This window comes from Mycobacterium colombiense CECT 3035, assembly GCF_002105755.1.
Classification (GTDB): Bacteria; Actinomycetota; Actinomycetes; order Mycobacteriales; family Mycobacteriaceae; genus Mycobacterium; species Mycobacterium colombiense.
The window spans coordinates 1,142,457-1,257,799 of the sequence record NZ_CP020821.1; the positions used below are offsets into that span (position 1 = coordinate 1,142,457).

Here is a 115,343-nt window from a genome sequence, read left to right on the forward strand (position 1 = left end):
GGTGGGCGTGGCGGGCCAGGCGGATCACGTCGCTCATCGGTAGGAGGGTGCCGCCGCCGGTCAAGCCGCGTCCGGTGGCGGCCTCGAGGTCCTGCAGCGTGGTGGTGACGACGATGGAGGCCGGTAAACCGTTGTGCTGGCCCACCTTTCCGGAGGCCAATACGGCACGCAGGGCGGCGTTGAGTCCGTCGTGGCTGCGTTGGGCCGCCGAGCGCGGATCGCGCTCGATCGCCTCCTGGCTGGGCGCCCCATCCACACACGGCGTCTCATCCAGGGGGTTGCACATCCCCGGCGCGGCGAGCTTGGCCAGCACGGCTTCCAAGGTGGCGCGGGCTTCGGGGTCAGCCAGCCCCGCAGCGCCGACATGCCGTCGGCTTGCTGATTACCCAGCGTCAGGCCGCGCGCCCGGGCCCGATCCTCGTCGCTGTAGTTCCCATCTGGGTTGAGGCAATCCGCCAAGAGGTCGGCGAGCTTGCCGAGTTGTTCGGGCCGATACCGGGTTCCCTCCGTGGCCAGCTTCGCCTCGGCCCGCTCGCGGGTCGCCATGTCGATCCAGCCCGGCAGCTGGTGGTAGAACTTGCGGATCACCGCCACCTGGCCAGTGCCGAGCGTGCCGTCGCGTTGGGCTGCCGCGGTGGCAGCCAGCGTCGGCGGCACGGATTCGCCGGTCAGGCCGTGGCGTGGACCCAAGTCGCGAGCCTCCCTGATGCGCCGAGAGGCTTCGGACCGGCTGATCAGCGTGGCCTCAGCGATGGCGTGGGCCAGCGTGGCGCCAAGCTCGTCGGAGGGGACCTGGCGGGCCAGGGAATTGATCAGCGGATGCTCGAGGGCCGGGATGCGCCGGCGCTGCCTTTCACAGCGCTCCAACACCGCCAACTGTTGGCGCGGACCCAGCGCCTCGACGTTCAACGCGCACAAGCGATCCCAAGCAGCATCGAGCGCATCAAACGCCGCCTCGACATCCTGCTGACCACTCACACCGCCAAACTAGCGATGCCCACCGACAAAAGACGCGTCGATGTGACCACTGGAACCACAGTGGCACAGGAGATTTGAGTTAATTGTCACTGGCGGCTCAACCCTGGAAAGGGCCGATTAGGTCGTCATCGCCTAGTCGCCCCAGGTCGGGCTCTGCGTCAGCACGTCGACCCCGCCCCCGGTGATGTGCACGGTGTCGCGGCGGAACACCGCGCCGACGCCGTGTTGCCACACGTAGCCGGTGATTGCCAGCACCATCCCGGCCTCGAGCACGTCGTGTTCGCCTGCGGCCAGCAGCGTTTCGGACACCACCGGCGGGTCGAAGCCCAGCCCGAGCCCGTGCGCCACCGGCATCGGCGGCACCGGCTCCCCGGCCTCCTCATAGGCGGCGAGCAGATCGCGGGTGGGTGCGCCCGGCCGGCACGCGGCAAGCATGCTGTCGTACAACGTTTTCGAGCGCTCGAAGAGCGTGCGTGCCTCGGCGGTGACGCCGTCGCCGGCCGGCCAGGTTCGGCCGACCTCGGCGACGTAGCCATTCACCAGGGCGCCTGCGGCGAACGCGACGAGATCACCCGTGCGGACCTCGTGAGCGGCCGCGCGGCGCCACGGTTGATCCGGCGAGGTGACCCATGCGGCGTCCTGGGTGGCCGGCGTGCTCACCCCGCCCGCGGCCATCGCCTCCATCATCGCCCCGGCCAGCGTCCGCTCGGAAACACCCGGCGCCAATTCGCCCAGCGCGGTGGCTAACCCGTGTTCGGCGACGCGCAGGGCCTGATCCATCGCCGCGATCTCGCCGGGCGTCTTGATGCGCCGCGCCGCACGCATCGCCGGCTCGGCGTCGACTAGCTCGGCATGGGGAAACGCCTCGGGCAGCAGCGCCGCGAAAGTCGGTGTGATCGCGTCGGTCCCGACCCGTCGCGCCGCATCGGCGCCGTCGACCTTGCGCAGGACATCGATGAGTGTCATCGGGTTCCAGGCCAGACCGTAAAGGTGGTCGTGGCCGATCTCTTCCGGAACGCCCTCGTCGTCGGTGCTGTTGAGGTAGATGTCCCCGGTGGCACGTACCAGCACACACATCGGACCGAACGGGCGGGTGCCGGCGATCCACAGCTGCGGAGCGCCGGTGACGTAACGGATGTTGGCCTGCCGGCCGAGCACCAGGATGTCCAGGCCGTGCTCATCCATCTGGGCCAGCGCCCGTTCCCTGCGGCCCGACCGCAACGCGGCTGCGTCGGGCAGAACTTCAGTCGCCATAGGGGTGTACGGGTAGTCGGTGATCGGCGCGTAGCCGTCTTCGGTGATCACCACGATCTCCTCACTGCGGTAGCCTCCCGTGCCGTCCTCCCAGACCACGGGTTCCAGCACCAGAACCATGCCCGGCGGGAAGACGAAGTTGTCGTCGAACTCCTCGCCGAGGTCCGTTCCGATCATCGGCGCTTCGGCGGGGTAGGTGCCGATGCCGTGGCCCAGGTAGAAATGCGGCAGCCACGGTTTGCGACCGCCGTTGGCCGCGATCGCCGCGCGAGCCAAATCGCCCGAGGTGGCACCGGCTTTGGTGACCGCGAGCACCGCGTCCACAATGGCGCGCCACTGCCGGAACTGGTCTTGTTGGCGTGGCGTGGGCGCCGCGCCGACCACCCAGGTACGGCCGAAGTCGGAGCAGTATCCGTGGTAGGTGATGCTGATATCGGTCCACAGCACGTCGCCGGCGGCAAGTTCACGATCGGTGGGCAGCAGCGGCAACGCCAGATCGCCGTGCGTCGTCCACACTCCGGCTTCCCGCGAGCTCGGCATCACCTGCCAGATGGCCTCCAGCATGTTGGTGGTGGCGCCCAGTTCGAACGCGCGGCGCACGAAGGTGGCCGAGAGATCGATCTGTCGCACACCGGGTTTCAACGCCTCCTGCACGTCCACGATCGCCCGTTCGGTGATGCGGGCCGCCCGGCGCAGACAGGACAACTCGTCGCGGGTCTTGACCAGTTGCGCCGCGCCGACCACGATCGCCGCGTCGGTCGGCGCGCCCGCGGGGAACAGCGTGCCCGCCGCCCGCCGCATCGCGCCGGTGAGTTCGTCGACGGCGACGTTTGCTCCCGGCGGAACGAGCCCGGCCAGCTTTCGCCCGAAATCCTGTACGCCATGGTCGAATTCGAGGTAGGCGGGACCGTGCAGATGGTCGTCGGGCACGGGATACTCTGCGGACGCCCCGCTGCGGAACGGCATGAAAAGGTGCGGATGCACGTCGTCGGCCAGCACGACGGCGACCGGGCGCTCCACGTGTGACAGGCCCGCGTCCAGGAGCGGCCAGCTGGCTCCGGTCGCATAGCCGACGTAGCCGTTCATCAGCAGGATCAGCGCGTCGACACCGTGTTCGGCCATGGCGGATCGCAGCCGCGCCCCGATCTCGGTACGCATCCGGACCCAGTCCGGTTCGTCGGGAATGTCGAGCACCGAGGCGCGAGCGGTAACCGAGTTGGTCATGCGGGGATTCCCAGGAATCTCTTGATGTTGCCGCCGACAACCCGAACGGCATCCTCGGGACCGACGGCGTCGATAAGGAAGCCGGTGATACCTGTCATGGGTTCACGGTAGACGTCAAGCACCGTCAGCACCGGCTGTCCGCGCTGATTCTCTGGAAGCGCCCGCAGCGCAGCCGTTCCCATGTCAACCCGGATATCTGACACCGGTGAGCTGTTCGGAGAGCTGCCACAGCTGTCGCATATCGGGCTCGCTGCGCGCCAGCTGGGGGACCGCAGCGAAAGTGACCCCGCCCCTGACCGTTTCGTAGAATCCGCGCGGCCCGTAGTAGGCGCCGCCCTGTGCGTCCGGCGAGACCGCGGCGTAGAGCGTCGGCTTGATGCCTTCGTCGATGTTGAGCCACATGAACGGCAGCAGCCGCCACGTCAGCCGTGTCAGCCGCGCCTGCAACGTCGGTGTGGTGCGGCCGTACGAGGCGCCGCTGAGCAGGTTGGTCTTGGTCAGGCCTGGGTGGGCGGCGTTGGACATCAACCCCCAACCACCCGCGCGGCTGCGCCGATCCAATTCGACGGCGAACATCAGCTGTGCCAATTTGGCGACGCCATACGCATGCATGGGCTTATACCCTCGCTGCGCGTTGACGTCGCCGAAGTCGAGATCGCGCTGGGTCGCGGCGATGCTGCTGACGGTGACCACGCGCGCGGCTGCCGCGGCCCGCAGCAGACCCAGCAGTCGCCCGGTCAACGCAAAATGTCCCAAATAGTTTGTGCCGAACTGTAATTCGAAGCCGTCGCCGGTCTGTTGCCGTTCCGGGGGCGTCATGACGCCCGCGTTGTTGATCAGGATGTCGATAGGGCGGCCTTCCGCGGTCAGCTCCTCGCCCAGCGCGGCGATGCTGGACAGCGATGACAGGTCGAGTTGCCTGATGCCGAGCTTGGCCTCGGGCACCGCACGGCGGATCTCGGCGATCGCCCGTTCGCCCTTGGCCCGGTCGCGGACGGCCAGCACCACGTCGGCACCGGCGGCCGACAGCCGCTTCGCCAACCCGAACCCCAAACCGCTGTTGGCGCCGGTCACTACGGCGAATCTGCCGCGCAGAGCCGGAACATCCAGCGCCAGATCGGGCTTCACCATGTCACGGGCAGCTCGTAGAGGCCGTACGCCAGCGCGTCATGTTTGAACGGCAGATCAATCAGCGGCACAGCGAGCTTCAGGGTCGGAATGCGGCGCAACAGCGTGGGCAAGACGATCTGCAATTCCATCCGGGCCAGCTGTTGACCCACACACTGATGGCGGCCGTAGCCGAACCCGACGTGCGGCCCGTCCTCGCGGAGCAGGTCGAGCCGGTCCGGGTTCGGGAACTGGCGCTCATCCCAGTTGGCCGGGGCGACGTCCAGAATGATGCCGTCGCCGGCGCGGATCGTCTCACCGCCAATCTCGATGTCCTGGACCGCGATTCGCCGCTGGCCGGTCTGGATGATGCTCAGGTAGCGCATCAGCTCTTCGACCGCGGTGGCGACGACTTTCGGGTCATCGGTGTCGCGCAGCAACGCTCGTTGCTCCGGGTGTTCGAGCAACGCCGCGATGCTCAGGCTGATCATGTTCGCGGTGGTCTCGTGGCCCGCGATCAGCACGCCGGTGGCCAACTGTGCGGCCTCGCGCACGCTGATCTCTTCGGCGTTGACCCGCTCGGCCAGATCGGACACCAAATCCTCTGACGGGCTTTGCATCTTGGTCCGAACCAGGTTGGCCAGATATTTCGCCAACGAGGCGGCACCCTGGGCGGTGTCCTCCTCGGTCGCGTAGCGGCCCATGCCCCGCTGGGCTTGGGTCTGAAAGAATTCCGCGTCTTCGTAGGGCACGCCCAGCAGTTCGCTGATGACCAGGGAGGGGACCGGCAGCGAGAGGGTGCTGACGATGTCGCCCGGCTTCGGGCCTGCCAGCAGGGCGTCGATGTGGTCGTCGGTGATCTTCTGCACCGCGGGCCGCAGCGCCTCGACTCGCTTGAACGTGAACGGCTTTGACAACATCCGGCGGAACCGGGTGTGTTCTTCGGCGTCGGAGGTGAACACCGAGCGCGGGCGCTTGTGCACCGTGGCCAGCATGCCCGCGTTCCAGTGCGGATAGCCGGGCAGCCGGTCGTCGACGCTGGTGCGGGAATCGGTGAACAGCGCGCGTATCGCGTCGTAGCCGTGGATGAGCCACGGGGTGCTGGCGTCCCAGATCCTGACCCTGCTCAGCTGCTTGTCGGCGTTGAGCTCCAGTACCTTCGGAGGCGGGGCGAACGGGCAGCCCGGCGCCCGTGTCATCGGAAACTCCGGGATATCGGTGGCAGTGGATCCTTCGGTCATCGTGCTCCTCGGTTGTCGGCCTGCCCGGTCGTCGGTGTCGGCCGGCCGCCGGCCACGCCCACGTGCACCGGCGCCCGCCACAGGCCGACGATCGCGTCGATCAGCCCTTCGCCGGCGACCGGCCATGCCGAACGCGACCGCGGTCCGTGTTCGGCCAGCGCGCCTTCATGCTCCGCGCAGGTGTGCATGAGCAGGTTGCGCACCATCACCATCCGTTCCGAACGCACCCGCTTGGGCAGCTCCGGGAGGCAGCGGTTGATGCCGTCGAGCGTCTGCACCAGCAGCGGCGACGCCAGTGCGTCTTTGGTGACCACGTGGCGGTAGGTCGGATCCGCCATGGCCTGCGCGGCGAATCGGGCGTACCAGGTCGGGGTGCCCAGCGCGGACAGGTGATCGGTCAACGGGCGCACCAGGGCGCCGACCCAGTCGCGCAGCTCGGTCGAATCGCCAACGGCGGCCAGCATCCGGGCGCGCAGCTCCTCGATCGGCTCGCGATGCTTGCTTTCGATCGCGCGGAGCAGGTCGACCCTGGTGCCGAAGTGGTAGCACGCCGCCGCGTTGTTGCCCTGCCCGGCCGCTTCGCTGATCTGTCGGTTGGACACGGCGTACATGCCGCGCTCGGCGAACAGCACTTCGGCGGCCGACAGGATCGCCTCCCGGGTGCCCGTCGACCGGTCGGAGCGAGTGGCCCGCTCGGCAGTCATCGCCTCAGTGAACACGCCACGCCGGGTTAAATCAAGCCATTTATTTATCTCGATGGGTCGGATGCTCACCGAAACCCTGGCTCGTCAGCGGCATTTCATCGCCGTGACGCCCGGGACCGGCGCGCGGCGAATACAGTCGTGCCCATGAATCCGCTGCAGCGGTTGGCCCGCAACCCGACGGCCTACCGCGTGCTGATCCTGAACGGTCACGGGATTATTCAGGGGCTCGAATCCGCGCTCCGGTTCCTGACCAGTGGCCGGCTCGGCGCGTTGGATCTGGTCGGGCTGCCCAACGTGCGGATCACCATCTCGGGCCGCAAGACCGGTCTCGCCCGCAGCGCGACGGTGCAGTACGTGCCCTTTCGCGATGGCCTGCTGTTGGTCGGATCGAACTGGGGGCGTACGCGCCACCCATCCTGGTCGGCGAATCTGAAAGCAGCGCAACGGGTTACCGTGCGCCGGCGTGGCCACCGGTTCGTGGCGGCGGTGCGGCCGCTCGCTGGCGCGGAGCGCGACGAAGCGTGGGCCGAGGCGCTGGCGTTCTGGCCGAATTATCGCCTGGCCCAGGAACGCGCCGGCGCGCGCCGGTTTCGGTTGTTTGTGCTCACGCCGGTGAGTTTCCCGGCCGGCGCACCCGGCTAGCCGCCGAGTCCGGTCCTGACCGCGGCGTCTTGTTTCTGGCCGACGTCGGTCACGAAGTCCGGCGGCACGAGGGCGCTGGGCGGGCCGTCGAATTCCAGCTCGACGAAGGCTTTGCCCTCGGTGAACATCAGCACCGTCACGCCCTTGGCGCCGTCGGGTGAGGGGCCCGAGATCGTGGTGCCCGCGGTGCCGATGCCGATCGGCTCGGGCGCCCCGTGGACGTAACCGTCATGCGTCGACTTCGCCGATTCCAGCGCACGCTGCGCGGCCGGGGGATCGGACAGGACCTGGATGCTGTCGGTGATCACGTGCGTGCGGTCGGTGTTGCTGAACGTGGTGCTGGCCCCCGGTTGGCCGTTCGGGTTGCTGATCGGCGGGGTGGCCGTGAACACCTCGGGCGCGTTGATATCGCCGGCCGCGATGAGCCACCGCGTGTAGTCGGTCGGCTGGGCGGGCGGGGACGTCGACGTCGCGGTGTGTCCGGCCGGACTCGAGGGGCCCGACGCGGATGTGGGCGACGATGCAACCGGTGACTTCGATCCGTTGCCGCAGCCGACCACCGTCGCGCCGGCCAGCGCCAGCGTCAGCGGCAACCCGACGGCGAGCCTGGAGAATTTGCTCATGGACGTTTCCTTCCGCCCCCGGGTTCGACACCGCAAACGGTAACGCAATGCAGGCGCCCCTGCCGCAGAATGTGGTTAGCGCACGGCAGTTACTCCGGCGGTGCCTGCACGCGGGCGCCGAATGGCTTTGCCACCGGCGGCGTCGTCAGCCCGCGTGGTTCTTCGTCAGGCGCGCGATCTCGGTGCCCCAGACCGACTGCGCTCCGGCGTCGCCGACCCGGTAGATCTGGACCATCGACGCGATCCCCGCCGCCACCACCAGAAGCGCGACGAGGATCCGGGTGGCGACCCGGCTCTTGTCGGACCGGCGTTCGATCACCCGCACGACGACCAGCACGACCGCAGCGATGAGCAGCGCGGCGGAGAAGTACGTCATCAGACTGCCGCGCTCGGCGTGTTCGCGCAGGATCGGGCTCGGATTCGTCCTCAGGCCGTAGAGCCATCCACCGGCGTTGATGGTGATCGGCGTCAGCACCATGGTCACCACGGCCAGCACCAGCGTGAGCCACATCAGCTGCCCGCGCCGGGCCGCCGGCCACACCGCGCAGACGATGTCCAGCAGGGCGGTCAGCGGCACCAGCACCAAGACGAAATGCAGCAGCAGGGCATGAGCCGGCATGCCGTTGATGACGTTCATAAGTCCCCCGATGGTGGTGGCTCAGCGGCTAGCTGCCTAGCCCCTTCTTGATGGCCGCATCCTGCTTCTGGCCGACGTCGTTGACGAAGTCCGGCGGGGCCAGCGTGTCGGTGGGGCCGTCGAATTCCAGCGTGGCCAGCGCCTTGCCCTCGGTGAACAGCAGGATGACCAAGCCCTTGCTGCGGTCCGGGGTGTTGCCCATCAACATCGTTCCGCCGCTGCCGATGTTCGACGGTTGGGTGGAGGGATCCTTGATCAGGCCGCCCTGCTGGCCCTTCGCGGCGTTCAGCGCGTTCGTGGCGGAGTCGGGGTCGTCGTATACCTGGATGGTCACCTTGATCGCGTGGCTACCGTCGTCGTCCTTGAAGGTGGTCGCCACGCCCGGCTGGCCGTTCGGGTTGTCGGTCGGGGGCGCGGCCGTGAAGGGGACCGGGGCATTGATGTCGGTGGGCTGGATGAGCAGCTTCGCGTACTCGTTGGGCTGGGCGGGCGCCGATGCGGCCGGAGCCGAGCTGGGGCTGCTGGGCGCCGACGTCGCCGAGGTGGGCTTCGATGGCGACGGCTGCGGCTTGTGGCTGCCACAGCCGGCCACCGACACCGCCAGTGCCGTCGTCGCCGCGACACCCGCGATCACCGTGCGTGACACCCTCATCGCTTCCAGCTCCCTTCCAGGCCTTCCTGGCGACAAAGTCGGATTGTCCTTCGATCGCACAGTACAGGGCTGCGCGGCAGGGTATGCCGCGCAGCGTCCTGGGGGAACTGGCCGCCTACTCGAGCTGATCGCGCAGGCTGCTCAGCGTGCTTGCCAGGATGCGGGATACCTGCATCTGCGACACGCCGATCCGCTCCGCGATCTGGCTCTGCGTCATGGATTCGAAGAACCGCATGCGCAGCACCTCGCGTTCACGCTGCGGGAGGGTGGCAACCAGCACCCGTAGCGCTTCCCGATTGGTGATGTGCTCGATCTGTGGATCGATGTCGCCGACGGAGTCGGCCACCGAGCGAGGCGTTCCCGAACTGTCGGCGCCGAGCGGTGCATCCAGGGAGTCGAGCCGATAGGCATCGCCCGCGACGAGGCATTCGACGATCTCCTCGCGCGGCACCTCGAGCATCTGGGACAGCTCGCCCGCGGTGGGCGCGCGCCCGAGCTGTTGGGACAGGTCCGCGGTCGCCCTGCTGATCTGCACGTGCAGCTCGCGCAACCGCCGCGGGACGCGCATCCCCCAGCTGTAGTCGCGGAAGTAGCGCCGGACCTCGCCCATCATGGTGGGCACGGCGAACCCGATGAAGCTGGGCCCCTTCGCGGGGTCGAAACGGTTGACGGCGTTCATCAACCCCAGCCGAGCGACCTGAATCAGATCTTCGAGGCCTTCGCCCCGCCGGGCGAAGTGGCTGGCCACGTGGTCGGCCAGTGGCAGGCACCGCGAAACGATGCGTTCGCGTTGGTGGGCGTACTCGTGCGATTCGGCGGGCAACCGCTGCAGCGTCAAGAACATTTCGACGACATCGTCGTACGAATCGTCGGTCCTGGTGGTGGGTGGTGGTGCGGGACGGGTTGCAGAAATCACATTGGTCATCGGCTGGCGCACCCCATGTTTACTCGAAAAATCGTGTAAACGGTTGCGCAAGAATAAGTTTGCATACTGACTCTCTCCTAGAGTCGTGTGCAGTGAGAGGTCGCAGCAATGCGCATTTCGTGCCCCCACTGCATCTCGATCCGCCGGACGGTCGTTTACCCATCGCACAAAGGAGCCAGGAAGGTGACTGGGGCTGGTTCGCCGGAGCCATACCAAGCTCAGTAGCCGTGCGGCTGACTGGACCGCTTTTAGCTAAACGGCGACGCGTCCATAACGGACTTCATTGGAGACTATACGCCCCTTCTCCTAACCCGGCGCGGGGTTGCCGCAGCGGGTCGGGGGCGTTTCCGGGCGATTGCAGCCAGGGCGAAGGGGTGCACCAGCAACCGCCGAGCCCTCGATGGCGGCCATACCGAGCACTGGCAGGAATCTCGTCCAGCTGCGGTGTTACGCGCATCCGTCGAGTTGCGTCGTTGGTCGTGTCAGCGCCTGGCAAACGCTATCGGCACGCACATCGGGCCGTGGCGCCGGCGGTGGTGACCGGATTGCGTGCTCGCTTGCCGCGGCCCGCCGAGGACATTGCCGGCGGGAACGACGTCGTTTTCCGTCCGGCCCTGCCGCGGGTGCGCTGCGCAGCGGGGCGGGCGCCGCCCGACCGACCAATCATCCGGTTGGTGGAGATTGCTCGAGGTGACCGGCGCCGCGTGATTGCGGCATCGAGCGGCGTTGGTTCTCATTTCGGATTCGGCTGGGTACTGTTCGCCTAATGTTCGTGACACCGATCGGCCATCCCGGCGGCAGTCAGCTGCGAGTGCACTTCGCGCGCAACGCATTACATGACCGGCGCGATGGCGCCCGCGGGAGTGGGCGATGAATGGCACTGAGGCTGAGCTGGATGGCCACGGGGTGGTGGTCTCGGGCGGCAGTCGCGGCATCGGACGCGCGGTCGCCGAGCTGCTGGGCAGCCTGGGCGCTGGTGTGGTCGTCAACGGGCGCGACGAACATGCCGTGGCCGAGACGGTCGCGGCGATCACGGCGTCGGGTGGCCGGGCCACCGCGGTCGTCGGGGCCGCCGACGACGAGCGCGTCGCGCGCTCGCTGGTGGACGAATGCCTGAGTGCGTTCGGGCGACTGGACGCCCTGATCAATTGCGCGGGTATCGCCGAACCGCCCGGCTCGTCGATCCTGACGATCAGCCCGGACGAGTTCGACCACCTGATCAGTGGCCACCTCGGCACCGCCTTCCACACCTGCCGGGTGGCCGCCCCGGTGTTGGCCGGGCAGGGGCACGGAGCCATCGTCAACACCAGTTCGGTGGCGTATCTGGGTGACTACGGCGGAACGGGTTATCCGGCCGGCAAGGGCGCCGTCAACGGCCTGACGATGGCCATCGCCGCCGAACTGAAGCCCTACGGCGTGCGGGCCAACGTGGTGTGCCCCGGCGCCAGGACACGGCTGTCCACCGGAGCCGAATACGAACGGCACATCGAAGACCTGCACCGCCGCGGGCTGCTCGACGAGATGACCATGCGGGCATCGCTCGACAGCGCCCCGCCCGAGTTCGTCGCACCGGTCTACGCCTATCTCGCCGGCGGCCGCTCGCGCGACGTGACGGGACAAATCCTGGTTGCGGCAGGCGGTTTCGTCGGCACGTTCGACCGTCAGACCCCGCGGCCGCTGGGCTACCGTGACCACCATCAGGCCGGGCCGTGGTCGGTGCGGGAGGTGCACGCCATGATCGGTGGCGCGGCCCGGTGACGGGTACCGGCGCCGGAGGCGAGCGAGCCCTACGAGAGCCGGTTGGCGACGAAATCGGCCGCCTGGTCGACCATCCCGGCCTCGACGTATTGGCGGTGCGCGGCAGGGTTGCCCGCACCGGAACAGACGGGGTCGCCGGGGACACACAACTCGAGCGTCTTCGCCGAATACAGCGGCCCGATGTCGACCGGAGGCTGGTTGATGATGCTCATGAACTGGGTCGACGGCTTGCCGAACAGCGCCACCGCGGCCACATGGTTGGCCACCTCGGCCGGCATCGGCTGCAGCGCGCGCACCAGGTGCACGCCGTCGGGCACCGCGCTCTCGGTGACGAAGCCCATCACCGCGGCGCCCTGCGAATAGCCGCCCAGCACCATCTTGGTGCGGGGGCAGTTCGCCGCCATCCGTTCGACGTGACTGCCGGCGTCGCTGATGCCATCGGCGGCGGTGGGGAAGTCGGTGGTGGCCGGGTAGTTGACCGGATACACGCCGACGGACTTACCGCCGACGTGTGAGCGCAAGGTGTCGACGAAGTTCTGGCCGATGCGGCCGACTCCGGGCGGCTCGGTGGTGCCCCGGGCGAACACCACCTCGACGTCGGGGCATGGATCCGCGGACGCCGCTGTGGCCGGCCCGACGAGCAGAGCCCAAATCGGCGACAGCACAGCGCAAGTCAACACAGCGAGGGGATTGGCCTGCACAGCGTGATCTTGCCACAGGACCGCCGGGAGCGCGCGCTGGGACATAACGGCGAATATGTATGGTCAGGATCGCCGCGCTTACTCGGCCGGTCAGGAGGCTTTCGATGAGCGCCGTCGAGTTCGCGGCGGCTCCGCGCCGCCCAGCGCGTCCATGGCCCGGGCCAGCTGCGGGTAGGCGATCGCCGGCCCGATCCAGCGGGTGAGGTAGCGCCGCAGGTCGGCACCGCTGCGCGGCGGCCGTCCCGGGTCGGTCAGGAAGGAATGCAGGACGCGCAGCGAGAATTCGTTCAGCTCGTCCAGGCCGGCTTCGTCGAAACCGTACTGCTCCCAATCGATGTCGTACCGATGCAGCATCGAACGACCGAACGCCAGGGCCGTATCGGAGATGATCGAAACCTTCTGGGCGCCGCGGTGGCGCTGGCTGAGCACGAACTCGACCTGGTTGTCCGCGGCCAGCTCTTCGACGGCGAAGGCCATTCCTTCTGTGATGGCCACCACCGGGTCGGTGACCCCGTCCAGGTGGGCGGCCATCCGATCGAGGAAGCCGTCGGCCGACCGCATCGCGGACGCCACCAACAGGGCCTGCGTCCCGGGGAAGTATCGGTACACGGTCTGACGGGTCACCCCCAATGCCCGCGCCACGTCCGCGATCCGCATCGCCGACCCGCGTTCGTCGATGATCCTGTCGGCGGCGTCCAGGATGCGCTCGATCGCCTCGGCATCGGACGCCGGCGTGTTTCCTGCCCAACCGTGACTACGCATGATTAACGGGCGGCAAACCCGCGGCCGGTGAACCCCACAGCTGGATCATAACGTCCGTCACGGCGCCATCGTTGCTGGCTAACCGCCGAGTCGTGCGGCGATCGCGTGGCAGGACAACATCCGCACTATGTATGATCACTGCTGATCCGGAAGGCTCCGGCGCGACAGAGAGGCCGACCGATGCAGTACGACACCGTGATCACCAACGGCCGCTGGTTCGACGGGACGGGCGGGCCGTCGGCCCTGCGGGACATCGGCGTGCGTGACGGCCGCGTCGTCACCATCGCCAAGGGGCCACTCGACACGACCGGAGCCCGCGTCATCGATGCGACGGGTCAGTGGGTCATTCCCGGCATCATCGACATCCACACCCACTACGACATCGAAACTCTCTGTGAGCCAGCACTTTCCGAATCACTGCGGCACGGCGTGACCACGGTGATGCTGGGCTCCTGCTCGCTGTCCACCGTGTACCTGGACAACGTCGACGCGGGCGACATCTTCGGCCGTGTCGAGGCCATTCCGCGGCGCTACGTCATCGAACAGCTCAACGCGGCCCGGTCATGGAACACCCCCAAGGAATATGTGGCCGCACTCGAGCGCCTCAACCTGGGCCCCAACCTCGCGGCGTTCATCGGGCACTCCGACCTGCGCGCCGCAACGATGGGCCTGGACCGGGCGACCCGCAAGGACATTCGCCCGTCGGCGGCCGAACTCGCGCGGATGGAGTCGATGCTCGAAGAGGCCCTCGACGAGGGCTTCGTCGGGTTGTCCTCGCAGCAACTGCTGTTCGACAAGCTCGACGGTGAGGTCTGCAGGTCGCGCACGCTGCCGTCGACCTACGCCAAGCCGCGTGAGCTCCGGCGCCTGAACGCGATCCTGCGGCGGCGCAACAAGATCCTGCAGTCGGGCCCAGACATCAAGAACCCGCTGTCGATCGTCTCCCAGCTGGCCGCGTCGCTCGGGGTCGGGCGTCGGCGGTTGAAGACCAGCCTGCTCTCGGCCGCCGACGTCAAGGCGTTGCCGCCGGTCATCTACCTGATGGACTGGCTCGCGCGGCTGGTCAACGCGCTGGGTGCGGACTTCCGCTGGCAGCACCTGCCGGTGCCGTTCGAGGTCTACGCCGACGGGATTTCGCTGGTGATCTTCGAAGAATTCGGCTCCGGCGCCGCGGCGCTGCACCTGGCCGACGAGATCGCCCGCAACGAGCTGATCCGCGACGAGGACTACCGGCGTCGGTTCCGCAAGGACTACGACCAGAAGTACGGGCCCCGGGTATGGCACCGCGACTTTTTCGACGCCGACATCGTGGCGTGCCCCGACGAATCGGTGGTCGGCAAGTCCTTCGGTCAGGTGGGCCTGGACCGCGGCGGCCTGCATCCGGTCGACGCGTTCCTCGACCTGGTGCTCGAGCACGGCGAAAAGCTGCGCTGGCGCACCACGATCTCCAACCACCGGCCCGAATTGCTCAAGAAGCTCGCGCAGAGCCCAGGCGTGCAGATGGGCTTCTCGGACGCCGGCGCTCACCTGCGCAACATGGCCTTCTACAACTCGGGGCTGCGCCTGCTGCGCCACGTGCGCGACGCCGAGAGGCAGGGCAGGCCGTTCATGTCGATGGAGCACGCCGTGCACCGGCTCACCGGTGAACTCGGCGCGTGGTACCAGATCGACGCCGGCACGCTGCGTGAAGGCGACCGCGCCGACGTCGTCGTCATCAACCCGGACAAGCTCGACGAATCACTCGAGTCCTACGCCGAACATCCGGTCGAGTCCTACGGCGGGCTGTCGCGGATGGTGAACCGCAACGACGAGACGGTCACCGCGGTCCTGGTGTCCGGAAACCTCGCCTTCGGCGCGGGCGAGGCCTCGCCGGAGCTGGGCGAGCGGCGCTTCGGTGAATTCCTCCGGGCCGGCGGCTCGGCGCGAAAGCTGGCCTACACGGGCTAGTCGCGCCGATTACTCTGGTGCACACAGGTTTTCATGCGACCGATGCACCCAGGATCAGGTTGACGGCCTCGTCGAGCTGTCCGGAAATCTCGGCGAAGCTGACGAACCTCGCGGTCATCAGCGCCCCCGAAAACGTCATCTGCAGCGTGGATTTCACGGATCGCGGCCAACCCGGGCCGAGCGCGGCCCCGATCCGTTTGGCCACTTCTTCGCCGATCTGTTCCCGCAGCGGTGCGACCGCCGGATCGTCGGCCATCAATGCGGCGCCGCAGGCGGCGGTCAGCTCCGGCTCGTCGGCCACCACGACCGCCATGTCCCGCAGCGTGGCGCTGACCCGGGTCTTGGTCGTGTCGTTGACGTCGGTGTGTAGCGGCAGGTCGCGCAGGAAGCGCAGGTACACCGCCGCCACCAGCGCGCTTTTCGAGGGGAAGTAGGTGTAGGCGCTGGCCGGCGACACCCCGGCGCGGGTGGCCACCGCGCGCATCGTCAAGTTCGCGTACGAGGACTCCCGCAACTCCGCCAGTCCCGCATCGAGGACCTTGCGGATCGTCTGGCCGGGCCGACGATCCGACCGGCGGGCCGCGCCGGCGCCCGCCGCCTTCCCGGCGACGACCGGGAACGACGCATCTCTAGACACCCGTCCAGTGTAGAAACGCGAACTGTCACCAACAACAGCATCAAGTCGCGGTCGCCTCGCTGCCTGTGCGGACGTCGTGGCCCATTTACAGACAGCTGTCTAAAACGGGACTGACTGTCACCGGCGACCACCGTTCTAGAGTGGCGCCTATGGGCGAAGCGGACCGGCACCGCTGGGACGAACGGTACGCGGCGAAGGGGCCGCCACCGTTGAGTTCGGTTGCGCCGCCCGCCGTTTTCGCCGGCCATGCGGATCTGTTTCCCGCCGCAGGCCGGGCCATCGACCTCGCCTGCGGACAGGGGACCGGCTCGGTCTGGCTCGCCTCGCGCGGCCTTCAGGTGGTGGGGCTGGACGTCTCCCCGGTGGCAATCAGCCACGCGCGGGAGCTGGCCCAGCGGGCCGCGGTGGGCAACCGCTGCCGCTTCGACGTCGTCGATCTCGACACCGGTCTGCCCGCGGGGACCCCGGTCGACGTCATCCTGTGCTGCAAGTTCCGCGACCCCCGCCTGGACCGCGCGATCGTGGAACGGCTCGCGCCGGGCGGCCTGCTGGCGATCGCCGCCCTGAGCGAGGTCGGGGCGAGCCCCGGCCCCTTCCGGGCCGTGGCCGGCGAGCTGCCCGCAGCCTTCGCCGGCCTGGACCTGCTCGGCGCCGGCGAAGGCGACGGTCAGGCGTGGCTACTGGCTCGGCGCTGAACCGTTCTGACCGCTCGGGCGGCCGGCACTCCCTTGCGCACGGCTCGAGCGGCGACGGTCCGGCCGCCGGTGCGGCGCACCCGTGCGATGCGGCATGGCGGATTCGGTGGGGGCCGGGTTGGTCCTCGGCGACCTGCTGGTCCGCCGGCGCCGCTGCCCGCCGGAGTTGGCCCGCTGCTGCGCGCCGGCGCCCGAGGGCACCCGAGCGGGGGCGGGCGCCTGGTACGGAGCGACCTCGCCCACGAGCGCTTGCACGGCGTCCGACGCCGCGGTCACCTGCTGGGGGGCGACCTTGATTCCGGCCTTGCGCATCAACGCTTGGGTGTCGTGGCGCTGCTCCGGCAACACCACGGTGACCACGTCACCGGCGCTCCCCGCCCGCGCGGTGCGCCCGGACCGGTGCAGATAGGACTTGTGCTCGGCGGGCGGGTCGATGTGCACGACGAGCTCGACCTCGTCGACGTGCACGCCGCGCGCGGCGATGTCGGTGGCCACCAGCACCCGGGCGCCACCCGAGGCGAACATCGCCAGGTTGCGCTCACGCGCGGGCTGAGACAGGTTGCCGTGCAGGTCGACCGACGGGACTCCCGATTCGGTGAGCTGCCTGGCGAGCTTGCGCGCCTGATGCTTGGTGCGCATGAACAGGATCCGGCGCCCGGCGCCGGATGCGAGCCGGTGCACGACCTCCTTCTTGGCCTCCGCATTGGCGACGTGGAACACGTGGTGGGTCATCTCGGATACCGGCGAGTTGGCCTCGTCGACCGAGTGCAGCACCTCGTTGCGCAGGAATCGCGTGACGAGCTTGTCGACACCGTTGTCCAGGGTCGCCGAAAACAGCAGCCGCTGGCCACCATTCGGAGTCGCGGCCAGGATCCGGGTGACGCCGGGCAGGAAGCCGAGATCGGCCATGTGGTCGGCTTCGTCGATGACGGTGATCTCGACCGCGTCGAGGTTGATCAGCCGCTGCTTCATCAGGTCCTCGAGCCGGCCCGGGCAGGCGACCACGATGTCGACGCCGGCCTTCAGGGCGGTGACCTGGCGGCTTTGCGATACGCCGCCGAAGATCGTGGTGATCCTCAGGCCGGAGGCCGTCGCCAATGGCTCCAGGGTCGCTGTGATCTGCGTCGCTAACTCCCGGGTTGGCGCGAGCACCAAACCCGATGGCCGCGAGGGGCGCCGGTTTCCCCGCGAGAGGCGGCTGACGAGCGGGATGGAGAAGGCCAGCGTCTTGCCGCTACCGGTCTTCCCGCGGCCGAGTACATCGCGCCCGGACAGCGTGTCGGGCAGTGTCTCGACCTGGATCGGAAACGGGTGGGTGATGCCGCGCGTGGTGAGCGCATCGACCAGCGAAGCGCGCACGCCGAGTTCGGCAAAAGTCTTGTGGGTAGTCACTTTTCGGTGCCTTTCAGGCATCGGTGGTGCCGTGCTGGGCGCGAAACGCCGCGCGGCATCGGCACGAGGTGGCGAGATTGCCGGATGGCAAAATCGATCGCCGCGAGACAAGCTAGTGCGGGATGCACGGTTCATCTCGGTGCCCGGCGCGATCTAATGCGCCGGTAGCAATGGGATGAGGAAGCGTTCCACGACGGTGTTGGCATGCAATGTCATGAAGCCAACGTTGCTGCCAGCCTAGCGTATCGGGCGCCAATCCTCGAACCAGCATCGAAAACCGCGGTCGGCGCCGCGACTTGACGGCTTCGCTCAACCTTGCAGCCGGCCCCGCACCGCGGCCAGCCTGTCCTCGAGTTCGGACTCCTCGATGACGCCGCGCACCACGAGCGAGTGCGCCAACGCCACCAACCGGTTCTCCGGATAGGGCAATTCCGAGTAGACGGTCGCCGACAGGGCATCCTCTTCGCCGCGCCGGTCGGCGAATCCGAGCACCTGCGCGCCGCGCTCGCTGTGGTCGAGCGCATCACAGATCCCGTCCAGGCTCGTCTTCCAGGGTGGGACCGGATTGTCGACGCCGTACTTGGCCGCCATGCGTTCCCAGACCTGGTTGCGCTCAACGATCTTCGCCAGCGCTGCGACGACCGCGTCTGCGGCGGGGCCCGGGGTGGGCGCGGTGCTCATCTCGTCGCTCCCATCAGTCGTCGACGGGGTGGACGGCCGGACGCGTCCGGGTGATGACGTTGGACGTCACTCCCGGCCTGGGCAGCGCAACGCCGATCAGGCAGTCACGCGTGATGATGTCGACCAGTTGGTCCTCGGTCCACCCCTGCGTTCCCTCCGGACGGACGGGCATCACCATGAACCGATGCTTCTGGTTGGAATCCTCCACCCGGATCTCGACGTCTTCGGGAAGGATCAGGCCGAACTCCGCGAGAACCTGACGTGGCCAGCGCACGATGCGACGGCGATAGTTGGGTGTGCGGTACCACTCCGGCGAATTGCCCAAAATCGGTCGCGGGTAGCACGAGCACAGGGTGCAGACGATCACGTGATGCAGCGTCGGGGTGTCCTCCAACACGTGCAGGGCGGTGAAGTCGCTCGGGGTACCGAACCCGGTCGGTTCCAGCCAGTCGACGCCGACCTCCTTGCTGGCGGCGAGCGCATCCGAACGCACCAATTCCTTGAAGCCGGGATCGAGCCATGCCCTCGCCACCAGGCGCGCCGCGGGAGTGGGGCCGATCTGTTCGGCGAACTCGGTGAAGCGGCGATGATCTTCGGCGGTGAAAATGCCCTTCTCGATGCATAATTCGCGAAGGGCGATCTCGAGGACCTCGAAGTCGGTGATCTCGTCCACCATGGGCGCGGCGGTGCGCTCGTGGTCGTGCTCGTGGGCGGTCATGCTGAGGTCCTTTCCGACGCTATCCGGCCGATTCGAGCCACCGCTCGGGGATCTCGGTCTGCAACGTGTCGTTGCCCGGTCCGGTGTAGCCATGCCACAACTCGGACAGGTTGAACCGAACGATGTAGAACCATTCGGGTTGTTGGTCTGGCCCGTCCCAGGTTTCGTCCTCGGCGGCCGGGCTTTCGTACGACACGACCGCGACCTCGCCCGTCGCGCCGCGCACGTACTCCTGGGTGCGGGTGTAGAGCAGCACGGGCAGATCCCGCACCACGACCTTGTCGCCCACGCTGAACCTGGGTTCACCGGCCTGTCCGGCGAACACCTGGGGGTCGCCTTTGCCGACGGCGTGGCGGTGGTGCCGGTTGCGGGTGACGGCGGCGGGGTCGCCTTCGGACTTCGGCTTGGCCTCCAAGGGTTTTCCGCGCAGGCCTCCCGCATAGCGGTCCTTGACCTCGGCCATGCGTTCGGCTAATTCGCTGAGGCCGATGTGGTGCTTTTCGGCGAGGACGCGGGCGACCGCCAGCAGCCAGCGCCCGTAGTAGGGGAGGCCGAGATAGATGGTGCGGCCCAGGTCGACGTTGCCCATCCGGCGTCGTTCCTCGGACAGCCAGATGCCACGCCAGCCGAGCACCTCACACATCACGTACGTGTTGTGTTCCCAGATCTCGTACTGCTTGTTCTCGAATTCGATGGGAGCGTCCGGCTCGCCGCCGACGTCATGGGGAGTCTTGACGTACGCGCTGAAGCGTTCGTGGTCAATGAGATCCGGCGTGGGGGCGTCGGGGAGTTCGGGGTAGGAGGACTGCAGCCGGGCGATCAGGTCGAGCCGTGCCGCTCGGTCCGAAGGAGTCGCCATCTGAGCTCCATTCGTGACGGACTAGTCCAGCGCCTCCATACACTTCACTCCTCCCGCGAACATTGCGCAACCACAAAGCGAATTCGCGGCTTGCGGTCTCCGGTAGTGTCACCAGGATGGAGCGGCGCGTCCTGGAAGCGGTCATTTACGAGCGCGAACCGCCGATTGCGCGGATCGTTCTGAACCGGGTGGACAAGGCCAATACGAAGGACGCGGTGTTGGTCGGCGAGGTCGACAGTTGCCTGCACGAGGCCGACCGCGACAAGGACATCAAGGTCGTCATCCTCAAGGCGAACGGCAACGGATTCTGCGGCGGCCACGTGGCGCGCTGGGGCCCGGACGAGAATCCCTATCCGGATTTCGGGGACACCTTCGAGGACCTGTACAAGGGCACCGCCGATCTCTTTTTGTGGCCGACGCTGTATCTGTGGGAATTCCCCAAGCCGACCATCTCGCAGATCCACGGTTACTGCATGGGCGGCGGGATCTACCTGGGGTTGCTGACCGACTTCTGCGTCGCCTCCGATGACGCCTATTTCCAGATGCCGCTTGCCCAAAGCCTCGGCGAGCCCGGCGGGCACACCATGATCGAGCCGTGGCTGTTGATGAATTGGCATCGCACCATGGACTGGCTGCTGCTGGCGCCGACGCTGTCCGCGCAGCAGGCCCTGGAGTGGGGCCTGCTCAACAGGGTGGTGCCGCGCGACGAGCTCGAGGACACCGTGGAGGAGATGGCGCGCAAGATCGCCCAAATCCCGTTGACCACGCTGATGGCGGTCAAGAACAACGTGAAGCGCGCATGGGAATTGATGGGCATGCGGGTGCATCTGCAGGTCAGTCACATCCTGACGAACATGGTGGGCGCCGCGAGCGACGTGCAGGCGCGCCGGGCCGAGCTGATCCAGTCGGGACTGAAGCCGCGCGAATTCGTCGACAAACCCGACCCGCCGGCGGCGCTTAGCTAGCGGCTCATCTCGCCGGCCAGCTTGCGTCCCGCCGCGTGGCGGGCGGCGACGTACCCGAACACCATCGAGCTGGCGATGCTCGCACCGGCCCCCGGATACGTCCGCCCCATCACGGTCGCGGTGGTGTTGCCGGTCGCGTACAAGCCCTCGATCACCCGATCGCGCTCATCGAGCACCTGGGCGTGCTCGTTGGTCAGCACGCCGCCGCACGTCCCGACGTCGGCGGGGAGCACCCGGGTCGCGTAGTACGGGGCGGTGTCCAGCGGACCGATGGCGGCGTTCGGCCGGTACCCGGGGTCGCCCAGGCAGTCGTTGTAGGCCGACTGGCCCCGGCCGAAGTCGGGGTCCAGCCCCCTGGCCGCGAATTGGTTGAACCGCCCGATGGTGATCGCCAATTCGTCTGCGGGAAGGTCGATCTCGCGGGCCAGGTCGGTAATCGTCGCGGCGCACCTGACCGCGCCGGACTCGATCAGCTCGGGGGGCAGCGGCTGATTTCGCTTCAGGGGATTCGCGCTGGTGACGTATCGGCGCACGTACCCCTCGTCGAAGATCATCCAGCACGGCACGGCCTTGTTCGCGTACATCGCCTTGCCGACCTCGACGTAGGAGTTGGACTCGTTGCAGAACCGCCTGCCGGTCGAGTCGACGTAAATCGCGCCGGGCCGCTGACGGCCGGACCCCAGCGACGCGGCGACGGCACCACCGTTGGCGATGAAAACCGAAGGCAGCCACCACGCCTCGTCCAACAGGTCGGTCTTGGCGCCCAGCCGCATCGCCGCCTCGAGCACCTCACCGGTGTCGCCGGCGTTGGCGATCGACCACTTCCCTTCGTTGGGCTGATTACCGCTGTACCGGCGCCGCATCTCCGGGTTGTGGCCGAAACCGCCGGCGGCCAATAGGACCCCTTTTCGGGCCTGGACAGTCACCGTGCGCCCATCGCGGACCACACGCACGCCGACCACCCGGCCGTCGTCGACGACCAAGTCGGCCATCGCGGCATCGGTCCACAGCGGGGGATTCCCGTCGCTGAGATCGATCAGCGCCTTGAGCATCTGAGCGATCAGCGACGCGCCGTTGGTGAGGAGCCTTCGGCGCCGGGCCCGCGCCAGCGCGGTGCGCAGGAATACCCGCGATGCGACGGCGAAGGCGCGCGGCGCGCGGTTGAAATACTGAACGGACCGCAATTCGTTGGTCAGTACCACATACCCGTAGTTCTTGGCCAGCGGCGGCTGCACCTTGTCGCGCCACGCACCCAGCCTCGCGGCGTCGAACGGGATGCCCTCGACGGCGCGGCCGGACGCGTTGCCGCCCTTGTGGTTCGGGTAGTAGTCGCTCCAGCCCGCACACCGGATCAGTCGGACGCCCTTGCGGGTGAGGAAGTTGATCATCTCGAAGCCGGCGGTGAGGAACATCTCGCGACGCTCGGGGGAGGAGGCCGCGCCGATGTCGCCGACCACGTCGGTCAGGTAGGCCAGGCCGTCCTCGTGTGAGTCCGCGATGCCGTCGGCCCGCATCAACGGATTGTTCGGCAGCCAGACGATGCCGCCCGACAGCCCCGTCGAACCGCCGACCAGCGGCTGCTTTTCGATGATCAGCGGTTCGAGCCCGCAATCCAGCGCGGCCAGGCCCGCGACCATGCCGCCTCCGCCGCTGCCGGCGATGACCAGGTCCACGCAGTGGTCCCACCGGGTGGTCATGGCGCCTCCGAGCCGAACCCGAGATCGGCGATCGGTATGTCGATGGTGGTGTTGGTCTTCTGGATGGCGGGCAGCAGGGTGGCGTATGGCAGGCCGGCGAGGAAACCGTCGATGACCCGCTCGAAATTCGAGATCAGGCCCTCGATCTGGTCGGACAGGCGCATGAACTCAAAGCCCTTGGAATGCAACCCCTTCTGCTGCCTGGGCAGGTTGGAGAAATCCTGGGCGGGGATGGGCGGCCAGCGCGGATCGTCGGGCGGCATCGGCTCGGGGGCGTCGGCTTGCCGGCCGACTCGTCCGCGGGGAACCGGGTGAGCGACCAGATCTCGAACAGCGTGTCCTCGGGTCCCAGGGGACGGATGCGATATGACGATGCGCTGCTGTAGGTCGGCAGGATGAAGTGGTGCGGGAACGCGAATCCGATCGCGTCGGTGATCCCGCGACGGACCAGGTCGTTGAGATCGGGCATGCCGCTGCCGCGGGCGCGGTGCCAGTTGACGACGGCATCGTTGAGCGCGCTGCGCCAGGCGGCCATGGCCGCCGCCGGGTCGGCCGGCAACTCGATGTTCTGCAGGCCCTCGGCGATGCGGATGTCGTTTTCGTGCGTCATGCCGCCCATGCCCTCACCGAGCGTGCGCATGAAATACAGGCTGCTGGCGACGACGGGATGCACTGCCGCGGAAGGCTCGCCGGTCTGCGCGGACGGCAGCAGTTGCGGGTGCGTCTGCGGGACGTGGTAGCCCTCCATGAACGCCGCGGTCGCCAGCTTCCAGTTCACCGGAAGCCGGCACGATTGCCACCACTCCACGCGCAGCGAGTCCACCTGCCACGCGTCGTAGGTCGTCGCGAAGGGCTCCATCCAGTCGCGCAACGCCGGTGCGTCGTCGTCGAGGTTGATCCACGCGCAACCACCCCAGAGCTCGCAGCGCACGGACACCAGCCGCAGGTCGTCGCCGGTCATGTTCTCTTCCGTGAACGCCTCGGGCCGCAGCACGAACGTATTGCGGCCGTCGACGCCCCAGCACCAACCGTGGAACGGACACACGAAGGTGCGCCGATTCCCGTTGCCCTCCACCAGCTTCACGCCCCGATGGCGGCAGGCGTTGTGGTAGGCGCGCACGGTGCCGGCGTCCACCCGCACCACGATGATCGACTCGTCGAGGATCTCGTATTCGACGAAATCGCCGGCCTTGGGAATCTCCTCGAGCCGGCACGCCATCTGCCATACCCGCGGCCAGAACATGTCGCATTCCAGCGCGTAGAAATCCGGGTCGTAGTAGCGCTGCTTGGGGATTCGATCGGCGGTCTGCACCGCCCACGGCACCGGTAGCGGCGTCCAATTGGCACCCGGCCGGCGCGGGGTTGGTGCGTTGGCGACCTCGTTGCCCATTCCTATAGCCATCTCGTCATCCCTTGTGTCACATCACAAGATCCGTGATACCCGCCCCTGCCAGTAACGGTCGCGGATGCGTCTCTTGTACAGCTTTCCGTTCGGGTCGCGGGGCAGGGAGTCGAACTCGATGCTGCGCGGGCACTTGTACCCGGCCAGGCGGGCCCGGCAGTATTCGATGAGTTCGGCCGCGAGCTCGGGACCGGGCACCACGCCGTCGGCCGGCTGTACGACGGCCTTGACCTCTTCACCGAATTCGTCGTTGGGAACCCCGAATACCGCCGCGTCGAGGAGCTTCGGATGCATGACGAGCAGATTCTCCGCCTCTTGCGGATAGATGTTGACCCCGCCGGAGACGATCGTGAACGTGGACCGGTCGGTGAGGTACAGGAACCCGTCTGAGTCGACATAGCCCATGTCGCCGAGCGATCGCCACCCTCGGTCGTTGTACACCGACGCGGTCTTGGCGGGATCCTTGAAGTATTCGAAGTTGGGTCCGCCTTCGAAATAGAGCTCGCCGGATTCGCCGACGGGCAGTTCCCGCCCGTCCTCGCCGACCACGTGCACCGGGGCCGTCGGGATCCCCACCGAACCGGGATGCGCGAGCCACTCCCGCGGCCCGATGGTGGTCCCCGCGAATCCCTCGGTGCCACCGTAGTATTCGTGGATGATGGGTCCGAACCACTCCATCATCCGGTGTTTGACGTCGACCGGGCACGGCGCCGCGGCGTGAATGACGCACCGCAGGCTCGACACGTCATAGCGTTCCCGGACCGCTGCGGGCAACTTGAGCATGCGCACGAACATCGTGGGCACGAACTGCGCGTGGGTCACCCGGTGGGTCTGGATGAGACGCAACACCGTTTCGGCGTCGAATTTGCGCATGAGGATCGACGCGGCGCCGACCCGGTGGACCGCCATGGTGTAGTTCACCCCCGCCGCGTGATACAGCGGCGCGGGGGACAGGTACACGCTCGATGGGCTCATCCCGTATTTGTGGATGAGCGCCATCTCGAGCACCGACTGCGCCCAGGATCCATTGCCGTCGACGGGAAGCGGTCGTCGCACCGCCTTGGGTCGTCCGGTGGTGCCGGACGAGTAGAGCATCTCCGACCCGTCCGATACCGGTGGGGCGTCGCCCGCGGACGCCAGCGCGTCCTCGTAGCATCGCCAGCCCGGCAGGGCTCCGCCGATCGCGATGCGCGCGCGCACCGCGGCGTTGGCCGCGCGGATGTGGACGCCCAGTTCGGGCATCGAGGCGTCGAGGAAGACCGCCTTGGCGTCCGAATCGTCGATGACGTAGCCGACCTCGTCGGGCAGGAAATGGGTGTTGACCGCGGTGTAGTAGAGGCCGGAAAGCTGGGCGCCCCAGGTGATTTCGAAGAACTCCGGCCGGTTGGGCAGAACCAGGGCCACGCCGTCGCCGCGGCGCAGGCCCGCCTCGTGCAACACGGCGGCCACCCGCTGGCTGCGGGCGTACAGTTCGCCGTACGAGATCGTGCCGCCGTCGGCCACCAGCGCCGGCGACTGTGCGGCTGTGATCGCGTGATCGGCGATGTTCACCGGTGGGCCTATGTCGCTGCGGCGCCGTCGGTCTGGGCGGCGGCCGCGGCCTGGCGCCGGGCGTGCTCGGACGGCAGCACCTTGTCCTTGAACACGGTCTGGATCAGCTGCTGCACGTCCTTGCTGATCGAGGCGAGGGCGACGAGGTCGTTGGAGCTCTGCCAGTGCACCCGCATGCCCATCAGCTCCCAGGCGCGTTTGAGGTTGGCCTTGGTGAGCATCAGGGTCGTCAACGGGGCCTGGGCGATGTGCCGGGCGATGGCCTCGACGCGGTCGTCGAGCTGGTCACGCGGGACGACCTCGTTGACCAGGCCGACCTCGAGGGCCCTCTTGGCGTCGATCACCTCGGCGGTGAACAGGTAGTAGGCGGCGCGGCGCCAGTTCATGAAGACCCAAGGCTCGATGGAACATTCGCCGGATGGCATGCCGAACCCTTGCAGCGGCGGGTAGGAGAAGTAGGCGTCGTCGGACGCGATGACGATGTCGGTGGTCAGGCCCATGTGGGTGCCGCCGCCCACGCAGTAGCCGTGCACCTGCGCGATGGTGGGCTTGGAGAATTCCCACAGGTTCAGGGTCGGCTTGACGAAGAGGTCCGACTGCGCCTTCCACGGGTGGCCCGTGACCATGGCGTTCTCGACGAACGACGGGTAGTCGACGGCGTTGTTGCCGATCGCGTGCCCGGAGCAGAAGCCCTTGCCGTTGGCCTTGAGCACCAGCACCTTGATGTCGTAGTCGCGGTCGGCGTCCAGCAGTGCGGCGTCGACCTCCTCGGCCAGCTTCTGGTCCTGGGCGTTGGCCTTCTCCGGCCAGTTCAGCGTGACGCGGGCGATCGGGCCGTCCTTTTCGTAGATGATTCTCTCGCGGGTCTCGTTGAGATCCATAGGGCTTACCCTTCCTTAGTCGTGATGACGCCGATTTCGGCGCCGATGTCGTACGTAGTCCCGACCTGCCCCGTCCAGCGCACGATGCCGGAGGCCCCCGCCTCGATCTCCTGCTCCACCTTCTCGGTGGCGATCACGTAGATGGGCGTGCCCTCCTCGACGTGCTCACCGGCGCCGATCAGCAGGCCGGTGAGTTCGGCCTCGGAGACCGCCACCGAGACCCGGGGGATACGAATGATGAAGTCAGCCATGCGCATTCGCCCGTGCCAGGGTGCGCTGGGCGGCCGCCACGATGCGCGCCGGCGACGGGTACACCTGCGCCTCGAGGGCCGCCGCGGCCGGATTGGGCGCGAACCGAGCGGCGACCCGCTCGATGGGCGCGGAGAGTTCACCGAAAAGTTCGGTGGACAGCGTCGCGGCGATTTCGGCTCCGGGACCGCCGAATTGGACCGCGTCGTGCACGATGACGGCCCGGCGGGTGCGCCGGACAGAGTCGACGATGGTCTCGACATCGAGGGGGACCAGGGTGCGCAGGTCGACGACCTCGGCGCTGACGCCGCCCTCGGCCAGCGTGGCCGCGGCGGTGAGCGCGTCGTGCACGCAGCGTCCGTAACCGATCAGGCTGACGTCGGCGCCCGGCCGCTTGATCTCGGCCTGGCCCAGCGGGATCGAGAAGCCGGGTTCGAGGGGCACAGGACCCTTCTTGCTCTGCAACCGGACGGTCTCGATGAACAGGCAGGGGTCGGGGTCGAAGATCGCCGACGTCAGCAGCCCCTTGCCGTCGCGCGGGGTGGACGGCACGATCACCTTCATCCCGGGGATGTGCATGAACCACGCCTCCAGGCTCTGCGAATGCGTCGCGCCGGTGGCCAGGCCGGCGTACACCTGAGTGCGGACGGTGATCGGCGCCGACGTGCGTCCGGCCGTCATGAACCGCAGTTTGGCGGCGTTGTTGATCAGCTGATCGGCGGCGATGCCGATGAAATCCATGATCATGATCTCGGCGACGGGCAGCAGACCGTCGATCGCGGCCCCGACGGCCGCGCCCAGGATCGCGGCCTCCGAAATCGGGGTGTCCAGCACGCGGTCGTGGCCGTATTTCGTCGACAGCCCCGCGGTCGGGCCGGATGCGCCGGGATCGGCGATGTCCTCGCCGAGGAGGAACACCCGCTCGTCGGACGCGAGCGCCTGATCCAGCGCGAGGTTGAGCGCCTCGCGCATCGTCATCTCCTTGTCGTCCATGCCTTTACACCGGATACCTGATCGGGGTTGCGTACACGTCCCGGCCGAGTTCGTCGGCCGGCGGCGACTCGGCGTTCATCACGGTCTGCAGCGCGGACTCCACCGCGGCCAGTGCCTCGCCCTCGATCCGGGCCAGTTCGTCTTCGCCGCATACGCCCGCGTCCGCGAGATGCCGGCGGAAGCGTGGCACCGGGTCGGCGGCCAGCGCCGCCTCGAGTTGTTCGGCGGGGATGTAGGGCGCCCGGTCGCCGAAATAGTGGCCGCGGAAGCGGAAGGTCACGGCTTCGATGAACGTGGGGCCGCCGCCCTCGCGGGCCCGTTGCAGCGCCTGGTCCAGCGCGGCCTTCACCGCCAGCGGATCGTTGCCGTCGACGCGCACACCCGGCATCCCGTACCCCGCCGCCCGATCGGCCACCCGCTCGAGCTTCATCGTGTCTGTGGTCGGTGTCATCTCGGCGTACAGGTTGTTCTGGCAGACGAACACCATTGGCAGATCCCAGAGCGCGGCCATGTTGGCCGCCTCGTGGAAGGAACCGGTGTTGGTGGCACCGTCGCCGAAGCTCACCACGGTGACCCGGTCGAGCCCCTTGTGCTTGGCGGCCATCGCCAGCCCCACCGCCACCGGCGGCCCGGCCCCGACAATGCCGGTCGAAAGCATCACGCCGACCTCGGGTTTGGCGATGTGCATGGTGCCGCCCTTGCCCCGGCTCGCGCCGACGGTGCGGCCCATCATCTCGCCGTAGATCTCCTCGAGCGGCACCCCCTTGCCGATCAGGTCGTGCAGCCCGCGGTAGGTGGTCACCAGCTGGTCGTCGGGCCGCAGGGCCACACCCATCGCGGCGGCGATCGCCTCCTGGCCGCGCGACGGCCAGTACACGCACATGAACTCCCCGGTACCGATTCCCTTGGACAGCCGGTCGTCGGCGGCCTTCATCAGCGCCATCAGCGCGTAGAGGTGCCGTTGAACGGAGCGGTCGTCGGTCATCGAGTAATCCCATTGTGGTGCACTATGTTCGGTGCCACCGCAGTCACGCGCCCGACCACGGCTTGACCTTGAGGAAGCCGCCGCCGTCCACGCGGAGTTGCTGGCCGGTGATGTAGCGGGCGGCGTCGGAGGCGAGGAACAGCACGGCCTCGCTGATGTCCTCGGGCTCGACGTAGGGGATCGGCATCGCCTGGACGAACGGGAAGACGGGTTCGGCGTCCACGCGGGTCGGTTCCTTCAGGTCGGGCCGGAACGCCCGGTACATCGGCGGGCTGTGCAACATGTCGGTGTTGACATTCGTCGGATGTACCGCGTTCATCCGGATGGAGAACGGGGCGAGCGCCAGCGCGAAGTCGTTGACATAATGCGCGGCAGCCAGTTTCGCGAAGGCATAGCCGGCCCCGCCGGGGCCGCCGTCGATGCCGGTGGTGTTCATCGACGACATGAAGGCCGCGTTGGAACCGATGACCACGATCGACGCGCCCGACTGCAGGTGTTTGAGGCTGGCGTGGACCAGGTTGAGCACGCCCACCAGATCCACGTCCACCGCGTCGGCGAAGGCCTTCGGCGGCAGGCCCGCCGTCAGAGGGCAGATGCCGGCGTTGGCGACCACGACGTCGAGGTGCCCGAATTCGGCCACGCCCTCGTCGATGGCCGCGGACAGGGCGACGCGGTCGCGGACGTCGGCGATCGCGGTGTGGGCACGCCGGCCCTCCTTCTCCACCAGCCGCGCCGTTTCGTCCAGGTCCTCGGGACGGGCCAGCGGATACTCGTTGGTGTCGATATCCGCACACAGGTCCACGGCGATGATGTCGGCACCCTCGGCGGCCAGCATCCGCGCGTGTGAACGGCCCTGACCGCGCGCGGCGCCACTGATCACGGCCACCTTGCCCGTCACTCTGCCCATCGCACGTCCTTCGTCCGTGTGTCTACATCACGACCCGTATTGGGGCCCAACACCATTCGCTGTCGCGGCCGACATTGCGGCTGGACCGAATCGACTTCTCGCCCGCCGGTGCCGCCTCGCGGCACGCGGCCATCGCGGTGGGCGTCGGAATGCGACCTTCGGTCGGCTCCATCGCATCTCTTCCACGGAAAACTGCGCTGACCTGCAGATGGGCTATCACTACGCCCAAGACTAGCTAGAATATCTAAAATAGCAAGGAATGGCCGCGACGAGGGGATGGGCGATGGCTGACGGGCACGGGGGAGTCCTTCGAGGCGTGCGGGTTGTCGAACTGGCATCGTGGACCTACGTGCCGTCCGCCGGTGCCGCCCTATCGGACTGGGGCGCCGACGTCATCAAGGTGGAAGGCGTCGCCACCGGCGATCCGGGCCGCGCGCTGGTCGTCGGCGGGTTCACCCGGCAAGCGGCCCGCCCGGATGCGGACTTCATCCTCGAACTGGGCAACCGCGGCAAGCGCAGCATCGCCGTCGACATCAAGTCGGAAACCGGTCGCGAGCTGTTCGGCCGGCTCCTGGCCAGTGCCGATGTGTTCTTGACCAATTGGCTGCCCGGCGCGCTCGAGCGGGCCCGGCTGACCGTCGACGACATCCGCGCGTTCAACCCGAACATCATCATCGCCCGCGGCACCGGGCTGGGGGTCCGCGGTCCCGACCGCGATCGGGGCGGATTCGATGCGGCGACATACCTGGCGCGGGGCGGGGTCGCCTACACGCTCACCCCGTTCGGCAGCGAGACGCCCGCGGTCCAGGGGCCCGGCTTCGGTGACCTGCAGGGTGGGGCGACGCTGGCCGGCGGGGTGTGCGCCGCGCTGTTTCACCGGGAACGCACCGGCGAACCGACGATTGTCGACTCATCGCTGCTGGCACAGGCGATGTGGTCGATAGCGCCGTCGATTTGTGCGGCCGACTTCTTCGATATCGACGGGATCCCGGGTGCACCGCCGGGCCTGGCCATCAATCCGCTCGTCAATCGGTACAAGACGAAAGACGACAGGTGGATCCAGCTGGTGTTTCTCCAGCCCGACAAATACTGGGCGGGCTTCTGCCGGCGCATCGGCCTGGTGGAGCTGGCCGACGACGAGCGATTCGTCCCGTCCGGCAACCTGATCGCCAACGCGGCAGCGGCCACCGAGCTGCTGGCGAACACCTTCGCGAGCCACGACCTTGCGCACTGGCAGGCGGTGCTCGATGACGAGCCGGGCGTGTGGGGCGCGCTCGCGACGCCACGGGAGACCCTCAACGACCCGCAGGTCGAACCCAATGGATATGTGGTCACCAATGTCGACGATTACGGCGAGAAGTACCGAATCGTGGCCGCGCCAGTCCAATTCAATGAGACGCCACCGTCTCCCGCGCGCGCCCCGGAGCACGGGCAACACACCGAAGAGATCCTGCTGGAACTGGACGTCGGCTGGGACGACATCGCCAGGGCGAAGGAAGCCAAGGCGATCCTGTAGCGAGCCGCAAGGCGTGGTCAGCGACTGATCGCGCTGTTTCACAGCCTGTTTCGCTACCACGTGTCGCGAATTTTGTTGATGTGCGGCCTGTTCCGAAACGGTCACAGCCGCATATCAATGTCAATGACACACTGGCACAACGCGACGGATCCGCAAATCATTGCACAGGGCGCCTTTTGGGGATTGCGGCCGCGACGAAGCGCACGAATTCCTGCCGTTACGCGAGTAGCGGGTTTCGCGAGGGCGCAGCAGGAGGTATCAAAGCATGACGACGAGCTGGGTTCCCGCCCAAACTTCGTGTGGCCCGAATTCCGGTCGCATCCTCGACACCGCGCGGGGCATCCTCATCGGCCTTCGCCGGTGTCCATCCGATGCCGCTTTGGACGAATTGCACAGCGCGGCAATCCGGCACAAAGTACCGGTATTCGCCATGGCGTGGGCGCTGGTCCACCTGGCGGGCGACGGCGAGAAGACTCCCAGCTTCGTCGACGCGCAATCCGCGGCCCGCCATGAGTGGGGGCCGCTGTTCAAATCCGCCGCTCTGACCCGTTGAGCGCGCGCCAAGACGTTGGGGCGGCCGAGCTTTCGAGGGGTAACCCGGCCGCCTCCAACTTCAACACCATCGACGGCGACATCGACCCGAAACTGCCCTCGCGGGGCGACGCTTCCCGGCTCCGGTTGCAGTGGCCGACGCGCGCACGCGGTGCCCGGCGGTGGCGAAGGGGCCGCGCCGCCACGCTACCGGCGTCCGAAATCGACTACGGGATAAGGCTGTTCCGCTGAGGTTGCCCTACGTCGGCGGCGGCGGCAGCTGGCGCGGCCCGTCCGGCGGATCCAATTCGGGCGGCCCGTCCCGCTTCGTCAGCGCACGCCGGCGGCCGCCGTCCGCGGACTCCACCGACAAGTGATCCGCATCTTCTGCGGCCGGCCGCGGCAGGGACGGCTGGGAATGGCGTCCGGTCACCCGCCGGTGGGCTCGGCTGCCGGGTTCTTGCCGCGACGAGGCAACGAAGTCCGTCCGTGCCGAGCGGGTTTCGGGGTCCGCGGGCCGGCCGGAGAGCTCGGTGTCCGAGGCCTCCGAGTTGACCGTCACCCTGCGGCTGCGCTTGAGCGTGAACGTGATCTCTTCGGTCTCTTCGAGGACGCCTTCGAACACCTGGCGCGCGGTACGCAGTGGCTGGGTGGTGGTGTCGATCACCTTCGCGACGAACGGCGGCACCAGCGGGCGAATCCACCGGGCCGCGGCCTTGGTGGCGTCCGGAATCGACGGGATCGACGGCACATTCCGTTCCTCGTGGGCCTCGACCTCGCCGCCCGTCGGCAGGGGAGCGGGCAGGTTCTCCGGAACATCCGCCGGCTGGGCATCACCCGGGCCGGCTGCCGACTGGGGCGCGGGCAGTTGGGTGAGCGCCCGGCTGGCCGCCTCGGCCTCGGCGGCGATCGGCAGATATACGTCGTCGTCGGCCGGCTCGAAGGCCCGCCGCGACGGCGCGTGCGCCGGAGCGTCCAGGGCTTCGGAAACCCGGCGGCGCTGCTGCTCGCGGTCGATCTCGATCTGCGCCTCGATGGCGAGCCGGGCCTGCGTGAGTTGGTGCTCGGCCCAGAGGATTTCGGCCTCGCGGCGCACCTCGGCCCGCTTGACCGCGATGGCGGTGTCCGCGTCGAGTTCGGCGCGTTCGCGCTCGGCGCGTGAGCTGGCCCGGCGATCGTGGGTCGTCTCGCCGCGCCACAACCCCAGGATCAGCGGCGTCAGGTAGAGCAGCACGCACAGCGCGACCGTCAGCACCCGCAGGCTCACCGCCCCGGCCTCGGCGAAGGTGAGGTCGTTCATCGCGACCCAGCGCGCGCCGAGGCCCCGGCCGGCGTCCGCCACGACGGCGTCCCGCGCGGCGCGCAGCGCACCCTCCTGTCGCGAGATCGTGGCGTCCAGGTCCGGTGCGCGGCCGTCCCTGGCCGCCAGGGCGGCGTCCAGTTCGCGCTGGGCATCGGCGAGAAGATCGTTGGCCGTGCGGGTTTCGGGTCCGGCACCGGGGACACCGGTGATCCGGGTCTGCGGGCACCCGGGCGTCGGGTGGTATTCACAGCGGGCGACGACCAAGGCCTTGTCCTGGCGGTCCCTGGCCTGTGCGACGGCGGCGTCGAGCGCGGCGCGGGCGTCCCTGGTCTGCTGTAGCGACGCCGCCGCCTGCGCGACGGCCGGGGTCGATTCGGCGTTGCGCAATGCCCGCTCGTCGAGCCGGTGCTGGATGGGGCTGGACAGAATGACCAGGGCCGCGAGCTCACCGACGACGACGCCCACCGCCCCGCCACCGCGGCGCGTCCGATGACGCCAGGTCGGCTGCGTTCCGGCCCCGGGATCGTGCCGCGGGTGATGGCGCCGACCAGCAGGCCGAAGACGAGGGTGAACGGGACGACGGCCGGCAGCGGCCAGCGGACCGATCCGCAGATCGCCAGGGTCGCGACGAGCCAGGCCAACACCGCGCCCAACAATGCGACCGCGCCCGCGACGGCGTGGGCGGACCGTTCGTGACGCTCGCCCAGTTCGGGCCGGTGTCCACCACCAAGCCAGATAAGCATCCCCGACACCAGGCCCGTGCGCTGCTCAGTTACTTCCTGGGGCATGAGACTGAAAACACCTCCACCATCAAGCCTTGCAGGCCACCGCCCGACACATCGAATCGAAGTGCCCCGCCTGTGGTGCGCTTCACAAACCCGTCGGATCGGACACGGATCGCCCGCCGGATTTGCTGGTTCGACGAAAGGGGATCTGGCGCGGAATTCCTGCGACGCGAGCAGATCAGCGACCGTTCCGGCAGGTGACATGAGACGGTATAAGCCTATGACGAACCACGATTATGTCACCTACGAAGAGTTTGGCCGCAGGTTCTTCGAGGTGGCCGTCACCCCCGAGCGGGTCGCAAACGCGTTCGCCGACATCGCCGGCAGCGAGTTCGCCATGGAGCCGATAGCGCAGGGGCCGGGTGGGATCGCCAAAGTCAGCGCCAACGTCAAGATTCAGGACCCCCGGGTCACTCGGCGACTCGGCGACAGCATCACGTTCGTCATCCACATTCCGCTCTCGATCGACCTTTTGGTCGACCTGTGGCTCGACAAGCAGCGATTTGTGGTGTCCGGGGACATCCAGTTGCGCGCGACGGCGCGCGCGGCCGAACCGCTGTTGCTGATCGTCGACGTCGCCAAACCGCGGCCCTCCGACATCACCGTCAACGTGTCGTCGAAGTCGATCCGCGGCGAGGTGCTGCGGATCCTGGCCGGCGTCGACGGCGAGATCCGGCGGTTCATCGCGCAGTACGTCGCGGCCGAGATCGACGCGCCCCAGTCGCAGGCGGCGCAGATCATCGACGTGGCTCAGCAGCTGGAGCAGGCCTGGCCCTAGTGGCGATCGCGAGCGCGGCGTAGCCGGGCGAAGCGGGTCGCCACCATCGGCTAGTGGCGATCGCGAGCGCGGCGTAGCCGGGCGAAGCGGGTCGCCACCATCGGCGAGTGGCGATCGCGAGCGCGGCGTAGCCGGGCGAAGCGGGTCGCCACCGTCCCGCCCCGGGCGTCGGGGCCCACGAATACGCGCGACGGTGGCGGGGTACCCAGCCACGAATGTGTGTTGTCGCCGGCAGGTGGTGCGGTGGCGTTTCTGATCCGTCCGGGGAGGAAGACTTGGCTCGCGTAGATGTCTCGGTGAAGTCGCAGGTGGAGCCGGAAGCAGCCTGGAAGCTGGCGTCCGATCTGGATCGATTCGACGAGTGGATGACGATTTTCGCCGGATGGCGCGGGCCGGTGCCCGACAAGATCGAGAAGGGCACCTGCGTCTCGTCGTGCGTCAAGGTCAAGGGTTTCCGCAACATCATTCACTGGGAGGTCACGCGGTACGACGAGCCGAAGGCGATCGAGTTGCGAGGCCGCGGCCGCGGCGGCATCCGCCTCACGGTGGCGATGAGCGTCGGCGATGACCACCCCGGCTCGACGTTCCACCTGACCGCCGATCTCGGTGGTGGTTTGCTCAGCGGGCCGGTCGGGGGATTGGTCGCCCGGGTGCTGCGCTCCGACGTGCAAAAGTCGGTGAACAACCTCGCGGCCCTGCAGTAGCCGCCTATCGGGCCGGGTGCCTGATCACCCATTGCCGCTCGGCGTCGCGAATTCGCCTGCGGTCCATCGCAAGCCAGGACAGGCCGGCCCCGAACGCGAGCATCGAGATGATGGCAGCGGCAACCCCGGCGCCGGCCTCACCCAGCGCGAAATTCGCCACGCACACCGCGAAGGCCAGCGCGGCTGCGGCGACCACGAGGAGCCCGGGTGTTGGCGCGGGTCGGTCGGTGGTCCGATCGTGGTCGGCAGGATCGTGCCTCATGGCGTCTCCTCTGCTGTCACTTCCGTTTCGGCCCGATGTCCTCTAGCTACCCAAAGGGCCGTCGGGACAAACGACTTGGCGGAGGTAACGCGCGGTTACGCCTAGAGCGTTTGGTGGCGCCCGAAGTACTTGTGGTCTTCGCTGTAGCCGCCGTACCCGCTACCGATGTCGTGGTAGTCGGCGACGAACTCGATGCCCTTGATCCACTTCACCAGCTTGAAGCCGTGCTGCAATTCGTTGCGCAGCCGCAGCGGCCTGCCGTGCATGTAGGGCAGCTGCTGGTCGTTCATGTTGTACGCCAGCATCGTCATGTGGTGGTCCATCTGGCCGATGTGGTGGGCGTTGTAGTAGATGCCGCCGGTGGCGCCCAGCCCCATCGAGTAGAAGACCGCCCATTTCGCCTCGGGCAGCGGTTTGACGATGTCCATGATCGTTTTCATCTGCACGCCGCCCCATTTGGCGACGCCCGACCACGCCTGGATGCAGAAGTGCTGGCTGATCTGCTCGTGGTAGGGCAGCGCCATCAGGTCCTCGAGCGAGAATTCCATCGGGTGCTCGACGAGCCCGTAGACCTTGAGCCGCCAGTCCTTGAAGTCGTCGCGCTCCAGCTCCTTGTACTCGACGGTCTCCGGCAGGCGGCCGTTGCGCCAGTGATGCGGCGAGATGTCTTTTTCGGTGAAGGCGCCGGGCTTGGGGTCCAGCTGCTCGAGCATCCGCTGGAAGGGGCCCACCAGTGCATACCCGACCCGTTGCACCACCCGGGGATGCTTGATGGTGAACGGAGTGGCCCAGACCCACGCGATCGCCGTGATCACCATCGCCAGCGAGAAGATCCCGAAACCGATCCAGCTGTTGTCGTCACGGGAGGCGAACATGTGGTTGAGGTTCCGCAGCGCCTCGGTCGTCAGCACCATCGTGACGTGCACCAGGATGAAGAACAGGAAATAGACCAGCACCACGAAGTGCAGCGACCGGGCGTGCTGGATGCTCAGCCGCTTGCTGAGCCAGTGCACCCGCTGGGACAGCGCGGGCGACATGCCCAGGCCGGTGATCAGCGCGGCCGGGGCGGCGATGAAGACGGTGGTGAAATAGGCCAGCAGCTGCAGGCCGTTGTAGGCGACCCAGCCGTTGTCGGTCGGCCAGTCCAGCGACAGGTACTGAATGGCCACCGACGCCGCGTTCGGGAAGACGTCCCAGCTCATCGGCACGATGTGGCGCCACTGACCGGTGGCGAACAACAGCACGTAGAAGACGGCCCCGTTGACGAGCCACAGCACGTCGATGCCCAGGTGCCACCAACGGGCCAGGCCGATCGAGTGCCGGAAGCCGGGCAGCCCCAACTGCGGCGGCAGGGCGACGGTGTCGGCGTTGGCGGTCCACAACTCGTCGTCCGGAACCGGCGGACCCACCCGCAGCCACTCGTCCTTGCCGGGGGTGGCGTTGCGGCTGAAGTAAAGGCGGGGATGGTCGCAGAGGATCTGGATGCCCGTCCTGATGATGAACATCATCATGAAGAGGTTGAAGAAGTGCGTCCAGCCGATCCACGCGGGCAGGCCGGGGGGCACGCCGGTGCTGTCCGATCCGGGGTAGCGCTGGATGAACGACTGCACCGCCGGCACGTTGTGCAGGCCTTTGCCGACCGCGATCCCGGCGATCAGCACGGCAAACCCGATGGGGATCAGCCAGAGCAGGTTGAACCATCGGTCGCGGCCGATGCGCAGCTTCGGGGCGGTGGCCCGCCTGGTGAGATCGAAGCCGCCACCGTAGTGCTCCACATCGATGATGTCTTCGGCGGTGTGTATCTCGTTGCGGTAGTCCGGGTTCGACGTCAGCGGCGTGCCCACTGCCAGCGTCGATACCGAGCCGCTCTGCGCCGCTCGCCCTCCACCGGTCCCCGCGGAATCAACGGTGTTCGTCACGCGGCCGAAATTACACGAATGCCCCTGGATTAATTAGAGGCAATCAGGGAACGAAACCTCTGCTCGCGGCGCCCGCACGGCGAGGAACGCCCGCTGCGCGGGCGGATCGCGCAAAATCCGGCCGAGTGACGGCGGCGTTAGCCGCACCTGCCCAAAGAAACCGGTTATTTGCTCCGCAGATACGAACCGATGAGTTTTGCTGTGAGTGTCCGCATAATCTGCTGCCAACACGCCTAAGCGGGGTCGTGTGGCAGCACCCGGCGCGCCGGGCGGGTCTCGATGGCGAGGACCGTCAGCGCCCGGCGTCCGATCCGCCAGCCCGCGTCGGTCAACGCGTACTCGTCGTCGTAACGCAGGTGCCAGGCCACGTCCATCGGCTCGCCGTCGCGCTCGGTCCAGTGGTGCGCGACGCACGCGACCCGCCCGCGGGCGGTGCCGGGGTGGGGGGCCGCGTCGTACACCTCACCGACGATCGCGTGCTCGGTGCGGGTGACGGCGGCGACCACCGCGACGGCGTCGGTGATGGCGTCGTGGCCGCGATGCGAATGGATCGGCAACAGATCGGCCGGCGGTGCCGGCAGCACCAGTTCGGCGTCCGCTGTGAAAAGAGTTGCAACGGAAGTGAATTCGCGATCATCGACGTGGGCGGCGTACCGGTGCACCAGGTCGCTCAATGCCGCCCGTTGGTCGGCCGACAGCGTCATGATTTGAGGGACAGCCGTTGCGCGCACGCCGACAACAGGTCTTTGGCCTGCTCGATGTCGGTGGTCGGCGGCATGGCCAGCACCAGGCGGTCGGCACCCTGATCCGCGAGGGCGGCCGCGCGCTCGGCGTCGATCTTGGCGACGGCGTGCCCCAGCGACACCTCCAGCGCCGCCGGATCGCGGCCGGCCGCCCTGGCCTCGTCGCGCATGAGCGCGATCAGCGACGCGAGGCGCGGCCCGGTCACCCCCAGCGGCTGGAAGCCGTCACCGAGGCGCCCGGCGCGGCGCGCGGCGGCCCGGCTGTGCCCGCCGATGTGAATCGGGAGACCTTCGGCCGCAACGGGTTTCGGATAACACATGACGTCGTCGAAGGTGAAGAATTCCCCCGCGAAGGACGCCCCGCCGGACCGCTGGGCCCACAACTCGCGCATCACGGCCAGCTGCTCGTCGGCCCGTCGGCCCCGGCTGTCGAAATCCGCGCCGCAGGCGGCCAGCTCCTCCTTCAGCCAGCCCACGCCCACGCACAGGCGCAGCCTGCCGCCGGACAGCGCGTCGACCGTGGCGGCCCGCTTGGCCAGCACCACCGGGTGGTGGTTGGGCAGGACCAGCACCCCGGTGGCCAGCCCCAGGCGGCTGGTCTGGCCGGCCAGAAATGCAAGCAGGTCAAGCGGATCCGGGATCGGGCAGTCCGGCGCCAGCCCGACGCGTCCCGAATCGTCGTAGGGATACACGCTGTCGTAGCGGGTGAGCAGCACGGTGTGCTCGACGACGACGATCGACTCGAACCCGCAGGCTTCGAGGTGGCGCGCGAAGGCCACCATCCAGGCGGGGTCCGCGGTGACACCGTCGGCGACCGGGGCCACCACTGAGACCTTCATGGTTTTCGAAGCTAACAAGGCACCCGACAGGGCGACTAGCGGGTCGCGGTTTCGGCGGCGACGGGCGCGATCGCGGCGCGTACGGCTTCGGCGAGCGTGGCGGTGCGCGGGTCGGTGAAGACGTCCTCGAGCATCACCGCGCTCCCGTCGGGGCCCGTCAACGGCACCCGCCAGTTGGGGTATTCGTCGGTGGTGCCGGGCTGATTCTGGGTCCGGCGGTCGCCCACGGCGTCGGTCAGCGCCACCCCTAGTAGCCGCGACGGGGTCCGGCCCAGGTAGCGGTACAGCGCGATGACCACCCGCTCGGGGTCGTCGTCGCCGTCCTCGAGCAACCCGACCCGGCGCAGCTCTGCCATCCACGCCGCCAGCTCCGTCCGGTCGGACTCGAGTTCCTCTTCGACGGGACGGGTCAGCAGCCCCAGCGAATCCCGCAGGCGCACATGGTCGCCCGCCAGATAGCCGGCGGTCGGCGGCAGGTCGTGCGTGGTGACCGAGGACAGGCAGTACTCACGCCAGCGCTCGGCCGGCAGGGGGCCGCCGTTTCCGTCGCGGTCCAGCTCGAACCAGAGGATCGAGGTGCCCAGCAGGCCGCGCAGCAAGAGGTAGTCGCGCACCCACGGCTCGACCGTGCCGAGGTCCTCCCCGACGACGACCGCGCCCGCCCGGTGCGCCTCGAGCGCGACGATGCCGATCATGGCCTCGTGGTCGTACCGCACGTACGTGCCTTCGGTGGGCGAGCTGCCGCGCGGGATCCACCAGAGCCGGAACAAGCCGATGATGTGGTCGATGCGCACGCCGCCGGCATGCCGGAGCACCGCGCGGATCAGCGCGCGAAACGGCCGATATTCGTGTTCGTCCAATCGGTCTGGCCGCCAGGGGGGTTGGGACCAGTCCTGGCCGAGCTGATTGAACTCGTCCGGTGGCGCGCCCGCGGTGACGCCCAGCGCCATCACGTCCTGCAGCGCCCACGCGTCCGCGCCGTTGGGGTGCACGCCGACGGCCAGGTCATGCATGACGCCCAACGACATGCCGGCCCGGATCGCCTGTGACTGCGCGGCGGCCAGCTGCTCGTCGAGTTGCCACTGCAGCCAGCGGTGGAAATCGACTGTGTCCGAATGCTTTTTGGCGAAGTCCGCAACCCCCGAGGCGTCCGGGTGCTGTAGCTCCCCGGGCCAGGAGTGCCAGTCGGCGCCGTACTTCTCGGCCAACGCGCACCAGGTGGCGAAGTCGTCGAGCGCGCGGCCCTCCCGGTCGCGGAACGCGGCGTAGGACAGCTCCCTGCCCGCCGATCGCGGTTCTTGGTGCAACAGCTTGAGTGCGACCCGCTTGGCCGCCCACGAGCCGTCGCGGTCGATGGCGTCGACGCGGGCGGCGCGCTGCTGCACCTCGGAGCGCAGCCGGCGGACCCGGCTGCGCTTGGTCAGATCGGCGAATTCGGGGATCGCCTCGACGTGAAGATAAATCGGGTTGACGAAGCGGCGCGACGTCGGCAGGTAGGGCGACGGCTCCATCGGTGTGGTCGGCGCCGCCGCGTGCAGCGGATTGACCAAGAGATAGTCGGCGCCGTGGCGCGAGGCCGACCACACCGCCAGGTCGGTCAGGTCGGTCAGGTCGCCGATGCCCCACGACTGCCGCGACCGCACGCTGTAGAGCTGGGCGGCCAGGCCCCACGCGCGCCGGGCGCCGAGCCGCTCCGGCAGCCCGAGCCAGTCCGGCGTGACGATCAGCGCGGTGCTGGCCTCGGAGTCGCCGGAACGCAGGTGCACCCGGTGGTAGCCCAGCGGCAGATCGGAGGGCAGCAGAAAGCTGGCCTCACCCACCCAGCGGCCGTCGAGGTCGAACGGTGGGGTGAAGTTGTCGACCTGTTCGACGCCGCCGCGCACCGTGCCGTCTTCGAGCTGCAACCACACCTCGGCCGGATCGCCATGGGTGACGTGCGCCCAGAACCGGATGGGCTCGCCGGTACGCCCGACGATGGTCGCCGGCAGCCGGCGCGCCCAGTGCGCGCGCAGCTTGGCGGTCAGCGCGACGTTGCGCTCCTGCTCGTTGTCGGCGGCGACGCCGAGGGCGCCCAGCACGGCCTTCAGCGTGGCCTCGGAAACCCGCACCCGCCGGCCGGTCCAGTCCTCGTACTCCGTCGCGATGCCGTACCTCCGGGCGAGTTCGATCAGCGACGGCGCGAGTTCAGTCATAGGGCCATCTTGCTGCCAGGATTCGCGGCCGGGCGACTCGGACGCGGCCCGAGTTGGCCCATTCTTTGCTGTGGTGTGGCCTGCCATTCATTTACGGCGACTCCCGAGAACGGTTCGGTGCGCTCGACAGGACGAAAGGCCGCGCGGCCACTACGATGCTCCGAGGAGACGAAAAGTGTCCGGTCGGCTCATCCGCGGGGGAACGAAACTGCCAGCTCAGTGGCGCGCGCCGGCGCCGTCCTGGCGGGCGGCCCCGGGCGGGGAACGCGGTCGGCTTCGGGTGCATAAACAGATGTAGAAGTGAATGGCTTTGGCGCCGCGTGGCGAGGTCCGCGCAGGTGCCTTACGGTTGTCATGTAATTCGCGCTGGATCACTTCAGCGGGACAATATCCAGGCGCATCAGTAGACCGGATGGTGAATTAAGTGGCGGAAGAGAGTCGCGGGCAGCGCGGGTCGGGGTACGGCCTCGGGTTGTCGACCCGGACCCAGGTGACCGGCTACCAGTTCCTTGCGCGCCGGACCGCGATGGCGCTGACCCGGTGGCGCGTCCGCATGGAGGTCGAACCCGGCCGGCGCCAGAACCTGGCCGTGGTGGCGTCGATCTCCGCCGCGCTGGTGATCTGCCTCGGCGCGCTGCTGTACTCCTTCATCAGCCCGGCCGGCCAGATCAACGAGTCGCCGATCATCGCCGACCGCGACTCGGGCGCCCTGTATGTCCGCGTCGGCGAGAAGTTGTACCCGGCGCTGAACCTGGCGTCGGCCCGCCTCATCACCGGCCGCCCCGACAATCCGCACCTGGTCAAGTCCAACCAGATCGCCAGCCTGCCGCGCGGCCCGATGGTGGGCATCCCAGGTGCGCCGTCCAGCTTCCACCCGACCAGCCCGGACGCGTCGTCCTGGCTGGTGTGCGACACCGTGGCGAACTCGACCGGCGCCGGGGCACCGTCCGGCGTGACGGTGACGGTGATCGACGGCAACCCCGATCTGAGCAACCACCGGCGGGTGCTGACCGGGTCGGACGCGGTGGTGCTGAACTACGGCGGGGACGCCTGGGTGATCCGGGACGGACGTCGCTCCCGCATCGACGGGTCGAACCGATCGGTGCTGCTGCCGCTGGGCCTCACCCCCGAGCAGGTCAGCATGGCCAAGCCGATGAGCCGCGCCCTGTATGACGCGTTGCCGGTGGGTCCGGAACTGACCGTGCCGCAGATCCAGAACGCCGGTGCCGGGGCGTCGTTCCCGAACGCGCCGGGTCCGATCGGCACGGTGATCGTCACCCCGCAAATCAGTGGGCCGCAACAGTATTCGTTGGTGCTGGCCGACGGTGTGCAGACGCTGCCGCCGCTGGTGGCGCAGATCCTGCAGAACGCCGGGCCGGGCAACACCAAGCCGGTGACCGTGGAGCCGTCCGCCCTGGCGAAGATGCCGGTGGTCAACAAGCTGGATCTGTCGTCCTACCCGGACGCGCCGCTGAACGTGATGGACATTCGCGAGAACCCGGCGACCTGCTGGTGGTGGCAGAAGACCTCCGGTGAGAACCGGGCCCGCGTCCAGGTCATCTCGGGCGCGACCATCCCGGTCGAGCAGAAGGACGTCAACAAGGTGGTGTCGCTGGTCAAGGCCGACACCACGGGCCGCGAAGCCGACCAGGTCTTCTTCGGGCCCGACTACGCGAACTTCGTGGCCGTCACCGGAAACGACCCCGGAGCCAAGACGACCGAATCGTTGTGGTGGCTCACGGACGCGGGCGCGCGGTTCGGAATCGACGACACCCGCGAGGTACGAGAAGCGTTGGGCCTGAAGACGAAACCGGGCCTGGCACCGTGGGTCGCGCTGCGGCTGCTGCCGCAGGGCCCGACCTTGTCGCGGGCCGATGCGCTGGTGGAGCACGACACGCTACCGATGGATATGTCCCCAGGAGAGTTGGCGGTACCGAAGTGAAACGTGGATTTGCCCGGCCGACGCCGGAGAAGCCTCCGGTAATCAAGCCGGAGAACATCGTCCTTCCGACGCCGTTGAGCATCCCGCCGCCGGAAGGCAAGCCCTGGTGGCTGATCGTGGTCGGCGTCGTGGTGGTCGGCCTGCTGATCGGTATGGTCGCGATGACCTTCGCCAGCGGTTCGCACGTGTTCGGCGGCGCCGGATCGATCTTCCCGATCTTCATGATCGGTGGCGTTGCGATGATGATGTTCGGCGGCCGGTTCGGCGGCCAGCAGCAGATGAGCCGCCCCAAGCTGGACTCGATGCGCGCCCAGTTCATGCTGATGCTGGACATGCTGCGCGAGACCGCCCACGAGTCGGCCGACAGCATGGACGCCAACTACCGGTGGTTCCACCCGGCGCCCACCACGCTCGCCGCCGCGGTGGGGTCGTCGCGGATGTGGGAACGCAAGCCCGACGGCAAGGACCTGAACTTCGGCGTGGTCCGCGTCGGCGTCGGTATGACGCGTCCCGAGGTGACCTGGGGTGAGCCCCAGAACATGCCGACCGACATCGAACTCGAGCCGGTGACCGGTAAGGCGCTGCAGGAATTCGGCCGCTACCAAAGCGTCGTCTACAACCTGCCCAAGATGATCTCGGTGCTGGTCGAGCCCTGGTACTCGCTGGCCGGGGACCGCGAGCAGGTGGCGGGGCTGATGCGGGCGATCATCTGCCAGCTGGCGTTCTCGCACGGGCCCGACCACATGCGCATGATCGTGGTCAGTTCGAACCCGGAGGACTGGGACTGGGTGAAGTGGCTGCCGCACTTCGGCGACCCGCGCCGCCAGGACGCCGCCGGCAACGCCCGCATGGTCTACAGCTCGGTGCGCGAGTTCGCCGCCGAGCAGGCCGAATTGTTCGCCGGCCGTGGCTCTTTCACCCCCCGGCACGCCAGTTCGTCGGCCCAGACGCCGACCCCGCACACCGTGATCATCGCCGACGTCGTCGACCCGCAATGGGAGTACGTGATCAGCGGCGAGGGTGTCGACGGGGTGACGTTCTTCGACCTGACCGGTTCCGCGATGTGGAGCGCCGTCCCGGAGCGCACGCTGCGGTTCGACGAGAAGGGTGTGATCGAGGCGCTGCCCCGCGACCGCGACACCTGGATGGTCATCGACGAGAAGCCCTGGTTCTTCGCCCTCACCGACCACATCAGCGCCGCCGAAGCCGAGGAGTTCGCGCAGAAGCTGGCGCGCTGGCGACTCGCCGAGGCGTACGAGGAGATCGGGCAGCGGGTGGCGCACATCGGCGCCCGAGACATCCTGTCCTACTACGGAATCGACGATCCGGGCCGCATCGACTTCGAGTCGCTGTGGGGTAGCCGCAACGACTCGATGGGCCGGTCCCGGTTGCGGGCGCCGTTCGGTGTCCGCTCCGACAACGGCGAGCTGCTGTTCCTGGACATGAAGTCGCTCGACGAGGGCGGTGACGGCCCGCACGGCGTCATGTCCGGTACGACCGGTTCGGGTAAATCGACCCTGGTGCGAACCGTGATCGAGTCGCTGATGCTCAGCCACCCGCCGGAGGAGCTGCAGTTCGTGCTGGCCGACCTCAAGGGTGGGTCGGCGGTCAAGCCGTTCGCCGGCGTGCCGCACGTCTCCCGGATCATCACCGACCTGGAAGAGGACCAGGCGTTGATGGAGCGGTTCCTGGACGCGCTGTGGGGTGAGATCGCCCGCCGCAAGGCGATCTGCGACAGCGCCGGTGTGGACGACGCCAAGGAGTACAACTCGGTGCGCGGCCGGATGCGGGCCCGCGGCCAGGACATGGCGCCGCTGCCGATGCTGGTGGTGGTCATCGACGAGTTCTACGAGTGGTTCCGCATCATGCCGACCGCGGTCGACGTCCTCGACTCGATCGGCCGTCAGGGTCGCGCCTACTGGATCCACCTGATGATGGCCTCGCAGACGATCGAGAGCCGCGCCGAAAAGCTCATGGAGAACATGGGTTACCGGTTGGTGCTGAAGGCACGCACCGCCGGCGCGGCGCAGGCGGCCGGTGTGCCGAACGCGGTCAACCTGCCCGCGCAGGCGGGCCTGGGCTACTTCCGCCGCAGCCTGGAAGACATCACCCGGTTCCAGGCCGAATTCCTGTGGCGGGACTACTTCCCGCGCGGCCTCACCGACGACGGAGACGAGGCGCCGACGCTGGTGCACAGCATCGACTACGTCCGCCCGCAGCTGTTCACCAACTCGTTCACGCCGCTGGAAGTCAGCGTCGGGGGACCGGACGTCGCCACTCCCGCCATCCCGGCCGACGGCGAACCGCTGCCGATCGAGGCGGCCGAGGACGACGATGCCGAAGGGATCCGGACGCCCAAGGTGGGCACGGTCATCATCGACCAGCTGCGCAAGATCGACTTCCAGCCGTACCGGCTGTGGCAGCCGCCGCTGAACCAGCCGGTCGCGATCGACGAACTGGTCAACCGGTTCCTCGGCCACCCCTGGCAGCAGGACTACGGCACCGCGCAGGATCTGGTCTTCCCGATCGGGATCATCGACCGTCCGTTCAAGCACGACCAGCCGCCGTGGACGGTCGACACGTCGGGGCCCGGTGCCAACGTCTTGATCCTGGGTGCCGGTGGTTCGGGTAAGACGACCGCGCTGCAGACCCTGATCTGTTCGGCGGCGCTGACCCACACGCCCGAGCAGATTCAGTTCTACTGCCTGGCCTACAGCAGCACCGCGCTGACCACCGTCGCCCGGCTGCCCCACGTCGGTGAGGTGGCCGGTCCGACCGACCCCTACGGCGTCCGCCGCACGGTCGCCGAACTGCTGGCGCTGGTGCGGGAGCGCAAGCGCAGCTTCCTGGAGTACGGGATCGCCTCGATGGAGGTGTTCCGGCGGCGCAAGTTCGGCGACGAGCCCGGCCCGGTCCCCAACGACGGCTTCGGCGACGTCTACCTGGTGGTGGACAACTACCGCGCGCTGGCCGAAGAGAGCGAGGTGCTGATCGAGCAGGTCAACGTGATCATCAACCAGGGCCCCTCGTTCGGGGTGCATGTGGTGGTCACCGCCGACCGCGAATCGGAGCTGCGGCCGCCGGTGCGCAGCGGTTTCGGTTCCCGCGTCGAGCTGCGGCTGGCCGCCGTGGAAGACGCCAAGCTGGTGCGTTCGCGGTTCGCCAAGGACGTTCCGGTCAAGCCGGGGCGCGGCATGGTCGCGGTCAACTACGTCCGCCTCGACGCCGACCCGCAGTCCGGTCTGCACACCTTGGTGGCGCGTCCCGCGCTGGCCAGCACGCCGGACAACCGATTCGAGTCCGACAGCATCGTCGAGGCCGTCAGCCGGATCACCAGCGCCCAGGCACCGCCGGTGCGCCGGCTGCCGGCGACCTTCGGGGTGGAACAGCTCCGCGAGCTGGCCGCGCAGGACACCCGTCAGGGCGTCGGCGCGGGCGGAATCGCTTGGGCCATCTCGGAATTGGACCTGTCCCCGGTGTATCTCAACTTCGCCGAGAACGCGCACCTGATGGTGACCGGCCGTCGCGAATGTGGGCGTACCACGACGCTGGCCACGATCATGTCCGAGATCGGCCGGTTGTACGCGCCGGGAGCGACCAGCGCACCGCCGCCGCCGGCCGGCCAGCCCTCGGCACAGGTGTGGCTGGTGGACCCGCGTCGCCAGTTGCTGACCACGCTCGGCTCCGACTACGTGGAGAAGTTCGCCTACAACCTCGACGGCGTGCAGGCGATGATGGGCGAACTGGCCGCGGTCCTGGCCGGCCGCGAGCCGCCGCCCGGCCTGTCCGCCGAAGAGTTGCTGTCGCGAAACTGGTGGAGCGGGCCGGAGATCTTCCTGATCGTCGACGACATCCAGCAGCTGCCGGCGGGCTTCGACTCGCCGTTGCACAAGGCCGCACCGTGGGTGACCCGGGCCGCCGACGTCGGGCTGCACGTGATCGTCACGCGGACGTTCGGTGGTTGGTCCTCGGCCGGCAGCGACCCGATGTTGCGGGCGCTGGCCCAGGCGAACGCGCCGCTGCTGGTGATGGACGCCGACCCCGACGAGGGCTTCATCCGCGGCAAGATGAAGGGCGGTCCGCTGCCCCGTGGCCGAGGCCTGCTGATGGCCGAGGACACCGGCGTGTTCGTTCAGGTCGCTGCGACCGAGTTCCGCAAGTAGGACGGCGCGCGCTGCGCTGGGGCCGACCGGTCAGGTTCAGCCCCAGCGCAGCGGCAACGCCTTGAGCGCGAAACTCTTTGACGGGTAATTGATCTCGGGGGAGTAGCCCTCGGGCAGCTCGAAATCCGGAATCCGGGACAGCCATTCCGCAACGACCACGGTCAGTTCGATGCGGGCCAGGTGAGAACCCAGGCAGCGGTGCGGTCCGCCGCCAAACCCCCAGTGCCGGTGGACTTTTCCGTCCATGTTGAGCTCGTTGGTGGACATCGCGTCGCTGTCGTCGCGGTTGACCGCGGCCATGCACAGCCGCACCGACGTGCCCGGCGGCAGTGTCATGCCGCCGACTTCGACGTATTTCGTGGTGATCCGCGGCGCCACCGGCGCCGACGGTTCCAGCCGGACGATCTCCTCGATGAAAACCCGGATCTGCTTCGGATTGTCGCGCAGCTGCTTGCGCAGCTGCGGCCTGCGCGCCAGCTCGTACAGCGAGAACCCGATGGCCGCGGTCACCGTGTCCAGACCGGCCAGGATCAGCAGGTGACTCATGCCCAGCAGCTCGAGGTCGGTGAAGTTGCCCTTGCCGGTGATCACTTTCGACAGCATGTCCGACCCCGGGTTGCGCCGGCGCTGCGCGATGGCGTCGGCCAGATACTGCAGCAGTTGCTCGGACTTCTCGATGTCGCTCTGGGTGATGAAGGGCTTTTCGCTGACGACCGCGTCTTTCCAGTCGATGAGGCGATCGCGATCCTCGACCGGCAGGCCGTACAGATCCAGGAACACCTGGAACGGGTACAGGTTGGCGAAGTCGGCCATCACCTCACACTCGCCGCGACCGGCCAGGGCGTCGATCATCTCGCCGGCGTGACGCTCCAGCACCGGGCGTGACTTGCTCAACGCGTGCGGGCTGAAATACGGCTGCAGGATCTGGCGGTAACGGGTGTGCTGCGGCGGATCAAAAGCCAGCGGCAGCACCGGCAATGGGTGACCCGGAGGCTGCAGCACGGTCGACGAGAAGACCTTGGTGTTGCGCAGTGCGGCCAGCACGTCTTCGCGCCGGGTGATGTAGTAGTGGCCGTTCATGAAGACGACGGGCCCTGCGTCGCGCAGCGTCTTCCACCCCACTCCCCGGTCCGCGCCCATCGGCAGCGTGGCGAAATCAAGTCGGGGCAAATAGAACGAGCCCTGCTGGCCTTCGCTCATGCGCTTCGATCTCCGGTTGTCGGTGTTCGTCCGAATTGCCTGACGCGATTGCGCCGTCGTCGGACGCCGTCGTTACCAACATGCGGCGGCACATCAATATTGCATGCGCGGCAAAGGAACACGGAGACGCCTACCCGGACCGATCCGGAGCTTGCGGCGCACGGAATCGGCTGGCGAACATCTTCGACACTTTACCGACCCACTAACCTGGGTACCGAACCGTGAAGTGCCAGCCCGGCCATTTCGTGGAGCCGTTACCGGCCGAACCGGGCCGCCTAGGGAGGAAGCCTCGTGAGGGTTCGTCTGGAACAGTCGAAATGTGTGGGCCACGCCCAGTGTTACGCCGTCGACCCAGACCTGTTTCCCATCGACGAGTCCGGCTATTCGGTGCTCGAGGAGCACGAGGTCGCACCGGAGGACGAGCAATTGACTCGCGACGGCGTCGCTTCCTGCCCCGAGATGGCGCTGATTCTCGACGAGGACTGACGGCGCAGCTCCGTCCTGGCGCGGCGGGCGAAAAGCAAACGGATGATGAACAATCCGTTGCCTTTAGTGAACTCCCACCGACCGGGAATGAACAGTGGCTGGCCATTGATGAACAGGTGGCTTCGGGGTGTCGGTGTTTGCCTCGTAACGAACTAATCTCAGTGCCGGGCGGCAGTTCGGGCACACGCGAGCTGTCGCTCGGTTGCTGATAGCGGGAGATTAGCCGAGGCAGAAGGTGCATGTCGTTTCTGGCCAGACGTCCGAGAAGTGCGGTGGCACACCAACTTTGCGGGCGCAGTCAACTGGTCGACATGCACGGGTCCGCCGGGCTGACGGGGTTGGGGGGCGAAGAGGCTCCTGCAGCGACTCTCGCGGGCGCAGCGACCGACCGGTGGCGTCGGTTACAAAGCCGTGACCGCGACCACCACTGATTCCTATGTGACAGCCGAGATCGCATGCGTTCGCGGCCGACTGAGGAGGACACGGTGTTTGACTTCGCGGCGTTACCGCCCGAAATCAATTCCGGTCGCATGTATGCGGGTCCGGGGTCGGGGCCAATGATGGCCGCCGCCGCCGCCTGGGACGAGATTGCGGCGGAATTGGGTGTAGCGGCCAGCGGCTACAGCTCGGTGATCACCGAGCTCACCAGCGGGCCGTGGGTGGGACCGGCATCGATGTCGATGCTGTCGGCGATCACCCCGTACGTGAGCTGGCTCACCACCATGGCCGCGCAGGCCGAGGAGACGGCCGGGCAGGGGCGGGCCGCCGCGGCGGCCTTCGAGGCGGCGTTCGCGATGACGGTGCCGCCGCCGGTGATCGCCGCCAACCGAGTGTTGTTGGCGACCCTGGTGGCCACGAATTTCTTCGGCCAGAACACGCCCGCGATCGCGGCCACCGAGGCGCAGTACATGGAGATGTGGGCCCAAGACGCCGGAGCGATGGCCGGCTACACCGCATCGTCGATGGCGGCCTCCACGCTGAGCCCGTTCGCGACGCCGCCCAACACGACCACTCCGGAGGCCGGCTCCGACCAGGCCGCCGCGGTCGCTCAGGCGCTGGCCCAGCCGGCGGGTAACACCGCACAGACCACGTCGCAGCTGGCGACCCCACAAGCGTTGTCGGCCGGAACGACTCAGGTGGCGACACAAACGACCGCGGCCACCTCGAATCCGGGATTGCTCTCGAGCACACTTCAGGACTTGTTGAATTCGGGGCTGCCGACCCCGAGCAACAACTACCTGGGCCTCAATCCCACGCTGTACACGGTGATCCTCAAGCAAACCTCGGGTCTGGCCTATTTCTCGAACGGCATACCGACCTTCTGGTCGCAGCTGGCCCAGCAGTTGGTCTTCGGCCCCGGTGGTACCACGGCCGGTGCCAATGGTGCCTGGTTCCCGACGCCGCAGTTCGCCAACCTGGGGCTGGGCAACCTGGGCGGTGTGGGCCACGTGGGTGCGGTCTCCGCCGGCGTCGGCCAGGCCGGCCGGGTGGGAATGCTCTCGGTCCCGCAGCACTGGGGAACGCTGACCTCGTCGGTGACGCCGGCGGCGCTGTCCGAGGAGGCCACTTCGATCGAGGCCGCGGCGACCGGTGGAGCCAATTCCCCGGTCAACGGTCTGCTGCGCGGCATGCCGGTCGGGTCGATCGGGCGACGCGGAGCCGCTGCCGGCTACGTCAACAAGTACGGCTTCCGCTACAGCGTGCTCACCCGCCCACCATCGGCCGGATAAGAGACCAGATGAACGCTCAACACAACGCAATGCTCGCCGGGCCCCACCGAAGGGAAGGAAACTAGATGTCCTTTGTGACCACGCAGCCCGAGGCGCTTGCCGCCGCCGCGGGCAATCTGCAGACCATTGGCTCAACGCTGAGCGCTCAGAACGCCGCCGCAGCGGCCCCGACGACGGGGGTGGTGCCGGCGGCTGCCGACGAGGTCTCGGCGCTCACGGCGGCGCAGTTCGCCGCGCACGGGCAGATGTACCAGGCCGTCAGCGCACAGGCGGCGGCGATTCACGAAATGTTTGTCAACACCCTGAGCACCAGCTCTGGGTCGTACGCGGTCACTGAGGCGGCCAACGCGGCCGCGACTGGTTAAGGAGTCAATGATGTTGGATTACGGAGCGTTTCCGCCGGAGTTCAATTCGGCGCGAATTTATTCTGGTCCGGGGTCGGGGTCCTTGATGGCCGCGGCGTCGGCGTGGAGCGCGCTGGCGGCCGAGCTGAATTCGGCGGCGCTGAGCTACGAGCAGGTGGTCACGGCGCTGAGCAGCGAGGAGTGGACCGGCACGGCCTCGGCGGCCATGGCCCAGGCGGCGGCTCCCTACGCCGCATGGATGACCGCGACGGCCGCTCAGGCCGAAGAGGCGGCCACCCAGGCGCGCGCGGCGGCGGCGGCGTATGAGACCGCGCTGGCCTCGTCGGTGCCGCCCCCGCTGATCGCGGCCAACCGGATGCAATCGCAACAGCTGCAGGTGACGAACGTGCTGGGCCAGAACACGCCGCTGATCGCGCAGCTGGAGGCCCAGTACGGCGAGATGTGGGCGCAGGATGCCGGCGCGATGTACAGCTACGCGGGCCAATCCGCAGTGGCGACCAAGCAGACGCCGTTCCAGAAGGCGCCCGAGGTCGCCAACCCGTCCGCTCAAACCACCCAGGCCGCGGCGGTCACCAACGCCACGGCCAACTCGACGGCGACCAACACGTCGAAGACGCTGCAGTCGCTGGCCACGCCCGCGACGAGCTCGACGGTCAAGGCCGCCGCCACCACGGCGTCGACGACCTCCACCGACCCCCTGTCGGAGCTCTGGTTCCTGCTGACCGGCCAGACCAGCCTGCCCACCAGCCTGGGGTCTGCCGTCAATGGCTACAGCCCGTTCGCCAGCCTGTTCTACAACACCGAGGGTCTGCCGTACTTCAGTACCGGTATGGCCAACACCTTCACGCAGATCTCCAAGACCGTCGGGTTGATCGGCGGCGCGCCTGCGGCCGCGGCCAAGGCGCTGCCGGGACTCGGTGGTTTGGGTGGCATGTTGGGTGGCGGCGCCGCCGCGGCTCACCCGGTGGCGGCGCTGGGCAGCGCGGCCTCCGTGGGTGGCAAGCTGTCGGTCCCGGTCGCCTGGTCGGGAGCGTCGGGGGCCGCGCCGGCCCTCGGGCATGCGATTCCGGTCAGCAGCATCTCCGCCGCGCCGGAGGCGGCCGGTGGACCCGGAAACCTGCTCGGCGGCATGCCGCTGGCCGGCGCCGGTGCCGCCGGGCACGGAGTCGTCGGTCCCAAGTACGGCTTCCGGCCCACCGTCATGGCTCGACCGCCCTTCGCGGGATAGCCTCAGCCCCAACCGATCTCGAACGCGCCCTGTCGAAGGCAGCTACGGCAGGGCGCGTTCGCCTGTGCAGACCAACCTTGCCCGGTTGCCGCTCGCGTTTGAGTTCCTATGCCACGCCGAGGCCCGGGTTTCATTCCGGGCCCGGCCGACGTACGGTCATCTAGCGGGACAGTGCGCTGCGATGCGCGGCGTGGACGGACCCCTGGCTCTGCCTGTTTCCGCACCTCAGCATGTATGTCGGACCAATCTGGTGGCGGTGGCCGGTGCCGACTTCCTGTCCGCGGCGACGATCCGAGCGGTGCATCAGAAAGCCCGTCCCGAGGCGACCGGCGTGGGCCAGCCATCGGCCCGCCGGCGTCTTCCTGCACCTCGATGCAGCGATTCGGACATGACACGTAAGGGGGCTATGCATGGTGGACTACGGGGCGTTTCCGCCGGAGTTCAATTCGGCACGGATTTATTCGGGGCCGGGCTCGAGTTCGTTGGCGACGGCGGCGTCGGCGTGGAGTTCGCTGGCGGCCGAGCTGAATTCGGCCGCGCTGAGCTACGAGAAGGTGGTCACCTCGCTGAGCAGCGAGGAGTGGACTGGCGCGGCGTCCGCAGAGATGGCGCAAGCGGCGGAACCGTTCGTGGAGTGGATGACCAGCACGGCGGCTCAGGCCGAGGAGGCGGCTACCCAGGCGCATTCGGCCGCGTCCGCCTATGAGACCGCGCTGAGCTCGTCGGTGCCGCCCCGCTGATCGCGTCCAACCGGACGCAGGCCACCGAGCTGCACGCGAAAAATGTGCTGGGGCAGAACACCCCGCTGATCGCGCAACTGGAGGCACAGTACGGCGAATACTGGGCCCAGGATGCCGCCGCCATGTATCGGTACGCGGGCCAGTCGTCGTCGGCCACCAAGGTGAGCCAGTTCCGCAAGGCGCCGCAGGTCACCAACCCGGCGGGAAAAGCCACCCAGAGCGCCGCGGTCACCAACGCGACGACCACCTCGCCCGCGAGCAACACGCCGAAAGCCCTGGCGGCGGCGTCCAGCGGTACGTCCGGCGGCTCGTCGGGATCCGCCGCGGCGGGCGGCGCGTCGAGCGCCGCCACGAAGTCGAGCACGGACCCGATGTCCGAGGCCTGGTTCCTGTTGACCGGGCAATCGAGCTTCCCGTCCAACCTGGGATCGCTGGTCAACGGCTACAGCCCGTTCGCGGGTCTGTTCTATAACACCGAGGGTCTGCCGTACTTCAGTACGGGTATGGCCAACTCCTTCACGCAGATCGCCAAGTCGGTGGGTGCCATCGGTGGCGCGGCTCCGGCCGTGGCCAAGGCGCTTCCCGGCCTCGGCGGGCTGGGTGGCATGTTGGGTGGCGGCGCGGCCGCCGCCCATCCGGTCGCGGCCCTGGGCGGCGCGACGTCCGTCGGTGGCAAGCTGTCGGTGCCGATCACGTGGTCCGGAGCGTCGGGGCCGCGCCGGCAGTGGGGCACGCCGTCCCGGTCAGCAGCGTCAGCGCGGCACCGGAGGCGGCCGGCGAGCCGGGGAATCTCCTCGGTGGCATGCCGCTGTCCGGTGCCGGTGCCGGCGGGCATGGGGTCGCCGGTCCCAAGTACGGCTTCCGGCCCACCGTCATGGCCCGACCGCCTTTCGCGGGATAGATTCAGCGCCAGCAGATCTCGAGCGGGTCCCGCGGCGCACCCCAGCGAACCCTCGCGCGCGCCGCCCGGGGGCGCTGCACCGCATCTGGTGTGGCCTTTATCTGCGGCCGGATTTTTACCCCGCGCCCGGGTCTTCGTATCGGCGCGATCCCCCGGAAAGGGGCCGCGAGGTCGGGGCGCTGAGCGGGTCGCGGATGGCCGCACCCGGATGTTCCCGCAGGTAGTGACCGTGCCGGCGAGGCGCGACCGATGTCGGCCCGATTCCGCCGCGGCGCCGGAACACCGCTTCCCAAAATGCCGCCGATGGGACGGCGGCCGAATCGCGGAGCGGCGATGCAGCGGTGAGTCGACCTAGCCTTCCGAGCAAGCAATTTCTTCATGGCCATCGCCGAGAGACCAGCTGCGAGGGGATAGATGTCGTTCGAGCCCGGTGCTTCGTAACCATGGACTTCGGGGCATTACCGCCGGAGATCAACTCCGGCCGCATGTACGCGGGACCGGGGTCGGGTCCGATGATGGCCGCGGCCGCGGCCTGGGACGGACTCGGCGCCGAGCTGAGCTCGGCCGCCAGCGGCTACACGTCGGTGATCTCGGAGCTGACCCATGCACCCTGGGTAGGCCCGGCGTCGTCGTCGATGCTGTCGGCGGTCACGCCGTACGTGAGCTGGCTGAGCGTGCTGGCCGCGCAGGCCGAGGAGACCGCGGGCCAGGCCAGGGCGGCCGCGGCGGCCTTTGAGGCGGCGTTCGCGATGACGGTGCCGCCGCCGGTGATCGCCGCCAACCGAGTGTTGCTGGCCAACTTGGTGGCGACGAATTTCCTGGGGCAGAACACGCCAGCGATCGCGGCCACCGAGGCGCAGTACATGGAGATGTGGGCCCAGGACGCGGCCGCCATGTACGGCTACGCCGGCTCGTCGGCCGTCGCCTCGGAGCTGCCGCCGTTGACGTCGCCGCCCAACACGACCACTCCGGAGGCGGACTCCGACCAGGCCGCCGCCGTCGCCAAGGCCGTCGCCGAGCCGGCCGGCAACACCGCGCAGACCACATCCCAGCTGGCGACCCCACAAGCGTTGTCGGCCGGCGCAACTCAAGCGGTGACCCAAGCGTCGACCACAACGACGGCGACCCAGCCGGGTCCGTTCACCTGGCTGCAGAACTTGATCAATGGATTCTTGACTTCCGGACTGCCCACCCCGACCAACAACTACGCCGGGCTGAACACCGGCATGTACGGCACCCTGCTCAAGCAGACCACGGGCCTTGCCTATTTCTCGACCGGCATAACGAGCTTCTGGTCGTCGATCGCCCAGCAGTTGACGTTCGGTCCCGGTGGTACCACGGCGGGTGCCGGCGGTGCCTGGTTCCCGACGCCGCAGTTCGCGAGCCTGGGGCTGGGCAACCTGGGTGGTGTGGGCCACGTGGGTGCGGTCTCCGCCGGCGTCGGCCAGGCCGGCCGGGTGGGAATGCTCTCGGTGCCCCAGCATTGGGCGACGCTGACCTCGTCGGTGAGCCCGGCGGCGCTGAGCGAGGAGGCCACTCCGATCCAGGCCGCGGCGGGCGGAGCCAATTCCCCGGCCAACGGCCTGTTGCGCGGCATGCCGGTCGGGTCGATCGGGCGACGCGGCGCCGCCGCCGGCTACGTCAACAAGTACGGCTTCCGCTACAGCGTGCTCACCCGCCCCCCGTCGGCCGGATAAGCGGCGGAATCAGGCATGTATCACCTCACCTTTATCCGCGGCCGGATTTTATCGCCGACCAGGACACATGCGCGCCCGGCCACGCAGACATCGGGCCGCGGCGCGCGTGGCGCACGGGCATTGAGCTCGGGTCATTCCCGCAGTTCACACCCGCTATCGAGGCCCCTGTTGGGGGAGTCGGCCGGCAACGAGGGGCCGGCCCAGGCAACTGGCGCAACGAAGCGCCGAGCGGCTATCACTCCGCTGGCCGGCGTGGCAGTGGCCACCAGCGCATTAACGTCGTTCACTACTCGACGCATCGATTCGAACATCACAGGTTAAGGGGCAGATTCGTGGTGGATTATGGGGCGTTCCCACCGGAGTTCAATTCGGCGCGGATCTACTCGGGTCCGGGGTCGGGTTCGTTCGTGGCTGCGGCATCGGCGTGGAGCGCGCTGGCGGCCGAACTCAACTCGGCCGCGCTCAGCTACGACAACGTGATCACCGCGCTGAGCAGCGAGGAGTGGACCGGCACCGCGTCCGCGGCGATGGCCCAAGCGGCCGAACCGTACGTCACCTGGCTGACCACGACGGCCGCTCAGGCCGAGGAGGCGGCCACGCAGGCGCGTGCGGCCGCCTCGGCGTATGAGACCGCGCTGGCCTCGTCGGTGCCGCCCCCGCTGATCGCAGCCAACCGCACGCAATCGCAGCAGCTGCAGGCGACGAACGTGCTGGGACAGAACACCCCGCTGATCGCGCAGCTGGAGGCCCAGTACGGCGAGTACTGGGCCCAGGATGCGGGCGCGATGTACAGCTACGCGGGCCAGGCGGCGTCGGCGACGAAGGTGACGCAGTTCCAGAAGGCGCCCGAGGTCACCAACCAGTCGGGCCAGGCCAACCAGGCCGCGGCGGTCACCAACGCGACGGCGAACTCGACGGCGACCAACACGTCGAAGACCCTGCAGTCGCTGGCGACGCCCGCGTCGACCACGACCACAAGCGCGACAACGGCGACAACGGCCGCCACCAGCACGACGGATCCGTTGTCGGAGGTCTGGTTCCTGCTGACCGGCCAGACCAGCCTGCCCACCAACCTGGGAACCCTGGTCAACGGCTACAGCCCGTTCGCGGGTCTGTTCTACAACACCGAGGGTCTGCCGTACTTCAGTACCGGTATGGCCAACACCTTCACGCAGATCGCCAAATCGGTGGGTGCCATCGGTGGCGCCGCTCCGGCCGTGGCCAAGGCGCTTCCCGGCCTCGGCGGCCTGGGTGGCATGTTGGGCGGCGGCGCGGCCGCCGCCCACCCGGTCGCGGCCCTGGGCAGCGCGGCCTCCGTCGGTGGCAAGCTGTCGGTCCCGGTCGCCTGGTCGGGGGCCCCGGCCGCGCCGGCCCTCGGACATGCGATTCCGGTCAGCAGCATCTCCGCCGCGCCGGAGGCGGCCGGTGGACCCGGAAACCTGCTCGGCGGCATGCCGCTCGCCGGCGCCGGTGCCGCCGGACACGGAGTCGCCGGTCCCAAGTACGGATTCCGGCCCACCGTCATGGCCCGTCCACCGTTTGCCGGCTGAGATCGGCACGGGCCGGAAATGGACGAAAGGAGGTCCCCGCGACACACCACCGGGAATGGTCGACGCATTGATTCTCTGGGACGGGTTAATCGACGATCAGCTTTTTATGCCGCTCGACGCGGCCGCAACGACCCGGGCGCCGATTACCAGCAACTTTTTCGCCTGGGGGCTGGTACCGTTTGCTATGACCGCCCCGCAAGGGGCAGCGGTCGAGGTCAGGCGCTGTTACTGTGTCGTTACCAAAAGTGAATTCGCAGTACCGCTAAGTGAACAATTGCAAACACCGGGCTTCCGCAGCGACTGGGGAGGCCCCAGTCATCTAGTCTCGCAGAGTCGGGGATTGAACTAGGAGGGAAAACAATATGTCGTTCGTGACCACACAGCCGGAGGCTTTGGCCGCGGCGGCCGGGAATCTGCAGGCTATCGGGTCGACCTTGAGCGCCCAGAACGCAGCCGCTGCAGCCCCAACGACGGGGGTGGTACCCGCCGCTGCCGACGAGGTGTCGGCTTTGACCGCGGCTCAGTTCGCCGCGCACGCGCAGATGTACCAAGCGGTGAGCGCCCAGGCCGCCGCGATCCACGAGATGTTCGTGAACACCCTGTCCACCAGCTCCGGTTCGTACGCCGCGACCGAAGCGGCCAACGCCGCCGCCGCCCTGTAGCTCGGACGGGCGGTTCGGGGGCTTGGGACAGGTCGTCGCCGAAGTGGGTTCCAACGTCATAGCGTCCCGCAACGCAACACGCACTCCGTCAACTCAAACGCCGCGGTTCGGGTTTGACGTCCGTCTCACCGTGACAGCACCCGGTGGCCGCCGGTTGACGGGAAGGGGGGGTCATTTCTATTCATTCGGCTCGGCGGTTGCGTAACGCGTAAACGATCCGGCCACCGTCTTCACCACATCACCCAGTAACCACGTAGCAAGGAGAACAGCCGACATGGCAACACGTTTTATGACCGACCCGCACGAGATGCGGGCGATGGCGGGCCGCTTCGAGGTGCACGCCCAGACCGTTGAGGACGAGGCTCGCAAGATGTGGGCGTCGTCGATGAACATCGCCGGCTCGGGCTGGAGCGGTCAGGCCCAGGCCACCTCGTACGACACCATGGGTCAGGTCAACCAGGCCTTCCGCAACATCGTCAACATGCTCCACGGGGTGCGCGACGGGCTGATCCGCGACGCGAACAACTACGAGCAGCAAGAGCAGGCCTCGCAGCAAATCCTCGGCAGCTAGCGCTGAAAACCGCAGCTGCGTAACATTCCAAGACATTAGGAGAACACCGTTATGAGCATTAACTACCAGTTCGGCGATGTAGACGCCCACGGTGCGTTGATCCGCGCCCAGGCCGCGTCCTTGGAGGCCGAGCACCAGGCCATCGTTCGCGATGTGCTTGCTGCCGGCGACTTCTGGGGCGGTGCGGGTTCGGTGGCATGCCAGGAGTTCATCACCCAGTTGGGTCGCAACTTCCAGGTCATCTACGAGCAGGCCAACTCCCACGGACAGAAGGTCCAGTCCGCGGGCAGCAACATGGCCAGCACCGACAGCGCCGTTGGGTCCTCCTGGGCCTAACCCGCAACTTCAGGCGCGGCAGCACACCACCCGTCGGTGTGCTGCCGCGTCCTGCGGTTACCGTGCAGTTTGGCTTGAGGTAACTAGGGACCAATTGGGGATTTGATGGACCAACAGAGCACCCGCACCGACATCACTGTCAACGTCGACGGCTTCTGGATGCTCCAGGCGTTGCTGGACATCCGGCACGTCGCGCCGGAGTTGCGGTGCCGGCCATATGTGTCGACCGACTCGAGCGACTGGCTCAACGAGCATCCCGGAATGGCGGTGATGCGCGAGCAGGGCATAGTCGAGAACGACCAGGTGAACGAGCATGTGGCCGCGCGTATGAAAGTGCTCGCCGCGCCCGACCTCGAAGTTGTCGCCCTGTTGTCCCGAGGCAAGCTCGCCTACGGCGTCCTCGATGACGAAAACCAGCCGCCCGGCTCCCGAGACATCCCCGACAACGAGTTTCGGGTGGTCCTGGCCCGGCGCGGTCAGCACTGGGTGTCGGCGGTCCGGGTCGGTGGCGAGATCACCGTCGACGACGTCGCCGTCGCGGACAGCGCCTCGATCGCTTCCCTGGTGATCGACGCGCTGGAGTCCATCCACCACGCCGAGCCCGCGGCGATCAACGCCGTCAACGTGCCGCTGGAGGAGATGCTGGAAGCGACGAAGTCCTGGCAGGAGTCGGGCTTCAACGTGTTCTCCGGGGGCGACCTGCGCCGGATGGGCATCAGCGCCGCGACGGTGGCCGCGCTGGGTCAGGCGCTGTCCGACCCGGCCGCCGAGGTTGCGGTGTACGCCCGCCAGTACCAGGACGACGCGAAGGGCCCGAGCGCGTCGGTGCTGTCACTCAAGGACGGCTCCGGCGGCCGCATCGCGCTCTACCAGCAGGCCCGCACCGCGGGCTCGGGGGAGGCGTGGCTGGCCATCTGCCCGGCCACCCCGCAACTCGTGCAGGTGGGCGTCAAGACGGTGCTGGACACGCTTCCCTATGGCGAGTGGAAAACGCACAGCAGGGTCTGACATTCGCGCGAAACACAGAGTTCACCAATGTCTTTGCACTCAACATGCGGTTGAGCTGCGAACACGGCATACTTCTCTCAAGGCATCAGCAAATCTCAAACCGGTGTCAACGACAACTCTTAATCGCAAGGCGAGGCAGATGGAATTCCAATTAGTCGGAATGCACTTTGCGGGGGGCCGCAGCACCTCGACGAGTACACCGGCGCACGCCCGCGCGCGACTGGCGGCACGGGCTCACACATTCATCACGATAGGGAGTGCAGGGCGATGACTGCGGTAGTTGAAGTACCACAGCCTGACGTAGAGGGAATCTCGCAGCCTCAGGCAGTCGTCGTCGGCGTGATGGCCGGCGCGGGTGTCCAGATCGGTGTCCTGCTGGACTCCAACGCCCCCGTCTCGGTGATGACCGAACCGTTGCTGAAGGTGGTCAACAGCCGGCTGCGCGAGCTCGGCGAGACCCCGCTGGAGGCGTCCGGCCGGGGCCGCTGGGCGCTGTGCCTGGTGGACGGCTCGCCGCTGCGGGCCACCCAGTCGCTGAGCGAGCAGGACGTCTACGACGGCGACCGGTTGTGGATCCGGTTCATCCCGGACACCGAGCACCGCTCGCAGGTCATCGAGCACATCTCCACCGCCGTCGCGGCGGACCTCAGCAAGCGCTTCGCCGCCATCGATCCCGTCATCGCGGTGCAGGTCGGTGCGACGATGGTCGCCGTCGGCGTGACGACCGCGGCCGGCCTGCTCGGCTGGTGGCGGTGGCACCACAACTCGTGGCTCCCGACGGTCTACGCGGGCGTGATCGGCGCCGTGGCGCTGGGCGTCGCGCTGCTGCTGTTGATGCGGGCTCACACCCAGCAGGAACGGCGTGTCGCCGACACCATGCTGCTGAGCAGCCTCGTACCGATCGCGATCGCGGCGGCGTCGGCACCGCCCGGCGGCGTCGGATCACCGCACGCGGTGCTGGGTTTCGGAGTCCTCACCATCGCGGCGATCCTGGCCCTGCGGTTCACCGGTCGCCGACTGGCGATCTACACCGCCATGGTCACCGTCAGCCTGATCGCGGCGGTGGCCGCGCTCGCGCGCATGGTCGCCATGACGAGCGCCGTCACGCTGTTCACCTGCGTCGTGCTGGTGTCGGTCATGGTGTATCAGAGCGCGCCGGCGATCTCGCGGCGGCTGGCCGGCATCCGGCTTCCCGTCTTCCCGTCGGCGACCAGCCGGTGGGTGTTCGAGGCCCGGCCGGACCTGCCGACCACGGTGGTGCGTTCCGACGGTGGCCCGCCGGTCCTGGAGGGGCCCGCCTCGGTCCGCGACGTGCTGACCCAGGCCGAGCGCGCCCGCTCGTTCCTGTCGGGTTTGCTGATCGGGCTCGGCGTGCTGATGATCGTCTCCCTGACGGCGCTGTCGGATCCGCACACCGGGCAGCGCTGGCTGCCGCTGCTGCTGGCCGGCTTCAGCGCGGGATTCCTGATGCTGCGCGGCCGCTCCTACGTCGACCGCTGGCAGGCCATCACCCTGGCCGGGACCGCGGTGCTGATCGTCGGTGCGGTGGTGCTGCGCTACGCGCTGGTGCTGCAGTCGCCGCTCGCCGTCTCGATCAGCGCGGCGATCCTGGTTCTGCTGCCCGCGGCGGGACTGACATCGGCGGCCGTGGTGCCGAACACGGTCTACAGCCCGCTATTCCGCAAATTCGTGGAATGGATTGAATACCTCTGCCTGATGCCAATTTTCCCGCTGGCATTGTGGTTGATGAATGTCTATGCAGCAATCCGTTACCGCTAACGGCAAGGTGTGGCGTGGTCGCGCGGCCGCCGCGACCCTCGCCGCCACCCTGCTTACGTCGGGCGCCCTAGCCGGCTTGCCGCCCGCGTACGCGATCTCACCCCCGACAATCGACGCCGGCGCGGTCCCGCCGGACGGTCCGCCGGGACCGGGGGCGCCGATGAAGCAGAACTCGTACTGCACCGAGGTCGGTGTGCTGCCCGGGACGGACTTCCGGCTGCAACCCAAATACATGGACATGCTGAACCTGCAGGAGGCGTGGCAGTTCGGTCGGGGAGCCGGCGTGAAGGTGGCCGTCATCGACACCGGCGTGACGCCGCACCCCAGGTTTCCGCACCTGATTCCCGGCGGTGACTACATCATGTCGGGCGACGGCCTGTCCGACTGCGACGCGCACGGCACTATCGTCGCGTCGATGATCGGTGCGGCGTCGGCCAACGGCGCCGGCGTGCCGCCGGCCGCACCCCGCAAGCCGGTCACCATCCCCACCACCGAGCCACCGCCGAAAGCGCCACCGCCGCAGACGGTGACGCTGTCACCGCTGCCTCAAACCGTGACGATGGTCCCGCCGCCACCGCAGTCTCAGGAACAGGCGCCGCCTGGACCTTTTGGCGCGCCGCCACCGCAACCGGCGGCTCCGCAGCCCGCGGGCCCGCCCCCGGGACCGCCGCAGGCGGGCCAGGGCCCCAATGGGCAAGCACCGGCGTCCAGTCAGGGCGGCGGCACGGTGACCATCCCCGGCTACGCCGGTGGCGGGCACGTCGCGAAGGTCGACAACCTGCGCGGCCCGCGCCCGCTCGACCCGCCGCCACCACCCCGCCGCCCCCGCCGCCGAAGGCCGGTCCGGACGCGTTCAGCGGCGTGGCCCCGGACGTGGACATCATCGCGATCCGGCAGTCCAGCCAGGCCTTCGGCCTCAAGGACGCCTATACCGGTGACGAGGATCCGCAGACGTCGGCGAAGATCGACAGCGTCCAGACGATGGCGCGGGCGATCGTGCACGCCGCCAACATGGGCGCCCAGGTCATCAACATCTCCGATGTGACCTGTATGAGCGCGCGCAACATCATCGACCAGCGGTCGCTGGGCGCGGCGGTGCGCTACGCGGCGGTGGACAAGAACGCCGTCATCGTGGCCGCCGCCGGCGACACCAGCAAGAAGGACTGCAAGCAGAACCCGCCCCATGATCCGTTGCAGCCCAACGATCCTCGCAACTGGAACGCTGTCACCACCGTCGTGACGCCGTCCTGGTTCAGCGACTACGTCCTGACGGTCGGCGCGGTCGACACCGAAGGCCGCCCGCTGAGCCAGGGCAACCAAGGCCAGGCGTCGACGAGCGTGGCCGGGCCGTGGGTCGGGATCGCCGCCCCCGGAACCGACGTCATCGGGCTGTCGCCCCGCGACGACGGCCTGATCAACGCGATCGACGGACCCGACAACACGCTGCTGGTTCCGTCCGGCACCAGCTTCTCGGCGGCGATCGTGTCCGGCGTCGCGGCGCTCGTGCGGGCCAAGTTCCCGCAACTGTCGGCGTACCAGGTGATCAACCGGTTGACCCGGACCGCCCGGGCGCCGGCGCGCGGCGTGGACAACCAGGTCGGCCACGGCGTCGTCGACCCCGTTGCGGCCCTGACCTGGGATGTACCCGACGGTCCGGTGAAGCCGCCGCAGCAACTGTCGGCACCGCTGAACATTCCGAAACCCGTCCCGCACCGCGATATGGTGCCAGTGTGGGTGGCCGCCGGCGGCTTGCTCGGGGCGCTGCTCATCGGCGGCGGAGTGTTCGGTACGGCGATGCTGATGAAGCGATCGCGGAAACAGCAATAGGGGCGGAGCACCTTTCATGAAGCGTCAGCGCAGGTTTGGGTTGTCATTGTCGTGGCCGCGACTGACCACCGTGTTCGTGGTCGATGTCGTGATCATGGTGGTGGCCAGCCACTGCCCCGAGTCCTGGCAGGGCACGTATCGCATCGCGTTCTGGGTGGGTGTCGGCCTGGCCGTGCTGGTGACGCTGCTGTCGCTGGTCACCTACCACGGCCTCACCGTGACGTCGGGGCTGGCCACCTGGCTGTGGGATTGGTCCGCCGATCCGGGCTCCGCGCTTTCCGCGGGCTGCACCCCGGCCCTGGACTACCAGCGCAAGTACGGGCGCGACAAAGTCGGCGTGCGCCAGCACGAGGGCCAGCTGGTCACCGTGATCGCCATCAACGGCGGCGACGACGACTCCGCCTCGCGCCTCCGTCACCGCAATTCGCCTCCCACCCTGCTGGTTTCGGCGGTCGCGTCGGGCCTGCGCCAGTTCGACGTCCACCTCGATGACGTCGACATCGTGGCGGTGAAGGTCCGCCGCGGCGGACCCGAAGCCAAGGCCGCCGAGTTGTCCAAGCTGGACGACTTCGGCCCGGAAGAGTGGGAGGTGGCCAACGGCGAGCCGACCTCCTACATTCGCCGCACCTGGCTGGTGTTGCGGATGAACCCGCAGCGCAACGTCGCCGCCGTCGCGGCCCGCGATTCGCTGGCGTCGACGCTGGTGGCCGCCACCGAGCGGCTGGCTCAGGATCTCGACGGGCTGACCTGCGCGGCCCGGCCGCTGACCGCCGAGGAGCTGGCCGAAGTCGATCGTGCGGTCCTGGCCGATCTGGAACCGACCTGGAGCCGTCCCGGCTGGCGTCGCCTCAAGCACTTCAACGGGTTCGTCACCAGCCTGTGGTTGTCCCCGTCCGACATCACCACCGACAAGCTGGATGAGCTGTGGGAGGACGAGACCGTCGCAACGGTGCTGACCATCCGCCTCACCTCGCGCGGCGGCCGGCCGCAGGTCTCGGCCTGGGTGCGGTATCACACGGAAAAGCGGTTGCGCAGAAACGTCTCGTCGGGCCTCAACCGTCTCACCGGACGCCAGCTGGCCGCGGTGCGAGCCAGCCTGCCCGCCCCGACGGCGCGCCCCTGCTGGTCGTGCCGAGCCGGCCGTTGCGCGCCGACGATGACGACCTGGCGTTATCCGTCGACCAACCGCGAGGGAGCTCGGCGGGCGTAGCTGTAGCGCAATGACGAGGCCGCAATCTACTGCTGAAGGCGCCCGGAACGCGATGGTCGCCGGCCTGCTGGCCTCGGGCGTCTCGGTCAACGGGCTGCAGCCCAGCCACAATCCGCAGGTTGCGGCGCAGATGTTCGCCACCGCCACCAACCTGGATCCGGGGATGTGCGACGCCTGGCTGGCGCGGATCCTGGCGGGGGAGCAGAGCATCGACGTGCTGGCCGGTGCGTGGTCCTCGATCCGGACGTTCGGCTGGGAGACTCGCCGCCTCGGGGTGACCGAATTGCAGTTCCGCCCAGAGGTTTCCGACGGGTTGTTCCTGCGGCTGGCCGTCACCAGCGTGGAGACGTTGGCGTGCGCGTACGCCGCCGTCCTCGCCGAAGCGAAACGCTACGAGGAAGCCGCGAAACTGATCGACGGTGTCGAACCCCGTCAACCGGTCGACGAGGAACTCGTCAGCTACGTCCGCGGCGTGCTGTACTTCCGCACGGCTCGGTGGCCGGATGTGCTGAATCAATTCGCCGAGGGAAAGAGCTGGCGGCAGCCCGAACTGAAGGCCGCGGGCGCGGCGATGGCCACCACGGCGCTGGCTTCGCTGGGTGTGTTCGAGGAGGCCTTGCGTCGCGGTCAGGATGCGATCGAGGGCGACCGGGTGCCGGGCGCCGCCAACATCGCGCTGTACACCCAGGGCATGTGCTTGCGGCACCTGGGCCGCGAGGACGAGGCCGTCGAGCTGCTGCGCCGGGTGTATTCGCGGGACCCGAAGTTCACCCCGGCCCGTGAAGCGCTGGACAACCCGAACTTCCGCCTGGTCCTGACCGACCCGGAGACGATCGAGGCCCGGACCGACCCGTGGGATCCGGACAGCGCGCCGACCCGCGCCGAGACGGAGGCCGCCCGCCACGCCGAAGAGGCGGCGAAGTACCTGGCCGAAGGCGACGCCGAACTCAACGCCATGCTTGGCATGGAACGCGCCAAGCGCGAGATCAAGCTGATCAAGTCGACCACCAAGGTGAACCTGGCGCGCGCCAAGATGGGTCTGCCCGTGCCGGTCACCTCGCGCCACACGTTGTTGCTCGGCCCGCCCGGTACCGGAAAGACCTCGGTGGCAAGGGCTTTCAGTAAGCAGTTGTGCGGGTTGACCGTGCTGCGCAAGCCCGTGGTGGTGGAAACCAGCCGCACCAAGCTACTGGGCCGCTACATGGCGGACGCGGAGAAGAACACCGAGGAACTCCTCGAGGGCGCCTTGGGCGGCGCGGTGTTCTTCGACGAGATGCACACGCTGCACGAGAAGGGTTACCAGCAGGGCGACCCGTACGGCAACGCGATCATCAATACGTTGCTGTTGTACATGGAGAATCATCGCGACGAGCTGGTGGTGTTCGGCGCCGGCTACGCCAAGGCCATGGACAAGATGCTCGAAGTGAATCAGGGTCTGCGGCGGCGCTTTTCGACCGTCATCGAGTTCTTCAGCTACACCCCGGACGAGCTGGTGGCGCTGACCCGGCTGATGGGCCAGGAGAACGAAGACGTGATCACCGACGAATCGGCGCAGGCGCTGTTGCCGTCGTACACGAAGTTCTACCTCGACGAAAGTTATTCGGAGGACGGCGATCTCATCCGCGGCATCGATACGCTCGGCAACGCCGGTTTCGTGCGCAACGTGGTGGAGAAGGCCCGCGATCACCGGAGCTTCCGGCTGGACGACGAGGACCTGGATGCGGTGCTGTCCAGCGACGTGACCGAGTTCAGCGAGCGGCAGCTGCTGCGGTTCAAGGAACTGACCCAGGAGGATCTGGCCGAAGGCCTCAGCGCGGCGGTCGCCGAAAAGAAGTCGGACTAGCCGCGGACCCGCGGGCGAACTGGCCCGCGCGTGGCGGTAAGGTGAATTGTTGCGATCGAGTGGTAGTTAGGGTTGACTTACCTTCGCTTCTTTGCAACGATAACCATTGCAAGCACCTCGTTAGGTGAGGCGTCTGCACGGACACAGGCCACTGACCTCGAACGTCGAAAGACGCCCAGGGTCAGGACAGCTCTTCCCGGCTTAAGGGTTGAGCCCAAGTGGCTTCCGGACTTCGTTGGCCGGATACGCCGTGTGGTGCCAAAGCTCTGACGAGAGGGGTGCCGCAACCGGCTGTATCGCCCGGTTGTTCCTCCCCGTGTGCGCTGTGCGGCGCCCCCGCGTGCCCTGGCTTAGAGGAGGTGAGAGCGAATTAGTCCCGATGACAGTCCGTATGCCAGATCGTTGACCATTTCGCGTCGATCCGATCTCGGCATCGCATTTTCCTGAATTGGCTTGTAGCTAGCCAATTTTCGTAACACGCGCGCTCTGACATGTGGTGTAGGCGCGCGCCCGCGGCTGGCCAGAATCTCTGGCACGCCGACTTCTTCGTGGGGAGATTTGTGATGAATTTTGTTACCGCACAGCCGGAATCGCTGGACATTGCCGCCAGCCGGTTACACGAGATCGGTTCGGCCCTGACCGCCCAGAACTCAGCCACCGCCGCCCCGATGACGGGAGTGGCGCCCGCCGCCGCCGACGAGGTATCGCTGCTGACCGCCGCGCAATTCGCACGGCACGGCCAGACTTTTCAGGCGCTCAGCGCCCAAGCCGCGGCGATACATGAAAACTTCGTGACCACCTTGCAGGTCAGCGCCGGATCGTATGCGGCCACCGAGGCGGCCAACGCCGTCGCGGCCCGCTGAACCCTAAAGGGGGGACCATGTTGGATTTTGCGGCGCTGCCGCCGGAAATCAACTCGGCCAGAATGTATTCCGGCCCGGGATCGGGACCGATGCTGGCCGCCGCTGCCGCCTGGAACACAATGGCCGCCGAGATGCGTGCCGCGGCAGCCTCTTACGGCTCGGTAGTAACCGAGCTCAGCAGTGAAGGCTGGCTGGGTCCTTCATCGATGTCGATGTTGGCCGCGGCAGCGCCCTATCTGGCGTGGCTGGACGGCACCGCCACCCAGGCCGAGGAGGTCGGCAGCCAAGCCTTCGCCGCCGCCACCGCTTACGAGTCGGCGTTTGCGATGACGGTGCCCCCGGCGGTGGTCGCGGCCAATCGGGCCCAACTGGCGATGCTGGTGGCGACCAACATCTTTGGTCAAAACACCCCGGCGATCGCCGCCACCGAAGCGCAATACGCCGAAATGTGGGCCCAGGACGCGGGCGCGATGAACGGCTATGCCACCGCATCGAGCGCGGCGGCACAATTCACGCCATTGGCCACACCGCAGTCGAACACCAACGCCGACGGCGTGGCTGGCCAAACCAACGCGGTGGCTCAGGTGGCTCAAACGCCGGCCGGTGCCGTCCAGTCGAACCTGTCGTCGGCGGCCAGCGGTTCCAGCTCCTCGTCTCCCGGGTCGGTGTCGTCGTATCTGGCGGGCCTGCTGAGCGGATCGGACAATTCGGCCTTCGGCACCTTCACGAATGGCAACTTCTTCAGTACCGCGGTGGTCAACGGTGCTCTTGCCGGTGGCCCGTTCAACCCGCAATTCATCATTTCGTCGCTCCAGGGCGTCCTGGCGGCGCAGCACGCCACGGCGCTGGGGGGCCTCGGGGACTTCGCCGCGGATGCCGACGGCGTCGCGGCTGCCGACCTGGCATCGAACACGGTGGGGTCTGCCGGCCTCGGCGGCGCATCCGCCGGGGTGGGTAACGCGCATCTGGTGGGGTCGATGTCGGTGCCGCAAAGCTGGGCGTCGGCGGCCAATATCAACCCGGGTCAAACCGCCGTGCAGGCCACCGGCGTCACCGGTCTCACTGACGCCGGCGCAGCGCCGGCGGCGGGCGGACCCGGGGGCGTCGCGGGTCCGATGGGCGGCACCGGTAGGCGACTGCGCCGCGCCATTCCCAAATACGGGTTCCGACCCGTCGTCATGCCACGTCCGCCGGCCGCCGGCTGAGAACTCTGGAGAAGATGTCATGTCGCTTTATGTTGGATTGCCGCCGGAAATCAACTCGGCCAGAATGTATTCCGGCCCAGGCTCGGAATCCATGCTGGCCGCCGCCGCCGCGTGGAACGCCGTTTCTGCTGAAATGCGCTCCGCTGCAACCAATTACGAATCGGTGATCGCCGCGCTGACCAGCGAAGGCTGGTTCGGGCCGTCCTCGGCGAAAATGTCGGCTGCGGTGGCACCTTTCGTCGAGTGGCTCAACGCCACCGCCTCGCAGGCCGAGCAGGCCGGCACGCAAGCCAACGCGGCCGCGGCAGCCTATGAGGCCGCGTTCGCCGCGACCGTGCCGCCGGCGGCGGTCGCGGCCAATCGCACCCAGCTGACGAACTTGGTGGCGAGCAACATTTTCGGCCAGAACGCCGGATTGATCGCGGCCAACGAGGTCCAATACGGCGAGATGTGGGCTCAAGACGCGGCCGCGATGACGAACTACAGCGCGGCCTCGCGCGCGGCAACCGAAATGACGCCGTTCCAACAGCCGCAAGCCGCCACGACCAGCGACGGCGTCGCGCAGCAAGCCGTCACGGTTGCTCAAGCCAGCGGCGCGACCAGCGCCAGCGACCCGTCGGGTGGACTGCTTGCGTGGCTGGGACTGGCGCCCAATACCAACGGCGCCGGCCAGTCCGGTCTCGCGGGACTCATGAACTTCTTGGATGGATCCGACGGGAACGTGTTCGGAAGCTTCCTCAACAATGCCTCGGTCGCCAACTTCTCCAACGCGTTCACCACCAGCGGGCTGCTGAACCCGACGTCGTTCATCGACGCGGCGGTCAACATGAACTCCATCTCCTCCCTGAACGCCGTCGACTCAACCACGTCGGGACTGGGGGTCCTTGCCGCCGGACTCGGGGGGACCGCGAATCTGGCGTCGGTGACCGCGCCCGGCGCGGCAGCGGTGGCGGGCGTGGGCCAGGCGAGCCTGGTTGGGGCCCTGTCTGTTCCGCCGGCCTGGGGCGCCACCGGGGCGGCGATCACGCCACTGGCGGCGACGACTCAGGTCGGCCTGGGCGCCTACCACGGCTTCGGTTCCGCCACCCCGATGGTGATGGAAGAGGCTGGGGCGGTGGGCATGCCGGGTGTGCCCCTGGCTGGCATCCCCGGTGGGCATGAGGAGGAGTTCTCTGAACCTATGTACGGGTTCCGCCTCCGCATCATGGGTCGCCCGCCGGCGGCCGGCTAGGGAAGGGAACTTTCGACATGCGATTCCTACCGTTTCTGGCCGGCGCCGTTGCCTTCGCCGGCCTGGCGCTACCAGCGCACGCCGATTCCGATGACGACGCGTTCCTGGCCGCCCTCAATAAGGCTGGAATCACCTATCAGAACCCCGACCGCGCAATAAAAGCCGGCCAAAAGGTGTGCGACTTGGCCAATTCAGGCACCACGGAACTCGACATCATCAGGGACGTCCACGACCTCAACCCGGCCTTCACCACCGCAAAGGCTGCCCTGTTCGTCCAGGCCGCCGCCAGCGTCTACTGCCCTGACCGTCTATCCGCCGGCGATGGCGGGACAAACCCCCGCACCCCTGGCTGACGCATCGGAGGCGGGAACCGCGTCCGCACGGGGCCCCGGAGCCGCCGTGCCCGTGTGTGGCGGGTCCCCCTGGCCGGGCGCAATCGCCGGACGTAGCTTGCGCGTCGGGGCCTCTTCACGCGACGCAACCGGTTGTGGAGTTGGCCGGGCGGCCCGTTGCATTTCCACCACACAAACCCAGAGATCCGGCCCGTTAGCAACTTCTCACACCGCGGTTATCAACCCTGTGAGGGCATCGAAAACCCCAGCGATCAGCGAATAACGCCTCCCAGGAAATTGTCAGTAGCTAATCAGTGCTAGAGCAGACTGACCGCGTCTACTCGTATGAGGAAACCTGAGGAGAACGGTATGACGATCAATTGCCGGTCCGGCGATAGAGGGACCCGCGGTGCCCTGATTCGCGGCCGGGGCGCGCTCTCGCACGCTGAACATCTGGCGGTCGTTCGTGCTGCCGTGGCCGTTGCCGGCGACCCTCGGAGCGCTACCTCCGCGGTCGTCCGCGCGAGGTCATCACCGGTGGTTGGACTACGACGGCCGGGCGATTTACCGGCGGGGCAATTCCTATGGACAGAAGGCTCGCCAAGGCCCGGGATGCGATAACAACAAACCGATAAACGAACAACTTAGCGATTTACTGAAACCGATAGGGGAGGTTGTCAAGATTCGCGATCGGACACAATAGCGGTAGAATCGGGTCAATTATCAGGTCGGCATGGCGCCGATTTTCGCACAGAATCAGCCGAATTAACAGACCAACGGACTAATGACATTTAGCCGCGGCTCAACGCTGCTCACAATTGCCCTTACCGGTGATTCATGCCACTAATTCACCCGGCGCCATGTGCGGTTCTCACACAGCTCACGACGGCGCGAACATGTTTGTTTAACAAGCGTTTACCTCACGGCTACGCTGGACGAAATAACTGATCGGCACCATCGTCGGTGCAAAAGCAACGTGGCTTGACTAGTCGTTCGGGCGCCATTCAGGCGCCGATTCAGAGCTAGGAGCAGGATGGCTTTGTTGTCTGCAGTACATGGAATCTGCACATGTATCTCGTAGCAGATTTGATGAATTCCCTTAGAGCTGCGACTTTGTCGATGCCCGGGCCGCAACTGCGTGCCTACCATGGCCGCCAGATGAGGGACCGGAGGTTTTAGATGTTGGATTTCGGGGCTTATCCGCCGGAATACAACTCGGGGCGGATGTACGTCGGAGCGGGGTCGGGGCCGCTGCTGGCCGCGGCGGCTGCCTGGGACGAATTGGCCGCGGAGCTGCAAAGCACGGGGGCGTCGTACAGCTCCACAATCGAAACTCTTGCGACGGGTCCGTGGACCGGCCCCTCCTCCATCGCGATGGCGGCCGCGGCGGCGCCGTACGTGGCGTGGATTCACGCCACCGGTGCGCAGGCCGAGCAGGCGGGCGCCCAGGCCAAGCTCGCGGCCGGGGCCTACGAGGCCGCGTTCGCGGCGACGGTTCCGCCGCCGGTGATCGCCGCCAACCGCTCGTTGCTCGCGACCTTGGTCGCCACCAACATCCTCGGCCAGAACACCCCGGCGATCGCCGCCACCGAAGCCCACTACATGGAGATGTGGGCGCAGGATGCCGCCGCCATGTACGCGTACACAGCGGCTTCGGCGAGCGCCTCTCAGTTGACCCCGTTCGCCGAGCCGCCCCGGACCACCAACGACTCGGCCGGTCCGACGCAAGCCGCCGCGGTCGCCCAGAGCACCGGGCAGTCCAGCGGGGCTACCGTCAGCCACCTGTCCCAGCTGAGCACCACGACGGCGCCGGCGGCACAGGCCGCGAGCAACGCCAGCACCACGCCGACGGCGGCGTCCGGTTCGTCACTCACCCTGCCGAGTGCGATAACCAACTGGAACGAGTTCTGGTCGGTCGCCACCGGGCCGTTCTCCCCGCAGTCCTGGAGCAGCATCCCGGGTGGCCCGTTCCTGTCATTCGGCCAGGCCTACGCCTGGGGCCAGAACGGGCAAGGCGCCGCCGCCTATCTGGCCGGGCCGAAAGCCATCTCCGGGGCGTTGGCGCCGCTGACCAGTGGCGCCAACGCCGTCAAGCCCATGCTGAGCTCCGCGGTCGGGGCGGGGCAGGCGTCGGGGTCGATGGGCAAAGCCGCCCTGGTCGGCAGCATGTCGGTGCCGCAGGGCTGGACCGAAGCCGCCCCGGCGATCAGAACACTCGCCCAGGGGCTGCCGACCAACTTGGCGGCGGCGCCGGCCGCGATGGCCGCCGAGGAGGGCGTCTTCAACCAGATGGCCCTGTCCAGCCTGGCCGGCCGCGCCGTCGCGGCCGCCGCAACCCGGCCGGCCGGGGGAGCCGGGACGGTAGTGGGCTCGCTGGGCGGCGTTGCCGCCGAGGCCGATCCGGCCGCGGCCACCATCATCGTGATCCCGTGTGTCGAGGAGTGATCGCGATGACCAAACCGGTTGGCACCCAAGCGCTGTCGATCCAGGCAGCCAGGTAGGGGGTACGCGAGATGTTTTACGGAGCCTTTCCGCCGGAATTCAATTCGGGCCGGATGTACAGCGGGCCGGGCGCGGGGTCGTTGGTGGCCGCGGCGACGGCGTGGCAGAACCTGGCCACCGAATTGCAGTCCACCGCGACGTCGTATTCGTCGGTGCTCTCGAGCCTGACCGCCGGGCCCTGGGTGGGTCCGTCGTCGGTCGCCATGGCGAGCGCGGCCACCCCGTATGTGGCCTGGATGCAGCAGACCGCCGCGCAGGCCGCGCAAGCCGCGGCGCAGGCCACCGAGGCGGCCGCCGCCTACGAGACGGCATTCGCGGCCCACGTGCCGCCTGCCGTGATCGCGGAAAACCGGGCCCTGCTCGCGCAGCTGGTAGCCACCAACCTGTTCGGGCAGAACACGTCGGCGATCGCCGCGAACGAGGCCCAATACAGCGAGTTTTGGGCGCAGGACGCCACCGCGATGGACACCTACTTCGCCTCGTCGGCGACCGCGTCCAACAAACTGACGGCGTTCAGCCCGGCACCCAAGACCACCAATGAGGCTGCGGCGCCGATGCAAGCCGCGGCGGTGAGTTCGGCGGCCAGCACGCCGGCCGCCAATGTGGCGAACACCGCGGCGAGCGCAGCCACGACCACTCTGCCCTACAGCGGATTGTTCTCCGGCCCGGCGAACCTGGCCTATCTCTACAACCAATTCGTCACGGGCCTCCTGAACGGGCTCCCGGGCGGGTCGAGCTTCTACACGGGCTTGTACAACGCGGTGAAGGTGCCGCTTGGCCTGACGACGCAGTTCAACGACGTCGGGTTGCTGATCAACTTCCCGTTGTCGCAGTGGCTCAAGTTCGCCCCACCCGTCGGGTATGGGGCGCTGCCCAAAGACGCGCTGGGCGCCGGGCTGGGGGCGCTGGGTTTCGGTCGCGGCACCCTGTACAGCTCGATCAGTCCGATCGCAGGGATGGGAAATGCCGGCACGCTGGTCGGGAAGTTGTCGATCCCGCCGAGCTGGGCCACGGCCACCCCATCCATCCGGACCGTCGCCGCCGCCCTGTCGGCCGCCGGAACCGAGGCCGTGCCCGCTTCCGCGCTGGGCCAGGGGAGTCTGTTCAGCTCGATGGGGCTGGCCGGAATGCTGGGCAGCGCCGTGGGCGCCGGTGGTCCCACCGTGGCGCGGGCGGGCGTGCGCAACCGGATGACCCCGATCAAGGACCTCAAAGACAAGCAATCGCCGGAACAACTGAAACGCCTTGTCGCACAGATCTCGGAGAAGCCGGAAACCGTCCAGCACCACAACGTCGATCAGGAGAACCTCGACGCGCTCCTCGAACAGCTGGCCAAGAAACCCGGCATCCACGCGGTGCATCTGAAAAAGGGTGGCAAGTCGAAGGTTCTGCCAGCCGATGCCCAATCCGGTTGACGGACAACGCAGAAGGGTGACCAGGGATGAAACGACTATTAGCACTGCTCGGTGTGTTCGCGATGATCGGCCTTGCTGCGCCTGCGTACGCCGAACCCCCGCCCGTGCCGGATGGCGACGACGGAGGCTTCGTCGCGGCGCTGCAGCAAGCCGGTTTCAGCTTCTCCAATCCCGGTTCGGCCGTCGCCGCCGGACGGGCGGTGTGCTCGTGTTTGAATAACGGCGAGTCGGGCCTGGAGCTGGTTCACGACGTGAAGACCCACAATCCGGGCATGGACATGGAGATGGCGTCCAACTTCGCGTTGATATCCGCGAAGTTTTATTGCCCCCACCAACTCTCAAAGGCGTGAGCCGGGAGCGGCTGCCGGTCGCGAAGGCATTGCTGTTCAAGCGATCTGAGTAACGTCTCCCGCCGCTGCGAACATCGCCGCAACATGGGACAATCATGGGCCATGAGACTGCTGCTGCTGGTGCTGAGCGTCGGTGTTTCGGCCGCGATCGGAATGGCCCCTCTCGCGCATGGCGACCCGGTGACACCCGGCGGCGACGAGGCCGGTTTCCTTGCGTCGCTGCGGAGCGCGGGCATCACCTACGCGACCCCCGAGGCGGCGATCACGTTCGCCAAATCGGTGTGCGTGTCGATGGGCGACGGCGAAGTCGGCCCTCAAATGGTTGACGAACTGAAGAGTCAAAACCCCGAGCTCACCAACGAACGCGCGACATCGTTCTTGGCGATCGCGGCGAAATACTATTGCCCGCAGCAACTTAACCGACAGTAGCCGCGCGTCCGGCACCGCCGCACGTCGGGTGACCGCGGCGCAACCAATTGTCGGCGCGCAGGTTTCGCCGATGTGGCCGCCCCGCGCCCGATTTGGCCCGGGTCCATCTGCCGTTCACCTCCACGTGTTTAGCTGCGCCAACCGGCACCACGCCGGGGCCGCAACCGGAATCGCCCGGTGTGGCCGGGGATACTCGACGGCGAGTCAGGGGAAGGAGTGTGTCGTTGGAGACGCTGAGCGCTCTCGATTTCGTGCTCCGGCTGGGCGTCGGCGTGGGCTGTGGCGCCCTCATCGGCCTGGAACGGCAATGGCGGGCGCGGCGCGCGGGCCTACGCACCAACGCGCTCGTGGCCGGAGGCGCGACGCTGTTCGTGCTCTACGCGGCGGCGACCTCCGACACCAGTCCTACTCGGGTCGCCTCCTATGTCGTGTCCGGCATCGGCTTTCTCGGCGGTGGCGTGATCCTGCGGGAGGGCGTCAACGTCCGGGGCCTCAACACCGCCGCCACCCTGTGGTGCTCGGCGGCGATCGGTGTGCTGGCCGCGTCCGGGCACCTGGTGTTCGCGCTGATCGGCACCGGGACCGTCATCGGCATCCACCTGCTGGGGCGCCCGCTGGGCCGGCTGATCGACCGCGACAACAGTGCGGAAGAGGACGAGAGCCTGGTGCCCTACCTCGTGCAGGTGGTCTGCCGTCCAAAGCAGGAGAAGTACGCGCGGGCCCAGATCGTTCAGCACGCGAACAGCAATGACATCACGCTTCGCGGCATCCATACCGGCAACCCGGACGGCGATGAAGTCACGCTCAGCGCCCACCTGCTGATGAACGGCGACGCCCCGGCCCGGCTGGAGCGGCTGGTGGCCGAACTGTCACTGCTGCCCGGGGTCCGCGCGGTGCAGTGGTACGCCGGGGACGAAGCGCAGTCCGACGATCGTCGCTGAGGGCCGGACGGCCATCGCCGCGCTCGTCGTAGTCTTACCTGTGTGAGTGCCCTGTCCGGCTTCCTGTCCGCCCTGCCGCCGCAGATGCGGGATCCGGTGCTGTTCGCCATCCCGTTCTTCCTGCTGCTGTTGACTCTCGAATGGACCGCGGCCCGGAAGCTGGAACACCTCACGGCCGAGGCCGCCGACACGGCGCGGCCGGCGTCAGGGGCGCACCGGACCCGCGATTCGGTGGCGAGCATCTCGATGGGGCTGGTGTCGGTGGCCACCACGGCCGGCTGGAAGACCCTGGCCCTGCTCGGCTACGCCGCGATCTATGCTTACGTGGCGCCCTGGCACCTGTCGGCGAGGCATTGGTACACCTGGGTCGTCGCGATTCTCGGGGTGGACCTGCTCTATTACGCGTATCACCGGATCGCGCACCGCGTGCGCCTGATCTGGGCGACCCACCAGGCGCATCACTCCAGCGAGTACTACAACTTCGCCACGGCGCTGCGCCAGAAATGGAACAACAGCGGCGAGATCTTGATGTGGATTCCGTTGCCTCTGTTGGGCATTCCGCCGTGGATGGTGTTCTTCAGCTTCTCGCTGAACCTGATCTACCAATTCTGGATTCACACCGAGCGGATCGACAAGCTGCCGCGGCCGTTCGAGTTCTTGTTCAACACTCCGTCGCATCACCGGGTGCACCACGGGATGGACAAGGTGTACCTCGACAAGAACTACGGCGGCATCTTCATCGTCTGGGACCGGCTCTTCGGGACGTTCCAGGCCGAGCTGTTCCGGCCGCATTACGGCCTCACCAAGCGCGTGGACACATTCAACATCTGGACGCTGCAGACCCGGGAATACGTCGCGATGGCCCGCGACTGGCGTTCGGCGACGCGCCTGCGCGATCGGTTGGGCTACGTGTTCGGCCCGCCCGGCTGGCTGCCCCGGGCGGCCCGTCACGCCGAGGCCGGCGCCCCGGTCGTGACCTCCCTGTAACATTTGCGCAGGCCGGCGCGAAAAGCTGAACGTGGAGGAACGGTTACGCCGTAACCTCACCCTCCCGTCGGTATCGGCCCGATGGATCGGAGTTCATGGTGCATCGTCTGGCAACGCGCACGTTCGCCGCGTCGGCTGCGGTCGTGGCGCTCAGCTCCTTTGTGCCGGCGGCGCCGGCCAAAGCCGACGTCGTGGTGTATCCGGGCATGGAAATACGCCAGGACAACCGCGTCTGCACGCTGGGATACGTCGACCCCGGCCTGAAGATCGCGTTCACCGCGGGGCACTGCCGGGGCGGGGGCAGCGGTGTGGTGACGGATCGGGGCGGCGCCGTCATCGGCCGGATGGCGGCTTTCCGGGACAACACCCCCAGCGGAACGACGGTGTCCACCAGCCAGGTGATCAACGACTACGAAGCGATCGTGCTGGACAACAGCGTCACGGCGAACAACATCCTGCCGGGTGGCCGGCCGCTGGTCTCGGATCCCGGCCTGACGCTGGCGCCCGGGCAGCCGGTCTGCCATTTCGGTGTGATCACCGGTGAAACCTGCGGGACGGTGGAGAGCGTGAACAACGGCTGGTTCACCATGTCGCACGGCGTGCAGAGCCATAACGGCGATTCCGGCGGACCGGTCTATCTGGCGCCCAGCGGCGGTCCGGGACAGATCGTCGGGATCTTCAACAGCGTGTGGGGGGACTTCCCGGCCGCGGTGTCGTGGGGGGCCACGTCGGAGGAGGTCCGCGAGGACCTCGGGGTGCGCGACAACGCGCGTTAGTGGCGGTCAGCCCACCGGGGTCAACGCGAACACCGGGATCGAGGGCGCGGCGGCGCGGAACTGCTCGTCGGTGCTGTCCGGGGTCAGCCCGGCGACATAGTCCTTGACCTGCCAATACCATCTGGCCAGGTAGCCGCGCAGCAGCTCGGGCTTGGCCGCGTCGTCGACCTCGTCGGCCCGCAGCCGACGCCGCCGCCAGCGGGGACCCACCTCGACGACGGAGGAGGCCCGGACGTTGCGTGCCCACTGCGTATTGCCGCGCGGCGACACCAGGTACTCGACGCCGCCGACGGTCAGCAGGTTTATCACCACCGCGCGCTGTCTGCCGGTTTTGCGGCCGCGGACGTGCAGCGCACGGGTGCCCGCGATGCTGATTCCCGCCTCGGCGAGCCAGCGGATGACCCCGTTGGCGACGCGGGCGGCCCGATTCGGTTCTTCATAGCGGGTGGACATGGTGCGGCCTCTCAGCGAATCCTGGTCAAATTTACGAGAGCGGTGCTCTCTCTCGTGAAGACGCTGCCACAACGCACCGCGGAAAGCAAGAGCAGTGTTCTCGGTTGTGTCAGACTGACCGCGTGGGCAAACGCCAGGAATCGCGGGAGCAGATCGAGGCACGCATCATCGAGCTGGGCCACCGCCAGCTGTCGGAACGCGGCGCGGCCGGATTGTCGGTGCGGGCGATAGCCCGCGACCTGGGCATGGTGTCTTCGGCGGTGTACCGCTATGTGTCCAGCCGCGACGAATTGTTGACCCTGCTGCTGGTCGACGCCTATTCCGACCTGGCCGACGCCGTCGATCGCGCCCGCGCGACCGTCGGAGACCTCTGGAGCGACGACGTCGTCGCCATCGCGCGGGCGACCCGCGGCTGGGCCGTCGCGCACCCGGCATGCTGGGCCCTGCTGTACGGCAGTCCCGTGCCCGGGTATCACGCTCCGCCGGAGCGCACCGTCGCGGTGGGGACCCGGGTGGTCGCGGCGCTGTTCGACGCGGTGGCGGCCGGGATCGCCACCGGCGATATCCGGCTGACGAATGATCTTGCGCCGCAACCGACGTCATCCGACTTCGAGCGGATACGTCACGAGTTCGGGTTCCCCGGTGATGACCGGGTGCTCGCCAAATGCTTTTTGCTGTGGGCGGGGGTGCTGGGTGCGATCAGCCTCGAGGTGTTCGGGCAGTACGGCGCCGATACGCTGACCGACCCGGAAGCCGTCTTCGACGCCCAGCTGCGGCTGCTGGTGGATGTCCTGACCCAGCACTGAGCCTTGCGTCCGCCGCGGGCACAGCCAGAATTAGAACGTGTTCACTCGGGCATTCGCCGGCCGGAGCGGCCCGTCTTGGCAAAGTTGATCGGGCCCTTTCAGGCGGCCCGGCGACTGGACTATTGTGCGAGGCGATGACGCTTCCCGTTCAGTCGCCGACGCAGATCGCCTGGGTCACCGCCGACCTTGATGCCACCGAAACGGCCCTTACCGGCCTGTTAGGTGTGCGCAAGTGGGTGCGCATACCCGATGTGCATTTTGCTCCGGACGCGTGCAGCTACCATGGCCGGCCCGCCGACTTCTTTGCCAGCATCTCGCTGAGCTACCTCGGCGACATGCAATTGGAACTGATCCAACCGGTCCGCGGCGAGAACATCTATAGTGACTTTTTGTCCGATTGCGGGCCGGGTCTGCACCACATCTGCACGGAGGTCGAAAGCCCCGAGCGGCTGGAGGCGGCCGTGACCGAGGCCGCCGACAAGGGTGCCGCGGTCGTGCAGCGGGGCGTGATGCCCGGAGGCATCCAATTCGTCTACCTGGCGGCGCCGCAGGCGGGGGTGCCGTATCTGGAGCTGGCATACATTTCGCCCGAAATGCGGGCGTTTTACGACTACATCAAACAAGAGCAGCAGTGAGCCGCGTCGGCGACGACGCGGAACTCAGCGACGAGGAGGAGTGGCGCCAATGAGCACGGAGATACCGGCAACAGTCAGCGCGGACGGCGTGACCACCTGGTCGGACGACGTCGACGTCGTGGTGATCGGGTTCGGCATCGCCGGCGGCTGCGCCGCGGTGAGCGCGGCGGCGGCCGGCGCGCGGGTGCTGGTGCTCGAACGCGCGGCCGCGGCGGGTGGCACCACTTCGCTTGCCGGAGGCCACTTTTACCTCGGCGGCGGGACCGCGGTGCAGCAGGCAACCGGTCAAGAGGATTCCCCCGAGGAGATGTACAAGTACCTGGTCGCGGTGTCGAGGCAGCCCGACCTCGACAAGATCCGCGCCTACTGCGACGGCAGCGTCGAGCATTTCAATTGGCTGGAGGACCTGGGTTTCCAGTTCGAACGCAGCTACTACCCGGGCAAGGCGGTGATCCAGCCCAACACCGAGGGGTTGATGTTCACCGGCAACGAGAAGGTGTGGCCGTTTTTGGAGAAGGCCGTGCCGGCCCCACGCGGCCACAAGGTACCGGTGCCCGGTGATACCGGTGGCGCCAGCATGGTGATCGATCTATTGCTCAAGCGTGCCGCCGACTTGGGCGTGCAAATCCGCTACGAGACGGGCGCTACCGAATTGATCGTGGACGGCTCCGGCGCGGTGACCGGCGTGATGTGGAAGCAGTTCTCCGAAAGCGGTGCGATCAAAGCGAAGTCGGTCATCATCGCCGCGGGCGGTTTCGTGATGAATCCCGACATGGTGGCCGAGTACACCCCGAAGCTGGCCGAGAAGCCGTTTGTGCTCGGCAACACCTACGACGACGGTCTGGGCATCCGGATGGGTGTATCGGCCGGCGGTGCCACCCAACACATGGATCAGATCTTCATCACGGCGCCGCCGTACCCGCCGTCGATCCTGCTGACCGGGATCATCGTGAACAAGCTCGGACAGCGTTTCGTTGCCGAGGATTCCTACCATTCCAGGACTTCCGGATTCATCATGGACCAGCCGGACAGCGCCGCGTTTCTCATCGTCGACGAGGCGCATCTGGAACATCCCAAAATGCCGCTGGTACCGCTGATCGATGGATGGGAAACAGTTCCGGAAATGGAAGCCGCGCTTGGCATTCCGGAAGGCAACCTGGTAGCGACGCTGGACAGGTACAACGCCAACGCCGCCCGCGGTGAGGATCCAGATTTTCACAAGCAGCCGGAGTTCCTTGCGCCGCAAGACAAGGGGCCGTGGGGCGCGTTCGACATGTCATTGGGCAAGGCGATGTATGCCGGTTTCACCATCGGCGGCCTCGCGGTGACGGTCGACGGCGAGGTGCAGCGCGCCGACGGCAGCGTGGTGCCCGGCCTGTACGCCGCGGGCGCGTGCGCGTCCAACCTCGCCCAAGACGGCAAGGGGTACGCGAGCGGGACCCAGTTGGGCGAGGGATCGTTCTTCGGCCGCCGCGCCGGAGCGCACGCGGCCCGGCGGGCCGGGGCAGCGTAGGCGCGCAACGACACAGCGCCGGAGCGCACGCGGCCCGGCGGGCCGGGGGAGCGTAGCCGCGCAAAGACACCGCGCGGGAGCGCACGCGGCCCGGCGGGCCGGGGCAGCGTAGCCGCGCTACGGCGCCGCCGCGAACTCCACCATGGCCTCCACGGTGGGACGATAGTGCTCGATCGGTGGGACGCGCCGGCCGGAAACCTTTGCCGCGTCATCCCAGCGGCGCAGCCGGCAAGCTTGGCCGGCGTGGCGCAGACGGCCGAAGTGGACGATTTCCTCGGCATTCATCGGTCCGCCCTGTACCCGCAGACTTTGCACCGAGGCGGGCGAAAGGCCGCAAGCGTAGGACGGATCGGTCGCGACCAGGTAGCGCTTCGCGGCGACGTGCAGCGCGATCGGTGCGGTCACGGCGGGCGGGAACCAACGACCGAGGATGCTCGCGGCGACAACTTGGTGTTTCTCGTCGCCGTTCAGGAAGTCGCGGTTGCCACTGTGTTCGTCGACCACGAGATGACCGAGGTCATGTAGTAGCGCCGCGATTACCATTGCGGCGCCGGCATTTTCGGCGTCGGCGAGGGCGGCGCACTGGGCTGCGTGTTGAGTTTGGGTAACCGCGTCGTCGTAATGGCTGTCACCACGCTCGGCGAACAGCGCGAAGATCTCGTCGGTCACAGCTCTCGCCGTGGTGAGACGTGTGTGCGGCCAATGTGGTCTGGTTGTCATCTACTGGTTCTTCTCGGTGGGGGCGACGCCGCGGAAGTGGCCGATGAGGCTGAGTCGTTGCGCCCCGCGGTCGCCGGCGAGGGTCGCAGCGGACAGCGCGGCGCGCTTGTCGCGGTAATAGGTTTCGTGCAAGTCGCCCAGGGAGGCCGCGTTATAGGTGAGATACAGCGCCCGTCTCGAGGCGGGCGACGTGTTGGGCGCGCTGCGGTGTGGCGTGTGGCTGTGAAACCACACCAACGAACCGGCGGCCACGGAACAGGGTTGCCATGTCAGCTCATCGGCGATGCCGGGGTGGATGCAACCGTCTCCGTCGGTGCTCAGTAGTTGGTGGTGCATACCGGGCACGAACTCGAGGCATCCGTTCTCGACGGTCGAATCGTCAACCGCGAGAAGGCAACTGACGCTGACGGTGATGTGGGGATACGCGCGGGCGTCCTGGTGGGCCGCGAATCCGGCCCCACCGGGGTGCTTGTAGTTGATCTTCTCCTTATAGAGGACGGCGGGCTCGCCGAGCAGCTGGCCGGCCATCGCCGGAATGGCGGCGGTGGTCAACAGCGCGCGCAGATGATCGTGACACGGCGAAAAGTTCTCCGTGCGGGCACGCCGAACCAGCCCGCCGATCTGCTCGTCGTGCTGTAGCCAGGGCACGCCGGGCTCGTCGGGCCATCGCTCGACCTCTTCGACCCAGCTCTGCAGGCGGGTCACGCCTTCGCCGGACAAGAACCCGGGTAGCACCAGGTAGCCGTCTCGGCCGAACGCGTCGAGTTCGGCCGGGGAAAGGCGCTCCGCGGGCTGGAGAACGTCGGTGGCGAGGTGGCGGTGCGTCGGCATGCTGTCCCTTCGGTGCTCAGAGCTTCCGTGACGGACCGTAGCAAGCCATGGAATTTAGTTTCAAGCTACGATGTAGGCAGGAATGAAACTTCCATCCTTTGTTCACCCGCAATTCGGTAGATCGTTTCATCGCCTCGTTACCGTCGCCGCATGACACAGACCCGGAGTCACCCGGCCGAGGCACCAAGCGTGATCGACGTTCTGGACAAATCTCGATTTCAGCGCTTCCACTACAAGGCGATCGTGGTCTCAGGTGCGGGATTTTTCACCGACGCCTACGACCTGACCGTCATCGGTACCGCCCTGCTGCTGATCAAACCGGAATGGGGGTTGAGCACCGGCCAGGTGGCGATGTTGGGCAGCAGCGCCCTGATCGCCTCGGCGATCGGGGCCATCCTGTGCGGCAGGCTGTCCGACGTCTTGGGGCGCAAGCGCATGTACGGGCTGGCCGCCCTGGTCATGACCCTCGCGGCCATCGCCTCGGGCTTGTCACCGAACTTCATGTGGCTGCTGGTATTTCGCTTCATCCTCGGTATCGCCATCGGTGGCGACTATCCGGTGTCGGGCGTGATGATGACCGAGTTCGCCAACGTCGTCGACCGCGGCCGGATGGTCGCGTTGATGTTCTTCAGCTACGTGCTGGGCTCCATCGCCGGGCCTGCCGTCGGCCTGCTCTTGCTGGGATCCGGGCTGGACCACTCGTTGACCTGGCGGTTGCTGCTCGGCCTAGGGGCCGTGCCGTCTCTGCTGGTTGTCTATGCCCGCTCGAAAACGCCGGAGTCGCCGAGGTTCCTGGCCGAAATCGACGAGGAGCGGGCGGCCTCGGACCTGACCACGTTCAGCGGGACCACGGCGGTCGCCACCGGCACGCCGCCGGCCCGCCGCACAATGCGGCAATGCCTCACGGCACCCGGCGTCTGGCGGGCCGTGCTCATGACGGCCGGGGTGTGGTTCCTGTTCGACATCGCCTATTACGGCAACACCATCAGCGCGCCCCTGCTGGTGAAAAACGTTGCGCCGCACGCCTCCGCGATGGAAACGGTCGCCGTCAACCTGGTGTTGTACGCGGCGTTCACGGTGCCGGCATTCGGCGTCACGATCTGGGCGATCGACAAGATCGGCCACATCAGGCTGCAGGTCATCGGGTTGATCGGGATGGCAGCGGGGCTCGCCGCCATTGCGCTGGTGCCGGCGGTCAGAAACAACGTCGGGCTCTTCATCGCCGCATATGGGCTCAGCAGCTTCTTCGTGTGGTTCGGGCCCGGCGTGGCGACCATGCTGCTCTCCGCCGAGCTGTTCGCCACGTCGATTCGCGCGACCGCGCACGGCTTCGCCGCGGGCACCGCCAAGATCGGGGCGTTCGTGGGCGCGATCACCTTTCCGCCCATGCTCGCGGCGTGGGGATTGCAGGGCACCGAACTCGTCGCGGCGGCGTGCTGCCTGGGGGCCGCAGGCTTGTCCTTCCTGGTGCCCGAACCGCGCGGGCGATCGCTCGACGACATCGCCTCGACCGGACGCGACGATCGCACGCCGGCGACCGCCGGTCTGGCTCTACCCCAACCCGCGGCGTCCGCCGTGCCATGATTCACCCATGACGACCACCGATCCCCGGCCTCCGACGGGATCGGTGGTCGCGCATATCCGCGCGGCGTTGCCTAACCTGACCCCTCGGGCGCGGACGATCGGTCAAGCGGTCCTGGACGATCCCCGGGCGATCATCCACATGACGGTCAGCGACCTCGCGGAGCACACCGCCACCTCGGTGGCCTCGGTGGTGCGGTTCTGTCAGGACGTGGGCCTGCGTGGTTACGCAGACCTGAAGATCCGGCTGGCCGCCGACACCATTCCCGCCGAAGAGGCCCTGCCCGAGGGCCTCAGCCCGACCGACGACGCGTTCACGGTCTTGAAGAAGGTGCTCGCCGATTCGCAGGCGGCGGTTGCGGGAGCCGCCGACACGATCGACAGCGCAATGTTCGAATCGGCGGTCGTCGCCCTGGCCGGCGCGTCTCACGTGCTCTGTGTCGGAGTGGGGACATCCGCGCCACCCGCCCAGGACGCCGGATATCGGTTGCGCACAATAGGTTTGAGCGCGGAAGCGCCCGCGGACGGGCACGTTCAACACGTCGCGGCCCGACTGCTCAAGCCCGGCGCGGTGTGCCTGTGCTTCAGCCACACGGGTCAGACCAGCGAGTCGCTGATGGCGGTGGAAGCGGCCCGCGATGCCGGCGCCACCACCATTGCCATCACCAGTTTCTACCGCTCGCCACTGAGCGCACTGTGCGACATCGTGCTGGTGGCGGGGGCCAAAGAGACCGACTTCCGCGTGGAAGCCGTCACCAGCCGCATCGCGCACATCGCGGTGTTCGATGCCTTGCACGCCGCGGTCTTCCTCAAGACGTCGCGGCGGGCGGGCGAGGCGCAGCGGGTCACCGCGGAAGCCCTTACCCGGCACCGCATTTAGGCGCTACACCTGCGCGGGTTCCTTGTCGACCGGGCCCAGCTGCCACGGGCCGCCGCCGAGCAGGTGCAGCTGCTGCTCGTGGTGCTGCTCGACGGTGGGCCGGTGACTCACGCTGACCATGACGCACTCCGGCAGCTCGGCCCGAATCAATTGATACAGCGCGAATTCCAGGCCCTCGTCCAGCGCGGAGGTGGCCTCGTCGAGGAAGACCGCCTTCGGCTCGGTGAGCAAAATGCGCGCGAAGGCGACCCGCTGCTGCTCGCCGGGGGAGAGCACCTTGGCCCAATCGTGGTCTTCGTCCAGCCGGTTGATCAGCGGCGCCAGCGCCACCTTGGTGAGCACGTCGCGCAGCTGCTCGTCGGAAACATCGTCCGGCGAATTCGGATAGGCCACCACGGTGCGCAAGTTGCCGAGCGGCACATACGGCAGCTGCGACAGGAACATCGTCGCGTTGTCGCCGTCCGGACGGCACAGGGTCCCCGAGGCGTACGGCCACAGTTCGGCCAGGCTGCGCAGCAGCGTCGTCTTGCCGGCCCCCGAGCGGCCGGTGATCACCAGGGTGTCGCCGTGGTCGAGCTGGATGTCCAGCGAGTCGACCAGCTGGTCGCCCTCCGGCGTGCGCACCTCGATGCCGCGAAGCTCGACCGCCGTCTCTTCACTGGGTTTGACGAGAATGGCGGGCAGCGCCCGGCCCTTGCTGTTGGCGTCCACCAGCCCGTGCAGTCGGATGATCGCGGCCCGGAAAGAGGCGAACGCGTCGTAGTTGTTGCGGAAGAACGACAGCGACTCCTCGATCTGCCCGAAGGCCACCGCGGTCTGGGTGACATCGCCGAAGTGAATCCGGCCGGCGAACAACCGCGGCGCCTGAATCACCCAGGGCAGCGGAACGATCGCCTGCGTCATCGACCAGTTCCATCCGTTGAAGATGATGGTCCGGCGAACGAACCTGCGGTAGTTGTCGATGATCGGCGTGAAGCGGCGCCACAGCTGTCGGCGCTCGACCCGTTCACCGCGGTAGAAGCCCACCGCCTCGGCCGCATCGCGCAGGCGGACCAGCGCGTAACGGAAGGCCGCATTGAGCTTTTCGTTGTTGAAGCTCAGCCAGATCAACGGGCGTCCCAGCCAGAACGCCACCACCGTGGCCACCAGCACGTAGACCAGCACCACCCAGAACATGGCGCGCGGCAGGTTGACACCGGCAACGGTCAGGTCGCCGGACAGGTTCCACAGGATCGCGGCGAACGAGATCACCGAGGCCATCGCGTTGACGGCTCCGAACAGCAACGTGTTGGTCGTACCGTTGGTCGGTGCGTTCGGAGTGCCACCGGCGTTGGCGGTGAAGATGTCGATGTCCTGCTGGATGCGCTGGTCGGGGTTGTCGATGGTGTTGTCGATGAACAGGTCCCGGTAGTACGCCCTGCCCTCGAGCCAGTCGTCGGTGAGGTTGGCGGTCAGCCAGACCCGCCAGGCGATGACGAAGCGCTGGGTCAGGTAGATGTCCGCCATGACGCGCATAACGAACAGCGTCGCGAGCAGGATGAAGATCGCGATCGACATCCAAAAGCCATGTACCCCAGACTGTTTGATCTTGTCATTGTCCGCCGCCATGCCCTGCACCGCGATCTGCACCGCCGTGCTCAGGTCGTTGGACTGATAGCTGAGTAGCACGTTGAGGCGTACGGACAGGACCACCGACAGCAGCAGCACGCCGAGCATCAGCCAGACCTTGATGCTGGCCGAGCCGACGAAGTATCCCCGGGTGATCCGCCAGAACTGCTGGCCCCAGGGGGTCAGGTAGCGCAGGGCAACCAGCACGACCAGCAGGCAAACCGCGCCGATCACCCACGCCATGGCGAGCCACCGCAACGAATCCATGGTTGCCGTCGACCAGTCGATCGATGGCGTGAACGGCTTGGGGCCCACGGTCGGTCCCTCCTTAACGGGCGTGGTCGGACTGTCCTCGACTTCAAATCCTTCGGCGAAGGTACCCGACGGATCTGGTTAGGCTGCGGTCATGACTACCGACGCCGTCCCCGCACAAACATTGCACGCCGGCCGGCTTGTCGCGCGGCGTCTGCGGGCCAGCGGCGTCGACACCGTCTTCACGCTGTCGGGCGGCCACCTGTTCTCCATCTACGACGGCTGCCGCGACGAGGGCATTCGGCTGATCGACACCCGCCACGAGCAGACGGCGACCTTCGCCGCCGAGGGGTGGTCGAAGGTGACGCGGTCGCCGGGCGTGGCCGCGCTGACGGCGGGGCCCGGCATCACCAACGGGATGAGCGCGATGGCGGCCGCGCAGCAGAACCAGTCGCCGCTGGTGGTGCTCGGCGGACGGGCGCCGGCGCAGCGCTGGGGCATGGGCTCGCTGCAGGAGATCGACCACGTGCCGTTCGTCGCGCCGCTGGCCCGCTTCGCGGCCACCGCACAGTCGGCGGACGACGCCGGCCGGCTCGTCGACGACGCGCTGCGCGCGGCGGTCGGTGCGCCGTCGGGCGTGGGGTTCGTCGACTTCCCGATGGACCATGCGTTCTCCATGTCCGACGATGACGGCCGGCCGGGCGCCCTCGTCGACCTGCCGCCGGGCCCGGCACCCGACGGCCAGGCGCTGAGCCGCGCCGCCGCGCTGCTGTCCGCTGCGCAGCGTCCGGTGATCATGGCGGGCACCAACGTCTGGTGGGGGCGCGGGGAAGCGGCCCTGCTGCGCCTCGCCGAGGAACTCCAGATCCCGGTGCTGATGAACGGGATGGCCCGCGGCGCGGTGCCCGCCGACCACCCGTTGGCGTTCTCCCGGGTTCGCGGAAAAGCGTTGGGGGAGGCCGACGTTGCGCTGATCGTCGGCGTGCCGATGGATTTCCGGCTGGGTTTCGGCGCGGTGTTCGGGGCGCAGACCCAGCTCATCGTGGTGGACCGGGCCGAACCCGAACGCGGCCACCCGCGGCCGGTGCAGGCCGAACTCTACGGCGACCTGCTGACCATCCTCGCGGCCCTGGCGCCCGCCACCGGGACCGACCACCGGGACTGGATCGGCGAACTGCGAACCGCCGAGACCGCGTCGCGGGCCACGGAGCAGGCCGAGCTGGCCGACGACCGCAGCCCGCTGCACCCCATGCGGGTGTACGCGGAGCTGGCACCCATGCTGGATCGCGACGCGATCGTCGTGATCGACGCGGGCGATTTCGGGTCGTACGCCGGGCGGGTGATCGACAGCTATCAACCGGGGTGCTGGCTGGACAGCGGCCCCTTCGGCTGCCTGGGATCGGGCCCCGGCTACGCGCTGGCCGCCAAGCTCGCCCACCCGGACCGTCAGGTGGTGCTGCTGCAGGGCGACGGCGCGTTCGGCTTCAGCGGCATGGAGTGGGACACCCTGGTGCGGCACAACGTGCCGGTGGTGTCCGTCATCGGCAACAACGGCATCTGGGGGCTCGAACACCACCCGATGAAGGCGCTCTACGGCTATTCGGTGGTGGCCGAGCTGCGTCCGGGGACCCGCTACGACGAGGTCGCGCGGGCGCTGGGTGGCCACGGCGAACTGGTTGCCACGCCCGGCGAACTGCGGCCCGCGCTGGAACGCGCCTTCGCCAGCGGGCTGCCCGCCGTCGTCAACGTGCTCACCGACCCCGAGGTCGCGTATCCACGCCGCTCGAACCTCGCCTGAGGTGCGTGCGCTCCGCGCTGCCGCCGACTGGGCTTGGGCCCGCGCGACAAGCCACCGCGTACCGTTGACCTGTGCCTAAGACGACCCGCGCTCAACCCGGCAGGCTGAGCAGCCGCTTTTGGAAGCTGCTCGGCGCCAGCACCGAAAAGGACCGCAACCGCTCGCTCACCCTGGTCACCGACTCGTCGGAGTACGACGACGAAGCGGCCGGGCTGACCGACGAACAGCTCCGCAAGGCGGCCGGGCTGCTCAACCTCGAGGACCTCGCGGATTCCGAGGACATCCCGCAGTTCCTGGCCATCGCGCGCGAGGCGGGCGAGCGGGCCAGCGGGCTGCGGCCGTTCGACGTGCAGCTGCTGGGCGCGCTGCGCATGCTGGCCGGCGATGTCATCGAGATGGCCACCGGTGAGGGCAAGACGCTCGCGGGCGCGATCGCCGCGGCCGGATACGCGCTGGCCGGGCGGCACGTGCACGTCGTCACCATCAACGACTACCTGGCCCGCCGCGACGCGGAATGGATGGGCCCCCTCATCGAGGCCATGGGCCTGACGGTCGGCTGGATCACCGCCGAGTCGACCAGCGAGGAACGCCGTGCCGCGTACGGCTGCGACGTCACCTACGCCTCGGTCAACGAGATCGGCTTCGACGTACTGCGCGATCAACTGGTGACCGACGTCGCCGACCTGGTGTCGCCCAACCCCGACGTGGCGCTCATCGACGAGGCCGACTCGGTGCTGGTCGACGAGGCGCTGGTGCCGCTGGTGCTGGCCGGGACCACGCACCGCGAGACGCCGCGGCTGGAGATCATCAAGCTGGCCGGCCAGCTGGAAGCCGGCACCGATTACGACACCGACGCCGACAGCCGCAACGTGCACCTGACCGAGGTCGGCGCCCGCAAGGTCGAAAAGGCGCTCGGCGGCATCGACCTGTACTCCGAGGAACACGTCGTCACCACGCTGACCGAGATCAACGTGGCGCTGCACGCGCACGTGCTGCTGCAGCGCGACGTGCACTACATCGTCCGCGACGACGCGGTGCACCTGATCAACGCCGCGCGCGGGCGCATCGCGCAGCTGCAGCGCTGGCCGGACGGCCTGCAGGCCGCGGTCGAGGCCAAGGAGGGCATCGAGACCACCGAGACCGGCGAGGTGCTCGACACCATCACGGTGCAGGCGCTGATCAACCGGTACGCGACGGTGTGCGGCATGACCGGCACGGCGCTGGCCGCCGGCGAGCAGCTGCGCCAGTTCTACAAGCTCGGCGTGTCACCAATTCCGCCGAACGAGCCCAACATTCGCGAAGACGAGTCCGACCGGGTCTACATCACCGCCGCGGCCAAGAACGACGCGATCGTCGCGCACATCGCCGAGGTGAACGAGACCGGGCAGCCGGTGCTGGTCGGCACCCGCGACGTGGCCGAATCCGAGGAGCTGCACGAGCGGCTGCTGCGCCGCGGTGTGCCCGCGGTGGTGCTGAACGCCAAAAACGACGCCGAGGAAGCCCAGGTGATCGCGGAGGCGGGCAAGTTCGGCGTGGTCACCGTCTCGACGCAGATGGCCGGGCGCGGCACCGACATCCGCCTCGGTGGCTCCGACGAAGCCGACCACGACGGGGTCGCCGAGCTGGGCGGGCTGCACGTCGTCGGGACCGGGCGGCACCACACCCAGCGCCTGGACAATCAGCTGCGCGGCCGCGCCGGCCGTCAGGGCGACCCGGGCTCGTCCGTCTTCTTCTCCAGCTGGGAGGACGACGTCGTCGCCGCCAACCTCGACCACAACAAGCTGCCGACCCAGACCGACGAGGACGGCAGGATCGTCAGCCCGAAGGCCGCGGGCCTGCTCGACCACGCCCAGCGCGTCGCCGAGGGCCGCATGCTGGACGTGCACGCCAACACCTGGCGCTACAACCAGCTGATCGCCCAGCAGCGGGCCATCATCGTCGGTCGACGGGATACGTTGCTGCGCACGCCGACCGCGCGTGAGGAGCTCGCCGAGCTGGCGCCCAAGCGGTACGAGGAGCTGGCCGACACCGAAGGAATCTCCGAAGAGCGCCTGGAGACGATCTGCCGGCAGATCATGCTGTATCACCTCGACCGCGGCTGGGCCGACCACCTGGCGTACCTGGCCGACATCCGCGAGAGCATCCACCTGCGCGCGCTGGGCCGGCAGAACCCGCTGGACGAGTTTCACCGGATGGCCGTCGACGCGTTCGCGTCCCTGGCCGCCGACGCGATCGAGGCGGCCCAGCAGACGTTCGAAACCGCGAACGTGCTCGAGGAGGAGCCCGGCCTGGACCTGTCCAAGCTGGCGCGGCCGACGTCGACGTGGACCTACATGGTCAACGACAACCCGCTGTCGGACGACACCCTGTCCACCCTGAGCCTGCCCGGGGTGTTCCGCTAGCGCCCGCCTCCCGCTCGGTCCGCGCTGCGGACCGCATCGTCGGCGGGCTAATGTCACGGCTCATGGAGCCGGTGCTTCCACCCAACCGGGTGCTGACGGTCCCCAACGTGCTCAGCGCTGTGCGCCTGGCGCTGATCCCGGTGTTCGTCTACGCGCTGCTGGTCGCGCATGCCAACGGGTGGGCCGTCGCGATTCTGATGTTCAGCGGGGCCTCGGACTGGGCCGACGGCAAGATCGCCCGGCTGCTCAATCAGTCCTCCAAGCTCGGGGTGCTGCTCGACCCCGCGGTCGACCGCCTCTACATGGTGGCCGTGCCCATCGTCCTGGCGTTCAGCGGGATCGTGCCGTGGTGGTTCGTCATCGTCCTGATCGCGCGCGACGGCCTGTTGGCCGCGACGCTGCCGCTGCTCTGGAGCCGGGGGCTGACGGCGCTGCCGGTGACCTACATCGGCAAGGCCGCGACGTTCGCGCTGATGTCCGGATTCCCGCTGGTGCTGCTGGGCACCTTTGACGCGCTGTGGAGCCGCGTCATCGGCGCCTGCGGATGGGCCTTCCTGGCCTGGGGCATGTACGCCTACCTGTGGGCGTTCGTGCAGTATGCGGTGCAGATGACTCTCGTGCTGCGACGCATGCCCAAGGTCGACCGTGGCTCCCGTCCCTCGGCCGCGGCGAAGGTGGCTGACCATGGCTGACGCCGACCGCCTGCTCGGCGGCTACGACCCCAACGCCGGTCACGGCGCGCATGTGGCTTCGCGGCCCAAGACGATCCCGGTGCCGTCGCTGTTGCGCGCGCTGCTGTCCGAGCACCTCGACCCCGGCTACGCGGCGGCGGCGGCCAAGCGCGGCGCCGCCGCCGCGCCCCGCGGCGGGCGGCAGCGCGTGGCCGGTTGGCTCTGGCAGGCGTTGGCGGCGCTGCTGATCGCGACGGTCTTCGCCGCCGCGGTCGCGCAGGCCCGCTCGGTGGCCCCCGGGGTGCGGTCCGAGCAGGAGCTCCTGTTGGGCAATGTGCGGTCGACGGAGGGCTCCGCCGCCAAGCTGAACCAGCGCCGCAGCCAACTGGCTACTCGGGTCGACGACGTGCAGCGCCACGCTCTGGCCGAAGACGCCGAGGGGCGGAGCCTGTTGAAACGCCTCGACGCGCTCAGCCTGGCGGCGGCCAGCACGGCGATCATCGGGCCCGGGCTGAAGGTGACCGTGACCGATCCCGGTGCCAGCCCGAACCTTTCGGACGTGTCCAAGCAGCGGGTGAGCGGCAGCCGCCAGATCATCCTGGACCGCGATCTGCAGCTGCTGGTCAATTCGCTGTGGGCGAGCGGCGCCGAGGCGATCTCCGTCGGCGGTGTGCGGATCGGGCCGAACGTCACCATCCGGCAGGCCGGAGGGGCGATCCTGGTCGACAACACCCCGACCAGCAGCCCGTACACCGTCCTGGCTATCGGGCCGCCGCGCGCGATGCGCGATGTCTTCGACAACAGCCCGGGCATGCAGCGGCTGAGGCTGCTGCAGATCTCCTACGGCGTCGTGGTTACCGTGGACGCCGGCGACGGACTAACGCTTCCCGCCGGATCGACCCGGGATGTCAAGTTCGCCAAGCAGATTGGGCCACAGTGAGAAAAGTCCTGGACAGACAGGTTCCCCCGGGTGAGACGCGGACGGGAAACCAAGCATGATCGGTATCGCGGCACTGGCGATCGGCATCGTGCTCGGCCTGGTTTTCCACCCCGCGGTGCCCGAAGTCGTCCAGCCCTATCTGCCGATCGCGGTGGTCGCGGCGCTGGACGCGGTGTTCGGCGGGTTACGGGCATACCTGGAGCGGATTTTCGATCCGAAGGTGTTCGTCATCTCGTTCGTGTTCAACGTCTTCGTGGCCGCGCTGATCGTCTACGTGGGCGATCAACTGGGCGTCGGCACGCAGTTGTCCACGGCCATCATCGTCGTGCTGGGCATCCGCATCTTCGGCAATGCCGCCGCCCTGCGCCGCAGGCTGTTCGGGGCGTGACCGCCATGACCCACGCGAGGCCGACGTGAGCCAGGATCCGGAAGATCGCAACGCCGGACGGCGCGCCGCCGGTGGCCAAAGTGCCGACGGGCCAACCGGGCCCGATCGCCCCGGGGCCGGCGCGGCGCGGGACCAGGGCGCGCCGCGCGGCCGCCACGAACTGGACGCGAAAAGCCCCCGTCCGGAAATCGGCCCGCTGCACCGCAACGGGCTCTCCGGCATGGTGCGCGGCGGCCGGTCCCGGATGGCGTTCGGGACGCTGGCCGCCATGCTGTGCCTGCTGCTGGGGCTGGCGATCGTCACCCAGGTCCGCCAGACCGAATCGGGTGACTCGCTGGAGACGGCCCGCCCCGCAGACCTTTTGGTGCTGCTGGATTCGTTGCGGCAGCGCGAAGGCACGCTCAACACCGAGGTGAACGAGCTACAGAACACGCTGAATTCGCTGCAGGCGTCCGGAAACAACGACCAGGCCGCCATCCAATCAGCACAGTCCAGGCTGGCGGCGCTGTCCATTCTGGTCGGGGCGGTCGGCGCCACCGGCCCCGGCGTCACCGTCACGATCGATGACCCCGGACCCGGGGTCGCGCCCGAGACGATGCTCGACGTGATCAACGAGTTGCGCGCCGCAGGCGCCGAGGCGATCGAGGTCAACGACGCACACCAATCGGTGCGGGTGGGTGTCGACACCTGGGTGGTGGGTACTCCTGGGTCGCTGATCATCGACTCCAAGACCCTGTCGCCGTCGTATTCGATTCTGGCGATTGGCGATCCACCCACCCTGGCCGCCGCGATGAACATTCCCGGTGGCGCGCAGGACGCCGTCAAGCGCGTCGGTGCGCGAATGTCCGTTCAGCAGGCCGACCGAGTGGACGTCACCACCTTGCGGCAACCAAAACCACACCAATACGCTCAGCCCGTCAAGTGAGCACCACCCGAACAGAACAGGACCACCCGTGAGCGATATCCCGCCCGATCTGCGCTACACCGCCGAACACGAATGGGTTCGCCGAAGTGGGGATGACACCCTGCGGGTGGGCATCACCGATTTCGCGCAGTCGGCATTGGGTGATGTCGTTTTCGTTCAGCTGCCCGACGTGGGCACCGAACTGACCGCGGGCGAATCGTTCGGTGAGGTCGAATCGACGAAATCGGTGTCGGACCTCTACGCGCCGGTGTCGGGCAAGGTGACCGCGGTCAACGGCGATCTGGACGGCAGTCCGCAATTGGTGAACTCCGACCCGTACGGGGGCGGGTGGTTGCTGGATGTGCAGGTATCCGACGTCGGCGAATTGGAGTCGGCGATTTCTTCGCTGCTCGACGCGGAGGCCTACCGCGGAACGCTCACCGAATGACGATTGCTAATGTCCCTGCAGCCCGGCGCGGCCAGCGCGCGGTGCAGCCAGGGTGCGGGGAAATCGAAGTTTCGGATCGTCAGGTGGTGGGCGCATTGCAAGCCGGTGCGCGGTACCGTCGACACATCGACCTTTGATCTCTCTCGAAGATCGCTGAAAGACACGTGAAAGACTCTTGAACGTACGAAACGGCAGTAATCGGCACATCGGGCAAGCAAACCTGGTGCACAAGCCGGCCGAGCGGCCCGGACAGACAACGCCACAGCAGCCAGTGAGGAGCAGCGCGTGACGGACATGGACAACGACCAGAATTCGGACGAAGTCACGGTGGAGACGACTTCGGTCTTCCGTGCCGACTTCCTCAACGAGCTGGACGCTCCCGCCCAGGCGGGAACCGAGAGCGCGGTGTCCGGGGTCGAAGGACTCCCCGCGGGCTCGGCGTTGCTGGTCGTCAAGCGTGGACCGAACGCGGGCTCGCGGTTTTTGCTGGACCAGCCCACCACGTCCGCCGGCCGGCATCCCGACAGCGACATTTTCCTCGACGACGTGACGGTCAGCCGCCGGCACGCCGAATTCAGGTTGGAAAACAACGAATTCAGCGTGGTCGACGTTGGTAGTCTCAACGGCACCTACGTCAACCGTGAGCCCGTGGACTCCGCGGTGCTTGCCAACGGTGACGAGGTGCAGATCGGCAAGTTCCGCTTGGTGTTTCTCACCGGACCCAAGCAGGGTGAGGATGGAGGATCTTCAGGCTAGTGAGCGCACCCGATAGCTCGGCACTGGCCGGGATGTCGATTGGGGCGGTCCTGGAACTGCTGAGGCCGGACTTCCCCGATGTCACCATCTCCAAGATCCGCTTCCTGGAGGCCGAGGGGCTGGTGACGCCGCAACGGGCCGCGTCGGGTTATCGAAGGTTCACCGCTTATGACTGCGCGCGGTTGCGGTTCATCCTTACCGCGCAACGTGATCACTACCTGCCGCTGAAGGTCATCAGGGCGCAGTTGGACGCCCAGCCCGACGGCGAGCTGCCGCCCGTCAAGGGGCCGTATTCCGTTCCGCGCCTGGTGTCCGTGGCGGGCACCGGGGAAGCCGCCGACGCGGGCCCCGACGCCTCCGCGGTGGCCCCCACCCACGTCCGGCTGAGCCGCGAAGAACTGCTCGACCGCGCGGGCGTGGGGGACGACCTGCTGATCGCCCTCCTCAAAGCCGGGGTCATCACCACCGGGCCCGCCGGTTTCTTCGACGAGCACGCCGTCGTCATCCTGCAGTGCGCGCGGGCGCTGTCGGATTACGGTGTCGAGCCGCGGCATCTGCGCGCTTTCCGCTCCGCCGCCGATCGCCAGTCGGACCTGATCGCCCAAATCGCCGGGCCGGTAGTCAAAGCCGGCAAGGCCGGTGCGCGCGATCGCGCAGACGATTTGGCGCGCGAAGTCGCGGCGCTCGCGATCACGTTGCACACGTCGCTGATCAAATCCGCCGTTCGCGACGTTCTCGATCGCTGAGGACTAGACTTCGGTCGACAGCTTGGTTTTCGGCAGCAGGGCGGAATTTTCACCTCGCCGTCCACTGGCGAATACCAATCCAACCGGCGCCACTAATGCGGAGGGCAGACACAAATGGGTGAAGTTCGTGTTGTCGGCATTCGCGTAGAGCAGCCGCAGAACCAGCCGGTGCTGTTACTGCGCGAAACCAACGGTGACCGATACCTTCCGATCTGGATCGGTCAGTCCGAGGCCGCCGCCATCGCCCTCGAGCAGCAAGGTGTCGAGCCCCCGCGCCCGTTGACGCACGATCTGATCAGGGATGTCATTGCCGCGCTTGGGCATTCGCTGAAAGAGGTGCGCATCGTCGATCTGCAGGAGGGCACTTTCTACGCTGACCTGGTGTTCGACCGCAACATCACCGTGTCGGCCCGGCCCTCGGACTCGGTGGCGATCGCGCTGCGGGTCGGCGTCCCGATCTACGTGGAGGAGGGCGTGCTCGCCCAGGCCGGCCTGCTGATCCCCGACGAGAGCGACGAGGAAGGCGGCACCGCCGTCCGGGAGGACGAGGTGGAGAAGTTCAAGGAATTTCTCGACAGCGTGTCCCCGGACGATTTCAAGGCGACCTAGCGCGCCGACGATGCGCACGCCACGGGGGCAAACCCGCCGCGACCAGCGATTGGGAACGGCGGGGGTGGCTGGTTTAGCCTGGACGGTGACATCACGGATCCGTCTCAAAGCACACCGTGATGTCGACACGCTGTCGGATAGCCCGCGCACTTGGCCCCGCGGCAGCCATACTTTGATCGCGACTACAGGCGCGGCGGCTATCAGCGTAAGCTCTACTAGCACTCGGGCCTGAGCACACGTGGCTGCGATGCAGCCATAGACGCAGCTAACGACGAGAGCGCGATCGCGGAGAGGAACCACCGTGAGCGAGCAGCCACGCCAAGAGCAGCTCAACCTAGCTGACAGCGGTAGCCCGGCGGCCAGTGACCGCAGCGTCACCGTAGCCAGCGCACCCGTGCAGCCCGGACTTTTCCCGGACGACTCCGTGCCCGACGAGCTGGTCGGCTACCGCGGTCCGAGCGCCTGCCAGATCGCCGGCATCACGTACCGGCAGCTGGACTACTGGGCCCGCACCTCGCTGGTGGTGCCGTCGATCCGCAGTGCGGCCGGCTCCGGCAGCCAGCGGCTGTACTCGTTCAAGGACATCCTGGTCCTCAAGATCGTCAAGCGGTTGCTGGACACCGGGATTTCGTTGCACAACATCCGCGTCGCGGTCGACCACCTGCGTCAGCGCGGTGTGCAGGATCTCGCCAACATCACCCTGTTCTCCGACGGCACCACCGTGTACGAGTGCACGTCGGCCGAAGAGGTCGTCGACCTGCTGCAGGGCGGGCAGGGCGTGTTCGGCATCGCCGTGTCGGGCGCCATGCGCGAGCTGACCGGCGTCATCGCGGACTTCCCCGGCGAGCGGGCCGACGGCGGCGAGTCGATCGCCGAGCCCGAGGACGAGCTGGCGTCCCGGCGCAAGCACCGCGACCGCAAAATCGGCTGAGCGGCGCGCCCGCGCCCTCGCCCCGGGCGGCCGAGTAAACTGGGCCGCGCATCGCATTCGAGCGGGAGAGTTCCGTGGCTGCCAGCCACGGACGCCGAAGGAGCAACACCTCTCCGTCAACCTCTCAGGCACCCGGACCGCGCGAAATCATGATGCCTCTGGAAAGCGGCGAGGGCCCCCGTGGCCCACGCCCGCCGATGGGGAAAGGCGCTCGGGCAGCATCGGGCACCGAATCTCTCAGGCGCCCGGCGAACGGGTGAAGACAGAGGGAGAGGGCCGTTAGTCCTCTGCCTTGATACGTCTTCGTCCGCCTACTCAGGAGTTCCAGTGTCCGATCAATTCACTTTCGCGGCTCGGCACATCGGCCCGGACAGCCAGGCCGTCGCGGCCATGCTCGCCGTCATCGGGGTCGACTCGCTCGAGGAGCTGGCCGCCAAGGCGGTCCCGGCCGGCATCCTGGACCGGCCGACCGATGGTGGCGCCGCGCCGGGTCTCGACCGGCTGCCGCCGCCCGCCACCGAGACCGAGGCGCTCTCCGAGCTGCGGGCGTTGGCCGAGGCCAACACGGTGGCCGTGTCCATGATCGGGCAGGGCTACTACGACACGCTCACGCCGCCGGTGTTGCTGCGCAACATCTTGGAGAACCCGGCCTGGTACACCGCCTATACGCCGTACCAGCCCGAGATCAGCCAGGGCCGGCTGGAGGCGCTGCTGAACTTCCAGACCATGGTCGCCGACCTCACCGGCCTCGAGGTCGCCAACGCGTCGATGCTCGACGAGGGCACCGCGGCCGCCGAGGCCATGACGCTGATGCACCGCGCGGCGCGCGGGAAGGCCAATCGCCTGGCGGTGGACGCCGACGTCTTCGCCCAGACCGCGGGCATCCTGGCCACCCGGGCCAAGCCGCTGGGCATCGAGATCGTCACCGCCGACCTGCGCAACGGGCTGCCCGACGAAGGGGAGTTCTTCGGCGTCATCGCCCAGCTGCCCGGGGCCAGTGGCCGGGTGACCGACTGGGCGGGTCTGGTGGAGCAGGCGCACGATCGGGGCGCGCTGGTCGCCATCGGCGCCGACCTGCTCGCCATGACACTGATCACGCCGCCCGGCGAGATCGGCGCCGACGTCGCGTTCGGCACCACCCAAAGATTCGGTGTGCCAATGGGATTCGGTGGTCCCCACGCCGGCTACCTGGCGGTGCATGCCAACCACGCGCGCCAGCTGCCGGGCCGGCTGGTAGGGGTGTCGCTGGACGCCGACGGGTCACCGGCTTACCGGCTGGCGCTGCAGACCCGCGAGCAGCACATCCGCCGCGACAAGGCGACCAGCAACATCTGTACCGCGCAGGTGCTGCTGGCCGTGATGGCCGCGATGTACGCCAGCTACCACGGCGCCGAGGGGCTGACCGCGATCGCGCGCCGCGTGCACGGTCACGCCGGGGCGATCGCCGCCGCCCTCGGCGATGCGCTGGTGCACGACAAGTACTTCGACACCGTGCTGGCCCGGGTGCCCGGGCGGGCCGCCGAGGTGATCGCCGCGGCCAAGGATCGCGGCATCAACCTGTGGCGGGTCGACGACGACCACGTGTCGGTGGCCTGCGACGAGGCCACCACCGACGAGCACGTGGCCGCGGTGCTCGAGGCCTTCGGAACCCAAGCCGCCGAGCCGACGTGCGCCGGCATCACCACCCGCACCTCGGAGTTCCTCACCCACCCCGCGTTCACCCAGTACCGCACCGAGACCGCGATGATGCGCTACTTGCGGGCGCTGGCCGACAGAGATATCGCCTTGGACCGCAGCATGATTCCGCTGGGTTCCTGCACCATGAAGCTCAACGCCGCCGCGGAGATGGAGCCCATCACCTGGCCGGAGTTCGCCCGCCAGCATCCGTTCGCGCCGGCGTCGGACACCCCCGGGCTGCGGCGCCTGATCGCCGACCTGGAGACCTGGCTGGTGGAGATCACCGGCTACGACGCCGTCTCGCTGCAACCCAACGCCGGGTCGCAGGGCGAATACGCCGGCCTGCTGGCCATCCACGACTACCACGCCAGCCGCGGGGAACCGCACCGCGACATCTGCCTCATCCCGTCCAGTGCGCACGGCACCAACGCGGCGTCGGCGGCGCTGGCCGGGATGCGGGTGGTCGTGGTGGCCTGCCACGACAACGGGGACGTGGATCTCGACGACCTGCGCGCCAAGGTCGGCGAGCACCGCGACCGGCTGTCGACGCTGATGATCACCTATCCGTCCACGCACGGGGTGTACGAGCACGACATCGCCGAGATCTGTGCGGCCGTGCACGACGCCGGCGGCCAGGTGTACGTCGACGGCGCCAACCTCAACGCGCTGGTCGGTCTGGCGCGGCCGGGCAAGTTCGGCGGCGACGTCAGCCACCTGAACCTGCACAAGACGTTCTGCATCCCGCACGGCGGCGGCGGACCCGGTGTCGGGCCGGTGGCGGTGCGCTCACATCTGGCGCCGTTCCTGCCCGGTCACCCGCACGCACCCGAGCTCCCCCAGGGGCATCCGGTGTCGGCGGCGCCCTACGGGTCGGCCTCGATCCTGCCGATCAGCTGGGCCTACATCAGGATGATGGGCGCCGACGGACTGCGTGCGGCGTCGCTGACCGCGATCACGTCGGCCAACTACATCGCCCGGCGTCTCGACGAGTACTTCCCGGTGCTCTACACCGGCGAGAACGGCATGGTCGCCCACGAATGCATCCTGGACCTGCGCGGCATCACCAAGGCGACCGGCGTCACCGTCGACGATGTGGCAAAGCGCTTGGCGGACTACGGGTTTCACGCACCCACCATGAGCTTTCCGGTGGCCGGCACGCTGATGGTGGAACCCACCGAGAGCGAGACCCTGACCGAGGTCGACGCGTTCTGCGACGCGATGATCGCGATCCGCCGCGAGATCGACCGGGTGGGCTCGGGGGAGTGGCCCGTCGACGACAACCCGCTGCGGGGCGCACCGCACACCGCCGAGTGCCTGGTGCTCGGCGACTGGGACCACCCGTACACGCGGGAGCAGGCCGCCTACCCGCTGGGCAAGGAGTTTCGGCCGAAGGTGTGGCCGCCGGTGCGTCGCATCGACGGCGCCTACGGCGATCGCAATCTGGTCTGCTCGTGCCCGCCGGTGGAGGCGTTCGCCTGACGGCGGCGCGGGTCGAGCCTCAGCCGGGCGCCGCCGCGGGGATGTGCACCACCAACGGCACCAGGTAGCGGCGGGCGAAGTCGCGGGCCCGATTCATGTTGTAGATCGGGATGACCGAATTCGGCGTCTTGACCAGCGAGATGATCAGCCGTCCGATCATCTCGCCCACCACCTCGGCATCGAGATCGGCGGGCAGGTCACCGCGTTCCTGCCATCGGCGAAGCCAGGTGGCGATGTAGCCGCGGGTCATGGCGATCAGGTTCTCGTCGGTCAGGTAGGCGGATAGTTCACCGGCGGCGGGTGATTCGCGGATGCTGCGGGTGAGCAGCTTGGGCGCGGAGGCCTCGTGGACGAAGGCCGCGAAGACCTCCGCGATGCCCTCTTCCGGCGTGGCCGCCCGGCCCGCGACCTCCGAGACGAGCGTGCTCAGCCGCAGTGATTCGTCCATGATGGTCAGCCGCACCAGGTTTCGTTTGTGCCGGAAGCGGCGGTAGACCGTGGCGACGCCGACGCCGGCGGTGTCGGCGATGTCCTGCATGGTGGTGCTGGAGAATCCGCGCTCGGTGAAGCAGGTGCGCGCCGCGGTGACGATGGTCCGGGCCGTGGGGTCCAGGGTGGCCAGGCCGTCGGGCACCAGTCCCAGCAGCATCGCGGGGTCTACCATCTGGCCCTCCAGGCGATCGGGGGTATCACGTCGATTCTGCGTTGCATCAGCGTATTCGCCCGCGGGTGCGGCGAACTCGTCCGGGTGCCTGCGGGCCGCCGCCGGTCCGGCGTGGTCGGATCAGGTGCGGCTCGGCGCGGCGAACGAATCGAGCAGCACCGAGCGATAGCGGTCGCGCAGCCGCTCGTACCGGTAACGGTTGTAGGCCAGGGGCTCCAGCGTGAGCCGGCGCGGCAACCATCGCCAGCCCAGCTGCAGGGCGGCGACATAGACGGCGAACTCGGCCTGCTCACGCGCGCCCCACCGCACGCCCAGCAGGCCGCGCATCGTGGGGTGGGCGACCGCGGCCGAGCAGACCACCACCGGCCGGGACACCAGCGTGGTCAGCACCGGCCACGCGAGCCGCAGCAGCGGTCGTATCTGCCGCGATACCAACAACTTCGGGATGGGTGGCGCGACGAAGCTGCGGTTGGCGAACTGCAGAAAGTCGTTGTCGGCCAGATCCTTCGCGGCGACGGCGTCGTAGTACTCGAGCATGTCCTGCAGCGTCGCCGGCAGCTTCGCCTGCTTGCTGGGCAGTTCCAGGAATTGCAGCTCCGCCCGCAGTGTCTGGTAGACAACCTCTTTCTCGGCCGCGGTGAGCCGACGGCCGCACACCCGCAGATACGCCTGATAGAGGAGGTTGAGGCCGCTCACGGCCACCCAGATCCACACCTCGGGATCCAGTGCGCTGTATTGGGTGTCGCTGAACGAGTCCTTGCCGGTGCCCCGCACGTCGCGGTGCAATCGTTTGAGGTCGGCCCGCGACGCCCGCACATCGGAGCTGTCCCCGAAGGTGGCCAGGGCGGTGAACGCGGCGCTGCGGATGCCGCGGTCGGTGAAGTTGTCGGCGAACCGCCCGCTGCGGTCCACCGCCGCGGCGATCTCCCGGTGCGCCACCTGGTCCAGGGCCAGCCGCCCGAACGCCGCCGCGAGCGGCGAGCCGGCGAACCATCGGACGTCGTCCGCCAGTTCCCGGTGCGCCGCGCCCGCTTTCACCGTTGCGGCTGGCCCATTGCCCTGCATGAAGCTCGACGTCGTCGTCATGCCGCTCCTCCTTTACTGGGCTTTACCGGACGCGAGTTCGGGTCACACCACGGTTGCCCCGGTGATGCGGCGCATCCGCATGTCCCACACCACCGCCTTCACGCCCAGCCGCATCAAGAACCGCGGTGTGAACAGGTCCAGCACCCCGAGAACGCGCTGCCAGCGGTCGAATCGGCGCTGCTGCGCCTCCGACCAGCCGAATCCGAGCTTCTCGCGCAGTCGCGCCGGCAGGTACCCCAGCGTCATGAACAGGTTCCAGCTGCCCAACAGTGCCGGGATGGGAGCGGGCAGGAAATTCAGCCGCGCGATGCCGATCAGGTAGGCGCGCATCCGTTCGTCGAAGTCGAGTCGGTCGAGTTGCTCGCGCCAGTAGCGCTGGGCGGCCGCCCGATCGGCGGGCCACATGTCGGGTGGCACCTGCAGGGTGGTCGCGAACACCGACGCGGCCCGGTGAATCGTCTCGGGGTCGTGGCGAGACCGGCCGCCCCGCAGCCGGCGGGTGTCCTCGAACACCGCGGCCATGCAGGATGCCACCCAGAGTTGTAATGCGGGGTCGAACGCGTTGTAGCGCACCGGGCTGTGCGGGCCGGACCGCACCGGTACGTGCGCGGCGTTGACCGCCTCGCGATACACCCTGCGATCCTTGGCCTTTCCGCCGATGGCCACCGCGATGTAGGTGAACGTGGTGCGGGCCCGTTTGAACGGGTGCTTGTGCAGGTTGCCGCTGTCGACCTTGCTCTCCATTACGCCGTAGGCCACGCCCGCGTTCGCCAGCTGCATCACGACATTGGCCGCACCGTAGGCCGGGGTGAGCCAGGGCGACATCTCCTCGGCCAGAAAGGACGTGTTGACCGAATCGGTGTCCACCCGCTGGGCCCGCCGATCCGGTGGGGCGGCCGCACCGGGGCCGTCCGGGTGCATCGGCGGCGGCGCAGCCGGCCCGGCTGGTGCGGCGGACATCTCGACCACGTCTACTCGGCCCCTCGCCTGATAGAAATGAAGGAAGATTCTATCGTCGAGTCTGACACACCCCGCCGGCGTTTGATAGAGACCGCGAGGAATTATCCGGGATCGGTGCGCCGGCCAGGGCTTTCGCCGCGCCCGAACCGCCGGTTCCGCGAGCGCCGGACCCCGGCGAGGCGATAGCCGCCGGTAGGCGGAAGCAATCTGGCTATCACGCGGCGCGCCGACCCGGGCTGCGCGCCGGTCGGGCGCCGACTCGCGTACTCAGCTCAGAAAGGCGTTGATCGCCGACGCGAGATCGGGGGACGCCGACGTCGCGAGGTTCTGATAGCCACCGCCACTGAGCTGGGCGACGGCTTCCCAGGTCGCCCGGTCCGGGTCGGCCCCGAAGTCGATGACATTGACCGCGATGGGTTTGGCCGGATCGGCACTCTTGCGAACGAAGTCCTGCAGCCCCGACCCGTCCAATGTCTGGTCGGTGTGCGGCCCCGCCGTGATCAGCAGGATCGAATTCGTCTGTCCCGCATGGTAGTTGGTCTGCATATCCTGGTAGAGCATCCGCAGCGTGGTGAAGGACACCGCGCCGCCGCCCGACGAGTACTGCTTGTCCAGCGCGGCGGCCAGCGCCGCCGAACGTGGCTGTCCGTTGACGGCGTCGGACAGCGGCCCGCTCGCCACCTCGGAGCGGCCCTCGTGGCCGTCGAACGTCCACAGCCCGACCACCGCCGTGCCGGGCAGCCCCTTGATTTTGTCCTGCAGCGCCCCGATCACGTTGGCCAGCCGGGACTTTCCACCTTCCTGGCCGGGCATCGACTGGTCCAGCATGATCGTGGTGGCCTGTCCGCTCGACGGGCTCGCCATCGCCTCGGCGAGGGTGGCCCGCAGCGGCTCGTCGCCCACCGACAACGCGGCCGGCAGCGCCGGGAAGTTGGTGACCGGGCTGCCGGGCGGCTTGACCCCGTTGACGCGGAAGCCGGCCTTCGCCAGCTTGGCCAGCTGGTCGGACTTGTGCATGTAACGCGAGAACTCGCTGGCCGCCGAGGCCTGTTCCCGGCTGAGCCAGGAACCGCTGAGCAGCACGGTGGGGTAGTCGGCCACCGCGGCAGAGCCGGGCGGGAGCCAGAACCCCAAGGCGCCCTTGGCGTCCGGCAACGATTGCCCACGCTGGAACAGTTGCTGCTCGGTGGTGACGACCGCGTGTACCGGCGCAGTCGCGGGGTCGCCGGGCTTCAGCAGCGAATTCATCGCCTCGTTGAGCGAGTTGTCGGCCAGTTTGGGTTGGGCGTTCAGCAGGCTGCGCACCGCGCCGGTGCCCTGCGTCACCGGGGCGCCGGGCGGCACGGACGCGGCCGCCACCGCCTCTCCGGCCAGAAACGATGCGTCCCCGTTGCCGTTCATCGGCAGGGCCAGGCGCAACGCACCCCACGCGGGTAAGTTCAACCCCGCCAACGCATTCGGATTGGTTTGCAGCCCGGGCAGCGCCGCCCAGTTCTGGTTGGACAGGGCCGGGGCGAGTTGAGGACGGATGGCCAGCACCACCGGCGAGGTGACCAGCGAATGACTCTCGGTGATGGTCTTCTGGGCCGTCGCCCCGGCGAGCCGCGCGGCCGAGATCGAGCTCCCCGGAATCCACAGCGCCGGCTGGCCGCCCAGTTCCGCGGGCCACTTGCCGATGAAGCCGTTCAGCACCGCGTCGGAGTTGGCCGGCTTGACGCTCACCACCATGCAATGGTCACCGATGGGCCCGGCCGATTTGTTGTAGCTTTCCGCCAGTTGCTGAACGGAATCGGCGATCGACGGATCGGCGACGACGGCCACCGTCTCCTGGCCGCCGGAACAGCGGCCCGCCGCAGTGTGCGATCGCTTGGACAGCGCGTCACCGAAGAAGCTCCACAGGATCACCGATCCCACCACGACGACGACCGCGACCAGCGCCACGATCACGCCGATGCTGACGCCGCGGCGCCCTGCCTCGCTGCGATGGCCGCCCAGCCGATCGGCGAGCCCACGATGCCCGCCCCGGAAGAGCGACGGTGTCGAGGCCGGCGGCTCCGGGCTCGAAGCTGCCCGTGACGGAAACTCCGGGTAGTCGTCGGCGGCGAAGTCCTCGTCGTCGGGATGGCGACGCTCGTCCGAGTAGTAACCCTCGTCCGCGTGGTCGTCGTCGTCCGAGTAGTCGTCCTCGTCCGAATAGAGGTCGGCTTCCTCCTCGTCGCCGGCGTCCCGGTAGCGGTGTCCCGCCTCGTCACCTCGAGACGGCTCGTCGACGACGTCGTCGCGAGATGGCTCGTCGAGGGAGTCGTCAGGGTCGGGCGCACTGTGCCTACCCATAGCAGTGCCCGCGGCCTTTCCTTCGATCCATTAACTCGGCGCCGATTTTAGTCATCGACGGCACTATTACACGCTCGAACCCGATTTGAGCGCAGGCTCAATTCGACTGCGCGGCGCGTGCCTTGGCCTCACGCCGGCGGCGATGCAGGATTGGCTCGGTGTAACCGTTGGGCTGCTGCGTCCCGGTCAGGATCAGGTCCTGTGCCGCGAGGAAGGCGACGCTGTCATCGAAGTTCGGCGCCATCGGCAGGTACGCCGCGTCCTTGGCGTTCTGCTCGTCGACCAGCGGGGCCATCCGCTCCAGGCTGGCCCGCACGTCCTCCTCTGTGATCACTCCGTGGCGCAGCCAGTTGGCCAGCAGCTGGCTCGAAATCCGCAGCGTGGCACGGTCTTCCATCAATGCCACGTCGTGAATGTCGGGCACCTTCGAGCAGCCGACGCCCTGCGCGACCCAGCGCACCACGTAGCCCAGGATGGACTGGCAGTTGTTGTCGACCTCTTCGCGGATCTCCTCGGGAGCCCAGGCCAGCTCCTTGGCCAGCGGAATGGTCAGCAACTCCTCGATCTTGGTGCGCTTCTTGCCGGCGAGCTCCTCCTGCACGGCGCCCACGTCGACGTAGTGGTAGTGCATCGCGTGCAGAGTGGCCGCGGTCGGCGAGGGCACCCACGCGGTGGTCGCGCCCGCCTTCGGCTGGCCGATCTTCTGCTCGACCATGTCGGCCATCAGCTCGGTCATCGCCCACATGCCCTTGCCGATCTGGGCCTTGCCCTTGAAGCCGGCCGCCAGGCCGATGTCGACGTTGGCGTCCTCGTAGGCCTTGATCCAGGTGCTGTTCTTCATCGCACCCTTGCGGATCATCGGCCCGGCCTCCATCGAGGTGTGGATCTCGTCGCCGGTGCGGTCCAGGAAGCCGGTGTTGATGAACACGACGCGGTCGGCCGCGGCCTTGATGCAGGCCTTGAGGTTGACGGTGGTGCGCCGCTCCTCGTCCATGATGCCGACCTTCAGCGTGCCCTGGGGCAGGCCGAGGACGTCTTCGACGCGGCTGAACAGCTCGCAGGTGTAGGCGACCTCGTCGGGCCCGTGCATCTTGGGCTTGACGATGTAGATGGACCCGGTGCGGCTGTTGGCCAGCGGGCCGTTCGCGTCACCGGTCTTGAGCCCGTGGATCGCGGTCAGGCCGGTGAACAGCGCATCCATGATGCCCTCGAACACCTCTTTTTCTTCGTCGCCCTCGCTCCACAGGATCGCGTCGTTGGTCATCAGGTGACCCACGTTGCGCACGAACAGCAGGCTGCGGCCGGGCAGAACCAGTTCGCCCTCGCCGTCGGGTGTGGTGTAGGTGCGGTCCTCGTTGAGCACCCGGGTGAAGCTCTTGCCGTCCTTGGAGACCTCTTCGGACAGATCGCCCTTGTTCAGCCCGAGCCAGTTGCGGTAGCCGAGCACTTTGTCGTCGGCGTCGACGGCCGCCACGGAGTCCTCGAAGTCCATGATCGTGGTGATCGCCGATTCCAGAACCACGTCCTTGATGCCCGCGGAGTCGGTCTTGCCGATCGGCGATTGCGGGTCGACCAGGATCTCGATGTGCAGGCCGTGGTTGACCAGCAACACCGACCAGGCGGGGGAGCCGAGCTCGCCGGTGTAGCCGGCGAACTTGTCGGGGTCGGCCAGGCCGACGGAGCCGTCGGCGGTCGCGATCTTGAGCTGGCCGTCGTCGACCGAGAGCCCGGTCGCGTCGGCCCACGACCCCGACTCGAGCGGCACGGCCTCGTCGAGGAACTTGCGCGCGTAGGCGATCACCTTGTCGCCGCGCACCTTGTTGTAGCTGGTGCCCTTCTCGGCGCCGTCATCCTCGGGAATGACGTCGGTGCCGTACAGGGCGTCGTAGAGCGACCCCCACCGCGCGTTGGCGGCGTTCAGCGCGAACCTCGCGTTGAGCACCGGCACCACCAGCTGCGGTCCCGCGGTCGTGGTGATCTCGTCGTCCACACCGGAGGTGGTGATGGTGAAGTCCGCCGGTTCGGGTTGCAGGTAACCGATTTCGGTGAGGAACTTGTGGTACGCCTCGATGTCGAGCGGCTCGATGACGCGCTGCCGGTGCCACTTGTCGATCTGGGCCTGCAGCTCGTCGCGCCGGCGCAGCAGCTCCTGGTTCTTGGGGGTGAGGTCGGTGACCACCTTGTCGACGCCCGCCCAGAAGCTGTCCGGATCGATGTCGGTGCCCGGCAAGGCCTCGTTGTTCACGAAGTCGTAGAGCACTCGGGCGACGCGCAGGTTCCCCGCCGACACGCGATCAGTCATGATTCTCCTCCGTCATGGGCCGCGCCGGACCGTCCGTGGGCCGGATTGGCAATGTCACAAGCCTACCCAGCGCGGCCTGGTGGGCGATATTCGCCTGACCCGGCAGGCGCAGGTCAGGCCGCGCTGACAGCTCCAAGAACGATGCCGCGGCGAGTACCGGGATGTGGTTCCAGCAACGCATGTTCCGCGCGCCGACGTCCTCTGCCTTCCAGCACTTTCTTAACTGGTAGCCGTGAAGATCATACGGGCTGCGCGAAGCCGTCCCGGCCAGGCCGGCGCGACTACGCGTCGCGCATGGTGCCGACGAGGTCTTCAACCAGGTCTTCCATGGCCACCATGGCCACCACCGCCCCGAGTTCGTCGGTCACCAGCGCCAGATGGCTGTTGCTGCGGCGCATCCGGGACAGGGCATCGGCGAGCGGCAGCGCCCGGGACAGCCGCGGCAGCGGCCGCACCATCGCCAGATCGATCACCGTCCGCGGATCGTCGTCGAGCGTCAGCACATCCTTGATGTGCAGATATCCCAGGAAGACGCCGCTGACGCTGGCCACCGGGAACCGGGAGTAGCCGGTCTGGGCCAGGGCCTGCTCGACGGCCCCGACGGTCGGGCCCGAGCCCGCCGCGGCCACCGGTACCGCGTGCACCGCGGCCAGCGGGACCGCCACGTCACCGACGACACGGTGGCGAATTTGCAGCGCCCGGGTCAGCCGGGTGTGCTCCTCGCGGTCCAGCAAGCCTTCGGATTCGGATTCCGCGATCATCTCGCTGAGCTCGACAGGGGAGACTGTGATCTCCAACTCGTCCTTGGGTTCGACGCCGAACGCACGCACCACCAGGTTGGCGCACTTGTTGTAGAACACGATGAACGGCCGGGCCGCCCGCACGTAGGCCAGATACGGCGGAACCAGCAGCATCGCGGTGCGCTCCGGCCCGGCCAGCGCGATGTTCTTGGGCACCATCTCACCCAGCAGCACGTGCAGCGTCACCACGATCGCCAGCGCGATCGCGAACGACAGTGTGTGCAGTAGCGCGGGGTGAATTCCGGTGAGCCCCAACGCCGTTCGTAGCACATTGGACACCGCCGACTCGCCGATCCGCCCGAGCAGCAGGGACGCGGCCGTGACGCCCAACTGGGCTCCTGCCAGCATCGACGGCAGCTGCTCCCCGGCGCGGATCACCGTGACCGCGGCCGCCTTGCCCTGTTCGGCCAGCGCCTCGAGGCGGTCGCGCCGCGCCGAGATCAGCGAGAACTCGGCCCCGACGAAGAACGCGTTCACCCCGATCAACAGGCAGGCCAGCAGCAGGCCCATGGTGTCGCTCATCGGCGCACCCCGGTCGCGGGGACGTCACCGTGACTGCTCAGCTCGATCAGCTCGAGCAGGTCGATCCGGCGGCCATCCATCCGGATCACCGTCGCCTGCCACCGCGTCACCGCGTCCAACAGGCCGTCGGCGTCCAGCGCGGGCAGCTTGACCGTGTCGCCGGCCACCGGGATGTGACCGATCTCGCGCAGCACCAGCCCGCCGATGGTCTCGTAGGGCCCTTCGGGAGCGCGAAAGCCGGTGGCGGCGGCCACTTCGTCGATGCGCAGCAGGCCCGACACCCGCCAGCCGGAGCCGGCGGGCACCACGTCCGGAGTCGCGTCGTCGTGCTCGTCGCGGACGTCGCCGACGATTTCCTCGATCAGGTCCTCGACGGTCACCATGCCGGCGGTGCCGCCGTATTCGTCGACGACCAGCGCGGTTTGCAGGCTGTTGGCCCGGATCTCGGCCATCACCGCGTCGCCGTCCAGGGTGGACGGCACCTTCGGGACGGGTTGGGCCACCGTGATCAGCCGCGTGCGGGCGCGTTCGGTCCGCGGAATGGCGAACACCTGTTTGACGTGCACGATGCCGACCGTCTCGTCGAGGTCGCCGTCGACGATCGGGAAGCGGGAGAATCCGGACTCGGCGGCCGCGGTCACCAGGTCGGCGATCGTGTCGTCGGTCTGCAGCGCCACGATCTTGGACCGCGGCGTCATCAGCTCCTCGGCGCTCAGGGCGCCGAACTGCAACGAGCGCCGCACCAGCGCCGCCGTGGCGGCGTCCAGGGCGCCGCTGCGCGCCGACGAACGCACCAGCGACAGCAACTCCTGCGGCGACCGGGCCGACCGCAGCTCTTCGGCCGGTTCGACGCCGAGCCGGCGCACGATCCAGTTCGCCGCCCCGTTGGTCAGCCGGATCGCCGGGGTGAGCAGCAGCGAGAACAACAGCTGAGCGCTCACGACGGCCCGGGCCGTCGACAGCGGGCGAGCCACGGCGAGGTACTTGGGCACCAGCTCGCCGAACACCATCGACACCGACGTCACGATCACCAGCACCAGGAAGGCCATGATCGCGTCGCCGACCTTGTCGGGGATGCCGAGCGCGTCCAGCCAGGGATGCGGCAAGTCGTCCACCATCGGATCGGTCAGGTAGCCGGCCGCCAGCGTGGTGATCGAGATGCCCAACTGGGCGCCGGACAGTTGAAACGACAGCCGGTGGTGTGCGTGGCGGATCCAGCGGTCGCGGCGCCCGCCGCCGCGCGCGTTGGCCTCCACCGCGCTGCGGTCCAGGGTGGTCAGCGAGAACTCCGCGGCGACGAAGACGGCGTTGCCGAAGATGAGCACCGCGATCGCCACAACGCTGATCACGGTGACGGTGACGTTCATGAACAACGCCGCCGGCCGGCCGAGGGGGATGGCGTGAGCGGCGCCGAAGGAGGCTCCGCATCGGGCGATTCGGCTGACGGCCCGTGCGCCAAGCCGATGGCTGGCACGGGTGCCTGCGGCACGTTGATCCCTTCGCTGCCTGGTGGTTGAGCGGTCGCGGTTGCGGCCGTCTTTGCTGTCATATGCTAGCCCGGGCCGCGGCCGCACGGCGCTTCCCGACCCGGGGTACGCGGCCGCCTGGCCGACTTCGCCGTCCGACCCGAGGCGGACCAAGTAAAGTATGGCTAACCTTACTCCGGTATGCTCTGCGCACTATGCCCGACGCTCAGACGCCGTCCATCCATGTCCTCCCGCGCGAACGCTTCGACCTTCCCGACGAAATAGCGCGCATTCCCCGCCCACCGCTTCCCACCCTCGATCCACCGTTCGGCATGCGCGTGGCGCGACTCGACGACGTGGAGCTGGTGACCGAGTGGATGAACCGACCGCACTTGGCGGCCGCGTGGGAATACGACTGGCCCGCGCCCCGGTGGCGCCAGCACCTGAGCGCCCAGCTGGACGGGACGTATTCGCTGCCGTTGCTCGGCAGCATCCGGGGCGTCGAGCGCGCCTACCTCGAACTATATTGGGGCGCAAAGGATCTGATATCCCGTTACTATGACGCCGAGGCCTACGATCTGGGGCTGCACGCCGCGATCGCCGACCCGCACCTGGTGAATCGCGGCCTGGGTCCGATGCTGTTGCCCCGCATCGTTTCCAGCGTCTTCTCGATGGAGCCGCGCTGCCGGCGGATCATGTTCGACCCCGATCACCGCAACACCACCGCGCGCCGGCTGTGCGAGTACGTGGGATGCACGTTTCTCGGCGAGCACGACACGACGAACCGGCGCATGGCGCTCTACGCGCTGGAAGCCCCGACCACCGAGTCGTAGCCGCCGTAGTCGGGCGCCATCCCGGCGGCCACCAGCTCCCACAGCACCTCGTCGGTGCCGCCCCGACGCGCGCCAGCTTCATGTCGCGCCACCAGGAACCGAGCGGCGTCTCATCGACGAGATATCCCGAGCCGCCGAAGATGTGCATGCACTCCGACATCACTTCCTCACCGAGGCGGGCCGCGGTCACCTTGACGCCCGCGGCCGCGCGCAGGTCCAGCCGGCCCTGGGCCGCAATGCCGTTCAGCGCGTGGCGCAGCACGTCGACCCGCGCCTGCAGATCCGCCATCCGCAGCCGCAGCGCCTGGTGCTCGAACAGGGTGCGCCCGAACTGCCGGCGAGTCATCATGCGGGCGAGCGTGATTCCGATCGCCCGCTGGCACGACGCGGCGATCTGCCCGGCGATCGACATGCGCTCATGCGCCAGCCCCCAGCTGATCGCGGCCAGCCCGGTGCCGGCGCGCGCGACCAGGGCGTCGGCGGGCACCCAGGTATCGATGTGCACGGCGGCGGTGTCCAGCGGGCCGGCGCCGAGCTTGTTGTAGGGCCGCTGCACGCTGACCTGGGCGGTCGGCACGGCGATCAGCGCGACGTTGCCGTGTTTGCTGCCGGAGTCGTGGTCGACGCTGCGCGCCACCACCATGATGTGGTCGGCGACGGGGGACAGCGACACGAACTTCTTGATGCCCCGGACATCGAAACCGCCGTCCCGAGAAGATATCTCGGTGCGAACGATCTGCAGATCCGAGCCACCCGATTCTTCGGAGGCACCGAGGCACAGCACGGCCTGGCCGCTAATCGCCCGCTCGCAGACGTCCTTGAGGTAATCCGACTTGCCGAATCGGCGCAGCACCGCGATGGCCGAGTCGTGCAGGCTGACCCCGACACCGATGCCCGCCGAGGACAGCCGGCCCAGCGCGAGCGCGAGTTCCACCAACTTGGCCACGTTGGGCAGCGGCCCGGCGCCCCACTTCTGGCTGAACACGCCGCGGGCGCCCAGGTGCTCGATCAGCTGACGCGGAAAGCGTTGCTGCGCTTCGGCTTCGGCCGTCCACGCTAGGACTCGGTCGTCGAACGCGCCGGCGAGCAGGTCCCGGTAGTCGTCGAGTGCGGTCCCGAGACTCTGGGTCGTCGTTGCCGGTGTCGCCACTTAGTCCACCGCCTCTGGCGAACGCCGGACTTCCCGCCGGCGCAGTTTGCCCGACGACGTCCGGGGCGGCGCCGCGGCCAGTTCATTCATCGCGGGGTTTCGCGGTGATCGCGGCCTGCAGGTCACCGACGGTGTCGCAGTTCAACAGCTCCTCTTCGGACAGGGAGACGCCCAGCCGCTCTTCGATCGCCACCATGCCCACGGCGAAGGCCACCGAGTCGAGTCCGACGTCGTCGACGAGGCGCGCATCGGGCGTCACGCGGGACGGGTCGACGTTGAGTTCGTCGCGCAGGATGCTCAGCAGGTCGGCGTCGACCGTCAAATGGGCGGACGAAGGAGTGGGCGAAGAGGAGGTCATGGCGCTGAACGTTAGCAGCCAGACTTAGGCAAGGCTAGCCTTACCTCCGCGTCACCAACCTAGTGGCAGCGGATGCCCCTCGGCGAAGCCGGCGGTCGACTGCACGCCGACCACGACCCGCTCGTAGAGCTGCGCCAGGTTGGCCGCGCCCACATAGGTGCAGGTGCTGCGCACGCCCGAGGTGATGTGATCGAGCAGGTCCTCGACGCCGCCGCGGGCCGGATCCAGCCCCATCCGCGACGTCGAAATGCCCTCCTCGAACAGCGCCTTGCGGGCCCGGTCGAACGCGGTTTCGGCCCCGCTGCGCGCGACCACGGCGCGTTTGGAGGCCATGCCGTAGCTCTCCTTGTACGGCTGGTCTTCGCGGTCGCGCATCAGGTCGCCGGGCGACTCGTAGGTGCCGGCGAACCACGACCCGATCATCACGTTGGACGCGCCGGCGGCCAGCGCCAGCGCCACGTCCCGGGGGTGCCGGATGCCGCCGTCGGCCCACACGTGACCGCCCAATTCGCTTGCCGCCAAGGCACATTCGACGACCGCCGAGAACTGCGGACGGCCGACGCCGGTCATCATCCGGGTGGTGCACATCGCGCCCGGCCCGACACCGACCTTGACGATGTTCGCCCCGGCGCCCAGCAGGTCGCGGGTGCCCTCCGCCGAGACGACGTTGCCCGCCACCAGCGGCACCCCCAGCTGCAGCGCCGCCACCGTCCGGATCGCCTCGACCGTCTTGACCTGGTGCCCGTGCGCGGTGTCGATGACCAGCACGTCGATGCCGGCCTCGACGAGGGACCGCGCCTTGGCCCCGACATCGCCGTTGATGCCGATCGCCGCGCCCACCCGCAGCCGGCCCCGCGCGTCGACGGCCGGGGAGTACAGGCCCGCGCGGATGGCGCCGGTGCGGGTCAGCACGCCGGCCAGCGTGCCGTCGGCGTTCGTCACCACCGCGACACCGATGGGCGACTGCTCGAGCAGGTCGAAGACCTTGCGCGGCGCTGTTCCCGCCGGGGCGCTGACGAAGTCGGTCATCGCGACGTCGCGCACGCGGGTGAAGCGATCCACCCCCAGGCACGACGATTCGCTCACCAGGCCCAGCGGGCGGCCCTCGAACGTGACCACCGCGACACCGTGTGCGCGCTTGTGGATCAGCGCCGTCGCGTCGGACACCGAGTCGTCGGGCCCGAGCACCACCGGGGTGTCGAGAACCAGGTCACGACTCTTGACGAACTCGACCGTCTGCTGCACCGCGGTGATCGGCAGATCCTGCGGCAAGATGACGAGTCCGCCACGGCGCGCGACGGTTTCGGCCATCCGTCGGCCCGCCACCGCGGTCATGTTCGCGACGACGACCGGGATCGTGGTGCCCGAGCCGTCACCGGTGGACAGGTCGACGTCGAAGCGGGACGCGACCTCCGAGCGGTTCGGCATCACGAACACGTCGTTGTACGTCAGGTCGTATGCGGGTCGGTGCCCGTCGAGAAACCTCATCGCAGTCGCCCCACCAACTCAAGCCCCCTTCGCGCCTCTGGTGTCGCCCGCTACGCGGGCACTTCGGAGCGGTCCCCGCTCCACAACGTGTGGAAGCGCTTGTCCGGGTCGTCGTCGATCCGGCCGTAAGTGTGTGCGCCGAAGAAGTCCCGCAAGCCCTGGGTGAGCGCCGCCGGCAGCCGCTCGGTGCGCAGCGCGTCGTAGTAGGACAGCGCGGAGGCGAAGCCGGGGATCGGGATCCCGAGCTCGGTGGCCGTCACCACCACGCGGCGCCAGCTGTCGATGGATTCCTCGATGGCGCTGCGGAAGTAGGGCGCGACGATCAGGCTCGGCAGGTCGGCGTCGGCGTCGAACGCCTCCTTGATGCGGTTGAGGAACTTCGCGCGGATGATGCAACCGCCGCGCCAGATGGTCGCCATGTCGCCGGGCGTGATGCCCCAGTCGTACTCGGCGCTGCCCGCCTGGATCTGGTTGAAGCCCTGCGCGTAGGCGATGATCTTCGACGCGTACAGGGCCTTACTCACGTCGTCGATGAACTGGGTTGCATCACTTGGCTTCTCGCCCAGCTTCCCGGAGGCCAGCCCGGTGGTGGCCTTGCGCTGGGCGACCGAGCCGGACAGCGCGCGGGCGAACACCGCCTCGGCGATACCGGTCACCGGCACGCCGAGATCGAGCGCCGACTTCACGGTCCAGCGCCCGGTGCCCTTCTGCTCGGCCTCGTCGAGAATGAGGTCGACCAGCGGC

At 68.1% G+C, this 115,343-nt stretch carries 95 protein-coding genes, 9 pseudogenes and 3 riboswitches (2 of these 107 cut by a window edge); of the genes and pseudogenes, 56 read left to right on the forward strand and 48 right to left on the reverse strand.

Annotated features, from left to right (window positions below):
* From B9D87_RS05265 to B9D87_RS05295, 6 genes and pseudogenes are all read right to left on the reverse strand, one after another.
* Positions 1 to 978: pseudogene (locus B9D87_RS05265) on the reverse strand (HNH endonuclease signature motif containing protein); it reaches 380 nt to the left of the window's first position.
* Between the two features lie 132 nt (positions 979 to 1,110).
* On the reverse strand, positions 1,111 to 2,232 hold the full coding sequence (locus tag B9D87_RS05270; RefSeq protein ID WP_007771492.1) for a M24 family metallopeptidase: 1,122 nt from the start codon (positions 2,230 to 2,232) through the stop codon (positions 1,111 to 1,113).
* Positions 2,233 to 3,456: pseudogene (locus B9D87_RS05275) on the reverse strand (M24 family metallopeptidase); the annotation flags it as partial.
* Positions 3,457 to 3,639: 183 nt separating this feature from the next.
* Positions 3,640 to 4,587 carry an SDR family oxidoreductase gene (locus B9D87_RS05285; protein ID WP_007771489.1) on the reverse strand — a complete coding sequence of 316 codons (948 nt, stop codon included), beginning with the start codon at positions 4,585 to 4,587 and terminating at the stop codon, positions 3,640 to 3,642.
* Positions 4,581 to 5,804 carry a cytochrome P450 gene (locus tag B9D87_RS05290; protein ID WP_007771488.1) on the reverse strand — a complete coding sequence of 408 codons (1,224 nt, stop codon included), beginning with the start codon at positions 5,802 to 5,804 and terminating at the stop codon, positions 4,581 to 4,583. The genes B9D87_RS05285 and B9D87_RS05290 overlap by 7 nt, the downstream gene beginning before the upstream one ends.
* Complete coding sequence (locus tag B9D87_RS05295; protein ID WP_040629903.1) at positions 5,801 to 6,523, reverse strand: TetR/AcrR family transcriptional regulator; 723 nt, start codon at positions 6,521 to 6,523, stop codon at positions 5,801 to 5,803. The genes B9D87_RS05290 and B9D87_RS05295 overlap by 4 nt, the downstream gene beginning before the upstream one ends.
* Before the next feature lie 129 nt (positions 6,524 to 6,652).
* Here B9D87_RS05295 and B9D87_RS05300 point away from each other — a divergent pair, with 129 nt between their 5' ends.
* The gene (locus B9D87_RS05300) at positions 6,653 to 7,150 is read left to right on the forward strand and encodes a nitroreductase family deazaflavin-dependent oxidoreductase (RefSeq protein WP_007771484.1); all 498 of its coding nucleotides are present in this window, start codon (positions 6,653 to 6,655) and stop codon (positions 7,148 to 7,150) included.
* On the opposite strand, the gene B9D87_RS05305 is transcribed toward B9D87_RS05300, so the two are convergent.
* The 4 genes from B9D87_RS05305 to B9D87_RS05320 form a co-directional block, all read right to left on the reverse strand.
* Complete coding sequence (locus tag B9D87_RS05305; RefSeq protein ID WP_007771483.1) at positions 7,147 to 7,773, reverse strand: hypothetical protein; 627 nt, start codon at positions 7,771 to 7,773, stop codon at positions 7,147 to 7,149. The two genes, B9D87_RS05300 and B9D87_RS05305, sit on opposite strands and share 4 nt — an antisense overlap.
* 145 nt (positions 7,774 to 7,918) lie before the next feature.
* The gene (locus tag B9D87_RS05310) at positions 7,919 to 8,410 is read right to left on the reverse strand and encodes a DUF2231 domain-containing protein (RefSeq protein ID WP_007771482.1); all 492 of its coding nucleotides are present in this window, start codon (positions 8,408 to 8,410) and stop codon (positions 7,919 to 7,921) included.
* Between the two features lie 28 nt (positions 8,411 to 8,438).
* Positions 8,439 to 9,062 (reverse strand): hypothetical protein, encoded by a 624-nt coding sequence (locus tag B9D87_RS05315; protein WP_040629900.1) that lies wholly within the window; start codon positions 9,060 to 9,062, stop codon positions 8,439 to 8,441.
* Between the two features lie 115 nt (positions 9,063 to 9,177).
* Positions 9,178 to 9,987, reverse strand: coding sequence for a SigB/SigF/SigG family RNA polymerase sigma factor (locus tag B9D87_RS05320; RefSeq protein WP_040629899.1), 810 nt, complete (start codon positions 9,985 to 9,987; stop codon positions 9,178 to 9,180).
* Between the two features lie 870 nt (positions 9,988 to 10,857).
* On the opposite strand from B9D87_RS05320, the gene B9D87_RS05330 reads away from it, so the two are divergent.
* Positions 10,858 to 11,745, forward strand: coding sequence for an SDR family NAD(P)-dependent oxidoreductase (locus tag B9D87_RS05330; protein WP_040629897.1), 888 nt, complete (start codon positions 10,858 to 10,860; stop codon positions 11,743 to 11,745).
* 29 nt (positions 11,746 to 11,774) lie between these two features.
* On the opposite strand, the gene B9D87_RS05335 is transcribed toward B9D87_RS05330, so the two are convergent.
* The gene (locus tag B9D87_RS05335; protein WP_007771478.1) at positions 11,775 to 12,410 is read right to left on the reverse strand and encodes a cutinase family protein; all 636 of its coding nucleotides are present in this window, start codon (positions 12,408 to 12,410) and stop codon (positions 11,775 to 11,777) included.
* Between the two features lie 126 nt (positions 12,411 to 12,536).
* Positions 12,537 to 13,208, reverse strand: a complete 672-nt coding sequence (locus B9D87_RS05340; RefSeq protein ID WP_007771477.1) for a TetR/AcrR family transcriptional regulator — start codon at positions 13,206 to 13,208, stop codon at positions 12,537 to 12,539.
* A gap of 180 nt (positions 13,209 to 13,388) precedes the next feature.
* Here B9D87_RS05340 and B9D87_RS05345 point away from each other — a divergent pair, with 180 nt between their 5' ends.
* Positions 13,389 to 15,155 carry an N-acyl-D-amino-acid deacylase family protein gene (locus B9D87_RS05345; RefSeq protein ID WP_007771476.1) on the forward strand — a complete coding sequence of 589 codons (1,767 nt, stop codon included), beginning with the start codon at positions 13,389 to 13,391 and terminating at the stop codon, positions 15,153 to 15,155.
* Positions 15,156 to 15,186: 31 nt separating this feature from the next.
* Here B9D87_RS05345 and B9D87_RS05350 read toward each other — a convergent pair whose 3' ends face one another.
* Positions 15,187 to 15,792 (reverse strand): TetR/AcrR family transcriptional regulator, encoded by a 606-nt coding sequence (locus B9D87_RS05350; RefSeq protein WP_007771475.1) that lies wholly within the window; start codon positions 15,790 to 15,792, stop codon positions 15,187 to 15,189.
* Positions 15,793 to 15,941: 149 nt separating this feature from the next.
* Between B9D87_RS05350 and B9D87_RS05355 the strand changes: the two genes are divergently transcribed.
* Entirely contained in the window at positions 15,942 to 16,487 is a 546-nt protein-coding gene (locus B9D87_RS05355) for a class I SAM-dependent methyltransferase (RefSeq protein WP_007771474.1), read from the forward strand.
* Here B9D87_RS05355 and B9D87_RS05360 read toward each other — a convergent pair.
* From B9D87_RS05360 to B9D87_RS05380, 4 genes are all read right to left on the reverse strand, one after another.
* Positions 16,470 to 17,879 (reverse strand): DEAD/DEAH box helicase, encoded by a 1,410-nt coding sequence (locus B9D87_RS05360; RefSeq protein WP_007771473.1) that lies wholly within the window; start codon positions 17,877 to 17,879, stop codon positions 16,470 to 16,472. The genes B9D87_RS05355 and B9D87_RS05360 overlap by 18 nt on opposite strands.
* Positions 17,880 to 18,188: 309 nt before the next feature.
* On the reverse strand, positions 18,189 to 18,560 hold the full coding sequence (locus tag B9D87_RS05370; RefSeq protein ID WP_007771471.1) for a hypothetical protein: 372 nt from the start codon (positions 18,558 to 18,560) through the stop codon (positions 18,189 to 18,191).
* Positions 18,561 to 18,573: 13 nt separating this feature from the next.
* Entirely contained in the window at positions 18,574 to 19,278 is a 705-nt protein-coding gene (gene scnC, locus B9D87_RS05375) for a thiocyanate hydrolase subunit gamma (RefSeq protein WP_007771470.1), read from the reverse strand.
* Positions 19,279 to 19,297: 19 nt separating this feature from the next.
* Positions 19,298 to 20,137, reverse strand: coding sequence for an SH3-like domain-containing protein (locus B9D87_RS05380; RefSeq protein ID WP_007771468.1), 840 nt, complete (start codon positions 20,135 to 20,137; stop codon positions 19,298 to 19,300).
* 116 nt (positions 20,138 to 20,253) lie between these two features.
* Here B9D87_RS05380 and B9D87_RS05385 point away from each other — a divergent pair, with 116 nt between their 5' ends.
* Entirely contained in the window at positions 20,254 to 21,102 is an 849-nt protein-coding gene (locus B9D87_RS05385) for an enoyl-CoA hydratase-related protein (RefSeq protein WP_007771466.1), read from the forward strand.
* On the opposite strand, the gene B9D87_RS05390 is transcribed toward B9D87_RS05385, so the two are convergent.
* From B9D87_RS05390 to B9D87_RS05425, 8 genes and pseudogenes are all read right to left on the reverse strand, one after another.
* The gene (locus B9D87_RS05390; protein WP_007771464.1) at positions 21,099 to 22,799 is read right to left on the reverse strand and encodes an FAD-binding protein; all 1,701 of its coding nucleotides are present in this window, start codon (positions 22,797 to 22,799) and stop codon (positions 21,099 to 21,101) included. The genes B9D87_RS05385 and B9D87_RS05390 overlap by 4 nt on opposite strands.
* A pseudogene (locus B9D87_RS05395) lies at positions 22,796 to 24,189 on the reverse strand (aromatic ring-hydroxylating oxygenase subunit alpha). The gene B9D87_RS05390 and the pseudogene B9D87_RS05395 overlap by 4 nt, the downstream one beginning before the upstream one ends.
* A gap of 33 nt (positions 24,190 to 24,222) precedes the next feature.
* Complete coding sequence (locus B9D87_RS05400) at positions 24,223 to 25,752, reverse strand: acyl-CoA synthetase (RefSeq protein ID WP_007771460.1); 1,530 nt, start codon at positions 25,750 to 25,752, stop codon at positions 24,223 to 24,225.
* Between the two features lie 8 nt (positions 25,753 to 25,760).
* Positions 25,761 to 26,633 carry an enoyl-CoA hydratase-related protein gene (locus B9D87_RS05405; protein ID WP_007771458.1) on the reverse strand — a complete coding sequence of 291 codons (873 nt, stop codon included), beginning with the start codon at positions 26,631 to 26,633 and terminating at the stop codon, positions 25,761 to 25,763.
* Positions 26,634 to 26,638: 5 nt separating this feature from the next.
* Positions 26,639 to 26,884, reverse strand: a complete 246-nt coding sequence (locus B9D87_RS05410; protein ID WP_007771457.1) for a lipoyl domain-containing protein — start codon at positions 26,882 to 26,884, stop codon at positions 26,639 to 26,641.
* Positions 26,877 to 27,875 carry an alpha-ketoacid dehydrogenase subunit beta gene (locus B9D87_RS05415; protein WP_007771456.1) on the reverse strand — a complete coding sequence of 333 codons (999 nt, stop codon included), beginning with the start codon at positions 27,873 to 27,875 and terminating at the stop codon, positions 26,877 to 26,879. Before B9D87_RS05415 ends, B9D87_RS05410 begins: the two co-directional genes overlap by 8 nt.
* 4 nt (positions 27,876 to 27,879) lie before the next feature.
* On the reverse strand, positions 27,880 to 28,860 hold the full coding sequence (locus tag B9D87_RS05420; protein ID WP_007771455.1) for a thiamine pyrophosphate-dependent dehydrogenase E1 component subunit alpha: 981 nt from the start codon (positions 28,858 to 28,860) through the stop codon (positions 27,880 to 27,882).
* Positions 28,861 to 28,903: 43 nt separating this feature from the next.
* On the reverse strand, positions 28,904 to 29,767 hold the full coding sequence (locus B9D87_RS05425) for a mycofactocin-coupled SDR family oxidoreductase (protein WP_007771454.1): 864 nt from the start codon (positions 29,765 to 29,767) through the stop codon (positions 28,904 to 28,906).
* A 283-nt stretch (positions 29,768 to 30,050) separates the two neighbouring features.
* Here B9D87_RS05425 and B9D87_RS05430 point away from each other — a divergent pair, with 283 nt between their 5' ends.
* Together B9D87_RS05430 and B9D87_RS05435 are read left to right on the forward strand one after the other, a co-directional pair.
* Positions 30,051 to 31,283, forward strand: coding sequence for a CaiB/BaiF CoA transferase family protein (locus B9D87_RS05430; protein WP_040629896.1), 1,233 nt, complete (start codon positions 30,051 to 30,053; stop codon positions 31,281 to 31,283).
* A gap of 265 nt (positions 31,284 to 31,548) precedes the next feature.
* A complete protein-coding gene (locus B9D87_RS05435) occupies positions 31,549 to 31,836 on the forward strand; it encodes an ANTAR domain-containing protein (protein ID WP_040629893.1) in 288 nt (95 codons plus the stop codon).
* 237 nt (positions 31,837 to 32,073) lie between these two features.
* Here the strand turns inward: B9D87_RS05435 and B9D87_RS05440 are convergent.
* Positions 32,074 to 33,905, reverse strand: a pseudogene (locus tag B9D87_RS05440) (DUF4407 domain-containing protein).
* 217 nt (positions 33,906 to 34,122) lie between these two features.
* On the opposite strand from B9D87_RS05440, the gene B9D87_RS05445 reads away from it, so the two are divergent.
* A complete protein-coding gene (locus tag B9D87_RS05445) occupies positions 34,123 to 34,680 on the forward strand; it encodes a hypothetical protein (RefSeq protein ID WP_040629891.1) in 558 nt (185 codons plus the stop codon).
* Here the strand turns inward: B9D87_RS05445 and B9D87_RS27925 are convergent.
* Positions 34,633 to 34,863, reverse strand: a pseudogene (locus B9D87_RS27925) (gamma-glutamyl-gamma-aminobutyrate hydrolase family protein); the annotation flags it as partial. The gene B9D87_RS05445 and the pseudogene B9D87_RS27925 overlap by 48 nt on opposite strands.
* A gap of 92 nt (positions 34,864 to 34,955) precedes the next feature.
* Here B9D87_RS27925 and B9D87_RS05455 point away from each other — a divergent pair.
* Positions 34,956 to 35,384 (forward strand): type II toxin-antitoxin system Rv0910 family toxin, encoded by a 429-nt coding sequence (locus B9D87_RS05455; RefSeq protein WP_040629890.1) that lies wholly within the window; start codon positions 34,956 to 34,958, stop codon positions 35,382 to 35,384.
* 4 nt (positions 35,385 to 35,388) lie between these two features.
* Here the strand turns inward: B9D87_RS05455 and B9D87_RS05460 are convergent, their stop codons facing one another.
* The 5 genes from B9D87_RS05460 to malQ all read right to left on the reverse strand — a co-directional run bounded on the left by B9D87_RS05460 (position 35,389) and on the right by malQ (position 41,339).
* On the reverse strand, positions 35,389 to 35,646 hold the full coding sequence (locus B9D87_RS05460; RefSeq protein ID WP_007771444.1) for a hypothetical protein: 258 nt from the start codon (positions 35,644 to 35,646) through the stop codon (positions 35,389 to 35,391).
* A gap of 101 nt (positions 35,647 to 35,747) precedes the next feature.
* Positions 35,748 to 37,490 carry a molybdopterin-dependent oxidoreductase gene (locus B9D87_RS05465; protein WP_007771443.1) on the reverse strand — a complete coding sequence of 581 codons (1,743 nt, stop codon included), beginning with the start codon at positions 37,488 to 37,490 and terminating at the stop codon, positions 35,748 to 35,750.
* Between the two features lie 308 nt (positions 37,491 to 37,798).
* Positions 37,799 to 38,269, reverse strand: a complete 471-nt coding sequence (locus B9D87_RS05470) for a nuclear transport factor 2 family protein (RefSeq protein ID WP_007771441.1) — start codon at positions 38,267 to 38,269, stop codon at positions 37,799 to 37,801.
* Complete coding sequence (locus B9D87_RS05475; RefSeq protein ID WP_040629887.1) at positions 38,266 to 39,147, reverse strand: LLM class F420-dependent oxidoreductase; 882 nt, start codon at positions 39,145 to 39,147, stop codon at positions 38,266 to 38,268. Before B9D87_RS05475 ends, B9D87_RS05470 begins: the two co-directional genes overlap by 4 nt.
* Before the next feature lie 35 nt (positions 39,148 to 39,182).
* A complete protein-coding gene (gene malQ, locus B9D87_RS05480) occupies positions 39,183 to 41,339 on the reverse strand; it encodes a 4-alpha-glucanotransferase (RefSeq protein ID WP_007771436.1) in 2,157 nt (718 codons plus the stop codon).
* Between the two features lie 424 nt (positions 41,340 to 41,763).
* Here malQ and eccB point away from each other — a divergent pair, with 424 nt between their 5' ends.
* Both eccB and B9D87_RS05490 read left to right on the forward strand, forming a co-directional pair.
* Positions 41,764 to 43,281, forward strand: a complete 1,518-nt coding sequence (eccB, locus tag B9D87_RS05485; protein WP_007771435.1) for a type VII secretion protein EccB — start codon at positions 41,764 to 41,766, stop codon at positions 43,279 to 43,281.
* Positions 43,278 to 47,444, forward strand: coding sequence for a type VII secretion protein EccC (locus B9D87_RS05490; protein WP_007771432.1), 4,167 nt, complete (start codon positions 43,278 to 43,280; stop codon positions 47,442 to 47,444). The genes eccB and B9D87_RS05490 overlap by 4 nt, the downstream gene beginning before the upstream one ends.
* 36 nt (positions 47,445 to 47,480) lie before the next feature.
* On the opposite strand, the gene B9D87_RS05495 is transcribed toward B9D87_RS05490, so the two are convergent.
* Positions 47,481 to 48,644 carry a cytochrome P450 gene (locus B9D87_RS05495; protein WP_007771430.1) on the reverse strand — a complete coding sequence of 388 codons (1,164 nt, stop codon included), beginning with the start codon at positions 48,642 to 48,644 and terminating at the stop codon, positions 47,481 to 47,483.
* 291 nt (positions 48,645 to 48,935) lie between these two features.
* Between B9D87_RS05495 and B9D87_RS05500 the strand changes: the two genes are divergently transcribed.
* The 27 genes and pseudogenes from B9D87_RS05500 to B9D87_RS05630 all read left to right on the forward strand — a co-directional run bounded on the left by B9D87_RS05500 (position 48,936) and on the right by B9D87_RS05630 (position 77,608).
* Entirely contained in the window at positions 48,936 to 49,130 is a 195-nt protein-coding gene (locus B9D87_RS05500) for a ferredoxin FdxE (RefSeq protein ID WP_007771429.1), read from the forward strand.
* Positions 49,131 to 49,615: 485 nt separating this feature from the next.
* Entirely contained in the window at positions 49,616 to 50,860 is a 1,245-nt protein-coding gene (locus tag B9D87_RS05505; RefSeq protein WP_007771427.1) for a PPE family protein, read from the forward strand.
* A gap of 65 nt (positions 50,861 to 50,925) precedes the next feature.
* Complete coding sequence (locus B9D87_RS05510) at positions 50,926 to 51,225, forward strand: PE family protein (RefSeq protein WP_007771425.1); 300 nt, start codon at positions 50,926 to 50,928, stop codon at positions 51,223 to 51,225.
* 7 nt (positions 51,226 to 51,232) lie between these two features.
* Positions 51,233 to 52,453 carry a PPE family protein gene (locus tag B9D87_RS05515; protein WP_007771424.1) on the forward strand — a complete coding sequence of 407 codons (1,221 nt, stop codon included), beginning with the start codon at positions 51,233 to 51,235 and terminating at the stop codon, positions 52,451 to 52,453.
* A 410-nt stretch (positions 52,454 to 52,863) separates the two neighbouring features.
* Positions 52,864 to 54,094: pseudogene (locus B9D87_RS27365) on the forward strand (PPE family protein).
* Positions 54,095 to 54,537: 443 nt separating this feature from the next.
* Positions 54,538 to 55,791: a PPE family protein gene (locus tag B9D87_RS05525; protein ID WP_007771422.1), complete on the forward strand. Its 1,254-nt coding sequence runs from the start codon at positions 54,538 to 54,540 to the stop codon at positions 55,789 to 55,791.
* Positions 55,792 to 56,123: 332 nt separating this feature from the next.
* Positions 56,124 to 57,341 carry a PPE family protein gene (locus tag B9D87_RS05530; protein ID WP_007771420.1) on the forward strand — a complete coding sequence of 406 codons (1,218 nt, stop codon included), beginning with the start codon at positions 56,124 to 56,126 and terminating at the stop codon, positions 57,339 to 57,341.
* Between the two features lie 55 nt (positions 57,342 to 57,396).
* A complete protein-coding gene (locus tag B9D87_RS26825) occupies positions 57,397 to 57,690 on the forward strand; it encodes a hypothetical protein (RefSeq protein ID WP_148664685.1) in 294 nt (97 codons plus the stop codon).
* A gap of 13 nt (positions 57,691 to 57,703) precedes the next feature.
* A complete protein-coding gene (locus B9D87_RS05535; RefSeq protein ID WP_007771419.1) occupies positions 57,704 to 58,003 on the forward strand; it encodes a PE family protein in 300 nt (99 codons plus the stop codon).
* Between the two features lie 274 nt (positions 58,004 to 58,277).
* Positions 58,278 to 58,574 carry a WXG100 family type VII secretion target gene (locus B9D87_RS05540; protein WP_007771418.1) on the forward strand — a complete coding sequence of 99 codons (297 nt, stop codon included), beginning with the start codon at positions 58,278 to 58,280 and terminating at the stop codon, positions 58,572 to 58,574.
* Between the two features lie 51 nt (positions 58,575 to 58,625).
* The gene (locus B9D87_RS05545) at positions 58,626 to 58,910 is read left to right on the forward strand and encodes a WXG100 family type VII secretion target (RefSeq protein ID WP_007771417.1); all 285 of its coding nucleotides are present in this window, start codon (positions 58,626 to 58,628) and stop codon (positions 58,908 to 58,910) included.
* A 105-nt stretch (positions 58,911 to 59,015) separates the two neighbouring features.
* Entirely contained in the window at positions 59,016 to 59,918 is a 903-nt protein-coding gene (locus B9D87_RS05550; RefSeq protein WP_007771416.1) for an ESX secretion-associated protein EspG, read from the forward strand.
* Between the two features lie 267 nt (positions 59,919 to 60,185).
* Entirely contained in the window at positions 60,186 to 61,697 is a 1,512-nt protein-coding gene (gene eccD, locus B9D87_RS05555; RefSeq protein ID WP_007771415.1) for a type VII secretion integral membrane protein EccD, read from the forward strand.
* Positions 61,675 to 63,524 (forward strand): annotated as a pseudogene (locus B9D87_RS05560) (type VII secretion-associated serine protease mycosin). Before eccD ends, B9D87_RS05560 begins: the two are co-directional and overlap by 23 nt.
* A gap of 16 nt (positions 63,525 to 63,540) precedes the next feature.
* A pseudogene (gene eccE, locus B9D87_RS05565) lies at positions 63,541 to 64,748 on the forward strand (type VII secretion protein EccE).
* Positions 64,745 to 66,577 carry a type VII secretion system ESX-5 AAA family ATPase EccA5 gene (gene eccA5 / locus B9D87_RS05570; RefSeq protein ID WP_007771412.1) on the forward strand — a complete coding sequence of 611 codons (1,833 nt, stop codon included), beginning with the start codon at positions 64,745 to 64,747 and terminating at the stop codon, positions 66,575 to 66,577. Before eccE ends, eccA5 begins: the two are co-directional and overlap by 4 nt.
* Positions 66,578 to 66,686: 109 nt before the next feature.
* A riboswitch (M-box (ykoK) riboswitch) is annotated at positions 66,687 to 66,862 on the forward strand.
* Positions 66,863 to 67,140: 278 nt separating this feature from the next.
* Entirely contained in the window at positions 67,141 to 67,440 is a 300-nt protein-coding gene (locus tag B9D87_RS05580; protein ID WP_007771411.1) for a PE family protein, read from the forward strand.
* Positions 67,441 to 67,457: 17 nt separating this feature from the next.
* Positions 67,458 to 68,645, forward strand: a complete 1,188-nt coding sequence (locus B9D87_RS05585) for a PPE family protein (protein ID WP_007771410.1) — start codon at positions 67,458 to 67,460, stop codon at positions 68,643 to 68,645.
* 19 nt (positions 68,646 to 68,664) lie between these two features.
* Complete coding sequence (locus tag B9D87_RS05590) at positions 68,665 to 69,876, forward strand: PPE family protein (protein WP_040629880.1); 1,212 nt, start codon at positions 68,665 to 68,667, stop codon at positions 69,874 to 69,876.
* 17 nt (positions 69,877 to 69,893) lie between these two features.
* Positions 69,894 to 70,229, forward strand: a complete 336-nt coding sequence (locus B9D87_RS05595) for a DUF732 domain-containing protein (protein ID WP_007771408.1) — start codon at positions 69,894 to 69,896, stop codon at positions 70,227 to 70,229.
* 1,158 nt (positions 70,230 to 71,387) lie between these two features.
* Positions 71,388 to 72,653, forward strand: coding sequence for a PPE family protein (locus B9D87_RS05600; RefSeq protein WP_007771407.1), 1,266 nt, complete (start codon positions 71,388 to 71,390; stop codon positions 72,651 to 72,653).
* Between the two features lie 68 nt (positions 72,654 to 72,721).
* Positions 72,722 to 74,125, forward strand: a complete 1,404-nt coding sequence (locus B9D87_RS05605; protein WP_007771406.1) for a PPE family protein — start codon at positions 72,722 to 72,724, stop codon at positions 74,123 to 74,125.
* Between the two features lie 26 nt (positions 74,126 to 74,151).
* Entirely contained in the window at positions 74,152 to 74,475 is a 324-nt protein-coding gene (locus B9D87_RS05610; RefSeq protein WP_040629878.1) for a DUF732 domain-containing protein, read from the forward strand.
* A gap of 111 nt (positions 74,476 to 74,586) precedes the next feature.
* Complete coding sequence (locus tag B9D87_RS05615) at positions 74,587 to 74,904, forward strand: DUF732 domain-containing protein (RefSeq protein ID WP_415623632.1); 318 nt, start codon at positions 74,587 to 74,589, stop codon at positions 74,902 to 74,904.
* Between the two features lie 224 nt (positions 74,905 to 75,128).
* Positions 75,129 to 75,845, forward strand: coding sequence for an MgtC/SapB family protein (locus tag B9D87_RS05620; RefSeq protein ID WP_007771401.1), 717 nt, complete (start codon positions 75,129 to 75,131; stop codon positions 75,843 to 75,845).
* Positions 75,846 to 75,887: 42 nt separating this feature from the next.
* The gene (locus tag B9D87_RS05625; protein WP_040629876.1) at positions 75,888 to 76,832 is read left to right on the forward strand and encodes a sterol desaturase family protein; all 945 of its coding nucleotides are present in this window, start codon (positions 75,888 to 75,890) and stop codon (positions 76,830 to 76,832) included.
* 95 nt (positions 76,833 to 76,927) lie between these two features.
* Entirely contained in the window at positions 76,928 to 77,608 is a 681-nt protein-coding gene (locus B9D87_RS05630) for an Rv1815 family serine proteinase (RefSeq protein ID WP_007771398.1), read from the forward strand.
* A gap of 6 nt (positions 77,609 to 77,614) precedes the next feature.
* Here B9D87_RS05630 and B9D87_RS05635 read toward each other — a convergent pair whose 3' ends face one another.
* Positions 77,615 to 78,061 (reverse strand): nitroreductase/quinone reductase family protein, encoded by a 447-nt coding sequence (locus B9D87_RS05635; protein ID WP_007771397.1) that lies wholly within the window; start codon positions 78,059 to 78,061, stop codon positions 77,615 to 77,617.
* Positions 78,062 to 78,183: 122 nt separating this feature from the next.
* On the opposite strand from B9D87_RS05635, the gene B9D87_RS05640 reads away from it, so the two are divergent.
* From B9D87_RS05640 to B9D87_RS05650, 3 genes are all read left to right on the forward strand, one after another.
* A complete protein-coding gene (locus B9D87_RS05640) occupies positions 78,184 to 78,867 on the forward strand; it encodes a TetR/AcrR family transcriptional regulator (protein WP_202950004.1) in 684 nt (227 codons plus the stop codon).
* A gap of 134 nt (positions 78,868 to 79,001) precedes the next feature.
* A complete protein-coding gene (locus B9D87_RS05645; RefSeq protein WP_007771394.1) occupies positions 79,002 to 79,502 on the forward strand; it encodes a VOC family protein in 501 nt (166 codons plus the stop codon).
* A 49-nt stretch (positions 79,503 to 79,551) separates the two neighbouring features.
* The gene (locus B9D87_RS05650; protein ID WP_007771393.1) at positions 79,552 to 81,015 is read left to right on the forward strand and encodes an FAD-binding protein; all 1,464 of its coding nucleotides are present in this window, start codon (positions 79,552 to 79,554) and stop codon (positions 81,013 to 81,015) included.
* 117 nt (positions 81,016 to 81,132) lie between these two features.
* On the opposite strand, the gene B9D87_RS05655 is transcribed toward B9D87_RS05650, so the two are convergent.
* Positions 81,133 to 81,684 (reverse strand): HD domain-containing protein, encoded by a 552-nt coding sequence (locus B9D87_RS05655; protein ID WP_007771392.1) that lies wholly within the window; start codon positions 81,682 to 81,684, stop codon positions 81,133 to 81,135.
* Positions 81,685 to 81,735: 51 nt separating this feature from the next.
* Positions 81,736 to 82,566, reverse strand: a complete 831-nt coding sequence (locus B9D87_RS05660) for a phytanoyl-CoA dioxygenase family protein (RefSeq protein WP_007771391.1) — start codon at positions 82,564 to 82,566, stop codon at positions 81,736 to 81,738.
* Between the two features lie 150 nt (positions 82,567 to 82,716).
* Between B9D87_RS05660 and B9D87_RS05665 the strand changes: the two genes are divergently transcribed.
* Positions 82,717 to 84,150 (forward strand): MFS transporter, encoded by a 1,434-nt coding sequence (locus tag B9D87_RS05665; protein ID WP_052002483.1) that lies wholly within the window; start codon positions 82,717 to 82,719, stop codon positions 84,148 to 84,150.
* 7 nt (positions 84,151 to 84,157) lie between these two features.
* Entirely contained in the window at positions 84,158 to 85,027 is an 870-nt protein-coding gene (locus B9D87_RS05670; RefSeq protein WP_007771389.1) for a MurR/RpiR family transcriptional regulator, read from the forward strand.
* A gap of 3 nt (positions 85,028 to 85,030) precedes the next feature.
* Here B9D87_RS05670 and bacA read toward each other — a convergent pair whose 3' ends face one another.
* The gene (bacA, locus tag B9D87_RS05675; RefSeq protein ID WP_007771387.1) at positions 85,031 to 86,950 is read right to left on the reverse strand and encodes a vitamin B12 ABC transporter pemease/ATP-binding protein BacA; all 1,920 of its coding nucleotides are present in this window, start codon (positions 86,948 to 86,950) and stop codon (positions 85,031 to 85,033) included.
* A 91-nt stretch (positions 86,951 to 87,041) separates the two neighbouring features.
* On the opposite strand from bacA, the gene B9D87_RS05680 reads away from it, so the two are divergent.
* From B9D87_RS05680 to gcvP, 12 genes are all read left to right on the forward strand, one after another.
* Positions 87,042 to 88,685: an acetolactate synthase gene (locus B9D87_RS05680; RefSeq protein ID WP_007771385.1), complete on the forward strand. Its 1,644-nt coding sequence runs from the start codon at positions 87,042 to 87,044 to the stop codon at positions 88,683 to 88,685.
* Positions 88,686 to 88,756: 71 nt separating this feature from the next.
* Positions 88,757 to 91,087, forward strand: a complete 2,331-nt coding sequence (secA2, locus tag B9D87_RS05685) for an accessory Sec system translocase SecA2 (protein ID WP_007771383.1) — start codon at positions 88,757 to 88,759, stop codon at positions 91,085 to 91,087.
* 62 nt (positions 91,088 to 91,149) lie between these two features.
* Entirely contained in the window at positions 91,150 to 91,779 is a 630-nt protein-coding gene (locus B9D87_RS05690; RefSeq protein WP_007771381.1) for a CDP-alcohol phosphatidyltransferase family protein, read from the forward strand.
* Positions 91,772 to 92,698, forward strand: coding sequence for a DUF881 domain-containing protein (locus tag B9D87_RS05695; protein WP_007771380.1), 927 nt, complete (start codon positions 91,772 to 91,774; stop codon positions 92,696 to 92,698). Before B9D87_RS05690 ends, B9D87_RS05695 begins: the two co-directional genes overlap by 8 nt.
* A gap of 55 nt (positions 92,699 to 92,753) precedes the next feature.
* Complete coding sequence (locus B9D87_RS05700; protein WP_007170008.1) at positions 92,754 to 93,086, forward strand: small basic family protein; 333 nt, start codon at positions 92,754 to 92,756, stop codon at positions 93,084 to 93,086.
* Positions 93,087 to 93,111: 25 nt separating this feature from the next.
* A complete protein-coding gene (locus B9D87_RS05705) occupies positions 93,112 to 94,011 on the forward strand; it encodes a DUF881 domain-containing protein (RefSeq protein WP_007771378.1) in 900 nt (299 codons plus the stop codon).
* Positions 94,012 to 94,039: 28 nt separating this feature from the next.
* Positions 94,040 to 94,438: a glycine cleavage system protein GcvH gene (gcvH, locus tag B9D87_RS05710; RefSeq protein WP_007771377.1), complete on the forward strand. Its 399-nt coding sequence runs from the start codon at positions 94,040 to 94,042 to the stop codon at positions 94,436 to 94,438.
* A gap of 294 nt (positions 94,439 to 94,732) precedes the next feature.
* Positions 94,733 to 95,194: a glycogen accumulation regulator GarA gene (gene garA, locus B9D87_RS05715; RefSeq protein WP_007771376.1), complete on the forward strand. Its 462-nt coding sequence runs from the start codon at positions 94,733 to 94,735 to the stop codon at positions 95,192 to 95,194.
* Positions 95,194 to 95,940: a transcriptional regulator FtsR gene (gene ftsR / locus B9D87_RS05720; RefSeq protein ID WP_007771375.1), complete on the forward strand. Its 747-nt coding sequence runs from the start codon at positions 95,194 to 95,196 to the stop codon at positions 95,938 to 95,940. Before garA ends, ftsR begins: the two co-directional genes overlap by 1 nt.
* A gap of 114 nt (positions 95,941 to 96,054) precedes the next feature.
* Entirely contained in the window at positions 96,055 to 96,549 is a 495-nt protein-coding gene (locus B9D87_RS05725; RefSeq protein ID WP_007771374.1) for a bifunctional nuclease family protein, read from the forward strand.
* Positions 96,550 to 96,850: 301 nt separating this feature from the next.
* A complete protein-coding gene (locus B9D87_RS05730) occupies positions 96,851 to 97,480 on the forward strand; it encodes a MerR family transcriptional regulator (protein ID WP_007771372.1) in 630 nt (209 codons plus the stop codon).
* Between the two features lie 52 nt (positions 97,481 to 97,532).
* Positions 97,533 to 97,630, forward strand: a riboswitch (glycine riboswitch).
* Positions 97,631 to 97,756: riboswitch (glycine riboswitch) on the forward strand. It abuts the riboswitch before it with no gap.
* Positions 97,757 to 97,807: 51 nt separating this feature from the next.
* Positions 97,808 to 100,636 (forward strand): aminomethyl-transferring glycine dehydrogenase, encoded by a 2,829-nt coding sequence (gene gcvP / locus B9D87_RS05735; protein ID WP_007771370.1) that lies wholly within the window; start codon positions 97,808 to 97,810, stop codon positions 100,634 to 100,636.
* Positions 100,637 to 100,655: 19 nt separating this feature from the next.
* On the opposite strand, the gene B9D87_RS05740 is transcribed toward gcvP, so the two are convergent.
* The 7 genes from B9D87_RS05740 to B9D87_RS05770 all read right to left on the reverse strand — a co-directional run bounded on the left by B9D87_RS05740 (position 100,656) and on the right by B9D87_RS05770 (position 110,671).
* Entirely contained in the window at positions 100,656 to 101,300 is a 645-nt protein-coding gene (locus B9D87_RS05740) for a TetR/AcrR family transcriptional regulator (protein ID WP_040629872.1), read from the reverse strand.
* Between the two features lie 120 nt (positions 101,301 to 101,420).
* Positions 101,421 to 102,386, reverse strand: a complete 966-nt coding sequence (locus B9D87_RS05745; protein WP_007771367.1) for an oxygenase MpaB family protein — start codon at positions 102,384 to 102,386, stop codon at positions 101,421 to 101,423.
* A 42-nt stretch (positions 102,387 to 102,428) separates the two neighbouring features.
* Positions 102,429 to 103,307 carry an oxygenase MpaB family protein gene (locus tag B9D87_RS05750; protein ID WP_040629871.1) on the reverse strand — a complete coding sequence of 293 codons (879 nt, stop codon included), beginning with the start codon at positions 103,305 to 103,307 and terminating at the stop codon, positions 102,429 to 102,431.
* 306 nt (positions 103,308 to 103,613) lie between these two features.
* Positions 103,614 to 105,680 carry a substrate-binding domain-containing protein gene (locus tag B9D87_RS05755; protein WP_007771365.1) on the reverse strand — a complete coding sequence of 689 codons (2,067 nt, stop codon included), beginning with the start codon at positions 105,678 to 105,680 and terminating at the stop codon, positions 103,614 to 103,616.
* 97 nt (positions 105,681 to 105,777) lie between these two features.
* Positions 105,778 to 107,982 (reverse strand): malate synthase G, encoded by a 2,205-nt coding sequence (locus tag B9D87_RS05760; protein ID WP_007771364.1) that lies wholly within the window; start codon positions 107,980 to 107,982, stop codon positions 105,778 to 105,780.
* Positions 107,983 to 108,263: 281 nt separating this feature from the next.
* The gene (locus B9D87_RS05765) at positions 108,264 to 109,304 is read right to left on the reverse strand and encodes a hemolysin family protein (protein ID WP_007771363.1); all 1,041 of its coding nucleotides are present in this window, start codon (positions 109,302 to 109,304) and stop codon (positions 108,264 to 108,266) included.
* Positions 109,301 to 110,671: a hemolysin family protein gene (locus B9D87_RS05770; protein ID WP_007771362.1), complete on the reverse strand. Its 1,371-nt coding sequence runs from the start codon at positions 110,669 to 110,671 to the stop codon at positions 109,301 to 109,303. Before B9D87_RS05770 ends, B9D87_RS05765 begins: the two co-directional genes overlap by 4 nt.
* A 314-nt stretch (positions 110,672 to 110,985) precedes the next feature.
* On the opposite strand from B9D87_RS05770, the gene B9D87_RS05775 reads away from it, so the two are divergent.
* On the forward strand, positions 110,986 to 111,603 hold the full coding sequence (locus B9D87_RS05775) for a GNAT family N-acetyltransferase (RefSeq protein WP_007771361.1): 618 nt from the start codon (positions 110,986 to 110,988) through the stop codon (positions 111,601 to 111,603).
* Here the strand turns inward: B9D87_RS05775 and mbtN are convergent.
* From mbtN to gnd, 4 genes and pseudogenes are all read right to left on the reverse strand, one after another.
* Positions 111,570 to 112,753: pseudogene (gene mbtN, locus B9D87_RS05780) on the reverse strand (mycobactin biosynthesis acyl-ACP dehydrogenase MbtN). The gene B9D87_RS05775 and the pseudogene mbtN sit on opposite strands and share 34 nt — an antisense overlap.
* A gap of 82 nt (positions 112,754 to 112,835) precedes the next feature.
* Positions 112,836 to 113,111 (reverse strand): mycobactin biosynthesis acyl carrier protein MbtL, encoded by a 276-nt coding sequence (mbtL, locus tag B9D87_RS05785; protein WP_007771358.1) that lies wholly within the window; start codon positions 113,109 to 113,111, stop codon positions 112,836 to 112,838.
* A gap of 51 nt (positions 113,112 to 113,162) precedes the next feature.
* A complete protein-coding gene (locus B9D87_RS05790) occupies positions 113,163 to 114,599 on the reverse strand; it encodes a GuaB1 family IMP dehydrogenase-related protein (protein WP_007771356.1) in 1,437 nt (478 codons plus the stop codon).
* Between the two features lie 50 nt (positions 114,600 to 114,649).
* Positions 114,650 to 115,343, reverse strand: the end of a protein-coding gene (gene gnd / locus B9D87_RS05795; RefSeq protein WP_007771354.1) for an NADP-dependent phosphogluconate dehydrogenase. Its footprint extends 764 nt past the window's final position; the window shows 694 of its 1,458 coding nt (coding positions 765-1,458); the start codon falls outside the window, past its right edge; the stop codon is at positions 114,650 to 114,652.

What these genes read in the sequence shown, in the direction of transcription:
- B9D87_RS05370 (WP_007771471.1), bottom strand. Translation starts at nt 18,560, where the DNA reads ATGAGCACCGCGCCCACCCCGGGCCCCGCCGCAGACGCGGTCGTCGCA.
- B9D87_RS05745 (WP_007771367.1), bottom strand. Translation starts at nt 102,386, where the DNA reads ATGACGACGACGTCGAGCTTCATGCAGGGCAATGGGCCAGCCGCAACG.
- B9D87_RS05385 (WP_007771466.1), top strand. Translation starts at nt 20,254, where the DNA reads ATGGAGCGGCGCGTCCTGGAAGCGGTCATTTACGAGCGCGAACCGCCG.
- B9D87_RS05535 (WP_007771419.1), top strand. Translation starts at nt 57,704, where the DNA reads ATGTCGTTCGTGACCACACAGCCGGAGGCTTTGGCCGCGGCGGCCGGG.
- B9D87_RS05590 (WP_040629880.1), top strand. Translation starts at nt 68,665, where the DNA reads ATGTCGCTTTATGTTGGATTGCCGCCGGAAATCAACTCGGCCAGAATG.
- B9D87_RS05680 (WP_007771385.1), top strand. Translation starts at nt 87,042, where the DNA reads ATGACTACCGACGCCGTCCCCGCACAAACATTGCACGCCGGCCGGCTT.
- B9D87_RS05790 (WP_007771356.1), bottom strand. Translation starts at nt 114,599, where the DNA reads ATGAGGTTTCTCGACGGGCACCGACCCGCATACGACCTGACGTACAAC.
- B9D87_RS05585 (WP_007771410.1), top strand. Translation starts at nt 67,458, where the DNA reads ATGTTGGATTTTGCGGCGCTGCCGCCGGAAATCAACTCGGCCAGAATG.
- eccD (WP_007771415.1), top strand. Translation starts at nt 60,186, where the DNA reads ATGACTGCGGTAGTTGAAGTACCACAGCCTGACGTAGAGGGAATCTCG.
- B9D87_RS05695 (WP_007771380.1), top strand. Translation starts at nt 91,772, where the DNA reads ATGGCTGACGCCGACCGCCTGCTCGGCGGCTACGACCCCAACGCCGGT.
- B9D87_RS05550 (WP_007771416.1), top strand. Translation starts at nt 59,016, where the DNA reads ATGGACCAACAGAGCACCCGCACCGACATCACTGTCAACGTCGACGGC.
- garA (WP_007771376.1), top strand. Translation starts at nt 94,733, where the DNA reads ATGGACAACGACCAGAATTCGGACGAAGTCACGGTGGAGACGACTTCG.
- B9D87_RS05540 (WP_007771418.1), top strand. Translation starts at nt 58,278, where the DNA reads ATGGCAACACGTTTTATGACCGACCCGCACGAGATGCGGGCGATGGCG.
- B9D87_RS05690 (WP_007771381.1), top strand. Translation starts at nt 91,150, where the DNA reads ATGGAGCCGGTGCTTCCACCCAACCGGGTGCTGACGGTCCCCAACGTG.
- B9D87_RS05525 (WP_007771422.1), top strand. Translation starts at nt 54,538, where the DNA reads ATGGACTTCGGGGCATTACCGCCGGAGATCAACTCCGGCCGCATGTAC.
- B9D87_RS05430 (WP_040629896.1), top strand. Translation starts at nt 30,051, where the DNA reads ATGGCTGACGGGCACGGGGGAGTCCTTCGAGGCGTGCGGGTTGTCGAA.
- B9D87_RS05755 (WP_007771365.1), bottom strand. Translation starts at nt 105,680, where the DNA reads ATGGGTAGGCACAGTGCGCCCGACCCTGACGACTCCCTCGACGAGCCA.
- B9D87_RS05665 (WP_052002483.1), top strand. Translation starts at nt 82,717, where the DNA reads ATGACACAGACCCGGAGTCACCCGGCCGAGGCACCAAGCGTGATCGAC.
- B9D87_RS05390 (WP_007771464.1), bottom strand. Translation starts at nt 22,799, where the DNA reads ATGACCACCCGGTGGGACCACTGCGTGGACCTGGTCATCGCCGGCAGC.
- B9D87_RS05600 (WP_007771407.1), top strand. Translation starts at nt 71,388, where the DNA reads ATGTTGGATTTCGGGGCTTATCCGCCGGAATACAACTCGGGGCGGATG.
- B9D87_RS05660 (WP_007771391.1), bottom strand. Translation starts at nt 82,566, where the DNA reads ATGCCGACGCACCGCCACCTCGCCACCGACGTTCTCCAGCCCGCGGAG.
- B9D87_RS05650 (WP_007771393.1), top strand. Translation starts at nt 79,552, where the DNA reads ATGAGCACGGAGATACCGGCAACAGTCAGCGCGGACGGCGTGACCACC.
- B9D87_RS05670 (WP_007771389.1), top strand. Translation starts at nt 84,158, where the DNA reads ATGACGACCACCGATCCCCGGCCTCCGACGGGATCGGTGGTCGCGCAT.
- B9D87_RS05515 (WP_007771424.1), top strand. Translation starts at nt 51,233, where the DNA reads ATGATGTTGGATTACGGAGCGTTTCCGCCGGAGTTCAATTCGGCGCGA.
- B9D87_RS05435 (WP_040629893.1), top strand. Translation starts at nt 31,549, where the DNA reads ATGACGACGAGCTGGGTTCCCGCCCAAACTTCGTGTGGCCCGAATTCC.
- B9D87_RS26825 (WP_148664685.1), top strand. Translation starts at nt 57,397, where the DNA reads ATGGTCGACGCATTGATTCTCTGGGACGGGTTAATCGACGATCAGCTT.
- B9D87_RS05420 (WP_007771455.1), bottom strand. Translation starts at nt 28,860, where the DNA reads ATGACCGACGACCGCTCCGTTCAACGGCACCTCTACGCGCTGATGGCG.
- B9D87_RS05330 (WP_040629897.1), top strand. Translation starts at nt 10,858, where the DNA reads ATGAATGGCACTGAGGCTGAGCTGGATGGCCACGGGGTGGTGGTCTCG.
- B9D87_RS05475 (WP_040629887.1), bottom strand. Translation starts at nt 39,147, where the DNA reads ATGAAGGTCTCAGTGGTGGCCCCGGTCGCCGACGGTGTCACCGCGGAC.
- B9D87_RS05580 (WP_007771411.1), top strand. Translation starts at nt 67,141, where the DNA reads ATGAATTTTGTTACCGCACAGCCGGAATCGCTGGACATTGCCGCCAGC.
- B9D87_RS05460 (WP_007771444.1), bottom strand. Translation starts at nt 35,646, where the DNA reads ATGAGGCACGATCCTGCCGACCACGATCGGACCACCGACCGACCCGCG.
- B9D87_RS05380 (WP_007771468.1), bottom strand. Translation starts at nt 20,137, where the DNA reads ATGGCGACTCCTTCGGACCGAGCGGCACGGCTCGACCTGATCGCCCGG.
- B9D87_RS05345 (WP_007771476.1), top strand. Translation starts at nt 13,389, where the DNA reads ATGCAGTACGACACCGTGATCACCAACGGCCGCTGGTTCGACGGGACG.
- B9D87_RS05740 (WP_040629872.1), bottom strand. Translation starts at nt 101,300, where the DNA reads ATGGTAGACCCCGCGATGCTGCTGGGACTGGTGCCCGACGGCCTGGCC.
- B9D87_RS05760 (WP_007771364.1), bottom strand. Translation starts at nt 107,982, where the DNA reads ATGACTGATCGCGTGTCGGCGGGGAACCTGCGCGTCGCCCGAGTGCTC.
- B9D87_RS05320 (WP_040629899.1), bottom strand. Translation starts at nt 9,987, where the DNA reads ATGACCAATGTGATTTCTGCAACCCGTCCCGCACCACCACCCACCACC.
- B9D87_RS05315 (WP_040629900.1), bottom strand. Translation starts at nt 9,062, where the DNA reads ATGAGGGTGTCACGCACGGTGATCGCGGGTGTCGCGGCGACGACGGCA.
- B9D87_RS05725 (WP_007771374.1), top strand. Translation starts at nt 96,055, where the DNA reads ATGGGTGAAGTTCGTGTTGTCGGCATTCGCGTAGAGCAGCCGCAGAAC.
- B9D87_RS05405 (WP_007771458.1), bottom strand. Translation starts at nt 26,633, where the DNA reads ATGGATCTCAACGAGACCCGCGAGAGAATCATCTACGAAAAGGACGGC.
- malQ (WP_007771436.1), bottom strand. Translation starts at nt 41,339, where the DNA reads ATGACTGAACTCGCGCCGTCGCTGATCGAACTCGCCCGGAGGTACGGC.
- B9D87_RS05290 (WP_007771488.1), bottom strand. Translation starts at nt 5,804, where the DNA reads ATGACCGAAGGATCCACTGCCACCGATATCCCGGAGTTTCCGATGACA.
- B9D87_RS05605 (WP_007771406.1), top strand. Translation starts at nt 72,722, where the DNA reads ATGTTTTACGGAGCCTTTCCGCCGGAATTCAATTCGGGCCGGATGTAC.
- B9D87_RS05700 (WP_007170008.1), top strand. Translation starts at nt 92,754, where the DNA reads ATGATCGGTATCGCGGCACTGGCGATCGGCATCGTGCTCGGCCTGGTT.
- B9D87_RS05595 (WP_007771408.1), top strand. Translation starts at nt 69,894, where the DNA reads ATGCGATTCCTACCGTTTCTGGCCGGCGCCGTTGCCTTCGCCGGCCTG.
- B9D87_RS05415 (WP_007771456.1), bottom strand. Translation starts at nt 27,875, where the DNA reads ATGGACGACAAGGAGATGACGATGCGCGAGGCGCTCAACCTCGCGCTG.
- B9D87_RS05340 (WP_007771477.1), bottom strand. Translation starts at nt 13,208, where the DNA reads ATGCGTAGTCACGGTTGGGCAGGAAACACGCCGGCGTCCGATGCCGAG.
- B9D87_RS05495 (WP_007771430.1), bottom strand. Translation starts at nt 48,644, where the DNA reads ATGAGCGAAGGCCAGCAGGGCTCGTTCTATTTGCCCCGACTTGATTTC.
- B9D87_RS05645 (WP_007771394.1), top strand. Translation starts at nt 79,002, where the DNA reads ATGACGCTTCCCGTTCAGTCGCCGACGCAGATCGCCTGGGTCACCGCC.
- B9D87_RS05770 (WP_007771362.1), bottom strand. Translation starts at nt 110,671, where the DNA reads ATGAACGTCACCGTCACCGTGATCAGCGTTGTGGCGATCGCGGTGCTC.
- B9D87_RS05470 (WP_007771441.1), bottom strand. Translation starts at nt 38,269, where the DNA reads ATGACGCTGTCGGCCGACCAACGGGCGGCATTGAGCGACCTGGTGCAC.
- B9D87_RS05310 (WP_007771482.1), bottom strand. Translation starts at nt 8,410, where the DNA reads ATGAACGTCATCAACGGCATGCCGGCTCATGCCCTGCTGCTGCATTTC.
- B9D87_RS05425 (WP_007771454.1), bottom strand. Translation starts at nt 29,767, where the DNA reads ATGGGCAGAGTGACGGGCAAGGTGGCCGTGATCAGTGGCGCCGCGCGC.
- scnC (WP_007771470.1), bottom strand. Translation starts at nt 19,278, where the DNA reads ATGACCGCCCACGAGCACGACCACGAGCGCACCGCCGCGCCCATGGTG.
- B9D87_RS05610 (WP_040629878.1), top strand. Translation starts at nt 74,152, where the DNA reads ATGAAACGACTATTAGCACTGCTCGGTGTGTTCGCGATGATCGGCCTT.
- B9D87_RS05410 (WP_007771457.1), bottom strand. Translation starts at nt 26,884, where the DNA reads ATGGCTGACTTCATCATTCGTATCCCCCGGGTCTCGGTGGCGGTCTCC.
- B9D87_RS05270 (WP_007771492.1), bottom strand. Translation starts at nt 2,232, where the DNA reads ATGGCGACTGAAGTTCTGCCCGACGCAGCCGCGTTGCGGTCGGGCCGC.
- eccA5 (WP_007771412.1), top strand. Translation starts at nt 64,745, where the DNA reads ATGACGAGGCCGCAATCTACTGCTGAAGGCGCCCGGAACGCGATGGTC.
- B9D87_RS05545 (WP_007771417.1), top strand. Translation starts at nt 58,626, where the DNA reads ATGAGCATTAACTACCAGTTCGGCGATGTAGACGCCCACGGTGCGTTG.
- B9D87_RS05630 (WP_007771398.1), top strand. Translation starts at nt 76,928, where the DNA reads ATGGTGCATCGTCTGGCAACGCGCACGTTCGCCGCGTCGGCTGCGGTC.
- B9D87_RS05510 (WP_007771425.1), top strand. Translation starts at nt 50,926, where the DNA reads ATGTCCTTTGTGACCACGCAGCCCGAGGCGCTTGCCGCCGCCGCGGGC.
- B9D87_RS05355 (WP_007771474.1), top strand. Translation starts at nt 15,942, where the DNA reads ATGGGCGAAGCGGACCGGCACCGCTGGGACGAACGGTACGCGGCGAAG.
- B9D87_RS05765 (WP_007771363.1), bottom strand. Translation starts at nt 109,304, where the DNA reads ATGAGCGACACCATGGGCCTGCTGCTGGCCTGCCTGTTGATCGGGGTG.
- B9D87_RS05285 (WP_007771489.1), bottom strand. Translation starts at nt 4,587, where the DNA reads ATGGTGAAGCCCGATCTGGCGCTGGATGTTCCGGCTCTGCGCGGCAGA.
- B9D87_RS05635 (WP_007771397.1), bottom strand. Translation starts at nt 78,061, where the DNA reads ATGTCCACCCGCTATGAAGAACCGAATCGGGCCGCCCGCGTCGCCAAC.
- B9D87_RS05305 (WP_007771483.1), bottom strand. Translation starts at nt 7,773, where the DNA reads ATGAGCAAATTCTCCAGGCTCGCCGTCGGGTTGCCGCTGACGCTGGCG.
- B9D87_RS05750 (WP_040629871.1), bottom strand. Translation starts at nt 103,307, where the DNA reads ATGCACCCGGACGGCCCCGGTGCGGCCGCCCCACCGGATCGGCGGGCC.
- B9D87_RS05775 (WP_007771361.1), top strand. Translation starts at nt 110,986, where the DNA reads ATGCCCGACGCTCAGACGCCGTCCATCCATGTCCTCCCGCGCGAACGC.
- mbtL (WP_007771358.1), bottom strand. Translation starts at nt 113,111, where the DNA reads ATGACCTCCTCTTCGCCCACTCCTTCGTCCGCCCATTTGACGGTCGAC.
- B9D87_RS05300 (WP_007771484.1), top strand. Translation starts at nt 6,653, where the DNA reads ATGAATCCGCTGCAGCGGTTGGCCCGCAACCCGACGGCCTACCGCGTG.
- B9D87_RS05445 (WP_040629891.1), top strand. Translation starts at nt 34,123, where the DNA reads ATGACGAACCACGATTATGTCACCTACGAAGAGTTTGGCCGCAGGTTC.